Consider the following 114,773-nt stretch of genomic DNA (forward strand, 5'->3'; position numbering starts at 1 on the left):
CGAGCACGGGGTGCTCGGCGAGGCTCCAGCCGATGAGCGGGGGCGCTTGGTTGAACACCGTGTGGGTCTGTCGCATGAACGCCAGTGTAGTGGATCACATTCTGGATCCGGGTGGATCAGTTGTCGGCGGAGATTTTCGCCAGAAGCGCCCCGAGCTCGGCGACTTCGGCGGTCTGAGCTGTGACGATGTTCTGCGCGATCTGCTTCGCCTCGGGGCTCTGCCCCTTGGCCAGCTCGTTCTGGGCCATCTTCACCGCGCCGTCGTGGTGCTCGGCCATGAGCCCGATCCATTTCTTGTCGAACTTCGAGCCGCTCAGGCCGCGCAGCTGCTCGACGTCTTTCTCGGAGACCATGCCGTCCGCGCCGCCCATCTCCATGCCGCCCATGTCGCCCGACATGCCGGGCATATCCATGGAAGCCGAGGGCCGCGCCCCGAATTCGCGCTCGAACTTGTGGAACTGGTCGATCTCTGGAGCCTGCTCGTCGTGGATTTTGGCCGCGATGGCTTTCACGTCCTCGTTCTGGCTGCGGTCCGGGACTAATGCGGCGAGGTCCAACGCCTGCTGGTGGTGCTGCGCCATGCCTGTGACAAAGTCCACATCCGCCTGATTGTGCTGCGCGGCTTGGGACGTGGGGGCCGCGGCGGTGGGGCCGGAAGTCGAACACGCCGCAGGGGAGAGCGCGAGCGCCGCCAAGACCAGCCTTCCGACAAAGGGGGAAATATTATTCATAGTGGGAATGCCTTCATGTGCGCTGGGGCATGTGGCTGTGCGGACATGCAAGGCCTGGTGGATGGCGGGCCTCGTGTCCACTCTAACAATTCGTCGCATATTCCGACCCGCCCCGCGTGGCCCGGGCGTCTCATTCGCGATTCCCCTAAGCTCGGAACCGGGAGCCGCTCGGCGACACTCTATGAAGGTATTCTAAGATTTCTTGGAAATCTCTTAAGATGTCTAGATCGAGAACACCCCGCGCTGTGCGTGAGCGGGTCATCAAGAATGAAGGAGCGTGCTCGTGACCACACATGAAAGCGAATTGGGCCGGGCGGAATCGGGCGGACGCGAGGCCGCGCACTCCAGTCTTGCGGAGCGGCTCATCGCGGGGGAGCCCTACGCGCTCGCGTTCGGCGGCCAAGGCGTCTCGTGGCTCGCCCCGCTCGGCGAGCTGATCCGCAGCGCAGGCCTGGAGGGGCACGCCCAGTGGCTGCTCGCCGAGTCGGCCGCTCTGGTGCGCCCCGTGTACGACGAGCTGTCCGTGGCCCGGCCATACGGTTTCGAGCCGTTGGAGTGGATGGACTGGGAAGAGCCGCCCGCGGAGTCGCTGGTGCTGCCCCCGGCCGTCTCCGGCCCCGGCGTCCTCTTCGGCCAAGTGCTGGCCCTGCACGCCCTCACCGCGCTCGGGCTCGACTGGAAGAACCACCGCCCGGTCGTCTTCGAGGGGCATTCCCTGGGCATCGTCGCGGCCGAGGCGGCGAAGCGCGGCGGCGACGAGGACACCCAGCTGTTGGCGATCACCCAGCTCCTCGGCGCGGCTGCTTCGCTCGTGGCGCGGCGCAACGGGCTGCTCGGCTCGGCGCAGGCCCCCTCGCTCCTTTCTGTGAAGAACGTCGAGCCCGAGTTCATCCGAGGCCTGGTCGAAGAGTTCCACGCGATCCACAACCACCCCGGCGACCCCGTCCTCGCGCTGCGCAACGGGCGGCGCTCGGTGACCCTCTCGGGCAACCCGCTGCGTCTGCGCGCGTTCCAGGCGTACGCCAACAGCATCGCCGAGAAGCAGGTCGAGGAGCGCAAGAAGAAGTTGCGCGGCGGCTCGGTCTTCGAGCCCGGGTTCGACGCGGTGCACGCGTCCGTCGGCTTCCACCACCCCCACCTGGCCCCGACGGTCGACCTGGTCGGCGGTTGGGCCGCCCGATGCGGCTTGGATGTGGACCTCGCCAGGCACTTCACGCAAAAGATCCTGGTCGAGCAGGTCGACTGGGTGAGCCAGGTCGAGGGCATCGTCGAGTCGGGCGCGCGCTGGATCCTCGACGTGGGCCCCGGCGACATGCTGGCCCGCCTCACCGCGCCCGTGGTGCGCGGTGAGGGCATCGGCCTGGTCTCGGTCGCCACACGGGACGGGCAGCGCGCGCTCTTCACCAGGGGCGAGGCCCCGGAGCTGCCGAAGCCGTGGACGGACTTCACCCCTGAGCTGGTGCGCCTGCCGGGCGGCAAACTCGCCGCGCAGACCGCGTTCACCAAGCTCACCGGGCGTTCGCCGATCCTGCTCGCGGGCATGACCCCGACCACCGTCGACCCGCAGATCGTGGCGGCGGCGGCCAATGCCGGGCACTGGGCGGAGCTCGCGGGCGGCGGCCAGGTCACCGAGCAGATCTTCGCGGAGCACGTCGAGAAGCTCAAGGGGCTGCTCGAACCTGGTCGCGCCGTGCAGTTCAACTCGCTGTTCCTCGACCCCTACTTGTGGAAGCTCCAGGTCAGCGGCAAGCGCATCGTGCCGAAGGCCCGCTCGACGGGCGCGCCCTTCGACGGCCTGATCGTCACGGCGGGCATCCCCGACCTCCCCGAGGCGCTCGAGCTCATCGAAGAGCTGCGCGACATCGGCTTCTCCTACATCGCCTTCAAGCCCGGCACGGTCGACCAGATCAAGGCGGTGATCCGGATCGCGAAAGAAGCCGGGCCCGACCAGAAGATCATCGCCCACATCGAGGGCGGCCGGGCTGGCGGCCACCACTCGTGGGAAGACCTCGACGACCTGCTGATCGCCACCTACCACGAGCTGCGCAAGCAGTCGAACCTCGTCATCTGCGTCGGCGGCGGGATCGGCACCGCCGAGCGCGCGGCCGAGTACTTGACCGGTGTGTGGTCCGAGCAGCTCGGCTACCCGAAGATGCCGGTGGACGGCATCCTCGTCGGCACGGCGGCGATGGCGGCCTTGGAGGCGACCACGTCGCCCGACGTGAAGCGGCTCCTGGTCGAGACGACCGGATCGCCTGACTGGATCCCCGCGGGCGGCGAGTCCGGCGGCATGGCCTCGGGGCGCAGCCAGCTCGGCGCGGACATCCACGAGATCGACAACTCCGCCTCGCGGTGCGGCAGGCTGCTCGACGAGGTCGCGGGCGACGAAGAAGCGGTCGCCAAGCGCAAGGGCGAGATCATCGAGGCGCTCAACAAGACGGCGAAGCCGTACTTCGGCGACGTGGCCGCGATGACGTATCGCGAATGGCTCGAACGGTACGTGGAGATCTCCGACGCGGGCGACACCTCGCCGACCGGCCATCAGTCCGAGAAATGGCTCGACGTCACCTGGCAGGAGCGGTTCCTCTCGATGGCGCGCCGCGCCGAGGCCCGGCTCAGCGAGTCGGACGAGGGCGAGATCGAGACGCTGTTCCCGGACGTGGATTCCGTCGCCGACGGGCAGGGCGCGATCGCCCGGCTCGCCCAGGCGTACCCGGACTTCGCCCAGACGGTCCTGCACCCCGGCGACGTCGCGTTCTTCGTCTCGCTCTGCAAGCAGTTCGGCAAGCCGGTCTGCTTCGTGCCGGTCGTCGACAAAGACGTGCGCCGCTGGTGGCGCAGCGACTCGCTGTGGCAGGCGCACGACCCCCGCTACACGGCGGACCAGGTGTGCGTCATCCCCGGCCCGGTGGCGGTCGCGGGCATCACGAGACTGGACGAGCCGGTCGGCGAATTGCTCGACCGGTTCGAGAAAGCCGCGGTCGACGAGCTCGTCGCGGCGGGCGCGCAGGCGAAAGACGTGCCCGCTCGGCGCGAAGCCGCGTTCGCCGGGGCGCTCGGCGTGTTCTTGGCCGCCCCGGACGTGCTGTGGGCGGAGCGCCTCACGACGAACCCGGTCCACCGGCTCGGCGACCTGGACGCTTGGCAGCAGGTCGAGCCGCACCTGCTGGAGCACCAGGCCACCGGGGCGACCGTCGTCCTCACCGAGGCCGACCGGGTCACGTTGTCCATCCCGGTGAACGACCAGCTGCTCGCGCTGCGCTTCGCGGTGCCCGGCTCGGCGGCCACCGGCGGCGTTCCGGTGTTCACCGACGAGGACGCCGCGAGCGCGATGACCGGCCTGCTCCAGGTCCTCGCCGGGGGCGAGCTGCCCCCGGTGACGGACGGAGCCACGACGATCAGCACGGCGTGGACCCCGAACCTGCCTGCCGACCACGCCGGGGTCACGGCGGTCACGCTGCCCAAGCCGTTGCAGCCCGCGACGATCCCGTACCTCGGCAAAGTCGTGCCGGACGCGGTCGTCGGCCTCTCCTGGCCCGCGGTCTTCGCGGTGCTCGGCTCGGCGAAGACCCCCGACGGGAAAGCCGTGGTCGAAGGATTGCTCGACCTGGTGCACCTCGACCACGCGGTGAAGCTCGCGGGCGAGATCCCGTCCTGGGAGACGACGTTCTCGATCACCGCGAAGCTGGGCGAGGTGGCGGACACCGGGCTCGGCAGGGTCGTCGCGGTCGACGTGTCGATCGTCGACGCGCAGAGCGGCCGCGCGGTCGCCGAGCTCGTGGAGCGCTTCGCGATCCGGGGCCGCGTCGGCGACGCGGAGCTCGAGGACCCGGTCCGCGCGGGCGGCTCGGTCACCGACGAGGCGGTGGACACCACTCGCGCCAAGCGGCGCGAGGCCGTGATCGTCGCGCCGTCCGACCTCAGGGCGTTCGCGCAGGTCTCCGGCGACCACAACCCGATCCACACGAGCCTTGTCGCGGCGAAGCTCGCGGGCCTGCCGATGCCGATCGTGCACGGCATGTGGCTCTCGGCCGCCGCGCAGCAAGTGGTCGCCGCCGTCGACATGCGCGAAGGCCAGCCAGCTCCGCGCCGGATCGTCGGCTGGACCACGCGTTTCCTCGGCATGGTGTACCCGGAGTCCCCGGTGTCGGTGCGGGTCGACCGGGTCGGAGTCGACCACGGCGGCGAGCTGATCGAGGTGACTTGCCGTCTCGACGGCGAGCTGGTCATGGCCGCTTCGACGCGCCTGGCCCCGCCGAAGACGGTGTACGCCTTCCCCGGCCAGGGCATCCAGGCCAAGGGCATGGGCCTCACGTCCCGAGGCCGCTCCAAGGCCGCGCGGAAGATCTGGGACCGGGCCGACAAGTTCACCAAGGAGAGCCTCGGCTTCTCGATCCTCGGCGTGGTCCGGGACAACCCGACCTCCATCGTGGTGGACGGGGTGCGCTACGACCATCCCGAAGGCGTCCTGCATCTGACCCAGTTCACCCAGGTCGCGATGGCCACCACGGCGCTCGCGCAGGTCGAGGAGTTCAAGGAGTCCGGAGCATACGTCGAGGACGCGATCCTCTGCGGCCACTCGGTCGGCGAGTACAACGCGATCGCCGCGATCGCGAGCCTGCTCCCGCTCGAGGGCGTGCTCGCGGTGGTCTACAAGCGCGGCATGACGATGAACCACTTCCTGCCCCGCGACGCGGAGGGCCGCTCGAACTACCAGATGGCGGCGATCCGCCCGGTCCACCTCGGCCTCGCCGACGACGAGGTGTTCGACTGGCTCGAAGGCCTCTCCCAGCGCAGCGGCGAGTTCCTGCAGATCGTGAACTACAACCTGCGCGGCACGCAGTACGCCATCGCGGGCACGGTCGCCGGGATCAAGTTCCTCGAGAAGGAGTGCAAGCGGCTGCAGGCCGAAGTGGGCGGCAAGTCGTCGTTCATCCGGGTGCCCGGCGTGGACGTGCCGTTCCACTCGACGCTGCTGCGTCCGGGGGTGCCGGAGTTCCGCGAGGTCCTCTTGCAGATCATCCCGGAGGAGGGCGACCCCGCGCTCGTCGTGGGCAAGTACATCCCGAACCTCGTGGCGCGGGTCTTCAGCCTGGAGCGCGACTTCGTCGAGTCGATCGCCGAGGTGGTGCCGTCCGAGCCGATCCAGGAGATCCTGCACGACTGGACGATCTGGAGCTCGCAGCCCCGCAGGCTGGTCTCCCGCCTGGTGGTGGAGCTGCTCGCGTGGCAGTTCGCGAGCCCGGTGCGGTGGATCGAGACCCAGGACCTCCTGTTCTCCCCGGTGCTCGCGGGCGGCCTGCAGGTCGAGCGGTTCGTGGAGATCGGGGTCGGCAACGCGCCGACTGTGGCGAACATGGCCCGCAACACCCTCAAGCTCGACCTGTTCGCGGGCGCTCGGGTCGAGACGTTCAACATCGAGCGCGACTGGGCGCTGGTGACCAGCACGGACGAGCCGGTGGAGGAGGAGCCCGAGGTCGAAGATTCCCCGCAAGCGGGAGGTGCCCCCACGCCTGCGGCCGAGGCCGCGCCCGCCGCCGAGGCCCCTGCTCCCGTCGCGGCCGCCCCTGCGCCTGCGGTGTCGGCAGGCCCGAGGCCCGACGACATCGCGTTCACGGCGGCGGACGCGTCGGTCGCGCTCATCGCGCTGTCCGTGAAGCTGCGCCCGGACCAGCTCACGCCAGCCGACAGCATCGAGTCGCTCTGCGAGGGCGCGTCGTCCCGGCGCAACCAGCTGCTCCTCGACCTCGGGGCCGAGCTCAACCTCGGCGCCATCGATGGAGCCTCGGAGGCCGACCTGCCTGCCCTGAAGGGCACGGTGAGCAAGCTGGCCCGCACGTACAAGCCGTACGGCCCGGTGCTCACCGACGCGGTGAACGACCAGGTGCGCAAGGTGCTCGGACCGACCGGCAAGCGCGCCAGCCACGTGCTGGAGCGGGTCAAGGACGTCTGGGAGCTCGGCGCGGGGTGGGGCCAGCATGTGCTGGTCGCCATCGCGCTCGGCACCAGGGACGGCGCGAGCGTCCGCGACGGGCAGCTCGCAGTCCTCGAGGTCCCGGCCAACGCGGGCGCCGTCGACGCGCTCGTGGACGCCGCGGTCGCGTCGGTCGGCGCCGCCAACGGCGTCGCGGTCGCCCTGCCCGCGAAGGGCGGCGGCGCAGGCGGCACGGTGGACGCCTCGGTGCTCGCCGAGCTCACCGAGCACATCACCGGCCCGGACGGCGTGCTCGCCGCCGCCGCGAAGCTCGTGCTCGCCAGGCTCGGACATGCCGAAGAGGCCCCCGCGCCTGTTGCGGACGTGGACAGCGAGCTCGCCGAGCTCGTCACGGCCGAGCTCGGGTCGGACTGGGCGCGCGTGGTCACGCCTGCCTTCGAGGCCCGCAGAGCGGTGCTGCTCGACGACGCGTGGGCGGGCCTGCGGGAAGTGCTGGCGCGGATTTGGACGACTGGTTCCGCGGTCCCCGCCGAGCGGTTCGCCGGAGCGGGCGAGGCCGTGGCGCGCCAGGCCGACTGGTGGTCGCGCCGCGCCGAAGCCGAAGGCAAGGCGGAGCTCGCGAAGGCGTACTCGGCGTATGCGGCGGCCGCGCGCGACGAGGCCGAGGGCGAGTGGTCTGGCGATGTCGCGGTCGTGACCGGCGCGGGCAAGGGCTCGATCGCCACGGCGGTCGTGGCCCGGCTCTTGGCAGGCGGCGCGACCGTGGTGGCGACGACCTCCTCGCTGTCCGAAGAGCGTCTCGCGTACTATCGCAAGCTCTACCAGGAGCACGCCCGGGCAGGCGCGGCCTTGTGGGCCGTTCCCGCGAACATGGCCTCCTACCAGGACGTGGACGCGCTGGTCGACTGGATTGCCACCGAGCAGACCCGCAACCTTGGCGGCGTCAAGGACGTCGTCAAGCCCGCGCTGACCCCGACGCTGCTCTTCCCGTTCGCGGCCCCGAGGGTCGTCGGCGACCTCGCGGACGCCGGGCCTCGGGCGGAGTTGGAGATGAAGGTGCTGCTCTGGGCGGCAGAACGGCTCATCGGCGGCATCGCGGCCAAGACCGGAAGCTTCGACCTCGGCGCGCGGCTGCACGTGGTGCTGCCGGGCTCGCCGAACCGGGGGCTCTTCGGCGGCGACGGCGCGTACGGCGAGTCCAAGGCCGCGCTCGACGCGCTGGTCTCCCGCTGGGAGGCCGAGAAGACCTGGACCAAGCGGGTCACCCTCGCGCACGCCATCATCGGGTGGGTGCGCGGCACCGGCCTGATGGGCGGCAACGACGCGGTGGTCGAGACGGTCGAGCAGGAAGGCGTGCGGACCTTCTCCACGGACGAGATGGCCGAGGAGCTGCTGCGCCTCTGCACGGTGGAGGCTCGCGCCATCGCCGGGTCCGCCCCGTTGGCCAAGGACCTCACAGGCGGGCTCGCCGGAGTCCGGCTGGACATGGCCGCCCTCGCCGAGCAGGTCGAGAAGGCCGCTCTGGCCAAGGAGCCGGAGGCGGACGGGCCGGAGACCATCCTGGCCCTGCCGTCCCCGGCGCGGTTGGCCGACACGGCGGGCTTCGCCTGGCCGAGCCTGGACGTCGCCCCGAAGGACCTCGTGGTCATCGTCGGCGCGGGCGAGGTCGGCCCGTACGGCTCCTCGCGCACGCGGTGGGAAGTCGAGGTGACCGGCGACCTCTCGGCCGCAGGCGTGCTCGAACTCGCCTGGGTGACCGGCCTCGTGACCTGGCAGCGCGACCCGGAGCCTGCCTGGTACGACAGCGAGAGCGGCGAACTGGTCCGCGAGGAGGAGATCGCATCCCGCTACCGCGAGCAGGTGCTCGAGCACAGCGGCATCCGGCTCCTCACGACGCAGACCCTTGTCGAGGGCGACAGCACTAGCCGTCCGCTGCACGCCGAGGTGTTCCTCACCGAGGACCTCACCTTCGTCGTGTCGAGCGAGGCGGAGGCGCGGGCGTTCGCGGACGCGGACCCCGAGCGGACCGTGATCGCGCAAGCAGGCTCGGACTGGAAGGTCACCCGCAAGGAGGGCACCCAGATCCGGGTGCCGCGCAAAGTCGTCATGACGCGGACCGCGGCCGGACAGGTCCCGGACGGTTTCGACCCGACCGCGTGGGGCGTGCCCCGCGAGATGCTCGCGGTCACCGACCGCCTGGCGCTGTGGAACCTGGTCGCGACGGTCGACGCGTTCCTGTCCTCGGGCTTCAGCCCGGCGGAGCTCCTGGCCTCGGTGCACCCGACGCAGGTGGCCAGCGTCCAGGGTGTCGGCATGGGCGGGGTGACCTCGCTCCTGCGGATGTACCACGACTTCCTGTTCAAGGGGTCGCCGGACCAGAACGACATCCTGCAGGAGACGTTGCCGAACGTGGTCGCCGCGCATGTGGTGCAGTCCTATGTGGGCAGCTACGGCGCGATGGTGCACCCGGTCGCCGCATGCGCGACGACCGCCGTGTCCATCGAGGAGGGCGTCGACAAGATCACCCTCGGCAAGGCGCTCTTCGCGGTGGCGGGCGGCTACGACGACATGAGCCTGCAGGAGGTGCTCGGCTTCGCGGAGATGTCCGCGACGGCGGACCTCCTCGCGTTGACCGAGCAAGGGATCAGCGTCCAGCGCTCCTCGCGGGCGAACGACCGCAGGCGCGCCGGGTTCGTGGACTCGCAGGGCGGCGGGACGATCCTGCTCGCCCGTGGCGACATCGCGCAGCAGCTCGGCCTCCCGGTGCTCGGCGTGGTCGGCTATGCGCAGTCCTTCGGCGACGGCGTGCACACCTCGATCCCCGCTCCTGGCATCGGCGCGCTCGCGGCGGGCCTCGGCGGACGGAGCTCGCAGCTCGCGGCTTCGCTGCAGAAGTTCGGGCTCGGCGCGGACGATGTGTCCGTGGTGTCCAAGCACGACACCTCCACGCTCGCGAACGACCCGAACGAGGCGAACCTGCACGAGCGGCTCGCCGAAGCCCTTGGCCGCACCGACGGCGCCCCGTTGTTCGTGATCTCCCAGAAGAGCCTCACCGGGCACTCGAAGGGCGGCGCGGCGGCATTCCAGACGATCGGCTTGTGCCAGGTGCTCGCCTCCGGGCGGGTCCCGGCGAACCGGAGCCTGGACTGCGTGGACGAGGTGATGGCCGAGCACGAGCACCTGGTGTGGCTCAAGGAGCCGCTGGCCTTCGGCGGGAGCTTCCCGCTCAAGGCGGGCGTGGTGACCTCGCTTGGCTTCGGGCACGTGTCGGGGCTCATCCTGGTGGTGCATTCGGACGCGTTCCTCGCGGCCCTGTCCGACGAGCAGCGGGGCGACTACCTGCGCCGCGCGAACGAGCGCCGGATCGCGGGCCAGCGCCGCCTGCAGGAGGCGATGTACGGCGGCGAGCCCGCCTACTCGCGTCCGGACGACCGCAGGCTCGACGGCGAGGGCCACAAGGCCGAGGAAGCCTCCGAGATGAAGGTGCTCCTCGACCCCGCCTACCGGTTGGCCGCCTCCGGCCACTACGAGGCATAGCCCCGTGGCGATCCTCGGGATCGGCGTGGACGTGGTCGTCGTGTCCGCGTTCGCCGAGCAGCTGGCCCGGCCGGGCACCGTCATGTTGCGCAATTTCACCCCTGGCGAGCGCAACGACGTGGACCGCCGCCAGGACCCGGCCCGCCATTACGCGGGCCGGTGGGCGGTGAAAGAGGCTGTGGTGAAGGCGTGGTCGGCGAGCCGGTTCGGCCGCTCGCCGAAGGAGCCGAACCTCTCGCCCCGCGAGGTGGAGGTGGTCACCGACGCCTGGGGCCGCCCGTCGGTCCGGCTCGGCTCGGTGCTCGCCGCGCACCTCGGCGAGGTCCATGTCCATGTGTCGCTCAGCCACGACGGCGACGTCGCCGTCGCGATGGCGGTCCTGGAGTCGGATCCGGCTCCGCTGGTCGTGGAGGGATAGCCGAGAGCTCGGGGCCTAGTTCGTCCGTTCGGGGGCTCGCGAGCAGATCTTCGGGAAAGGGCGCGCCGCCTCGACCTCGTACGCGATCTGGAGCAGGCGTGCCTCCGCGCCGATCGGCGCGGAGAAGTGCACGCCGATCGGGAGCCCGTTCGAGTCCAGTCCCGCCGGAATCGAGATCGCGGGCCCGCCGCTGACATTGTTCAGCGGGGTGAACCCCGCGAAGTCGATGGTCCGGGCGAGGAACTGGTCGAACGGGAGGTTGGGGTCCAGATGCCCCAGGCGGGGCGTGTGCTGGGCCAAGGTGGGCGAGAGCACCACGTCGTGCTCGCGGAAGATCGCTTCGTACATCCGCTTGACCGACCGCAGCCTGCGGATCGCGGCGAGGACTCGGCGCGGGGAGCGCGCCCCTCTGCGGGCGAACTGCTTGGTCACCGGGTCGAGCTTGCGCGGATGGAATCTGGTCGGGCTGTCCAGCGCTGTCGCGACGAGGGCGGCGCCGCCGACGAAATGCCAGTACAAGAGGAAGTCCGCGATGAACTGCTCGGTGATGCCGAGCTGCGCCGTCGTGACGGCCTCGGCCCGATGGCCGCTGTGCTCCAGCAGCGTCGCGACCTCGTGGGTTGCCGCTGCCAATTCGGGCGCGACCCCCGCAGGGGTGATCGTCTCGGTGAGCACCCCGATCCGCAGCGGTCCGCCCGGGCCTCGGACATGGCCGACTGGCGGGAGCGCTGGATTCCGGCGGTAGCGCTCGGCGGCGGCGAGATGCGCGGCGGCGTCGCGAACGGAGCGGGCCAACGCGCCTTCGCTCATGATGTTGATGGGCAGCGCCCGCACGCCTGGCTGGTCGAGCAGCCTGCCCCGGCTCGGCTTGAGCCCGACCAGCCCGTTGACTGCCGCTGGAATGCGGATCGATCCGCCGCCGTCGTTGCCATGCGCGATCGGCGTCGCGCCGCTCGCCACCAGCGCGGCCGACCCGCCGCTCGAACCGCTCGCGGTGAACTCCGTGTCCCAAGGGTTCTTGGTGGGCGGCCTGCCGTCCGCGAACTCCGTGCTCGCGGTGAGCGCGAGCTCTGGCATCGTCGACGTGCCGAGGATGACGAAGCCCTGGGCGCGCCATTGCGCGGCCGGGGCGAGGTCTCGCCGGAGCGGAGCAGGGTCGATTGCCGCCGACCCGAGTAGGCGGGGCAATCCTTCTGCCGCGACGTTCTCCTTCACCACGGTGGGGACGCCCGAGAACGGGCCGTTCGGGCCGTGGGGACGGGAGGCCTGGCGCAGGGCCCGGTCGAAGTCGGCTGTCCGTATCGCGGCGAGCTCCGGATCGACTCTCTGGACTCGCTCGATCGAGGCCGCGACGGCCTCGGCCCGGCTGATGTCGCCACGACGGATCCGTTCGGCGATTCCAGTCGCGTCGAGGTTCCCGAGGGCGTCGTCGCAGAAAGCGTGGACGCGGGCGGTCATAGCCGTCCCACCGCGCTCGGGACCCCGGAGAGCCGTGCGACCAGCGTGTCGGCCAGACGGGTCGGGACGAGAGGCAGGGACCAGACAAGCGCGCGGGCTTGGAGTCCGACCGGATAGCGCGCTCGCGGGCGCTGGTCGGTCAACGCCTTCTCGATGGCGGCAGCGACGTGGTCCGTCGACACGGCGAAGCGCTGGATCAGCGCGGCAGAGCGCCGCATGCCCGCGATATGGCTGGTGTAGAGCTCACGGAGGCCCGGCTCCATGGCGGCCTCGGTCTCGTCGATCATCGTGGTCGAATTCGCCCATAGGTCGGTCGCGGTGGCGGTGGGCTCGACCAAGGAGACCCCTATCCGCCAGGGGCGCAGTTCGATCCGCAAGGCGTCGGCGACCGCCTCCAGCGCGTATTTCGACGCGCAGTACGCCCCCGTCCACGGGGTGGTGACGCGACCGCTCACCGACGACACGAAAACGACCCGTCCGGACGAGGCTCGGAGCAGGGGCAGCGCCGCGCGGGTCACTTGGACGGCTCCGACCACGTTCACCTCGAACTGTTGCCGCAGGGCCTCGGCGGCGAGGTGCTCGACAGGTCCGTCGACGACGATTCCCGCGTTGTTCACCACCGCGTCCAAGCGTTCCGGCAACGCCGAGGCGAGGGCGGCAAGGTCGGTCGCCGACGCGACGTCCAGGACGACCGGCCGCACACGCCCGCCCGCTGCGTCGGCGAGTTCGCGGGCGGCTTCCGGCGACCGCACGCCCGCGTGCACGTGCCAGCTGTTCTGGGCGAACCGCAGAGCTGCGGCACGTCCGATGCCTCGGCTCGCCCCGGTGATGAGAACGGTCTTCGTCGTCATAGTTCCTCCTGTGCGAGAACGACGTGCTGAGAGACGAAGCGGTCGATGCGCCGCGCGGCTTCGGCGGCGCCTTCGGAGGTGGTGAAGCCCCAGTGGCCGCCCCGATACGGATGGTGCTCGACGATCGCTCCGGAGAAATCCATGGCCGCCTGGAGGCTGTTGCTGAAAAACCGGTCGTACAGCCCGTCCAGGCTCTGGACAGGGATGTCCGAGGGGAGCGGCGAACGTCGGGGGCGTAGGACGCGAGCCCCGAAATTCGCGGTGTAGATCTTTCCCTGCGCGTGCCCGTCCTGGGGGCTGTAGGGAGTTTCCCGAGGCTCGCCGGACATCGCGTTGAACCATCGGACCGCCGCTTCGAACAAACCTGTCTGCCAGGCCAGTTTATTCACTCCGGGGATCAGGAAACCCCAGAATTCGGGGATCCGCAGCATCTGGTTGACGATGTCGAGCAGCCCGAAGGGCTGGTCTCGGACTGCTATCCGCTTGCGGAACCATGTTCCGAACATGTCGAAGGAGGGCGCTCCGAAGGTGGTGAACGTCGCGATCCGCTGCGCGTGCTGGGGGTGCGCGAGCAAGTCCCAGCCGATCACGCCGCCGATGTCGTGCCCGACGTAGTGGATCTTCTCCCCCGGGGCTAGCGCGTCGGCCACAGCGGCGAAGTCTTGGTCCAGCTTGTCGAGGCGGTACATCTGCGCGGCCGCTGGATGGCCCGAGTTGCCGGAGCCGCGCGTGTCAAAGGTGAGGACGCGGTATTTCTCGACCAGATGCGGCAGCAGCCGGGAGAACACGGCATGCGTGTTGGGATACCCATGCACCAGCACCAGGGCAGGAGCTGCCTGCGGGGGAGCTCCGTGCTCTTGCGCCGCGATGGGGGTGCCGTCGGCGCTGACGACGATGGTCTCGCGCTTGGTCGGATTGATCACAACGACACGATAAAAGCGGCGTGCTCAGCCGGGGGCGCCCGAGAGCGAAGTTGACGGGTATGCCCCCGCATATGGCGCGAAAGACACACACACGGCTCGTGGCGGCGGCGGGGCTGGCAGAGTGGTCGCATGAACGGTGAGCCGAGTTTGCGCCAGGCGAACATCCCGGGGAGCGTCGTCGTCGGGCTGTTGGAGATCGCCGAGCGCCTGCAGACGAACACGGAAGGGTGGTTTGCGGGCACTGGGATCCGCGCGGTCGACGTCCGGCATGGCCGGGCGCTGCTGTCATACCGTCAGGCGGAGTCGATCATCGAGCGGGCTCTGCGGTCTTTGCCCGACGGGCCGATGGGCATCGCTGTCGCGTCTCGCGACGTCCAGGACGTTTGGGGCGTGCTCGGCCTCGCGCTCCGCTCCTGCCCGACTGTCGGCGAGGCGCTCGACGTCGGCATTCGCCATTACCGGGCGGCGGGGACGTTGACCGATGTCTTCGTCGAGGCCGGGGTGGCGGAGGTCGCGCTCCGCGCGGAGCTGCGCGCCGCCAATCCGCGTGTCGAAAGGTTCCTGGTGGAGGAGACGTTCGCCTGCGTCATGACGTTGTGCCGCGCGTGGCTGCCGCCCGGCTCCGAGCCGTCGAGGATCGAGTTCGCGTTTCCGGCCCCTGCCTACGCGGGCAGATATCGGGCCTTCTTCCAGTGCCCGATTGCCTTCGGGGCGGCGGCGAACAGGATGTACACGCCGCTGGACGTGCTGGGGCAGCCTGTGCGGACGCAGAACGCGGTCGAGCTCGCGGCGCTGTTGCGGGTTCTGGAGGCCAACGCGGACGAGACGGACACGGATGTGGTGTCGATGGTCCGCGCTCGAATCGCGCAGAACATGCGGGGCCGGTCGGGCTCGGCGCAGATCGCGAAGCAGCTGCAAATGTCCGAGCGGACTTTGCAGCGACAGCTTGCCGCTCGAGGCTCGAGCTTCTCCGCGCTCCGCGACGAAGTCCGAGGCGAGCGGGCGCTCGAACTTTTGCGCGGCACGACGTTGCCGGTCCATCGCATCGCGGAAGAGCTGGGGTACTCCGACACCAGAGAGTTCGGCCGCGCGTTCCGGCGCTGGACTGGTCGGTCGCCGACGCAAGCGAGGGCGCGGGAGCCCGCCTCGAACGGTTGACGTGTCTAGGCGAGCGGGGCTATCCGGTTGGTCGCGCTCGCCGTGCTCGGCCGGGGACAAGGACCTGCTGCGCCATGACTTCTTTCCTCCCGTCGCTCGACGATCTGACCGCTGACCAGCGGTCGGCCTACGACCTCTTCCCGACGAACCTGAGCCGAGGCCTGGTGCTCACCAAAGGGAGCGCGCGGCCGTACCTGTCGCTCGGCCTCTCCTTCCGCGGCGGCTGGCTTTCCCCGGTGGTCCGCGAGCTGGTCATTCTGCGTGTGGGCGCGGCGACCGGCGCGGCATACGAGCTTTTCCACCATGTGCCGCAGGCGCAACAGCTCGGCGTCGCGCGCGAGGTCGTCGAAGCGGTGGTCGCGGGGGCCGCCTCGGTCGGCGACGGCGATCTCGACGTGTTGCTCGCCTTCGTGGACCGGCTCGTCGACGGCGTGCGGGGCGAGGCTCCCGGCACGGACGCGGTCCGCGAGCGCTTCTCCGACAACGAGGTGGCCGAAATCGTCCTCCTGGTCGGGCATTACGTCATGACGGCGTTGTTCGTCAAGGCGCTCGGGGTCGAGCCGGAGGGCGACGCGCCGCCGCCCGGGGTTTTGGAGACGGCGACGACGAAGCTGCAGGGGCCGCAGGGCGCGGGGGCGCGGCGATGACGAGCGCGATTCCCTTCAAGAAGGGGCTGGCCGACTTGGGCTCCGGGGCGTACGCGTTCCTCTCCGGCGACGAGGGGTTCGGGCTGTCGAACGCCGGCCTGGTGGTGAGCAAGGGCGAGGCGTTGGTGGTCGACACGCTCTACGACGTGCGGCACGCGCAGGAGCTGGTCGAGGCGATCTCGCCGCTGACCGCGCAGGCGCCGGTGCGGTATGTGTTCAACACGCACACCGACGGGGACCACTTCTTCGGCAACCAGCTCTTCCAGGGCCATGCCGAGGTCGTCGTCACGGAGGCTGCCAACGAACTGATGCGTCAAGAGCACGCCGACGAGACCGCCGCGCTCTTCGCCGAAAGCGAGCGCCCCGGGTCCAAGATGAAAGGGCTGGCCCCCCTCGCGCGGCCGTTCGACATCCGCCCGGTCCGGGTCCGCCCAGCCGACACCACCTTTGCCGGGGAGAAGGCGCTGCGCGTCGGCGGCCTCGACGTCGAGCTGCACGAGCTCGGGCCCGCGCACACGGTCGGCGACGCCATCGCGTATGTCCCCGAGCTGGGGGTGCTCTTCGCGGGGGATTTGCTCACCCGCGACATCATCAAGATCGTGTGGTCGGGCTCGGTGCCCAACTGGGTCGCGGCGTTGGACAGGATCCAAGCGTTCGGGGCGAAGGCCGTCGTCGCGGGCCACGGCCCGGTGCTTGTCGGCGACGAGATCGGTGCGGCGATCGACCTCGGGAAACGGTTTTGGTCGTTTGTGCACGAACGCGCCTGCGCGCTCTACGACCAGGGCGCGCCGATCGCGGAGGCGGTGGACCGGATCGACGTCCGCGAGTACCCCGGCGCGCATGCGACGTTGCCGATTCTCGTCACCGCGATCTACCACGAGCGCGATCCCGGTGTTCCTTGCCAGGGCCTCGCGCAGGCCCTGGAGTCCATCGCGGCGCGGCTCGGGGCCTAGCCCCGGGCCACGTCCGCATGCCGGGCGCCCGCGAGCACGATGTCCACGGCCTCTTCGGCCTTGCTCTCGGGGAAGGGCTCGCGCGCCCAGGTGAGATGGTGGTAGACGGCGCCCGCGAGAAGGCGGAGCAGCGGCTCGGCCTCGGTTCGCGGGAAACTGCCCGCCTCGGCCGCGCAGTCGAAACGTTCTTGCATCGCGGCGACCCTCATGCTCCAGACCTGGTCCGCGATCTGTTGCAGCTGCGGCGCATGGGGCCCGGCGGCCTGCGCCACCGAGAGGATCGCCCGCCCAGGCGGGGCCGAGATGCTCTGCGCCAGCCGGACGAGGAACGTCACGAGGTCGGCGCGCAGGTCGTCGGTGTTCGGGATCCGCAGGGACTGCTGCGCGTGGTCCGAGAGGGCCTCGCTCACGAGGTCCTCGCGGGTGGGCCAGTTCCGGTAGACGGTCGTCTTGTGGACGCCCGAGAGCGCGGCGACTTCCTCGTAGCGGAGCGATTCGAATCCTCGTTCCGCGACGATTGCGACGACTGTCTCCAACACGAGGCTGCGCACTCGCGCGGTGCGCCCGCCGGGGCGTCGCTGCGTCATGCGCGGCTTCTCGTCCCGGACGCGCAGTCGAGCCCGACCACGGCCGCCATCAGCGACTGCATCTCGGCCTCGATATTGGGCCGTTTCCTGGTGGACTTGGTCCGGGCGAGGTCGTTGGCCAGGGTGATCGCGGCGTAGACGACGACTTTCGCCTCGGCGGGGGAGAGGCTCCCGCTCGCGGGCCTGGCCGGGGGCGCCTCCGCTTCGTCGAGCTGCAACAGGGCAGTGGTCCAGTGCGCGACGTGCGCGCGAAGGAAGTCGCGTGCCTCTTGCCCGGCTGCCCCGACGAGCTCGCTGCTGCCGATGCTCCCCGCGACCACGAGGTCCGGCGAGCTCAACAGGACCGAGACATGGGCGCGGACCAGCGCCTTCAGCCGCGATCTCGGATCGTCGCCCTTCAGCCGCGCGAACTCGGCGTCGACTTGGTCGGCGAGTTTGCGCACGCCGCGCAGGCACACTTCCGCGAGGATCGCCTGCTTGTCGGGGAAATGCCGGTAGACGCTCGGGCCGGTGATGCCGACCGCCGCGCCGAGCTCGTCCACGCCGACCGCGGCGAAGCCTCGGGCGAGGAAGAGCCGGGAAGCCGCGCCGAGCAGTTGCTCCCTGCGGTTCTGCGGGGCCTCGTCCTCGTGGTCGTCGCGCCGGGCTTCGCCGGTTCCGGCAGGCAATGCCACGGAGACGATCCGGCGGGACACCTCGGCGAGGACGCTCGCGTGTTTCGTGGACGAGAGCCTGCCGGGGCGGACGTTGGCGCTGGAAATCGCCGAGGCCATGGTGATCGCGAGCAGGCGGGCCTCCTCGGGGCCGATCCCTGGGCGCAGCATGCGGACGCGAGTCGCCCAGCGGTCCATCAGGGCTCGGGAGCGCCCCCGGATCGTCGCCTGCCATTGCGGCCCGATATGGAGCACGCCCCAGCGCCAGAGCACCGCGAGGTCCGGGCGCATCACTGTGACAGAGGTCATTTCGGTGACGAACTCGCCGAACGTCAGCTCGGGGTCCGCCACCTCTTCGAGGCAGCGAATCGCGTCGAGCACGGCCTCTCCCAAGATCGCCTGTTTGTCGGGAAAGTGCCGGTAGATCGAGGGAGCGGTGACTCCGGCCGAGGCGGCGATCTGCGCGACGCTCACGTTCGGGTAGCCTTTCGTCGCGAAAAGCTCCGACGCGAGGCGCAGCAGCTGTGCCTTGCGGCCCGGGGGGCGGGTGGCGTTTTGCGGGGCGGTGTTCGGCATAAGTGAATCCATGTTAGCCTACTGCTCGGCACGTCCAATATCACCGATCAGCGGATATAGCGGGATAGGTGAATCGCGACTAGCATTGTGACCGACACTGTTCTCACGTGAGGAAAGAAGGCTGTTATGCCCGAGCAGGCGTACATCTATGAAGCGCTCCGAACCCCGAGGGGCAAGCAGAAGGGCGGCGCGCTGCACAGCGTGAAGCCGATCGACCTCGTCTCCGGACTGCTCAAGGAGCTGAAGGTCCGCCACCCGCAGCTCGACACCAAGCTGATCGACGACGTCATCCTCGGCGTGGTCAGCCCGCTCGGCGACCAGGGCGCAGTCATCGCCCGCACCGCCGCGCTCGTCTCGGGCATCGGCGAGAACGTCCCCGGAACGCAGATCAACCGGTTCTGCGCCTCGGGCCTGGAGGCGGTGAACCTCGCTGCTTCGAAGGTCGCGTCCGGCTGGGACCAGCTCGTCGTCGGCGGCGGCGTGGAGTCCATGTCCCGTGTGCCGATGGGCTCGGACGGCGGCGCGCTGTTCGCGGACCCGGCCACGAGCTACGACCTGTACATCGCCCCGCAGGGCATCGGAGCCGACCTCATCGCCACGATCGAGGGCTTCAGCCGCGAGGACGTCGACCAGTTCGCGGTCGACTCGCAGAACAAGGCCGAGCACGCTTGGGCGAGCGGCTACTTCGCGAAGTCGGTCGTGCCGGTCAAGGACATCAACGGCGTGACCATCCTCGACCATGACGAGCACCGTCGCCCCGGCACCACCGTCGAGAGCCTCGGCAAGCTCAAGCCCGCCTTCACCACCATCGGCGACCAGGGCGGCTTCGACGCCGTCGCGCTGCAGAAGTACTACAACGTCGAGCGCATCGACCACGTCCACTCCGGTGGCAACTCCTCGGGCATCGTGGACGGCTCGGGCATCGTGCTCGTCGGCAACGAGGAAGCGGGCAAGCGCGCAGGCCTGACCCCCCGCGCCCGGATCGTGGCCACCGCGGCCGTCGGCTCCGAGCCCACGATCATGCTCACCGGCCCGACCCCGGCGACCGAGCTGGCGCTGAAGAAGGCAGGCCTCAAGAAAGAGGACATCGACGTCTGGGAGCTCAACGAGGCCTTCGCCTCCGTGGTGCTCAAGTGGATCAAGGACCTCGACATCGACCCGGCGAAGGTCAACGTCAACGGCGGCGCCATCGCCATGGGCCACCCGCTCGGCGCGACCGGCGCGATGATCCTCGGCACCGTCGTGGACGAGTTGGAGCGCCGCCAGGCCCGCTACGGCCTGGTGAGCCTGTGCATCGGTGGCGGCATGGGCATCGCGACCATCGTCGAGCGAGTCTGATCAGACCCGCGAGAACAGTTCGATCAGACTCTCGAAAAGGCAAGGAAGCATTATGACTGAATTCACCAACACCATTCGCTGGGAGCAGGACGGCGACGGAATCGTCACCCTCGTCCTCGACGACCCGAACCAGAGCGCCAACACGATGAACAAGGACTTCATCGAGTCCCTCGCCGCCACGGTCGGGCGGCTGGAGAAGGAGCAGGAGAGCATCACGGGCGTGGTGATCGCCTCCGCGAAGAAGACCTTCTTCGCGGGCGGCGACCTCAACGACCTGATCAAGGTGACCCCTGCGGACGCCGGGCGGCTCACCGACGAGACCAACAGCATCAAGTCCTCCTTGCGGCGGCTTGAGAAGCTGGGCAAGCCGGTCGTCGCCGCGATCAACGGCGCGGCCCTCGGCGGCGGCCTGGAGATCACCCTCGCGGCCCACCGCCGGATCGTCGCCGATGTGAAGGGCGTGCAGCTCGGCCTGCCCGAGGTGAGCCTCGGCCTGCTCCCCGGCGCGGGCGGCGTCGTCCGCACGGTGCGCCTGCTGGGCATCCAGAACGCGCTGCTCAACGTCCTGCTGCAGGGGCCGAGGCTGAACCCGGCCAAGGCCAAGGACCTCGGCCTGGTGCACGAATTGGTCTCCTCGGCCGAGGAGCTCGTCCCCGCCGCGAAGGCGTGGATCAAGGCGAACCCCGAGGGCGGCGTCCAGCCGTGGGACCAGCCGGGCTACAAGATCCCCGGCGGCAGCCCGTCCAGCCCCTCCTTCGCCGCGTTCGCGCCCGCGATCCCGGCGAACCTGCGCAAGCAGATCCATGGAGCCCCGATGCCCGCGCCCCGCGCGATCGTCGCGGCGGCCATCGAGGGCGCGCAGGTGGACGTCGACAATGCGTTCCTCATCGAGACCCGCTACTTCGTCTCGCTTGCCACCGGGCAGGTCGCCAAGAACATGACCAAGGCGTTCTTCTTCGACCTGCAGCACATCAACGCGGGCGGCAGCCGTCCCCAGGGCGAGCCGAAGAGCACGCCCAAGAAGGTCGGCGTGCTCGGCGCCGGGATGATGGGCGCGGGCATCGCCTACGTGACCGCGAAGGCGGGCATCGAGGTCGTGCTCAAGGACGTGACCATCGAGGCCGCGCAGAAGGGCAAGGCGTACTCCGAGAAGATCGAGGCGAAGGCGCTCTCCCGTGGCAAGACCACCCAGGAGAAGTCCGACGCGCTCCTCGCCCGGATCACCCCGTCCGCGGACCCCGCCGATTTCGCGGGCGTGGACTTCGTGATCGAGGCGGTCTTCGAGAGCGTCGAGCTCAAGCACAAGGTCTTCCAGGAGATCCAGGACGTCGTCAACCCGGACGCGCTGCTCGGCTCGAACACCTCGACCCTGCCGATCACGATCCTCGCCGAGGGCGTGAAGCGCCAGGAGGACTTCATCGGCATCCACTTCTTCTCCCCGGTGGACAAGATGCCGCTGGTCGAGATCATCCGTGGCAAGAACACCTCGGACGCCGCGCTCGCGAAGGTCTTCGACTACACCCTCGCGATCAAGAAGACCCCGATCGTGGTCAACGACTCGCGCGGCTTCTTCACCAGCCGGGTGATCGGCACGTTCACCACCGAGGCGCTGCTCGCCCTCTCGGAGGGCGTCGAGCCCACCGCCATCGAGCAGGCGGGCCTGCAGTCCGGCTACCCGGTCGGGCCGCTGCAGCTCCTCGACGAGCTGACGCTGACCCTGCCGCTGAAGATCGCCAAGGAGACCAAGGCGGGCATCGAGGCCTCGGGCGGCTCCTTCGGCGCGCACGACGAGAAGATGATCGGGATCCTCACCACGCTCGTGGAGCAGCACGACCGCAAGGGACGTTCCGCCGGAGCCGGTTTCTACGACTACGACCCCGAGGGCAAGCGGGGCTCCCTGTGGTCCGGCGTCCGCGAGGCGTTCAACTCCGGCAGCGCGTCGCTCCCGCTCAAGGACATCCAGGAGCGGTTCCTGTTCGCCGAGGCGCTTGAGACGGTCAAGTGCTTCGACGAGGGCGTGCTCACCTCGGTGCCCGACGCGAACATCGGCTCGATCTTCGGCATCGGCTTCCCGGCGTGGACCGGCGGCGTGTCGCAGTACATCGAGGGCTACGAGGGCGGCGTCGCCGGCTTCGTCGCACGGGCGAAGGAGCTCGCCGCGAAGTACGGCGAGCGCTTCGAGCCGCCTGCTTCGCTGCTCGCTCGGGCGTAAAGCCGCACGGGCGCAAGGGAGCCCCCCACGCATGGCGCGTGGGGGGCTCCCTTGCGCTGGCGCCCGACAAAAAGTTGCTGCCACCTTGCTGTGTGATCGCTTCGAATCGCCGTAGTCGCTGCTCGCTCGGGTATGATAGTTAGCATGCGCAATCGCTTGCCCCGCCCTTCCGCTTTGCTTTTCGCCGTTCTGTTACCCCTGATCGCCCCTGGCTCGGCTCTCGCCGAGCCAGGGGACGACGGCGACGAGCCGGAGGTCGTCGCGGAGACCGCGGCGCATTTCGAGCAGCGGGTGTACGGCGCGCCGAACCTCTCTCCGACCGACGGAGAAGTGGTCGGAGTCGCCCAGCCGGTCCTGATCAACTTCCCGAAGTCGGTCGCCTCTGCCGACCAAGGAAAAGTCCAGGACTCCGTGACGATCAGCACGAGCCCGCCCCAGCAGGGCCTCTTCTACTGGTTCGGCGACAAGCAGCTGCGCTGGCGCCCGACCCAGTTCTGGGCCCCGGGCACTGTGGTCGACGTGCAGGTGGGCGGCACGCACACGCACTACAGCATCGGGGACGCCTTCGTGACCGTCGCGGATGACGCGACGCACACGGTGACGGTGACCCTCAACGGCAAGGTGGTCAAGACCATGCTGGTGTCCATGGGCATGGACAAGTTCCCCACCCCGAACGGGACGTACTACCTGCAAGAGCGGCTGCCGACGGTCGTGATGGACTCCTCCACCTTCGGCATCCCCGTCCAAGACCCGTCCGGGCTCGGCTACAAGGTGAATGTCCAGTACGCGTCCAGGATGTCCTGGAACGGCATCTACCTGCACGCGGCCCCGTGGTCGGTGGCCTCCCAGGGCAAGACCGACGTCAGCCACGGCTGCCTCAACGTGAGCACGGACAACGCCAAGTGGTTCATGGAGAACTCCCACCGGGGCGATCCCGTGATCGTGAAGAACACCAAGGGCGGCATCCTGAGCAAGGGCGACGGGCTCGGCGACTGGAACTAGTCCCGTCGTGTCGTAGAGATCACTTCGTCCCTGGTTGCGAGACAGGCATGGGCCGTGGGGTAATGGACGCATGACCCATGCTCCGGCGCAGGCCTCTCCGGCGCCGAGCGGGGTGGCGGGCCCCGTGTCGAGATGGCCGTTCTACGCTGTCTGCGGCACGGTGCTCTTGATCGAGTGCGCTTTCACTCTGTACAAAGAAGTGGCCCTGCACTCCAGCAAGTACTCCGTTCTCTATTCGACTGCCGACTACGGCTCCGGGCTTGTCCGGCGCGGCCTGTCGGGCGAGTTCATCTCCTTGCTCGAACATGTGCCGTTCGTGGCGCATGGAGATTTTGTGTCCACGGCGACGTTCGCCAATTATTTGTTCGCAGCGGCCTATCTCGCGGGCGCGGCGGCGGTCATCTGGGCGCTGCTCGCCGGGAAGCCTGTTTCGGGCCGGGCGACGGTCCTCGCCTGCGTGGTCCTGCTGTTGCCTGGATGGGCAGAGCAATTGGCGGCCACGAGGGGCATGGTCACCGTGGGGTGGGCGGTGCTGGCGTTCTATTGCGTCGCGCTGTTCAAGTCGCGGTCGGATCGCCAGGCGGTTGTGGCGAGCTCGCTGTACGGAGCGGCCATGGCTGTTTTGTCGCTTGCCCACGAAGCCGCCGTGTTCTTGTACGGGATGGGGGCCTTGCTGGCGGTCGCGGTCTTCCTCCGCGAGAAAAGCGGCTGGTTCCGACTGGCGTGCGCCGCGTTGTCGTTGGCTCCCGGCCTCGCGGCCACCGCTGTGGTGGCGCTCTTCGGCAAAACAGGGAACGACGTTGTGGCGAGGCAGTGCGCGAAGCTGCCCGACGAGGTGATCAGCATTCCCCTCATGGGCGACGTCGAGTACCGGAAATACGCGTACACGCTCGTGTTCCGATTTTTCTCGATGACTCCTCGCGAATCGCAGGAGGACTGGCTCAAAGCGGGACCTGTGGCATTGGTCTTGGACATGGTCGTTGGTTTGCTGGTCCTCCTCCTCGTCATGAAATACATCAGCCATGTGTCCGGGGTGGGTTCCCGTTCTTTCGTCGAGATTCTTGTGCGAGACCGAGTGAATGTGCTGCTGCTGCTCGCAGGCATTGTGCTGTGGGTGCCGCTTTTCCTCGTCGCGGTCGATTGGATCCGTTTCTGGGGGCAGATGACAGTCGACATCGCACTAGTCCGCATCCTGTGCTGCCGGGACTCGATGGCGGACCAGCCCGCGCTCACAAGAAAGAGCCGAGTGCTCGCCGCCCCGCTGCTCGCGTCGCTCTTCCTCCTCGCTCTTCTGCCGGTGTCGCTCATGCCCCTCTCTGCGTTGAAAGATCCGAAAGGGGCGGTGGCCGAGCTGTACGACTCGGTCCTCAAGAAAGCTCCTCGGGAATGTCTCGGCGCATGACCGCTCATCGAGCGGCCTCGTCTGGGAAGACGTATGCTGCACCCGATGCAGGACCGCTAAAAGAGAGGACTGGACGATTGTGGTGGTGACAGGCGTTTCGCGTCGAAGGCTATCGGCTATCGAGAGCAAGTTCGTGGACCCCCCTGCGATCATCGGCTGCGGCGTCAGCCTCAACGGCCCGCTGGACATAGCCGCGCTGACCGAGGCGTTCGGGGCGTTGCGGCGCGAATTCCCGGATATAGCCGGACGGATCGAGAAGGCGGACGACGGTTTCGACCTGGTCGTCGACGGACCAGGCAAGCCCGCGGCCGAGCTGACCCGACAATTCCACCAGGAGATCGAGAAGGGCGTCGCCGCCGATCTGGACATCGGCGAGACGTTGACCGCGCTCGACGTGCTGACGGAAGGAGAGGACCGGCACCTCGCGATCCTGCGGTACTCGCACACCATCGCGGACGGGACCCGCGCGACCTTCTTGCTGTTCCGGCTGTGGTCGCTGTACACGCAAGTGGTGAAGGACGGATCGCCCGACGAGATCGAGGCCCGGCCGGTGCCTGCCTCCCCCGAGCAGGCGCTCGCCGAGCGGGGGATCGTCAAGGGCCCGAGCAGCGGGGAAGAGCGGCTGGCGGGGACCAGATGGCACGGCGCCGTCCCCGCTGTGGAGGACCTCCCCGAGGGGGAGCTGCGGGCTTTGCGCAAACGGGTGGTCGTCGAAGGCGACCTCTTGAATCTGCGCGCTATCGCCAAGAAGCTCGGTTGTTCGGCGTACGGGCTGGTCACCGCCGCTCTGGTGATCGCCGAGCGCGGAGCCTTCGCGGACGTCCCGGACGACGAGCCCGTCCCGCTCGGACTGGTCTCGACCGTCGACGCGCGCTTCAAGCTCAGCCCCCCGATCGCGCCTGCCGATGTGACCAACTGCGTGAGCACCTTGTACAAGCGTCTGGACCTGACCCGCGACAGCTCCCTCGTGGATGTGGCCAGGCAGCTGAGCGACCAGCTGCGCGATGACGTGGCCAGCGGGCTCATCCAGCAGACAGTGCTGCAGCCGGACCCGTCTCCAGGGCAGGGGCCTGCGGTGGCCGTCAACTACTTCGGCGACCTGCCGTCCCCGGAGCTGCCCGACGGGCTGACCGCCGATCTCATCGAGTCGGTGTTCGAGTTCGACTTGAGCCTGTTGCGGGCGGTGGTCGCCATGCTGCCGCCGGGGTCGCCGCCGCCGATCCCGGTCGGGGTCAGCTACTACACCGGCACGTTCGCGAACAAGTTCGGCATCGAGGCGCTCAACCTCCCCGGCTTGGTTCCCGAGCAGGTCGTCGACGGCATTCTCGAACGGGCAATCGCGTTGTTGAAGAGCGCGGCGGCATGAGCGTCAAACACCGCAGGCTGACATTCTCCGAAGAGTCGTTCGTGCGGCCCGCGACGATGGAGACGATCGGGTTCGGGGTCGCGCTCTCCGGTGTGCTCGACGTCGCTGTCTTGACGAAGGCATACGCCGCGTTGCGGAGCGAGTACCCAGTCTTGGCCGCACGGGCGGAAGCCCTCGAAGGAGGGGGCTTCGTCTTCGTCACCGACGAGGGCGGCGCCACGGATGAGCAGGGCGCGGCGGCTTCCGTGCTCGAACGCCAGCGCCAGTGGGACTTCGACGAGCTCGCCGAGCCGCCGTTGGACGGCACGAAGTCGTTGAGCCTGCTGCAGGTCGACTCGGACGGCGACCGCCATCGCGTGATCTTCTGGCTGAGCCATGCCATCGCCGACGCGGGCAACGCGACTTTCTTCCTGCTCCGTTTGTGGACGCTGTACACCGAGGCCGTCCAGACCGGGCAGATCGGCGATGTGGTGGCGCACCCGTTGCCGTCCCCGCCGCACGAGGCGATGGCCGAGCGCGGTTTCCTCCCCGGCGACCCGCCCCCGTACGAGGAGCGGTTCAAAGGGATCGCATGGTGCGGCGCCATGCCTTCGGCCGCCGAGCTCGCCGAAGCCGATTTGCGCTTCGCGCTGACGGGGCGGGTGCGCTTGGACCGCGAGACGTCGCTCGGGCTGCAGCCGGCCGCGAAGGCCGCCGGAGCGTCCGCGCACGCTCTCGTGAGCGCTGCGATCGCCCTCGCCGAGCGCGGCGCGTTCACCGGGGTCGCCCGTGGCGACGAGATCGCTCTGGGGCTGCTCACCCCGGTGGACTTCAAGGCGCGGCTGAACCCGCCGCTGCACGTCACCGAAGTCACCACCCTGACCGGTTTCTCGCCCGTGCGAGTGGTGGTGGCCGCCGACAGCGATCTGGTCGAAATAGGACGAGAGGTGTCCAGGCAGATCAAAGAAGACGTCGGCAGCGGCGTCGCGCACCGCGCGGCGATCAACCCGATGCCTGCCTGGGCCTCCGTCGGGTTCTCCGCGCCGATTCTGGTCAGCAATATCGGGGCCGTCCCGGATCTGACGCTCCCGGCGGAGCTGGTCGCGACGGATCTGCGCAGCAATATCTGCAAGAACTTCAGCGGGTTGCCCGCGCTGCTCGCGGCGGTGCCGGAAGGAGAGAGCCTGCCGTTCCCCGAAGCGTCGATGTATTTGGTCATGACGTTCGAGGACCGGATCAGCATCGAGATCCGGAACATGCCGGGCACCATCTCGCGCCAGGCCCAGGACGGCGTCCTCGCCCGGATCAGCGAGCTGCTCGCCGGTTTTGTGCGGGACTCGCGCTGACCATGGCCTCGAAGTTCTCGCTGAGCAAGTTGCCGCCAGGCATGGCGGTCAGCGTGATCATCCCTATTTCGCTGTACTTCGTGCTCACGAAGGTCTTCGGCCGCAGCCAGCAGCTCGCCCTGGTCTGCGGGGCGTGTGTCGTCATCGCGTCGATCCTCTGGCGGGCAGTCCGCGAGCGGAAGGCGAGCCAGCTCGAGCTCATGACCCTTTTCCTGCTCGCTGTGGCGATCACGACGTCGTTCGTGTCGAACCAGCCGAGGATCATCCTGATCACCGAGGCCGTGCAGGGGATTTTCGGCAGTTTCCTCCTTTTGGTGACCTCGGCCCTCGGTCGTCCTCTGATCACCATCATGTTGAAGCCTTTCTTGACGAAGGGATCGGCGGAGCTGGAAGCCGCGTGGGACCGTTGCTGGAGCAACGACAGCGCGTTCCGCCGCAGGCTGTCGTTGCTCGGCTTCATCTGCTCCGGGGTGATCCTCGTGGCCTCCGTCTCGAGTCTCGCGATGGTTTTCGCCCTGCCGCTCGATTACGCGGTCCCCCTCGCGCCGATCACGGGCGCCGTGCTCGGCGCCTTGGCATTGGTCGTGGTGAAACTTCTGGACGAGCCGTTGCGGGCCGGGCTCGACAGAGAGCGGGAAGCGTTGGCCCGGCAGGCGGCGTCTAGCACGTGAGACGTGTTCCAGCCAGATATACGCTCGCGCTGGATATATGGGATACATCATGGTCCAGCGTGTGAGATGCGCCCCAGTCGGATCGGCTCGTCTGGCGTGTGAACTCCGAAAGCCCTAGAATTGCCTGAACCTGCAAGACTGAGAAGCGCGGCGCGGCGCGAATTGCAGAGTTTTCCCCAATTTCGATGTTGAGCAGAGTGGCGGTTGCTGGCGATGAACATTTCCGAATTAGACGCCGACCAAACATTCGATCGCACTGTCGTCGCGCTAGAAGAGCAGCAGGCCCGTGGGCTGAGGATTTGCTTTATCACTCTGGGCAGCCGTGGCGACGTCCAGCCGGTGATCGCGCTGGGACTGGCGCTCCAGTCGAAAGGCCACGACGTGGTCATCGCGTGCATGGGGTCCTCGCTCGTCTCCCTCGTCGAATCGGCGGGGCTGGAAGCGCACGAGCTCATCCACAGCGTTCCGGACCACGACGAGGACTACCAGAAGTCCATGCACAACCCGATCGCCAGGGTTCGCGCGTGGCGGGAGCATATGAAAGACGTGTTCCCGAAGATCTCGTTGGAGATCACCGCTGCCTGCGAGGGCGCGGACGTGGTGCTCGCCCATTCCGACGCGATGGACCTCGCGATCTCGACGTCGCTGCGCACCAAGAGCATGGTGCTTGGATACCGTTTCTTCCCCGGGACGATGAACAGCGCGTACCCGGTGACCCAGTACACGCCGGCCGGGGCGATGCAAGAGTTTTTGAACCGGTCCCCTGGATTCGTCAAGCGGGCCAGCTGGTGGGCGGGCCACCGCATCACCTGGTTGAACTTGAGCTGGGCGGTCAACCACCACCGCGGCTCCCTCGGGCTTTCGCCGTTCGCGTCGTTGCGGGAGCGGGACGCGAGCGTCGCCGCGATCCCCGACCTCCAGCTGTACGACAGCGTGCTCACCCCGGAACTGGTCCGCGAATTCGGGATCGACAAGCCCATGCTCGGCTTCTTGCAGGTGCCGCCGAGGGCCTGGCGGCGGAACGCGGAGCAGGAACGGGCCGATGACGAGCTGAAGTCCTGGATCGAGGCGGGCGAGCCGCCGATCTACTGGGGGTTCGGCAGCATCAGGGTCGAGAACCCCGACCAAAAGGTCCAGATGTTCGCCGATATCTGCAAGCGCAACGGGCAGCGCGGGCTGGTCGTCGCAGGGTGGAGCGATCTGGCGGTCCGCGACCTCGGCGACCACGTCCGAGTCGTGGAAGCGGTGGACCATGCCACGATCCTCCCGTTGTGCAAGGCGGCGGTGCACCATGGCGGGGCCGGGACGACGGCGGCGTGCCTGCGCGCGGGGCTTCCGTCGCTGATCTGCTCCGTGCTCGCCGACCAGCCGTTCTGGGGCCGCAGGATCGAGGCGCTCGGCGCCGGGGTCCACATCCCGATCAGGAAATTGCACTGGGAGAACCTGGAGAAAGCGCTCCAGACCCTGCTCAAGCCCGTGACAGCGCAGAACGCTCGGAAAATCTCCGTGCTGATGGACACCGGCTCGGTGTCCGCCGACCGGGCGGTCCGGGTGATCGAGTCATTCGTTTCGGCAGGCAGGCGCAGCAGCGCCGCGTAGTGTCGGAGCCCGGCACGACGCGGCCGAAGGAGGGTCTGGATGAATGTGGTTCCGCCGAGCGGGCCGTACCGGCGACGGCTGTCTGCCATTGAAGAAGAAGAATTCGTGCGCGAGCCGCAGATGACCGTCGGGTGGCATTACTCGGTGCGCGGCGAGTTGGACCACGAAGCTTTGGTGGCGGCGTTCACGGCGCTGCGCCGCGAGTATCCGGACGCAGCAGGCCGGATCGAAGCGGTGGACGACGGATTCGACCTTGTCGTCGACGGCCCGGAGGCCTCGGCGGCGGCGTTCGTGCGGATCGCCCAGACCGGCGACGACCCCGTTCTGAACCTCGATGAGACGTTGAGCGTGCTCGACGTGGTCTCTGACGGGGACCGGCACGTCGTGACCTTCCGGTGCAATCACGCGATCGCCGACGGCACCCGCCTCGCGGTCCTGGTCGCCCGGCTGTGGTCTCTCTACACGCAAGCGGCGCAAACGGGGTCGGTCGGCGAGATCTCGGCGGCCGGTATGCCGATCCCGCCCCATGAGGTGTTCGCCAGCCGGGGGATCGTCCGGGGCCCGAGCGACGGGTCGGAACGGCTGGCCGGGGTGCGGTGGCACGGGGCGTGGCCGACTGCGGACGAGATCCCAACGGGGGAGCTCAGGGTGCTGTCCAAATGCTTCCAGCTCGCTCCGGATGTCTTCGCAGGGCTGCGCATGGTCGCGAAGCAGTCCAACTGCACGCTCCACGGGCTCCTTGTCGGGGCCGCCGCGATTGTCGAGCGCGAGCTGTTCACCGGCCTCGCCGACGATGAGCCTGCGCCGCTCGGGTTCGGCTCGTTCGTGGACTTGCGCTTGCGGATGGCCCCGCCGGTCGGCGCGGCCGAGGTGACGAACTGTATGACTGTGTCGTACGCCCGCCTCGATGTGGCGGTCGACAGCGACCCGGTGGAGCTGGGCCGTTTCGCGGCCGAACAGCTCGCCGCCGATATCGCGGACGAGCTCCTGCAGCAAGCGCCGCTCCACCCCCCGTCCGCCGCGTTCGGCGAGCCGTGGACGGTGGTCAACTACCTGAGGTCGGCGCCTCCGGCCGAGTTGCCTGCCGCTTTGACCCTTGAAGACACCGTGCTCGTGTTCGAGAAGGGCCTGAACCAGATCAGGGGCGCCGTCGCGGCTGTGCAGGGCGGAGCCCCGACGCCGTCCTTGCCGGTGCGGATGTACGTGGTGTACTCCGTCGTCGACAGGCTGACCGTCCAGGTGCTGGACACGCCGGGCTTCATCCCGCAGGAGGTCCGTGACCGAATGGACGGACGTTTCGCCGAGCTGCTCACCGGCATAGCGCGCCGCGCCGAGGCCTGACCCCGCGCGGGCCGCTCACCAAACAGGTGTCGGTTTCAGGCCGAAACGCGCGCTCTCCGCGACGACGATCTCCTGGAGCTCTTCGGGGGAGAGCGGGCTCGCCGGGCTGCTGTGCTGCACGATGATGAAGACGGCTTCGGGAGTGCTCGCGAAGAAGGCCCCCATGGCCGGGGGGAGCTTCCGCCATGCGTCCTCGGGCACATTGAACCATTCCACACGCGGGATGTAGGTCGAGGCGGTGCGCCCGCCGATGCGCAGGAGGTCCGGAGGCACGACGCCGATGTTCGACACGACGCACGGCGGCGGGGGGGCCGCGGCCACCATCCTGCGGAGCAGCCAGGTGGGCGCGAAATACGCTATCTGCAGCACGGATTCGAGGATCTTACGGTCCTTGTCCTGGAGCTGGGCCAGTGCGAGTTTCGTCGCTTTCCGTGTCTCGGACAGGTCCGCGCCGGACGTGTCGATCGGCTTCGTCAGCACCGTCGCGCTCGCGAGCAGATTGGCGCGGGCGTCCCCGGACGCGAGGTCTCGTTCTGAGACGGACAGGTCGACCGGGACGACGCCTGTGCCGACGACGCAGCCCGTCGCCCGCGCCAACTGGCCGCCCAAGGCGACTGCCAGAGTGTTCTCTGTGCCGCCCCGCGTCGTCGCAGCCTGCGACCATTCGTCCCGGTGGAACTGCAGCGCCGTCGACGTTGGCTGGAAGACACCGCTCTCCCCGGGCGCGGGCGGACGTGCCGCTCGGGGCTGTTCCGGCGCGGGCTTCGCCTGTCGGGCCCTGATCAGGAGGAAGACCAGCACCTGGGCGAGCCCGACGAGCACGGTCCAGAGCCGGGCGAAGGCGTCCTTGACGTCGTCCCACAGGCTCGGCGGGCCCGCCTCGTCGACAGGCAGGCAGCCGATGTCCGTGCCGGCCAACGCGGCTCTGACCGCGAGCAGTTCCCCCATGCCATCGGCGACCGCGTGGAGCCAGACGAGCGAGAGCAGCGTCCCGCCTTCTTCGGTCGCCGCCATGCTGAGGCCCCATCCCGGGCCATGCTCGACATCGAGCCGGGCCGTTGCGAGCTGCTCTTGGAACCACTGCTGGCGATCGGTTCGCGCGACGGCGCCCTCGCTGATCACCAGGTCCCCTGGCACGGTGGAACGCGCCCAGGTCGGTCGCGCGCCCAACACTCGTGGGCGGACGATGACCCTGTTCAGCGGGCCCTTCGACAGTCCCGCGCGCAGCTGCTCGACCGCTTCCGTCGGCAGCGCCTCGTCGAACTGCCACACGACCTGGCAGCGGAACGACACGCCGAGCGACCACGAGGCCCTGGCGAACATGTAGTCCGCGAACGTCGCTCGGTTCGCCTCGGCCGAGGCGGCCACAGTCCCAGGCATGCGCAGCCACCTCACTATTGCTCTTGCGGAATTGTGTGCTGGGCAGACTATAACAACAAACCGCTGTTCCGGCGCTCGAACATCTCAGCGAGAGCTCACGTGGCCTTTGCCGCGAGGCCCGCGTGGCCTGCGACCACGCAGGCGAGGTTGTGGCCGGACATGTACAAGCGGTCCGCAGCGCCGTCCCCGTCGCTGTCGTAGCTGACCGGGTAGTCGCCGTGGCTCGGCGGCGCCGCGTGGCGCAGCCCGTCGCCGGGCCCGAAGCCTTCGCTGGTGTCCAATGGCGTGACCCACGGCAGGAGCGACGGCTCGGCTCCGTAGATCTTCAGCCTGCGCAGGGCGAAGCGGTCGCGGATCTCGTCCGCGTCCGCCATCATGGCGTAGACGTGTCCCGAGGCCATGTTGAGCTGGCTCGCGCCGTCGCGCGCGCGGGCCAGAATGCCGGGCGAGCCGCAGAACACGGCGTCGTCCACCACGCCGGCCGGGGTCAGCCGCAAGGCGAAGGCTGTGACGAGCGAGCCGTACGAATGCCCGATCGCGGTGATGTGCGGGGCCGGTCTTCGCGCGGCGAGCTCGCGGTACAGCTGGCTCAGCGCGCCCGCGCGGGCGCGGGCGCGCCTCGTCGAGTACACGTCGAGCCTGCCGCGCAGCGGCGACCACCGATCCGGGCCGTCGAGGTTGGGGCTCTGATAGCCCAGCCAGATGATTGCCGCCACCGTCTCGGCGCGCGGACTGTGCCGCTCGACGATCTGTTCTGCGGAGCTTTTCAGGGCGCGCGCTTCGCTGACGAGTTTTTCGAGGGTCCACGCGACATCCGCGAAACGGCCCTCGGCCGGAGAGACCGCGACGTTCGCCCCTGGCGTTGTGACAGCCACGTGGTCTGCCGTGTCCGGATCCCCCAGCGCGATCGCTGCCATCGTCCGGTCTTCGGACCGGGCGTCGAGGAGGAGGAGCCGCGCGTCGAGGTTCTCGTCGAGGATGTCGGCGATCGCGGCGAGGTCGGCGAGTTTGCGCCGGACGAGCCAAAGCCGGGCGGCGCCGCGCCCGGCCCCGACGGGCAAAGCGTCCCGCTCGGCGACGAGGCGCAGACGCTCGTCCGCGGCATGGGCGCGGTTGGCCTGATCGCGCTCCGACATGCGGGGAGCTGGCGGGCCGGGGCTTTCGGGCATGCGTGGTTTTCCGGTCATGCGGGAGCCTTTCTGGCTGCATTTTTTTCTTTGTACCTGCGCAGTTGGTGTGATCGAGATTAAGCGAGCAGGTGTGGTGCGGATGCAGTAGGGTTAGCTTTGGCTCATGCGGAGACAGGAAGATTGGAGCTGGGTGCGGCGAACGAGGAAGCGCGGTCTCGCTGGTGTGCTCGTGCGAAAACTGTGGATCCCTGTCGTGGTGGTGATCGTTCTTCTTGTCGCAGGTGTGGCAGATATGCGATTGCACGGGGTGTTCGGGTCCGACCACAAGTACGCGAACGGCGGCCCATTGTTGGAGGAGCCGAGAAATCTCCACCCCAAGCACGTGCGCTACGAGGTTTTCGGCCCTGCGGGCTCGACAGTCGCCATCAACTATATGGACGAGAACGCCGACGCCAAGGGGGCGCACGTGACCTCCCTGCCATGGTCGGTCGAGTTCACCATGACGCCGCTCACCTCCGCGTTGAATGTTATGGCGCAGGGCGACAGCGCTGTCCTTGGCTGCCGTATCTATGTGAATGACGAGTTGAAAGACGAGTACGTGGCGAGACTGCCCTTTGCGCAAACCTACTGCGAGGTGCGAAACGCATGAGCGAGACTTCTGCCAGGAGGCCGCTTTTGGGGCGGCTGACCCGGAGGCTTTGGCCGCTCGTCATTCTGCTCTGGCTGGCGCTGATCGCGGTGGCGAATGTCGCGTCCCCGCCCCTTGACGTGGTGGCGAAAGAGCGCGCGGTGTCCGTGTCGTCGGACGACGCGCCCGCGCTGGTCGCGGCGAAGCACATCGGCCAGGTGTTCCACGAGTCCAACTCGGACAGCGCCATCATGATCATCGTGGAGTCCGACCGGCCGTTCAAGCTCGGCGACGAGGCGCACCAGTACTACGACAAGGTGCTGGCGCAATTGCGGCAGGACCACAAGCACATCCAGAACATCCGGGACTTCTGGAGCGATCCGCTGATGGCGGACGGCGCGCAGAGCGACGACGACAAAGCCTCGTATGTCCAGGTGACGCTCGCAGGCAACCAGGGCGAGGCCCTCGCGAACGAGTCCGTGCAGGTGGTGCGGGACGTCTTGGCGAAGACTCCGCATCCGGCGTGGGTGCGCGGCTACCTCACCGGGGGCGCGGCGCTCGCCCAAGACGGGAACGCTTCCGCGACCGAGAGCGCCAAGAGGGTCGACCTGGTCACGGTCGTCGTGCTGCTGCTGATTCTGATCGTCACCTACCGGTCGATCGTCGTCCTCGGGCTCCTGTTCGTGATGGTCGGTTTCGCGGTGGCCGCCGCCCAAGGCGCGGTCGCGTGTCTCGGGCACTACCACCTCATCGGGCTTTCGTCGACTGCGACGGCGATGGTCACAGCCCTGACCATTGCTGTGGGAACGGATTACGCGATCTTCCTCATCGGCCGGTACCAAACGGCGCGCAGGGTGGGCGAAGACCGGGAACGCGCCTTCTACACCATGGTCCGGAGCGTCGCCCATGTGATCCTCGGCTCCGGTTTGACCGTCGCGGGCTCGCTCTACTGCCTCAGCTTCGCGCGCCTCCCTGTGTTCAAAACGATCGCCGCTCCCAGCGCTGTCGCCGTGCTCGTCTCGATCGCGGTCTCCTTGACCCTCGGGCCCGCTGTGATCGCGGCAGGCACCCGTTTCGGGGCCTTCGAGCCGAAAGGCGACGCCAACACCCGCGCCTGGCGGCGGGTGGGCACCGTGGTCGTCCGTTGGCCCGTGCCAGTCCTGATCGCGTCCTGCGCGATCGCCCTCGTGGGCCTCCTCGCGCTGATCAACTACCGTCCCAGCTACGACGACCGCAGCTTCATGCCGCAGAACACGCCCGCGAATATGGGCTACAAGATCGCGGACAAGCATTTCTCCATCAGCCGGATGAGCCCCGAGACGCTCATGGTCCAGACGAACCACGACATGCGCAACCCCGCCGACATGCTTGTGCTCGAAAGGATCGCCAAGAGCGTCTACCACCTCCCCGGCATCGCCCGCGTGCAAGCCATCACCAGGCCAGGGGGGACCACTCCCATGGCGCACACGTCGCTCCCATACGGGATCAGCATGCAGGATCCCACGTCGATGGAGAGCCTCGAGTATCAGAAAGCCCGGCTGGCCGACTCGAAGAAGATGCTCGACATGATGGACTTCCAGATCAAGAACATGGAGGACATGTACGCCATCCAGAAGCGAATGGCGGATATCTCCCATATGGTCGCCACGAAGGATATGCCAGATTCGCTCCAGACCATGAAGGACGCCGAGGACAAGGCGTCCGTCATGGAGGATTACATCCGTATGGAGCGCAATATCTTCTACTGGATCGGCAGCGACTGCTACGACTGGTCCTGGTGTTGGGCCCTGCGCAATTCGATGGACTCGATGGACAGCATCTCCACGTCGATCGACCAGTTCGAGACGTCGTTCGACCGGACGAAGCAATTGGACGTGCTCACCACCCAGATGCTGACGATGACGCCGCCGATGATCGCGCTGATGAAAACGCAGCGCTCGCTCACGCAAGCCCAGTACAGCACGCAGCAGGGGCAGTTGCGGCAGAAGGAGCTCTCGCTGAAGAACGCGGGCGTGATGGGGAAGGCGTACGACGCCGCCCATATCGACGATTCCTTCTATATCGGCCCGGAGGCCCTGGAGAGCCCGGATTTCCAGAAAGCGCTCAAGACATTCCTCTCCCCAGACGGAAAAGCCGCTCGCTTCTACATCACGCACGACGGGGAGCCGATGTCTGTCGAGGGGATGTCGCGGATCCCCCTCATCCAGGCCACAACGCATGACGCCGTCAAGGGGACCCCGCTCGAAGGGTCGAGGATCTTCATCACCGGTTCGGCGAGCATGGTGAAAGACATGCGGGACGGGATCATATACGATCTCATGATCGCGGTCGTGTCCTCGCTGAGCCTCATCTTGATCATCATGCTTGTCCTGATGCGGAGCTTGGTCGCGGCGATCATCATCGTCGGAACGGTCACCCTCTCGCTCGGCGCCTCCTTCGGGCTGTCCGTGCTCATCTGGCAGGACATCCTGGGCATGCCCCTGCACTGGACCGTGCCCGTGGTGTCGATCATCATCATGCTGGCCGTCGGCTCCGACTACAACCTGCTTTTCGTCTCGCGGCTCAGAGAGGAAATGCACGCCGGGCTGAACACGGGCATCATCCGTGCGATGGGCGCGACGGGGAGCATGGAGACCGCAGCGGGCCTCGTGTTCGCCTTCACCATGGGGGCGTTGATCGTCAGCGACCTGCGCAGCATCGGCCAGCTCGGAACGGCTATCTGCCTCGGCATCCTCTTCGACTCGTTCCTCGTGCGAGCGTTCATGACGCCGTCCATCGCCGCGGTCCTCGGACGTTGGTTCTGGTGGCCGCAGAACGTCCGCTCTCGTCCGCTGCGCCGAAAGGCGGCCCTCTAAGGGGACGAAGCCGTCAACGCGAAGGCTGCTCGGTCTCACCAATCCCAGACCGAGGGGTTGTCCTTCGGCTCTTCCGCGCATTGCTCCGTCATCCGTCGGGCGATGGCGTGGTTGCTGAAAAAAATCTTCGCGTGGTCCGCGTACATGAGGTCGGTCGGGTCGCCGAAGGTGCCTGCGATCCGCTCGGACACGTCCCGACGCGGTCCTCGGACTCCCGGGGCGAGCGAGAAGAACGCCCTGGCCCAGACTTGCGCGGACAGCTGCACTTCGGGGCTGTGGACTTTGTACTCCGTCATCCACCGGGAGAACTCCCGTGGGTCGGTCCGTTTCACCACGGCCAGCATTTGGTCCGGGGTGCAGGTCGTCAGCAGCATCAGTTTCGGCACCGGGTACTGGTCCGTGGAGTGGAAGTAGCCGTCCGACCAATCGGCGTCGGGATCGGCTGCGGCGACGCCGACGGGCGCCAACCCGACTGCGAGGAGCGCTGCAAGGCCTGCGCGAAGAACGGCGGCACGACATGATTGAGAAGGCATGGGGATATTATGCCGAAAAACCCTGACCGCGTCTAGGGATAGATTGCCGCCCCTGCCTGCGAAAACAGGGTGAATTCCCTGTGCGTCGCGCCACTTCTCGCAGGTTTGCTGGCGTTGGAGCTTCCTCAGTCGCCGCTGCTGCTGTCCGAGTTGTCCCCGTCGTCGTCGTTGCCGCTGCCGTCGTCGGGCACGCCGAACGCGAACGCGGAGTCCGGGAGCACGATGCCGCCGACGTCCACGTACACGTCGCCGTGGGTCGTGTGGACCATGCCGCCGCCCCAGGGGCACGCGTACGCTTTGCCGTCCTGGGCGTCGAGGTAGATCCCGTGGAAGCACGAGTCGGCCGATGCGGTCGGACAAGCGCCGAACGCTGTCAACGAGATTGCCGCTGTGAAGAGAAAGCAGAGCTTGCGCACGTCCCCATGCTATATGGGCGACAGCGGCGGCGCGAGCGAAGCCGCGACGGGGTTTGGCGCAGTCTGATGAGAACAAGAGGAATAACGTGGCAGGCCCGCAGTGTTGGTCCTCCTGTGGTGTTCACACTCGGCTTCGAGATCGACCAAGGTCAGGCGCTCACCGGGAAGGGGGTCAAAGACATCGTCCGGCAGGCGCAGAACGCGAGGCTCGGCTACGTCGTGCTCCGCGACGCCCCCGGCTCCCATGGGCAGATCGACGCGGTGAGCCGCGCGGCGTACGCCGCGACTTCGACCACCTCGCTCGGCCTGGTCGCCGAGGTCTCCACCACCTATAACGAGCCGTTCCACACGGCGGTGCAGCTGCAAACGGTGGATTTCGCCTCATACGGGCGGGCGGGCTGGCTGCCCTCGCGAACGCTCGGCGAGGCCCATCCTGCGGCGCTCGGCTGGCCGAAAGCGGCGGACGAGGACGCGGCGGTGGAGCAGCGCGACAGCCTGCTCGTGGCGCGCGCGTTGTGGGATTCGTGGGAGGACGACGCCGTGATCCGAGACGTGGCGGCCGGGCGGTTCCTCGATCGCGCGAAAGTCCGGCACATCGATTTCACGGGGGAGCGGTTCTCGGTGAAAGGCCCTTCGATCACGCCGCGCAGCCCGCAGGGGCAGATCCCGGTCTTCGCGAGGGCGGGGGAGCTGCCGCCGGGGCTCGCGGACGTGGTGATCACGACGGAGCCCGCGCGCGTCGAAGGGGCGCTCGCGGTTGTGGCGCTCGACATCGACCTCGCCGCGCCAGGAGCCGAGGACGCCCTCGTGCGGCACATCGCAGGACTCGCGGACGAGGCGGACGGCGTGCTTTTGCGACCGAGGTCGCTCGGCGAGGACTTGTCTGCACTCGGCCGCGCGGTGACGCCGAAACTCCTGGAGGCAGGCGTGATCGCGGGCCCGAGGCCGGGGCAGACTCTGCGCGAGACGCTCGGGCTGGCGCGCCCTGCCGCGAAGAAGCCGGGCGAGTGGCAGGAGATCGCGTGACCGACTCCAGCCGCCCAGACGCGAAGGTCCATCTCGGCGTCTTCGTCCAGGGCGTGAACCACACGACGATCTGGTCCGACAAGGACTCCGGCTCGCAAATCGACTTCGCGACCTTCCGCGAGATCGCCCAGACCGCCGAGCGGGGCCTCTTCGACGCGTTCTTCCTCGGCGAGGGCCTGCGACTGCGCGAGCTGCGGGGCCAGATCCACGAGCTGGACGTCGCGGGCCGCCCGGACGCGATCGCCGAGCTCGCGGCGATCGCGGCGATCACCTCGCGCATCGGGCTGGTCGCCACGCAGAACTGCACGTACAACGAGCCCGTCGACCTCGCGCGCAGGCTCTCCGGCCTCGACCTCCTCTCCGACGGACGGGCGGGCTGGAACGCCGTCACCACCGACAACGCCTGGACCGGCGAGAACTTCCGCCGGGGCGGCTTCCTCGACCACCAGTTCCGCTACGAGCGGGCCAGCCAGTTCGTCCAGCTCGCGAAAGAGATCTGGGCGGGTTGGACCGAAGACGGCAGCAAGGAGGTCGAGTTCCGCAGCTCGCAATTCGACGTCCGGCTCGTGCCCGCGCTGCCGCCGAGCCCGCAAGGCAGGCCGGTTGTTTTCCAGGCCGGGGACTCCCCGGCAGGCCGGGACTTCGCGGCGGCCGAGGCGGATGTGATCTTCTCCGCGCATGGCTCGGACCACGCGGACGCGCTCGCGTTCGCGGACGACATCCGAGGCCGGTTGCGGTCGTTCGGACGGCCGGAGGACGACATCAAGATCCTCCCGGCAACGCAGGTGGTGCTCGCCGAGCGGGAGAGCGAAGTCGCGGAGAAGTTCGACTGGGTGACTCGGGGCCAAGTGACGGGCCAGACCGCGCTCGCCATGGTGTCGCAGGTCTGGGGCACGGACCTCTCGCATCTAGACCCGGACGGCCCGCTGCCCGCCGAGGACCCGGTCATCGCGGAGACGTCGCAGACCATGGGGTCGGGCCAAGGCGGGAAAGACCCGCTCGCGGTCGCCGCGCAATGGCGGGCGCTCGCCGAGGAGAACGGCGGCCTCTCCATCCGCGACCTGATCGTGGAGACGACCACGCAGCGCCGCGCCGGGTTCATCGGCACGCCCGCGCAGGTCGCCGACCGGATGGCGCATTTTGTGCGGACCGGAGCCTGCCACGGGTTCAACATCTCCCCGTACATCGTGCCGGGCGGCTTGGACGAGATCGTCGACTGGCTCGTGCCCGCGCTGCAGGAGCGCGGGGTGTACCGCACGGCGTACGAGGGCACGACGCTGCGCGAGCACCTTGGCCTGCGGCCGGTGTAGCGTCGGGGTCGTGCAAGGCCCCATCGCGCGTCTGGTCCCGCTCGCCGAAGCGCACGTCCCGCAGTTGGTCGAAGCGGCAGCGGCTGGGCGCGACACCTTCCGGTTCACCGGGGTGCCTGCAGGCGAAACAGCGATGCGCGCGTTCGTCGCGCGCGCGTTGGCCGAGCAGAAAGCGGGCGACAGCCTGCCCTTCGCGATTGTCGACCGCCGCGAGGATCGCGTTGTGGGCACAACCCGGTTCTTCGAGATCGAGCGCTGGGAAGCCACTGACGTGCGGCCCTCGGCCGCCGTCGCGGAGATCGGTCACACCTGGCTCGCCGCGAGCGTCCAGGGCACGGGGGTCAACACCGGGGCGAAGCTGCTCATGCTCGACCACGGGTTCGGCGTCTTAGGCCTGATCCGGGTCTCGTTCCGAACCGACGCCCGCAATGCGCGCAGCCGCCGCGCCATCGAAAAACTCGGCGCCCGGTTCGAGGGGATCCGCCGGGCGCACATGCCTGCTTTCGACGGCGGCGTCCGAGACTCCGCGTTCTACTCGATCTTGCGGGAGGAATGGCCGCTTGTGCGCCCCGCGCTGGCCGGTCGGGTCAGTCCGGAATGAGATTGGTGATGCAGAAGGGATGCCCGACGGGGTCGATCAGCACCCGCCAGTGTTCTGGATTGGGCTGAGTCTCGGCCTTCGAGGCTCCGAGGGCGAGGATCCGCTCCTCCGCGCCGTCGAGGTCGGCGGTCGCGAGCTCGAGGTGCAATTGCTTGGGCACGGGGCCGTCCGGCCAGCTCGGCGGCTGGTGGTCGGCGACCTTTTGGAAGGTGAGCAGCACGCCTGCCCCTTTGAGCGCGACGAACCCCTCGGTGGAGAACATCACCTCAAGGCCGAGGACGTTCTGATAGAAATCGCCGAGGGCGACGGGGTCGGGGCAGTCGATGGACACCGCGCCGAGCCGGGCGATTCCTGTTGTGGTAGTAGTCACATCGATGAGTCTACCGGTCCGGCTCGGCAGACTCGGCCAGCTCCACGACCATTCGCGAGAAACGGGGATCCGGGCCAGGCGTCTTCGCCCTGGCGAATGCCACGCCGAGCGTGTCCGCCCGCTCCTTTGCCTCGTGGTCGAGGTCCCAGACGACCTCCACATGGTCCGAGACGAAGCCGATGGGACAGTTGACGACGGCTCGCGCCCCGTCGCGGGCGAGCGCCTCGATGTGGTCGCAGATATCCGGCTCCAGCCAGGGGACCGACGGCGGGCCGGAGCGAGACTGCCAGACCACGTCGAACGCGCCCGCCCCTGCCGCAGCGGCGACAAGCGCGGCGGCCTCGTGGACCTGTTGCTCGTAGACCTCGCGCCCGTTGCTCGCGAGCGGCACCGAATGCGCGGTGAACACGAGCCGCGCGTCGCCCCGCAGCTGCGGGGGGATCTCCTCGAACGCCGCGCGTGCCGCGTCGGCGAACGCCGCGACGAAGAGCGGGTGGCTGTAGAACTGGGGGAGCTTCACAAGGTCAGGAGCGCCCTCGCCGACGGCCGCGCGGGCCCGGGCGATGTCCTCGCGGTACTGCTCGTCTCCCGAATAGCCTCCCCACGCGGAGGTCGCGAACACCAGCGCGCGTCGCACGCCGTCGCGGGCCATCTGCGCGACCGTGTCCTCCACGAAGGGGCTCCAGTTGCGGTTGCCGAAATACACCGGCAGGTCCCAGCCCCGCGCCGCGAGCTCGCGCTCGATGTTCGCGATGATCTGCCGGTTGAGGGCGTTGATCGGGGAGACCCCGCCGAAATGGTAGTAGTGCTCGGCGACCTCGGCCAAACGCTCGTCCGGCACGTTCCTGCCCTCGGTCACGCGCCGCAAAAACGGCAGCACGTCGTCCGGGCCTTCCGGCCCGCCAAAAGAGAGCAGCAGGAGCGCGTCGACCGTTGGCACGGCCGTCAGCCTAGCCTGCGACCGAGTGCACGCCGCCGTCGACGTAGATGATCGAGCCGGTGGTGCCGGGCAGCCAGTCGGAGAGCAGCGCGACGGCGGTCTTCGCGACCGGGGTGCGGTCCTCGACGTCCCAGCCGATCGGCGCGCGGTTGTTCCAGCCCTCGTTGAGGTCTTTCACGCCCTTGCCGAGGTTCTCCTCGGCGCTGCCGATGGCCTTCATCGCGATGGTGGAGATGGGGCCGGCGCAGACCAGGTTCGAGCGGATCTTCTTCTGGTGGCCGACGTTGTACGCGACGTACTCGTTCACCGACTCCAGCGCGCGCTTCGCGACGCCCATCCAGTTGTAGAACGGGACCGCGCGCGAGCAGTCGAAGTCGAGGCCGATGAGGGACGAGCCCTCCTTGAGCACCGGCAACAGGGCCTGGGCGAGCGCGGCGTACGAGTACGCGGAGATCTCCAGCGCCGGGCCGACATCGGCCCAGGTGGCGCCGAGGAAGCTCTCAAAGGTGGGCCGGGGGGCGAAGGCGATGGAGTGCACCGCGCCGTCGATGCCGTCCGGGGCGTGCTCGCGAACCTTGTCCGCGAGGGAGCCCAGGTGCTCTGGGTTCTGCACGTCCAGCTCGATGAGCGGGGCGGGCTCGGGCAGGCGCTTGGCGATCGCCTCCACGAGGCGCAGGCGGCCGAAGCCGGTCAGCACGAGCTTCGCGCCTTCCTCCTGCGCCTTCTTCGCGATGGAGAAAGCGATGGAGGAGTCGTGGATGATGCCGGAGACCAGGATGGTCTTGCCGTCGAGGAGTCCCATAGCGTGTTCCTATCTGTCGGTGGTGGTTAGTGCCCCATGCCCTGGCCGCCGTCGACCGGGATGACGGTGCCGGTGACGAACGAGGAGTCGGGCCCGGCGAGGAAGCTCGCCACGCCTGCGACTTCCTCGGGCTGGCCGATCCGGGCCATCGGGATGCGCGGCATGACGACTTCGAGGACCTTCGGGTCCAGGCCGTTGGTCATGTCGGTGTCGATGAACCCGGGGGCGATGACGTTCGAGGTGATGCTGCGCGAGCCGAGCTCCCAGGTGAGCGAGCGGGCGAGGCCGACGAGGCCTGCCTTGGACGCGGCGTAGTTGGTCTGCCCCTGCGCGCCGGAGAGCCCGACGAGGGAGCCGATGAAGATGAACCGGCCCCACTTGTTCTTGATCATGCCGCGAGAGGCGCGCTTGGCGACCCGGTACGCGCCGACGAGGTTGGCGTTGAGCACCTTCTCGAACTGGTCGTCGGTGAGCTTGATGATGAGCATGTTGGCCACGATGCCCGCGTTGGAGACGAGCACCTCGACCGCGCCTTGGTGCTCCTCGACCTGCGTGAACGCCTGGTCGATCGACTCGGTGCTCGTCACGTCGCACTGCACGCCGAACAGGCCGAGCTCCGCGGGCGGGCCGGACTCGCGGTAGGTGACCGCGACCTTGTGGCCGTCCGCCTTCAGACGCTTTGCGATGGCGAGGCCGATGCCTCGGTTCCCGCCGGTAACCAGGACTGAACGACTCGGGGCAGCATCTGTCATGCGGAAAAACCTAACGTGCCGGGCCATGCCGAGGCAAACCGCCACGCCATGGGAAGTTTCTCGTTATGGCAAGGCGCGGTTGAAGAAGAAACTCGCGCCAGCCGCGCCCGCGACGAGGAGCGTCCCGCACAACGCCCAAATCCTGCTGGATTCGGAGCGGACGTGCTCGTAGCCGATGTCTTCGTTGAGCGACTGGTAGATCTGGGCCAGATCGGCCTGCGACTCCGCAGGGAAGAACCGGCAGCTGTTCCCCGGGCTGTTGGAGAGGTCCGAGATTTTCTTGAGAGACTCCAAGTCCACCGGCACCTCGTCCACCTGGTTGTCGATGGTGATCTTCCCTGATTTGGTGCCGAACGCGATGGTGCACACGGGGATGTGCTTCTCTTTCGCGGTGCGGGCGGCGGCGTACGCGCCCCGTGGTGCGTTGAGGTCGTCGGGCACGGTCTCTTTCCCGTCGGAGACCAGCACGATCCGCGCGGGCGGGGCGTGGTTCTTGCCGCCGAGCGCCCCCGCGATGGTCTCGATCTGCTGCAGCGCGGTGTAGATGCCTTCGCCGGTCGCGGTCTGCTTCTCCAGCTTGTCGGGCCGGATCATCTGGTCGATGACCTTCTTCGCGGTCTCGTGGTCGGTGGACGGGCGCACGAGCGGCTGCGCGTTGCCCGCGAACGTCACAACGCCCAGCTGCACGGTGGGGGCCATGCCGTCGACGAATTTGATCGCGGCGGCCCGTGCGGCGTCCACCCGGCTGGGCTTCACGTCGGTGGCCGCCATGGACTTCGAGATGTCCAAGACCAAGATGACGGTCGCCTGGTTCTTCGCGACCTGGGACACGGCGGTGGGGCCCGCGAGCGCGACCGTGAGGAACAAGAGGCCTGCCAGTAGGACCGCCGCCGGGACGTATCGGACCAGCTTCGGGCGTTTAGGCGCGATTTTGTCGAGGAGCTCGGTGTTCGCGAAGCGCTCGTAGCGCCTCTTGCGCATGACCTGCGTGCCGATATAGCCCGCGAGCACTGCGGCCACCACGAACAGGAGCAGGTACCACATCCCGTGCATGGGCGAGAACGGGTTGCCGAACCGGTTCGAGGTGTCAGTCATCGGCGGACGGCTCCCGGTTGCATGTGGCCAGGGTACCAGGGATCCGGCCCCCGGAGTCTGGTGTTCAGTGCTCGTCTTCCTCGAATCCGAGTAGGCCGAAATCGATGTGGATTCCGGTGGCCCGTCCGTCCGAGGCGAAGGTGACCAGCACTTCGTAGGCTCCGTCGCCCTGCCCGGAATGGCAGAGGATCAGATTCTCTCCCCGCTGTCCTCCGGGCAGCCCGATGCTCCCGGCTCCCTCGTCCGGCAAGAGGGCGAGGAGCGTGTCCAGCCCCTCGTGGTCGAGCTTCCCGCCGGGGACGAGGGCGGGCCGGTCGGACTGCTCCGGTGGGAGGACGAGCGGGAGCGAGCCCACGTCGACGAATCCTGCCGTGCCCGAGTCCACGCCGATGAGCGAGTGGAAATGCCCGAGGCCGTCCGCCCCGTCCCAGAGCGGCGTCGCCGTGGCGGACTCGACGCGCACCGACTGCGCGTCGGCCAGCACCACGCTCAGATACGCCTCGGTGGTGTACGCTTCTCCCTTGCTTTGGACGAGGGTGGCGCGCACCGGGTAAGCCCCGTGCGGGACTTCGAGCGCCAATCCGGTTCCCAAGTAGCGCAACGGGTCGCTGGCCTCGATTTTCCCGGACGGGCAGACCAGTGTCCCGAGCTCGCGGACCGTGAAGCGCAAGGCCTCCTCGTCGTCGGGGTCGTGCTGCGGCGCGAGGCCTTCGTAGAGGGCCAGGAACGAGCTGATGTCGCGCTGCGGCGCGGGCTCTTGGCGGGGCTGCGCCGGAGGGCTTTCCTTTTTTCTCTTTCCGGACGCGCCCTTGCCCCCGGAGAACGCCCGCAGAATCCTCTCCAACATGCTCGCAGTCTAGTTCCTCGAGGCGAATCAGGACGAAGGCGCGGACGCGATGGCCAGGCCGTTCGCGGCCTGGTCGGCGACCTCGTCAAAGACGTCGGGGTCGGGCGCGTCCTTCTCGGAGAGGTTGGGCGCGCCCTTCCCAGAGAGGTCGGGCTCCCAGTCGGCATAACCCCAGACCTGGACGAGGTAGGTCTTCCCGTCGTGCTCGACCAGCACGTTCCGCGCCGAGCGCTCCGTCACGGAGCAGAGCGTCCCGCCGTGCCAGCGTTCGCGCCGCGTTCTGACGAACCAGGACGGGCGGCCCTCGAAGTCGTCCTCGTCGGCGACGACGGTCTCGGGATCCGAACCGTACGCGTCCGACCGGGCCTCGCGGCGATCGTGGGCGAACATCTCGCGCAGCGTCTCGGGGTCCTTCGCGGTGTCGACCGACAGGCCGACGGAGGCGAATTCGCCTTCGTCCGTCGGCAACTCTTGTCGCAGCGCGCCGTACTCGTCGAGGTCAGGCTCCGCCCAGTCGCCGGCCGCGCGCAACGATAACGACAGGCCGGGGATCCGGTCCGGGCGCACGTCTTCGATCTGGAAGGGGGATAGCTGCATGCGCAATTGCTGGCGGAGCGGGCACCGCATGGAGCGGTCGACAGCCTCAGCGCCCAGGTCGTCGTCATCGGCCAGGGCATTGCTCGGAACCGTCAGCCCAGCCGCAAGGCACATCCCGGCTATCGCTCCTGCGAGCGCTCGTCTCATCGCGATCCCCCCTGGTATCGTGTTCGTCTCCAGGGCAAGGATAGCAGCGAGTGCTCAGCCGCGCCGCGACCCTTGCTGGGGCGTCAGCGCGATCACCAGAGGGCCGTGCTCACCAGTGGACGGTGCTCACCAATGGACCGGGAGCACCGCATTGGCGACGCGCCTGCCGTAGTGGTTCAACCGGAGCTTGCGCGCGCCGCGACGGACCTTGTTCATCACCGGGTTCGCGTTGTGCGGGATCGCCGACGGGTCGTCGCGCTCCTTGCGCTCGATCTCGTCGCCGGAGAGCTGGCCTGCCGCCGCAAGCGACTCCTCTTCGCTCAGGAAGTGCTGGTGCATCAGCCAGGCGTTGAACCTGGGGAAGAAGATCCGCAGCAGCTCCGCGCTGGTGCCCATGGGGGTGTCGATCTGGGCTGGCCGCTCGATCATGCCCCGGACGACCATCGCGGCGGCCTTCTCGGGGGTCGCTGCCCGGACGGTCTGGTAGTCCTCGGTCGGGGCGATCATCGGGGTGCGGATGAGCGGCATCCGGATGTTCGTGAACGTGACGTTGTCCGAGAGCACCTCGCCCGCGACGCAGTCGCTGAAGCCCTCCAGCGCCGTCTTCGAGGCGATGTAGGCCGAGAACCGGCTGATCCGCGACTGCACGCCGACCGTCGTGACGTTCACGATGTGCCCTGCGCGGCGGGCGCGCATGCCCGGCAGCAGCGCAAGGATGAGCCGGGCCGCGCCGTAGTAGTTGATCGCGATGGTGCGCTCGAGGTCGTGGAAGCGGCCGAGGGTCTTGTCCGCCGTGCGCCGGATCGACCGCCCCGCGTTGTTCACCAGGATGTCCACGTGGTCGTGGTCCGAGAGCACGGTCTTGACCAAGAGGTCGGTCGAGTCCGGGTCGGTGATGTCGCAGACGTAGGGGTGCGCGACGCCGCCCTTGGCGCGGATCTCCTTGGCGACCACGTCGAGGTCTTCTCCGCTGCGGGCGACGAGCAGCGTGATCGCGCCTTTCTCGGCTGCGTTGACCGCAGTGGCCCGGCCGATGCCCGAGGAAGCCCCGGTGATGAGCACGACTTTGCCGACGAGCGGCCCGTCCGGGTGGGGCCGGTCGAAGCGGTAGGGGTCGAGGTTGTCGTACCAGTAGTCCCAGACCTTCGGCGCGTAGCTCGCGAGCGAGGGGCAGCGGATCCCGTCCGGCGCGAGGGCGGCCTCGGTCTCGGCCGTGGCGAACGTCGTCGGCAGCCCGATGAGCCCGAACACATCCGGCGGGATGTGGTTGCCGCGGAACCACAATTCGCGCACGGGGCGCAGCGCCTCGCCGCCGAGCAAGGCCAGGAACGGCTTGACCAGGGGGTGGGGGATGGCGAAGGCCCGCTTCGGCCCGCCATGCGCCGGGGCGAGCGCCCGATACAGCTCGGGCAAGGACTGCGTCTTGGGGCTCATGAGGTGGAAGACGCGCTGTCCGGAGGCTCCGGGTGCGGTGGAGGAGTGGATGAGCGCGACGATGCCGTCGGCGACGAAGTCCACCGGCACGAAGTTCTGGTGCCCCACATCGGGCAGCGCGACGGGCAGGAGTTTCGGCAGTTTCGCGAACCGAGAGATCAACGGGAAGAAGTAGTACGGGCCGTCGATCTTGTCGATGGCCCCGGTGCGCGAGTCGCCGATCACGGCGGACGGGCGGTACACCCGCCACGCGAGGTCGGTCGCCGCGCGGACGAGCTTCTCCGCCTCGAACTTCGTCTCCTGGTACGAGTTGAAGAAGCCTTGGCCGAGGTCGAAGTCCTCCTCGGTGAACTCGCCGTCGAGGTCTCCGGCCACCGCGATGGAGGAGACGTGGTGCAGGGCGGAGCCGAGCCGGCGCGCCACTTCGATCGCGTTGCGGGTCCCCTCGATGTTCGCGGCGCGATTGGCCGCATCCGAGGCGGCCATGTCGTAGACGGCAGCCAAGTGCACGAGGTGGTCCGCCTGCGGAAGCCCGTCCGCCACGCCGAAGCCGGGTTCGGTGAGCTCGCCGACGAGCGGGACGACCCGGTCGCCACCGGCCCAGCCTGCTTTGAGCTTGTCGAGCTTTTGGACCGACTCGCGCCGGACCAAGGCGTGGACCACCGCGCGGGGGTCGCGGGCGAGCAGGCGCTCGATGACGCTGCGGCCGATGAACCCCGTTCCTCCGGTCACGAGGTAGCGCGTCGCTCCGGTCTGCGCAGTTTCGGACGGATCGACGGCGGGGGAGGGCGTGGGCATGCGGCGCTCCTGAGGCGTGGTTGACAAAGTTATGGGGACTTGCCCAGCAATCTACCGCAGCGCTCGGACACGCTTTGGCGACGGGTTTCGCAGATCTGTCCGGCGATCCTCTAGGCTGACAGATGTGACCTTCGCCGAACACACTCATGTTGCGCCGTTGAGCAGGCGCGCCTTGTTGGTCGGCGGTGCTGGCGCAGCGGTGGCCGCGGGGCTGGGGGCCGCGCTGTGGTCGCCCGAAGACTCGACATCCGCTTCCGCAGGAGCCGGCCCGTCGCAGGCCTCTTCCGCTCCGCCGCAGAACTACCCCGAATTCGAGGAAGGGCGCTTCTCCTCGGCCGCGCGGGGCGGCGCGGACACGAAGTGGAGCATCCAGCGTCCCGCTGGCGTGCATTCCGTGCTGCATCCGGTGGTTTTGTTGCACCGCCTCGGCGGCGACCACACCTCGCCTTTCCGGGACCTCCAACTCGCCGAGGCGCTCACCACCGCTGTCTCAGGCGGCGTCACCCCGTTCGCGCTTTGCTCGGTGGACGCCCAGGCTTCGGACGGCTCAGACTCCTTCTACCACCCGAGGTCCGTGCAGGGGAAGACCGTCGACTCGGGGAAAATGATCCTGGAAGAGCTCCTCCCGCTTTTGGCGACGAAGGGGCTGGACATCTCGAAAGTGGCGTTCTGGGGTTGGGGCATGGGCGGCTACGGAGCGTTGCGGCTCGGTGCGCTCTACGAGCAAGCCCATGCCGGAGCGGTCGCGGGGATCGTCGCGACGAGCCCCGCGCTCGGGGTGCGCAATCCGCCTTCGCCGCAAGGCTCGTTCGACGGCCCCGGCGACTACCAGAAGAACGCGATCTCCAACTACCTCGACACGCTGCGGAAGGTTCCGCTGCGGATCGACAGCGGCCGGAGCGGCTCCTACGTGGACGGCGCGCGCGCGTTGATCAGCGAGCTCGCCCCGGCGCAGGTGCAGGGCGGGGTCAAAGACGGAGCCTCGGAGGACGACACGTTCTTGAAGTCGCTGGTCCCAGACGAGCTGGCCTTCCTCGGCAAGGGTTTTAGCGCCCGCTGAGCATTTCGCGAAGAACAGGGCCGCGAAGAACAGGGCCGCGAAGAACAGGGCCGCGAAGAACAGGGCGCGTCCGCAGGCGGTTCCCCACAGATATGGGCGGTGCGCCGCTGCGACTTAGGCGCCTGCGCGGCGGCCGCCCGGCGCGACCGAGCCGTCCGGCTGGCCCAAATCGACCGCTTGGCAGAGATGGTTGAGCGCGTTCATCTCGTTGCGCAGCTTGTTCGAGCTGTAGCTGAGGTTGGCGTACCAATCGTCGCCGGGGGTCCCGGTCGGATTCTGGTGCACCAGGCCCCCGAGCATTCCAATGTTGGGGGTTTCGGCCGGGTCGGGGGCGTCCTCGTTCGGCCTTGAGCGCGGCCCCGCGTCGGGGGCGCCCCCGTCTTGCTTCTCGCGCAGCGAGCCCGAGAACGATCCCGCGGTGTCAGAGGCTTCCTTTGCGATGCGCTTGAGCCCGGCTTCCTGCGTTTGATGCGCCAAATCGTTGAGCGAGCCCGACAAGCGGTCGGCGAGCTCGATCTCTCGTTGCAGCAGGGTCGCTTCGTCCAAGTCTGCGAGCGGTTTCGCTTTCTTGGGAGCGTCGTCCTGGGCTTCCTCGTCCTCGTCCTCGGGGGGAGCGTCGGCAGCTGCGGCCTCCGCGTCGGCGGTCTTCTTGAGCTCTTTGTAGGTCGCGTCGATCCCCGGCAGCGCGGCGGAGAGGGTGTCGCAGTACGCGGCGGCTTCCGGGTCTGCTGCTGCGTTCGGGGCGAAACCCGGAACGGCCAAACCGATCAGACTGACACCGAGGAGCGGAGCGAGGAGGGAGGTCCGGGACGCGGTCATGGCACGACCATACCAGCGCGAAAGCGCGGCGGCGCGGCCTGTTCGCTACCGCTTGAGCTCCGCGAGGCGCAATGGCCACCAGAACTTCTCGCCCAAGAGCACCGCGAGGGCGGGCACGATGTAGGTTCGCACGATAAAGGTGTCGATGACCAGGCCCATGCCGATCGTGAAGCCCATTTGCGCGAGGTTGACCAGGCTCGCGCCCAGCATGGCGAACTGGGTGAACGCGAACACCATGCCCGCCGTGGTGACCACGCCGCCGGTGCCTGCGACGGACCGGATGACACCAGTCCTGACCCCTGCCCCCATCTCCTCCCGGAAGCGTGAGGCCACGAGCAAGTTGTAGTCCGCGCCGACGGAGATGAGGATGGCGAAGACCGCCGCAGGCACCGCCCAGTGCAGTTGGACGCCGAGCAGATGCTGCCAGACGAACAGGCTCAAGCCGTATGTCGACATGCAGGAGAGCACCACAGATCCGATGACGATCAGCGCGGCGACCACGCTGCCCAACAGCATCAGGACGATGCTGAAGATCACGGTGAGCGCGGCGACGGCGATGATCGCGCCGTCTCTGCCCATGATCTCGTGCGCGTCAAAGATCATGGCTCCGCTGCCGCTCACGCTGACGACGCTGCCCTCGAGCGGCGTCCCTTTGAGGGCTTGCTCGGTGACGGCTTTCAGCTGCCCGGCCCGCTGCATCCCGACGCTGCTGAAGCTCGAGCCTTTGCCCATGACGATCATGCGGGTGGTCTTCCCGTCCGGCGAGAACATCATCTGCAGGTAGGGCTTGATCTGGGGCGCGTTCAAGAGCTGGGAGGGGAAGTAGAAGTAGGCTCCGGTTCCGTTCGAGCTCCTGCCAAGGTCTTGCAGGATGTCGGCGGCGGTGTCGAGCTGGCTCGCCACGGGTTGCAGGGAGGCGTTGAGCGAGTTCGCCATGTCGCGCATCTGCACCAGGGAGTTCTCCATGAGGGGCAGCGAGCTCGCAGAGAGGGCCAAACCGTTCTGCGCGGAGGCGGTCATGCCGGTCAGCTGCCGCAAGCCCGCGCTCAGCTGGTCCAGCTGGTCCAGTCCTTGCAGCGAGCGTTTCGCCCCGGCGCACACGGCGTCCGTCGCGCAATCTCCCTGCTCGGACAGCGAGGCCTGCACGGGCACGATCAGTGTGCGCAGGTCCTTGATCTGCTTTTCGAGCTGCGCGAGCGGAGCCGCGATACGCGCCGACTGCGCGCTCATCGACTGGGTCTGCTGTTGGGCGTTCGCGAGCTGCCCCTTCAGCTGGTCGATGGTGCTGATCATCGATCCGAGACTGTCCGTCATCTGCCGCATCTGCTCGGTGCGCTGCTTGATGACGACGAGGTTCTGCTTGAGCATGCTGCTCGCGAAACCCGCGCTGTAGGTGAGCGACGTCTGGTCCAACGGCGCGCCGAGCGGACGGGTGAGCCATTGGACCGTGTTGACGTCCGGCAGCTTGGTCAGTTGCGCGGCGGTCTGCTCGAGGACGCCGATGTCGTTCGAGTTCCGCAGGTCGTGCGTCGCCTCGATGAGCACCATATCGGGGTACATCTGTTGCGCAGGGAAATGCTTCTGGACCGCCGCCATGCCCTTCGAGCTGCTCATGTTCGACGGGATGAAGGCCAGCTCGTCGTAGTTGAGCTCGGCGGTGGGGATCGCCAGCATGAGCAGGAGCAGGGGGAGCATCGACAGCATGAAGACGGTTCTTGGCCGGTGCGCGATGCGCACGCCGGTGCGCCGCCAGAAATCTCGTGTCGTGCGCACGCGTTTCGGATCGAACAAGCCGAACCGCTTCGCGCCTGCCCGCAGGACGATCGGGGTGACGGTGAGCGCCGAGACGACCGAGGCGAGGATGCCGAGCGCGCATGGAGTCCCCATGCTCCTGAGCATGTCGAGCTGGGTGAAGTCCAGGCAGGCCAGCGCGCCTGCGACGGTGAGCCCGGACGCGGCCACGACGGGGGCGATGCCCTGATAGGCCGCCAGGTAGGCGTCGTCGACGCTCAAGCCTGACCGTCTGCCCTCCTGGTAGCGGCCGATGAAGAAGACGGAGTAGTCGCAGCAGGCCCCCATCATGAGCGCGCCCATGAGCGCGTTGGTGAAGAGGGTCGTGGGCAAGAGGCCCGCGCCGACAAGCATGTTCACCGCAGGATCGGCCACGGCGAGCGCCAGGCCCACGGTGAGCAGCGGCAGGAAGGCGACCCAGAACGAGCGGTAGACCAGGAACAGCAGGACGCCGATCAAGAGGGCGGAGACGGCGCCGAGTTTGACCGCGTCGTTCTGGATCGCGGCGTTCTCTTCGGCGGCTCCTTGGCTCATGCCCGCGTTGTAGACGACGGTTCCGGGAGGTTTCGGCACGGACTGGATGGTGTCTTGCACGGCTTGGACCGAGTTGAGCGCCTTCGGAGTGCCGATGTCGCCCGCCAGGTTCATCTGGATAAACGCCACCCGCTTGTCCGGGCTCTCGGACATGGCCGCCAGCTGCGGGTCGGACCAGGTGTCGGTGAGCGACTCGACATGCTCTTTGTCCGCCTTGAGCTTTTGCACCAGCGTGCTGCGGTATTGCCGGTCGGCTTCGTCGAACGGGCCGGTCGTCTTCTCGACGATGAGCACGGACTGGTTGTTCGAGGTGGACTCGCCGAACGCGTGGCCCATGTGTTTGAGCGCCGCGCCGGATTCGGTGTTGACCGGGAAGATCGAGCTGCTGTGCTCGGCGAGGACCTGGCCGAGCGACGGGGCGATGAGGTTGAGCGCGACGGCGGCGAGTATCCAGAGGCCGACGATCGGTATCGAGAATTTCGCGACAATGCCTGCCACGCGGGCGAGACGGGAGTCTTGTTGCTGCTGTTGCATGGAGTTGTCGGACCTACTGTTGGAATTGCTGGAGGGCGTTGAGGCTGGGGTTGCAGCTGACCGACGGCGTGCCGCCAGACTGGGTCTGCTCGTCGACGACCTTGCCGTCGATCGTGATCCTGCAGGTCACGGCGCCGTTGTTCGTCAGCGCCGTCACGCCTGCGGGCGGGGCGGCGTCGGTCGCCGTCACGCTCGTGCGCCACGGTCCCTGCCCGGAGAAGAGATGCGTCTGGTTGTGCTCGTCCAGGTACGACACGGTGATCGGGCTGTTGGTCGAACTGGTCACCTCGTACGTGATCTGCCTCGGCGGCAGGGAGATCTTGAGCTCGGAACCCGGCGGAGTGTGCGGCCTGGCGTCCTCCGGGGCCAGCGCGACCTCGCGTTGCGAGAGCACGTACACGGCGGCGGCGCACGTCAAAAACGCGATGAGCAGATAGGTCCAGCCATGTCGTTCGACGAAGAACCCGTGCCCCTTGCGGGACAGCTCACGTCTCACATTCACCACACGATGAGACAAAAGTGTGGTGCCTGTCTCTCTTTGCATGTGGCCATGCTAACACGAGTGCTAGCAATTGCAAGCGGGCTGGAAGGAGCGGCTGTGGCTGCGGTTGTTCAGGCTTTGAGGTCGCGCAGCCGCAGCGGCCACCAGAATTTCTCGCCGAGCATGACCGCGATGGTCGGCACGATGAACGTGCGCACCACGAAGGTGTCGATGATGAGTCCGACGCCGATGGTGAAGCCGAGCTGCGCGAGATGGAGCAGGCTGGAGCCGAGGAGGCAGAACATCGTGATCGCGAAGACCATGCCCGCCGTGGTGACCACGCCGCCGGTGCCCGCGACCGACCGGACGACCCCGGTCCTGATCCCCGCTCGCATCTCTTCTTGGAACCGTGAGACGACGAGCAGGTTGTAGTCCGCGCCGACCGCGACGAGCACTGCGAAGACTGCGGCGGGGACGGACCAGTGCAGTTGGACGCCGAGCAGGTGCTGCCAGACCAGCACGCTCACCCCGAGCGTCGACAGGAACGAGATCGCGACGGAAACGAGGACGACTGCTGCCGCGACCACGCTGCGCAGCAGGAACAGCACGACGGTGAAGATGACGGTGAGCGCGGCGACGAGCAGGATCCGCTCGTCGTGCTCGAGGATCGTGTGCGTGTCGGCGACCATCGGAGCGGCCCCGCTCACGCTTGTGACGCTGCCCTCGAGCTGGGTTCCGCGCAACGCCGCCGCCACCGTGGGCCCGAGCTGCTCGGCGCGGTCCATGCCGACCGAGCTGTAGCTCGAGCTCTTGCCCATGACGATCATGCGGGTGCTCTTGCCGTCCGGGGAGAACATGACGTTCACGTACGGTTTGATCCGCGGATCGCCGAGGAGCGCGGCGGGGAAGTAGAAGAAGGAGCCGTTGCCCGCCGAGGATTTGCCGATGTCCTGCATGAGGTAGGCGACGATGCCCAACTGGGCGACGAGCGGCTCCACTGCGGTGTTGACCGCGGCGACGGTGTCCCGCAATTGGCCGAGGGAGCCGGTCAGCACCGGGATCGAAGCCGCAGAGCTCGAGATGCCCTCGCCGAGCGAGGACGCGAGGCCCTGCAGTTGCTTCAAACTCTTGGCGAGTTGGTCCGCGCTGGCGAAACCGGAGACGGCGCCCCGCGCGACTTTCGCCGCCCCGAGGCATTCCTGGTCGCCGAGGCATTGGCGCAAGTCGTTGGCCGCCGTCGTGTCGATCGCGGGCTGGAGTATCTGGCGCAACTCGTGCAGCTGGCCGTTCAGCTTGTTGAAGTTCGACATGAGCTGCGAGGACGAGCTTTTCAACCCGCCCGTCTGCTGTCCTGCGGCAGTGAGCTTGCCCTGCAGCCCGTCGATGGTGTCGATGATCTCGTTCAAATTGTCGGTGAGCTTGTGCAGCTGCGCGACACGGTTCTTGATGAGGGCGGCGTTCTGCGAGAGCAATGCCCCGGCGTAGCCGATGCCGTACCCGAGCGAGGTCTGGCTGAGCGGGACGCCCGTCGGGCGGGTGAGCCATTGCACCGCTGTGACATCCGGCAGCTGGCTGACTTTCTGCGCGGCTTGTTCGAGCACGCCGATGTCTGAGGAATTCCGCAGGTCGTGGGTCGACTGGATGAGCACGGTCTCCGGATAGAGCTGGGTCGCGGGGAAGTGGTCCCGCATCGCCTCCAGGCCTCTCGCGCTCTGCAGCTTCTTCGGGATGAACGCGGTCTCGTCGTAGTTGAAGCTCGCGGTGGGGATCGCCAGCATGAAGACGGCCAACGCCCCGCACGCGACGGCGCAGACGGGCTTCGGCCAACGCGCAACGCGCACGCCGATCCGTCGCCAGACAGTGGTGGAGTCGCCGTGCGGGCGCGGCTCGAAGAGGCCGAACCGTCTCGCGCCGAGCAGCAGGATCGCGGGAGTCGCGGTGAGCGAGTAGAGCGTCGCGACGGCGAGGCCGAACGAACAGGGCAGCCCCATGGACTTGAGGATGTCGAGCTGGGCGAACCCCATGCAGGCCAGCCCGCCGCTCACGGTGAGCCCGGAGGCGAGGACGACAGGGGCGACTCCTCGGTACGCGGCTCGGTACGCGCCGTCGACGTCGAGGCCTCGCCGCCTGCTCTCTTGGTAGCGGCCGATGAAGAAGATCGAATAGTCGGTGACCGCCCCGATCAAGAGGGCTCCCATCAGGGCGTTCGTGAACAACGAGGTGGGGAAGGCCCCGGCTTCCACGAGCAGGTTCACGGCGGGGGTGGCCACCGAGATGACGAGCCCGAGCCCGAGCAGGGAGAGGACCGCGACCGAGGGGGACCGGTAGACGATGAGGAGAAGGATCGCGATGAGGATGGCGGAGACGACCGCGAGCCAGGTCGAATCGGCGAGGACGGCGTTGATCTGGTCGACCGCGCCTTGGCCCATGCCTGCGATGTAGACGTTGACGCCGGGGGGCTTGGGCAAAGAGTCGATGATCGACTGCGCCGCCTCGACCGCGTCGTACCCTTTCGGGGAGCCGATATCGCCTGCCAAATCCATCTGCAGGTAGGCGAGCTGTTTGTCCGGGCTCTCCACGGCGGCTGCCAGCTGCGGGTCGGACCACATGTCGAACACCGACTCCACATGCGCCTTGTCCGCCGTGAGGCGGTGGAGCAGCTCGATGCGGTATTGCCGGTCTGCGTCGCCCATCGGCTTGTCCTTCTCCACGATGAGGACGGCTTGGTTGTTGGTGATGGACTCGCCGAACGCCTTGCCCGTGCGGGCGAGCGCGGCTCCAGACTCGGTGTTGGAGGGGAAAAGCGGCCGGTCGTGCTCCTTGACCAAGTCCTCGAACGTGGGGGCGGCGAGGTTGAGAGCCGCTGCCGCGAGAACCCAAAGGGCCACGATGGGCAAGGCGAACCTCGCGACGAATGAGGAGATACGGGCAGGCTTGTGGCCGTCTCGTGTCATGTAGTGCCTTCCGGCTTGCGTTTTCAGATTTTCAAGAGACAGCTTTAGAGGGGGAGTTTTTGGAAGCCGACAAGATTGCAGCTGACCGACGGGTCGCTGCCGCCGTCGGTCTTCTCGTCGATGGTTTGGTCGTCCACCTTGATTCGGCAGGTCAATGGGCCGTTTTTCGAGAGTGCTGTCACACCTGCGGCGAAACCGATATCGCGAGTGGTCACAATGCTCCGCCAGGGGGCGGGGCCTGAGAAGAGCTGGGTTTGGGCCTTTTCGTCCAAATACGAGACGGTCACTTCCTGTCCGGCGGGCGCGAGCACTTCGTACGCGACGTTTTTAGCGTTCGAAGAGAGGCTGAGGCTGGCCAGCGGGGGTTGTTTCGGCTCTTTGTTCCCTGCCGGAAGCGCCACGTCTTTCGAGATGAGCACGTAGGTGGCCGCGGCGATCCAAAGGACTGCGATCATGAGGTACACCCCGTCTTGGGGGCGGAGCAAAGGCTCGTGGTGACGTCTGGATCGCCGAAGCGGATGCTTCGGCTGCGCCGCCGGGCGCTTCATGTCGACACTGACATTGGCCATCTAGCCGAATATACATCAGCGCCTGGATTCCCCAGTTATGCCGAAATTATATTTAGAGAACGCATAACATGCTACATAAAAAGAATCCAAGATATAATCAAATCTTTATCATTCCTCTTCGGGGCGCACCCGCCAGCGCACGCTGCCGACCGATGGCTCGAGGCTGAGCGGGCCGGTGACGAGTTCGAGCTGGCGGTCTTCCCGATGCTCGGCGGAGAATTCCGCGCGCACCTCGACCAAGCCGTCCTCGTCGGTGTCGGTGCTGGTCATTGCGATGAGCTGGAAATCGGAGCGCCCGAGCGACTGGAGCAGCTGCGCCCGGACCCGGACGGCGGCTTTGGGCTTGACCGTGGCCATGATCTCGTAGGTGACGGCGCGCTCTTCGCTCTCGTTCTGCTCGGCGTACGGGAAGCGGTCGATCTGGCGGCCGAGCACGCGCAGAAGGATGTTGACGGAGACGACTGCGACTGTCCCGACGATGGCGGTGGAATAGAGGCCCGCGCCCGCGAGCGCCCCGACCGCGGCCGTGCACCAGAGCGTCGCGGCGGTGTTCAGGCCGCGCACCGAGAAGCCGTCGCGCAGGATCACGCCTCCGCCGAGGAAGCCGATGCCCGAAACGATCTGCGCCGCGACCCGGGTCGGGTCGGGCGTTCCCGCGACCCCGCCGAAGCCGTGCGCCGAGAGGAGCACGAACAGCGTCGAGCCGACGGCCACCAGAGCATTGGTGCGCAGCCCCGCGCGCCGAGAGCGGTACTGGCGCTCGACTCCGATCAACGTGCCGAGTCCGACGCCCGCCACCACGCGCAGCAGCATTTCCCAGTCGCTCACGGGTCGACTCTAGAGGAATCCGGTCCGCCAAGGAAGAGCTTTTTCGTTCTCTCGGAAGGCGGGTCTGGCGGCGCGGCGCGGCGCGCGCCGCCAGACCCGCTCCGATATACTGGCCGAAGGTCCTCGCGGCGTCGGTGTTCTCGCGAGTTGACCTGCGTTTTTCGTGACTTGAAATAGGCGCCCTTGTGGCGTACTATGGATCAACGGTGCGCTCAGCGCGCCGGTTGTTGTTGTGCGTGGCTCTCATCCGGTTTCGTCACACGACCGGTGTGTCCGCAGCGCTCTCTGCGTCTTCTCTCGTATGGCCCCCGGGCCATTGGGGCGGCGCAGCGCAAGCTGAACCAATGGCACGGATCGTGGAGGTCATGGCTAAAAAAGACGGCGCTATCGAGGTCGAGGGCCGAGTGGTCGAACCATTGCCCAACGCGACATTTCGCGTTGAGTTGGACAATGGCCACAAAGTCCTTGCCCATATCAGTGGCAAGATGCGGCAGCACTACATCCGCATTCTGCCGGAGGATCGGGTCGTCGTCGAGCTTTCCCCGTACGACCTGACCCGCGGGCGGATTGTGTACCGGTACAAGTAACAAGAAACAGGAGATCCAAACGTGAAGGTGCAACCGAGCGTCAAGCGGATCTGCGACAAGTGCAAAGTGATCCGGCGGCATGGCCGGGTCATGGTGATTTGCGAGAACCTGCGCCACAAGCAGCGCCAGGGCTAGCATCGCCGCGCGCGGCGTAGACCGACCGCGTGAGGGAGCGCAAGGACGAGGCGTCGTGCCTCTCTCGCCTTAGGGCGAGCCGAAGCGACCCGAACAGCACAGAAATACCTCTTCGCGCCTCCCCAGCTTCTGCTGGGGTCGCCCCCGGTTCGGAGGCCGGGGCCCCGCAAAGCCTGCGGGGACGGGCGAGGAGCAGACCTCCGACGAGTGAAAGGACAGAGCCGAATGGCTCGTTTGGCAGGAGTCGACCTCCCGCGCGATAAGCGCCTGGAGATCGCTCTCACATATATCTACGGCGTCGGCCGCACCAAGTCGAAAGAGATCTTGGCGGCGACCGGCCTCTCGCCCGACCTTCGGACGAAGGACCTGACCGACGGCGATGTCGCGGTGTTGCGCGAGTACATCGAGAACTCCCTGAAGGTGGAAGGCGACCTGCGCCGCGAGGTGCAGGCGGACATCCGCCGCAAGGTCGAGATCGGCTGCTACCAGGGTCTTCGCCACCGGCGCGGGCTCCCGGTCCGCGGCCAGCGCACCAAGACGAACGCACGTACCCGCAAGGGCCCCAAGAAGACCATCGCCGGCAAGAAGAAGGCCAGGTAAACCATGCCACCGAAGACTGGCGCCAAGGGCGTCAAGAAGGTCCGCCGCAGGGAAAAGAAGAATATCCCGAACGGCGCCGCACACATCAAGTCCACGTTCAACAACACGATCGTCTCGATCACCGACCCCGAGGGCAACGTCATCGCGTGGGCGTCCTCCGGCCACGTCGGGTTCAAGGGCTCCCGCAAGTCCACCCCCTTCGCCGCGCAGCTGGCCGCCGAGAACGCGGCGCGCAAGGCGCAGGAGCACGGCCTGAAGAAGGTCGACGTCTTCGTGAAGGGCCCTGGCTCCGGCCGGGAGACCGCGATCCGCTCCCTCCAGGCCGCAGGCCTCGAGGTCGGCAACATCTCCGACGTCACGCCGCAGCCGCACAACGGCTGCCGTCCGCCGAAGCGTCGCCGGGTCTAGGGGAAAGGTAAAGAAAAATGGCTCGTTACACAGGACCCATCACTCGTCGCTCCCGCCGTCTGCGCGTCGACCTGGTCGGCGGAGACAAGGCGTTCGAGCGCCGCTCCTACCCGCCCGGCCAGCACGGCCGCTCCCGCGTCAAGGAGAGCGAATACCTCACCCAGCTGCAGGAGAAGCAGAAGGCGCGGTTCACCTACGGTGTCATGGAGCGCCAGTTCCGCAACTACTACGTCGAGGCGCACCGCCGCCCCGGCAAGACTGGTGAGAACCTTCTGCGGATCCTCGAGACCCGTCTGGACAACGTGATCTACCGTGCGGGCCTGGCCCGCACCCGTCGTCACGCCCGCCAGCTCGTCACGCATGGGCACTTCCTGGTGAACCAGAAGCGGGTCGACGTGCCCAGCTACCGGGTGAGCCAGTACGACATCATCGACGTGCGCGAGCAGTCCACCCACACGGATCCTTTCGAGATCGCCCGTGAGGACTTCGGCGACCGTCCGGTCCCCGGCTGGCTGCAGGTGGTCCCGGAGACCCTGCGGATCTTCGTGCACACCGAACCCGTCCGCGAGCAGATCGACGTGCCGCTGCAAGAGCAGCTCATCGTCGAGTACTACTCGAAGTAATCCCAGATTCAACCCCAGAGGCGTCATATAGCGGGCGCCGACAAGGAGGACAGAAAAGACCATGCTGATTTCTCAGCGCCCCGTGCTCACCGAGGAAGTGGTGGGTGAGTACCGCTCCCGGTTCGTCATCGAGCCGCTTGAGCCTGGCTTCGGCTACACGCTCGGCAACTCGCTGCGCCGGACCCTGCTGTCGTCGATCCCCGGCGCAGCGGTGACCAGCATCCGTATCGACGGCGTTTTGCACGAGTTCACCACCATCGCGGGGGTGAAAGAGGACGTCACCGAGATCGTGCTGAACGTGAAGGGCCTTGAGGTCTCTTCCGTCGAGGACGAGCCCGCGACGCTCTACCTGCGCAAGCAGGGCCCCGGCCCGGTGACCGCCGCCGACATCGTCGCGCCCTCCGGCGTCACGATCACCAAGCCCGAGACCCACATCGCCACGCTCAACGACAAGGGCAAGCTGGAGATGGAGCTCGTCGTCGAGCGCGGTCGCGGCTACGTGCCCGCCGTGCAGAACAAGGAGTCGGGCGCGGAGATCGGCCGGATTCCGGTGGACTCGATCTACTCCCCGGTGCTCAAGGTGACCTACCAAGTGGAGGCCACCCGTGTCGAGCAGCGCACCGACTTCGACCGGCTGATCCTGGACGTGGAGACGAAGACCTCCATCACCCCGCGCGACGCCGTGGCCTCTGCGGGCAAGACGTTGGTGGAGCTCTTCGGCTTGGCCCGTGAGCTGAACCTCGCTGCCGAAGGCATCGAGATCGGCGCGGTCACGGCTTCCACGAACAACATCGCCTCGCTCGCCCTGCCGATCGAGGACTTGCACCTCACCGTGCGCTCCTACAACTGCTTGAAGCGTGAAGGCGTGCACACCATCGGCGAGCTCGTGGCCCGCTCCGAGTCCGACCTCCTGGACATCCGCAACTTCGGGCAGAAGTCCATCGACGAGGTCAAGCTCAAGCTCTACACCCTCGGGCTCGCTCTGAAGGACAGCCCCGCGAACTTCGACCCCTCCAACATCGACTTCGACGAAGACGCTGCGTGGGACGGGGATGAGGACGAAGACACCGACGACCTCGACGGCGAGGACTTCGCCGAGACCGAAGACCTGTAAAGACGGCAACCCTGTAAAGGACGGCACACCATGCCAAAACCAGCTCGCGGCCCGCGCCTTGGCGGGTCTGCTTCACACGAGAAATCTATCCTGGCGAACCTCGCCACCGCGCTCTTCGAGCACGGTCGTATCACGACCACCGAAGCGCGCGCCCGCCGGCTGCGCCCGTACGCCGAGAAGATTGTCACCAAAGCGAAGGCAGGCTCGTTGGCCGACCGTCGCGAGGTGCTCAAGGAGATCCGCGACAAGAGCGTGGTGCACCAGCTCTTCGCGGAGATCGGCCCGTTCTACAGCGACCGGGACGGCGGCTACACGCGGATCGTGAAGACCGAGCCCCGCAAGGGCGACAACGCTCCGATGGCTGTCATCGAGCTGCTTCGCGAGAAGACGGCCACGAGCGAGGCCGACCGTGCCCGCCGCGTCACTTCCTCGAAGACCAAGGTCGAGGCCGAGCAGGCTGAAGAGCCGAAGACCGAGGCCCCTGCCGTCGAGGAGCAGGCGTCCGAGGCCCCTGCCGTCGAGGAGCAGGTGCCCGAGGCCCCTGCCGCCGAAGCCGAGCAGGCTGACTAGTCTGGGGAATTACCCACGAGAAGTCCCGTTGCACGTCGTGCGCGACGCGCAACGGGACTTTTCTGTCAGCTCCCCCGGCCGCGTCCGGTTGCGCTTGGACATCGCGTACGACGGGACGGATTTCTCAGGATGGGCGCGACAACCGGGCAGACGGACGGTCGCCGGGGTGGTCGAGGAGGCCCTCGGCGTCCTGTCGCAAGCTCCAGCGCAGCTCACGGTGGCAGGACGGACGGACACCGGCGTCCATGCAACGGGACAGGTCGCCCATGTCGATATGAGCGAGGCGCTCGTCGCCGAACGCTTGCCGCCGGAGAAGCTCGTGCGCAAACTTGCCCGGATGCTCCCCGCCGATGTGCGGGTGCTCGCGGTCCGACGGGTGTCGGGGCAGTTCGACGCCAGGTTCTCGGCTCTGCGCAGGCATTATCGCTATCAGATCAGCCGTGCCCCGTACGGCGTCGATCCGCTGCGCGCCAAGGAAGCCGTGCCGTGGGGGAGGCCGCTGGACCTGGATTCGCTGAACGCGGCTTCGAGGGCGCTCGTCGGCCTGCGCGATTTCGCCGCGTTCTGCAGGCCGAGGCCTGGGGCAACGACGATACGCGAGCTTCAGAGGTTCGACTGGTCGGCGGAGAACGGCAGAGAAGGAGAGGGGCCGCTGCTCGTCGCGCGGATCACCGCTGACGCGTTCTGCTGGTCGATGTGCCGTTCCCTGGTCGGCGCGGTGACCGCAGTGGCAGAAGGAAGGCGGGACCTTGCCTGGTGCGCGGGCCTGCTCGCCGCGCCGTCGCGCTCGAGCGAGGTCGCCGTGGCTCCAGCGCACGGACTGTGCTTGACCGGGGTGGACTACCCGCCGGAAGCGGAGTGGGAGGCGCGGAATCAGAGAACCCGCGACACGAGGGCTCCACGGCCCTGCGGCTAAACGTCCGGGTATCTCTCGCGGGAGAAATTCGTGTCGTCGTGAATCGTGTCGTTGAACTCGTCCACGATCTCGTTGAACTTGATGAGCGCCGAGCGCGCCGCGTCTGCGCACGTCTTCGAGACCAGCTCCCCGACCTCGGGGCCGGACATGTTGGAGATCTTGTGGTTCAGCGAGAGGGAGAGAAGCTTGCCCATGCCGTCCACCTCCACCGTGCACGCCTCGTCCTCGGAGGTGTGCCGGACGTGGATGTTCTTCAGCGCGTGCTCGGTCGCGTACATCTTCTCGAGCCGGGCCTTCGCGAGCCGGATGACCTCGTTGACGTCGACGCCGAACTGCGGCATGAAATCTTCCGGCGTCGCCAGCTTGCGCGGCGGCGGCGCGGCGGGGGTTTGCGGTCCGGTCATACTTTCCTCAGCCATGTCTCCGGCACTTCTTCCTCCTCGAAGCTGAGGATGGCCTCTTCCCTGGCCAGCTGCTCTTGCGTCGGATAGCCGAGATCGTCCAGGTCGCGCTTGGACCACACGGAAGACTGCTCGGCTTCGAGGATCGACCTGTATTGATGCTGCGCCCGCCGGGCGGCGAGATGGTTCAGGCGCATGATCTCTTGCGCCAGCGCGGCTGGGCTCAGCCTGCGGACCTCGCTGGTCTCGATGTGCACGGTCAAGGGCAGCCCAGACACAGAGGACTTGACCGAAATGGCCCCGTTCAGAGATGAAGCTAAGGACAACATGCCCTCCTTCTGCCTTGTCTCATGATCTGTTCACGTCCCTCTTCGTGTTGAGCGCTGACGTTGCGTGTCGTCGCCGCATGCGTTTTGCTCTCGTGAGCATAACACCAAGTGGAAGAGCTGTTTTGCGGGGCGTTCGCGCTCAACCGGCCAGCCTGCCCCGGCGGCAGGCGCGGGGACTGGGCGATTGGGGCCGGGGGGAAGTTGATCTTCCTCCCAGAACTATGCTCCTGTCTCAACCGCCACGGGGAAAGCGGGTAGTATGAGCTACGGCCTGTCCCGACCCGTCCTCACGGGTCGGCGGCGGCCCCGCCTCTCGCGGGGGGCGGACGACTGAGGACGTGACAGAGGATGGAAACGGAATGCTTCTCGCGAAGACCCCGACCAGCTCGCCGTTCCGGGCGGGTCTGCCACACGGAGCGGCGGATGTGGCCGAGCGGGATCTGGTCGCGCGGCGTAGCATCTTTCCTCGTGCACTCGAGAAGCGTTTGGGGGCAACCAGTTGACTGAGAGCAAACCGGACCAAGGCGGTCAGCAGTGGCCCGGGGCTGCGGCGTGGCCCCAGGCCGGGCAGCCTGCCTGGCCCGAGGCCGGACCGGCCGCGTGGCCGCAAGCGGGCCAAACAGCGTGGTCGGACCCGAATCAGGAGCAGCCGCGCGACGAGGCCGCAGGCGAGGCTGCGTCGGGGTGGCCCGGTGCTTGGCCTTCGCAACCGCAGGGACAAGCGCAGCAGGCCGCGTGGGAGCAACCTGCCGCAGGCCAGCCTGGTCGCCCGGGACCTGGCCAGCAGCCCTCCCCGTACGCGTTCCCCGGCCAGCCGCAGCCCGCTCACGACCCGGCGCAGGGCTATCCGCAGCAGGGCGGTTGGGAGCAGCACGACCCCAACCAGGCATACCACCAGCAGGCGTATCCGCAGCAGGGGTACGACCCGGCGCAGGGCTATCCCCAGCAGGGCGGTTGGGAGCAGCACGACCCCAACCAGGCATACCACCAGCAGGCGTATCCGCAGCAGGGGTACGACCCGGCGCAGGGCTATCCCCAGCAAGGGGGTTGGGAGCAGCACGACCCCAACCAGGCATACCACCAGCAAAGCCACGACCCGGCGCAGCAAGGCGACTGGGGCCAGCAAGGCTACGACCCGGCGCAGCAGGGCGGTTGGGAGCAGCATGAGGCCGCTCCGCAGAACGGCGAGTTCCACGGCTTCGACCAGGGCAGCAGCTTCGGCCCGGAGTTCAACACCGGGGTATGGCAGCACGACGACTTCGACCCGATGTCTCCTTCGGTCGACAACCTCAACCTGATCAGCTCGCCGAACAGCAGGGGGCCGGGGATCGGGCGACGGCTCCGGGACGCCTTCGGCAGGCAGGGGCCGCGCGACGACCTGCAGTACCGCACTTTGGTCAACCGGATCAACCAGCCGATCCAAGGCGACTACCGCATCGCGATTTTGTCTTTGAAGGGCGGCGTGGGCAAGACGACCACCACAGTCGGGCTCGGCTCCACGTTCGCCTCGCTCCGCGGCGACCGCGTCATCGCGGTCGACGCGAACCCCGACCTCGGAACTTTGGGCTCGCGCATTCCGCGCCAGAGCAATTCGACCGTGCGCGACCTGCTGGTCGACACATCGATCTACCGTTACTCCGACGTCCGGGCGCACACTTCGCAGTCGTCGAGCAGGCTCGAGGTCCTGGCGAGCGAGCGGGACCCGGCGATCTCCGAGGCGTTCAGCGAGCGGGACTACCGCGGCGTGATCAAGATCCTCCAGCGGTTCTACAACGTCATTCTGACCGACTGCGGCACCGGCCTCATGCACTCGGCGATGAAGGGGGTCCTCGACCTCGCCCATTCGCTCGTGTTGGTGACCTCGCCCGCCCTCGACGGCGCCCGCAGCGCCGGGGCGACGTTGGACTGGCTGCTCCACCACGGCTACGACCAACTTGTCGCACGGACTGTGGTCGTGGTCAGCTCCTCGCGCCCTGGTTCCCCGACGTTGGACCTCAACCAGCTTCGCCAGCACTTCTTGGTGCGTTGCCGGGCGGTGCAGATCATTCCGTTCGACGACCACTTGTCCGAGGGCGCCGAGATCGAGCTCGACCAGCTGCACCGCAGCACGCGCCGATCCTTCGTCGAGCTCGCGGCGCTCATCGCCGACGATTTCCCGATGGCTCTTTCCCGCCAACAACGCTCCCAGTACTGATTCCTGGAGTCCGGACGGCGGTCTGCTGCGTTGTCGGCTCCTCGTGTACGGGGCTCGTTCCTCGCTTTTTCCTGTACACGTCGTCGCCTGCCGCCTTGCATCCCATCCGTCTGGGGCTCTCCAGGAATCCCCTAACAGCGCCCCTGCGCGCTACGGCGCGACCTTGAGGGTTTGGAGCACTTTTTCGCAGACGGAGCCTTGGGCGGCGTTGCGGCAGCCGATCGAGACGAGCAATTTGCTGTCTTTATGCGGCGCGACGTAGAGGAACCAGCTCGCGTTCCGTTCCGGCTGGTCGTAGGAGTTGAAGGTGTTCTGCCCGTGGGGAACGCCGAATTGCAGGCTCGTGAACCGGCCGGAGCTCTCGTTGATCTCCTGCCGGATGTTCTCACCCACCGATTGCAAAGTGGCTTGGGAGTCGAGGCCCTCGTACCGGATGCCGATCTCGGCGCAGGGATCGCTCGGACTATGGAAGAAAAGGGGAGCGGAACGGAAAGAGCGCTCTTCTGTCGAGCTCGGTTGCGAGGAGGAGCAGGCGCTGAGTTGTGCCTGCTCCCATGTGGCGGGCAGCTGGAAGCTGAAGAGGATCGCGCCGTTCGAATCTGGGTCCGGCACGTTCACCAGCTGAGCCTCGACAGTCTCGCCGTGGGAAGGCGCGAGGGGCGGAGACGAGGGGCCTTGCGCTTGGCCGGGGGCTTTGCTGTCGTTCCTGCCCACCAGCCAGATCGTTCCGCCGACGAGGAGGCTTGCCGCAAGGACTGCGGCTGCTCCGATCCACACGGCGCGGGGCTTTGGCCGTCTCGGCTCCGGGAATGCGCTGTCGAGAGAAGCGTTGCGGCCGCTCGAAGACAAGGGGCGCGGTTGGGCGTGGGGTGGGGCCAGTGGGAGGACGGGCTCTGGGAGTCGTTGCTCGGCGACGGGAAGCTGCTGCGGCGTGTAGGCGGGTCGGCCGTATTGCGGCCCGGTGGCAGGGGGTGGCGGCGACGACGGCTGATATGCAGGCGGGCCTGCGTGGACAGGTGGCGAAGGAGGTTGCGGAGCGAGCGGCGGGGGAGGCTGTGGCGGCGTCAGGCTTGACGGGGCGGGCAGGGCCTGCGGCCTGCCGGAGGGGATCGGAGCCGATGGGGAGACCGGGGCGCTTGGCGATATGAGCGGGGCAGGGTTGGGCGCAGTATCTGCGAGCTGCGGTTTCTGCTCCGGTTCTGTTCTTGCTGGAGCGATGGCCGAGGCAGCAAGTCCGCGCAGCACCCCGTCCTTGGGGGCGGCGATGATCCGGTCGAAGGGCGGATCGCTCTCTTGGATCTGTGTGACGACCGCTTCCGCGAGCCTGGGCGGGGCGTCGATGATGAGCCCGTCCAGCGCCTTGGAGCAGTCGCTCTTCCCGAATTTCTCTTGGAGGATGTCGGAGAGCTCTCTGGCGACTTCGCTGCCCATTTCCGTGAGAGAAATCCCCAGATGCGCGGAGAGCCGCCGGCTTTCCAACTGCGACCAAGCCCCGTCGCGGCTGGCGAGCAAAGAGATATCGACCGAGCTCGCCTGCGCCTCGACGACGGCGACAGCGCGCCCTGAGGGGTCTGCCAGTGCCCGTGCGAGGGCGAGGGACCGGGGGAGCAGGGAGCATTGGACTCCGAGTCTCGCGGCCGAGGCGCGGAGCACCTCGGCGCGAGGGAGCCCCCATGTGCTCGGGTGCGCGACCACGATCTCGGGATCGTCTGCCGCGGCCTTGGCGGGGAGCGCGGGCGCCAGCAGCCTGGTCAACAAGTCGCCGACGGCGTGGGGCCGGTTGTTGAGCAAGATGTGCGAAGCGTCCACGAGCGTCGGGAGCAGCCGCACGCCGGAGAGCGGGTTCGCGCCGAGCGCCCGAGCGATCGGTTCGCCTGCGACTATGCGGTTCGGGTCCGTGCTCTGCGCGTCGAGGTAGCCGACAGTCGTCGGCCATTCGACCACTGCGCCGCCGTGCACCGCGCGCACCACGCTCTCGGTGAGATCGATGAGAACCGTTCCGCCCGCCGCAGGGGGATTGGCGGATGCGGCGCCCGTCGGCGGTGCGTTCATGCTGCTTCTCCCTGATCAGCCTGTGCCCAGGCGCGGCCCAGCCGGCGAGCTGTTGGCGGACGCCGGATTCCGATGCTCGTCTTCGCTGGATCGTAGCATGTCACCAGTGTTTCAACGGTCCCAGCCGCAGGCCGAAAAATTCTTCCCGGTATTGGTTGCGTGTGGGGAGGGAAGCGTATAGAGTGTTGCCCAGCCGGTCGTCCGGCAGTGTGAGTCATAATTGAAACAGCCAATTGAGTCACTATTGACGACAAAGCTTCGGCCGACGTCTTCTCGAACGGGAAGAGGGGCAGGGCCGATCGAGCACGAAGGGGGTATTCCTCATGCCAGGAAAAGTGGGCGCGAGTTTTGAGACGATGGCCGAGCATGCGGCGCAGACGCAGGCCATGGCGGCGCAGCTCGCCGGGGTCAGTTCGTTCGACCCGAGCATGTTCCAGGGCCCGATGATGGCAGGCCTCGGCCCGATCGGCGCGCCGTTCGTCGCCGCGCACATGGCGGCCACGACGAACCACATGGCGAACACTGCCGAGCTGGTCGCGTGCATGGAAGCGCATGGCATGGCTGTCGACGCCTCCTCGCAGTCGTACTCCGACACCGAGGGCGGCAGCTCGGACGGCTTCAAGAGCTTGATCTGAGGGTCAACCTATGGCGAACACGAACTCCCCCTTCTTCGACGGCGGGGTCATCGGCTCTGGGCCGGGCGACCTGCTCGGCGACGAGGACTACAACCCCTGGAACGACACGGGCGCAGGCGAGCCCGCCGCCTCTGCGGCGGTTCCCGATGTGATCGGCACGGGCCAGCAGGGGACGGACGCCGCCGCCAGCGCGGGCGACTCCGCGCTGAACGCGGGCGAGGCGTCCGCGAAAGCTCCAGACCCGGTCGAGAAGGTCGGGGACGTCATGAGCGGCCTGCACGACGACGACCACAAGAAGGACAAGAAGGACGACTTGTCGGGCCTTGACGGGGACAAGGACGAGAAGAAGGACAAGGACGCCCCGGTCTCGGACATCAACAACGCGGTGGGGGCTCCGCCCGCGTCGAACTTCGACCCGATGGGCCTCTTGCAGCCGTTGATGCAGCTCGGCCAACTGTTCGGCCAGGCCCCGCAGCAGATGATGCAGCCGATGCAGCAGATGATGCAGCCGTTGCAGCAGATGATGCAGCAGCTTCCGCAGCAAATGCAGTCGCTCATGGGGCAGAGCGGGCAAGGATGGCAGGGCTCTGCCTCCGACTCCGCCATGGGGCACATGGGGCAGATGGGCGACACAGCCCAGTCGAACGGGCAGGACTATTCCGACCTCAACAAATACGCGGGCGAGGCGGTGGAGAAGGCTGGCGAGGCGGGCAAAAAACAGACAGAGGCCATGAAAAAGGGCGAGCAGGGCAACCAGCAGGTCCAGCAGGGCACACAGTCCATGAACCCCGGTCAGATCGCCCAAGGGGTCGGCACGGTCAACGAGGCGACCGGGGAGGCGACCGCGAACGCCACGAAGCATGCTGGCGATATGACCGAACTCGCCGGAAAAGCCTCCGAGAAAGCCACGCCGAAACAGCCGCCGGACATCAGCAAGCTCATGGGCCCGCTGCAGAGCATGATGCAAATGCCGATGCAGATGCTCCAGCAGGCTCCGCAGATGCTGCAGGGCCTGATGCAGATGCCGCAGCAGTTGATGCAGGGCGGCATGCAGGCGATGCAGGGGTTGATGCAAGCGGCTGGCAAGGGCGGCGCGGGCAGTCCTCCTGCGGGCGCGGGCCTTGACGACAAGCTCAAAGACGGCGGCAAGCTGGACGGCAGCATCGACTCGACCGCGCACATCGGCGGTCTTGGCGGCGGCGGTGGCCTCGGCGGTCTTGGCGGCGGCGGTGGCGGTGGCGGCGCTCCCGAGCGCGCGCTGTCCGCAGCGCCAGGCAGCGCCAACATGGGCGGGAACGCTGGCGGCGGCGGTCCGAGCGGCGTCGGAGCTGGCGCGGGGAGCTCTGGCGGAGCCTCGTTGAGCACGCGTCCTGCGGGCATGGGCGGCTCTGGCGGCGGCATGGGCATGATGCCCCAGCACCAGGGCGGCAGCGAGAGCAAGAGCGGCTCCAAAGTGCCGGACTACCTCAAGGGCTCCGTTTTGGGCCAAAACCAGCTCGGCGATATCCCCCAGGTCTCCCCATCGGTCCTCGGCGCTCCTCACGAAGGGGAAGGCGAGGCCGTGCATGGATGACCGAAACTGGTAAGATCATCGCTGTGGTCGGGGTCCGCTCCGGCTAGGAGATAACTGCACAGTTCGCGGGGGTGCTCTTCAGTGAGCATTTTCCCAGTTCAGACCAGGGAAGGGCGAGCGGTCCACGGGGTCCGGAAAAATTTCAAAATTTTTTGGGCAAGAGGGAACCTACGAGGCAGTGGGTGCGTCTAAGTAAGTAGAACGCCAGGAAGGCAAGGCCGAAGGCCAGTCGGAGGGGCGATCGCCACAGAGACGCTCGTGAGCAACGAGACCTGGTCCGGGTGAGGCGAGAGATCGTCGTAACCAGACCCGTACTGACAGTTGAACACAGAGCGAGCGACAATGGTGTCACCGCGAAAGCGCTAGGTAATAACTGGCTTTCTGCGCCGAGCCGGGCTCAGATCGCCGCAACCATTGGAAAGGGCACCCAACTTATGTTCGTCAACGTCGAACCCGAGGCAATCAGCGCCGCCGCCGCAACTCTCGAGGGCCTCAGCATGAAGCTCCAGGCTATGGTCGCCGCCGCGTCTCCGTCTCTGCAGATGATCCCCCCCGCTGGCTTCGAGGACGTCTCCGTCTTCGCCTCCGCCCAGCACATGTTCAACTCGGACAACTTCTTGATGATGGCCGAGCAGTCCATTCTCGAGCTCCAGCGGCTCATCATCGCCCTGAACGAGCACTCGATGCAGTACACCGCGCAGGACGCGGGCAACGCCGCGGTGTTCGGCGTCTAAACAGAATGGCAAAGGTCGAATGCTCGAAAGCGAGGAGGTGACGTAAATGGCTCTCATGGACGGTACCGGCTTTCTGCCGGAGTGGCTGCGCGCATTGTTCGACGGCAATTATGTGAAGAGCATGCCGATGATGACCGCGAGCATGTCGTGGATGGAAATGGGGCAGCAGCTCGAGGAGATGAGCGCAGAGTTCGTCTCCGTGCTTTCCTTCCTCGAAGCGGCGTGGCAGGGCACTGCCGCGATGGCGGCGGTCACCAAGTCCATGCCGTACGCGCTCTGGATGGCGACCGCGGGCATGGAATGCGCCGCGAACGGCACTATGTCCGCGACGCAGGGCGTGAACTACGAGACCGGCGACGGCGACATTCCGCAGCTTGAGGAAATCATCACCACGCGGCAGACGCTGCTTTCCTCGTACGCCGCGAACGCGGCGGCCTGGGGCATGCTCTCCGGGTACGTCGCGGCTTGCGAGGAAGAGATGGAGCGGTGCACGTTCCAGACGATGTCCGGCTTCTCGGCGTACGACGCCGCGACGCAGGGCACGTCGGTGCAGTTCGACTTCTCGCCTTCTCCGCTGATCACATCCATCGGGTTCCAAAGCGAGGCGATGTTCGCGGCCTCCATGGCCGAGACAATGGGGCGCGCCGCGGCAGGCGTCGCGTCGCAGGCCGTCGTGGACGCGATCCTCGCCGAGGCAACGGCCCAGGTCGTGGCCGAGACGGCGCTCACGCCCGCTCGGATGATCACGCCGTTCATCGCCGACGCCGAGGGCATGCTCAACAACATGACCGGTCGTGAGCACCTGGGCCTCAACGCGCAAATCCATGAGATGTTGGGGCGCGAAGAGGAGAAGAAGGGCGAGACCAAGGCCAACGACGGCTCCCAGATGGGCCAGCAGATCCTCCAACAGGGCCAGCAGGTCGGCTCGCAGGTCATGCAAGGCATCAGCCAGATGCTCAACATGGGGCAGCAGGCGGGCCAGCAAGTCGTGCAGCAGGGGCAGCAAGTCGTGCAGCAGGGTGTGCAGCAGGGCCAGCAAATCGGGCAGCAGATCATGCAAATGGCGGGCCAGATGGGGCAGCACAGCGGCAGCCAAGGCTCGTCCTTCGCCAACCCGGCGCTCACCGGCCAGTACGCCAGCGGCTACTCCTCCGGCTTCGGCGGGGCGATGACCTCGCCGATGGGCGCCAGTTCTGCTGGCAGCATCAGGGTGCCTTCCGGCTGGGGCGGCTCCGCCCCCTCCCTCGGCCTCAACGCGTCGGAGCTGGCGGGCATGAAAATGGACGCCGGATCGATGCGCGGGGCCGCCACCTCCGTTCAAGCGGCTGCGGGCAGCAGCCTGAGCGGCGGAGGCTCGGGAGGCGGCGGCATGGGCAACGGCGTGCAAGGCGTCGCGCAAGCCGCCCAGAAAAAACAAACTCAGGAAGAACAAGACGAAGAACAAAATCGTCAATATCAAATTCCTGACCAATTCGCAGATGGACGTGTCGTCACCCCTCCGGTGATTGGCGCCTCCGAAAAGGCGCGAGCCTAATCGGAGCAGTGAGGATAAATAAAAGATTTCTGTTGACGAAGTGAGAGCGATTTGCTAGCATTTTTTCAACGGATGTGTCGAATAAAATGCGACACAAAAGGGTAAACAGAACGGTACGTCAATGTGTCCCGATCTTGCGTCGGGGGTACCAATGGAAACAGAATCCATAACAGCAGCACGCAAGTAAAACACAGACGGTCAGGCTCGAAGCTAATCCCGGCTAGGGCATCCCGACCTTAATTTCCGAATTATTGGAGGAAAAAGAAATGGCAGCAGTTAATCTGCAGGACGCGTCGATCCTGAGCCAGGCCGCCTCGTCGTTCGAGGAGCACCACCAGCAGTACAACGCGCTGAACTCTCAGCTCGACGGCCTCGTGAGCGACGCTCAGGGCCAGTGGCGTGGCCAGGCTGCGGTTGCGTTCGCCGACACCGCGACCCGTTGGCACGAGGCCAGCCAGGCCATCGCGCAGATCCTGAACGACATTCAGGAGAACCTGCACAGCTCGGGCGTCGACTACAACCGCGTTGAGGAAGAGCAAGCCGCTGCCCTCAACGTGCACTGGTGATCTTCGATCCTCGCGATCACAGTTTCAACTTAAAGCCTTTATCAACTCACCATTAAATAGATTGGGAAAATAAAACAATGGGTGACATTGCTTACGACTTCGCTCACATTCAGGAGCTTTCCTCGCAGATCCAGAGCGTCTCTCAGCAGATCGAGAGCCTCCTCGGCGAGCTGACCTCCGAGGTTTCCAAGCTGGCCGCTGGCTGGGAAGGCGAGGCCCAGGAGACCTGGCACGCGCTTCAGAACAAGTGGAACCAGGAAGCTGACGACCTCAAGACCACGCTGCACGACCTGAGCAACAAGGTCGGCCACGCTGGCGAGTCCATGCAGCACGCTGAGGGTGCGATCACCAACAAGTTCAGCGTCTAATTTTCTACGCAGTCTCGTGTTGCCCCGTCCCGTTCCGGGACGGGGCAACACGTGTTTTCGGGGGCGAATCTGTATCGTCCGCCCCCACTTGACCGGCCCGGGGGATTGGGTAGGATAGACGCACGCGGACGAGGCGCTATGACGGACAGTGGGGCCGGGCGGCGGATGTCGGCGTGAACCAAATTTCGGCGCAGGCCGAGCGAACAAGGAACCGGTGGGGCGAGCGCCTACGGGGACCAGGGCAGAAAGAAGGCTGAGGGAGTGTCTGACAAAGAGGGGTCGGCCTCGGGCGGAATCCGTAGTTACGCCCGGAATCTCACCACTCGGAGCCAGGTCAACGGCTATCGCTTTTTGCTCAGCCGCATGGAGCACGCAATCGTGCGGCGGGACATCCGAATGCTGCACGACCCGATGCGCTCTCAGTACCGCTCTCTGCTTGTGGGGTTGATCCTCGGGGTCATCGTCCTCGCGGGCTGTGGCATCTGGGCGTATTTCAGCCCGAACCGCCTCATCAAACAAGAGCAGGACACTTTCATCTTCGGGCACGACTCGGGCGCGCGGTACGTGATGGTGAACGGCAAGCTGCACCCGGTCCTCAACGCGGTCTCGGCCTGGCTCATCACCGGGAAGAAAGTGCCGCCGGTGTCGGTGAAAGAGACCGAGCTGGGCAAGTTCTCCCGTGGCCCGCTCGTCGGCATCGTGGGGGCCCCGGACTCCATCATGTCGGTGCCGCCCACGAAGTCCGAGTGGTCGGTCTGCGATATGACGATGGTCGGCATCGCGTCGAGGACGCAGCAAGAGAACCCGCCGAGGTCCACCAAGGTCCCGGAGTATCCGGAGGGGAGCATCGAGCTCTCGATCGTCGAGGGCTCCGCGCGAGGCTCCGTCCTGCCCGCGGACTCCGCGTTCTTGGTGGAGTACAACAACAAGAACTACTTGGTCTACGGCGACGGCAAGCGGGCAGAGATCAATCTCGAGCCCCAGCCGAATCTCGGCGACGAGCAGCGGGACCGGGACCAAGCCGCCGCGAACAACGCGGTGATGTCCGCCTACCAGCTGACTGAGTACCGCAAGCAGCAGGACATCACGAAGCAGCAGCACACCCCGAGGAGGATCAGCGACGGCTTGTTCAACTCGCTCGAGCAGCTGCCGCCGATCGTCCCGCCGGTGATCCCGCACCGTGGCGACCCGCCGCCCCAGATGCTCGGCGTGAGCAACGTTCTGGTCGGAACGGTGGTCAAGTCTCGGAGCACGACGAGCAACGAGGACCAGTTCTACGTCATCGAGTCCACCGGCTACCAGCCGATCACTAGGGCTATGGCGGATCTGATCCGGAACTCCAGCGACCAGATCGGCACGGACATCAAGGTGCTGCAGCCGAGCGAGCTCAACCGGCTCCAGATCGCCCACGAGCTGGACGTCGACTGGTACCCGCCGGTGCCCCCGAAGATCCTCGACCCGAAGGCTTCGCAGGTGATCTGCTACAACTGGGCGAAGTCGAAGGGCGACGCGCAGAGCAAAGCGCGGCTGTTCATGGGGAGCAGGGCGCCAGTCCCGGCGAACGGCGAACCAGTGGAGCTCGCCTCCGCAGACGGCGGCGAGACGGTCGACGGGCAAGGCGGGCACCACAACAACGGGATCGACAAGGTGTACATCCAGCCGGGCACCGGCTTCTTCGCGCAGGGCGTTGGCATCGCGCCGAGCAACGAGAAGCACGGGAGCGTCTTCTACGTCGCGGACACAGGGGTGCGTTTCGGCATCCAGGGCCTTGCCGACGCGGCGGCGTTGGGGCTTCCTTCGAACAGCGCGGGAGACGGGTCGGTCGGCCTGCCCGTGCCCTGGAGCATCCTCGGGAAGTTGCCGCAGGGCCCGACGTTGTCGCGCGGCGACGCGCTGGTGGAGCTCGACTCCGCCGTGCCTGCGAACAACCCTGCCCCCCTGTACCTGCCGCAGGGCGGGAAACAGGGCGGGTCGTAGCGCCCCCGCGAAGAGGCTGAGAAGACAGACGCGAGAAGCGAGGAAAAACTTATGACCACCGAAGGGTTCATCCGCAAAGCGCGGATCGCGCAGCCTCGCATGCCAGGCGGCGAGATCAACCTCCAGCCTCCTCCCGAGGTCACCCGGAGCGTCCCCGGCGGATTGATGCAGAAGCTCATGCCAGTGGTCATGGTCGTCGCCATGATCGGTATGACGGTCATGATGGTCTCGACCGGCCGCAGGCAGCTCTCGCCGCAGATGTTCATCTTCCCGATCATGATGCTCATGTCGATGGCGGGCATGTCCGCCCACGGCGGAGGGCGCGCCTCCAAGTCGGCCGAGCTCAACGAGGAGCGGAAAGACTACCTGCGCTATCTCGTCCAGACCCGCGACGAGGTGCATGACACCGCGATCGCCCAGCGCAAGTCCACCACCTGGTCCCAGCCGGATCCGTCGCGGCTCATCACGCTGACCGGGACCCGGCGCATGTGGGAACGCCGGACCAACGACGCCGACTTCTGCCACGTGCGCCTCGGCCTCGGCAGCCAACGGCTCGCCTCGCGGCTGATGGCCCCGCAGACCGCGCCTTTGGAAGACTTGGAGCCGGTGACCTCCGTCGCCTTGCGGCGTTTTGTCCGCACGCACTCGGTGGTGCACGACATGCCGACCGCCGTGTCGTTGCGCGGCTTCCCGAGCATCGGATTCGATGGCGACCGCAACGAGGTCCGGTCGTTGATCCGGTCGTTGATCATGCAGATCTGCACCTTCCACGGCCCGGACCATGTGCTCGTCGCGATCATCACGTCGGACGTCGAGGGCGAGGCGTGGTCGTGGGCGAAGTGGTTGCCGCATTGCCAGCACCCCACTGCGCGGGACGGCCTCGGCTCGGTCCGGATGATCTTCGACTCCTTGCACGACTTCGAGACCTCGATGCCGGACCTCAGCGAGCGTGGCAGGTTCGCCCGGAGCGCCCCGGTGATGGCAGGGCGCCCGCAGCTCCTCTTGATCTTGGACGACGGTTATGTCTCCGGCGACGAGAAGTGCGTCTCCGACGCCGGGCTGGACTCGGTGACGGTGATCGACATCTGCCCGAACTCCAACAGCTTGTCCCGTCGAGGCCTGCAGCTCGCAGTCGAAGACGGCGCGGTGGGCGCGCAGGCCGCAGGCGGATTGGAGGAGTTCGCCAAGTCGGACAACGCCTCTATCGCAGAGGCCGAGGTGTTCGCCCGCCGCATGTCGCGCTACCGCACCGCGACCGCCGCGCAGATGTTGAGCCTGGAGCAGGAGACCACGACAGTCGCCGACCCGGGGTTGATGCCGCTTCTCGGCATCCACGACGCGGGGAGTATCGACCCGAACGTCACGTGGCGGCCGCGATCTTCGCGCGAACGTCTGCGCGTGCCCATCGGGCTGTCCGCCGACGGCTCGCCTTTGGAGATCGATATCAAAGAGGCGGCCGAATTCGGCATGGGCCCGCACGGGCTGTGCATCGGCGCGACCGGTTCCGGAAAATCCGAGTTCCTCCGCACCCTGGTGCTCTCCATGATCATCACCCACTCGGCGGACTCGTTGAACCTGGTCCTCGTCGACTTCAAAGGTGGCGCGACCTTCCTCGGCCTCGACGGCGCTCCGCAGGTCGCTGCGGTCATCACGAACCTTGAAGAAGAAGGCGACCTGGTGGACCGCATGGGCGACGCCATCAAGGGCGAGATGAACCGCAGGCAGGAGCTGCTGCGCTCTTCGGGCAACTTCGTGAACGTCGCGTTCTACGAGGCGGCCCGGATGAACGGAGCGACGAACACGCAGACCGGGCTTCCGCTCGACCCCTTCCCCGCCTTGTTCATCGTGGTGGACGAGTTCTCCGAGCTTTTGAGCCAGCGGCCGGACTTCGCGGACTTGTTCGTCATGGTCGGCCGTCTTGGCCGAAGCTTGCGCGTCCACCTGCTCCTTGCCAGCCAGAGGCTGGAGGAGGGCAAGCTCAAGGGCCTCGACAGCCACTTGTCCTACCGGATCGGCTTGAAGACGTTCTCGGCGGCGGAGTCTCGGACCGTGCTGGGCGTGCCCGACGCGTACCACCTTCCCGCGATCCCCGGCTCCGGCTTCCTCAAATGCGACTCGGACGAGCCGAGGCGGTTCAACGCGTCGTACGTCTCCGGCCCGTATGTGCCGAAGCGGGGCGGCCCGAAGACGGCCGAGGTCGCGAAGAGCGTGTACGGCGACGTCCGTCCGAAGATGTTCACCGCCGCGGAAATCCCTGTCGAGCTGCCCCCGGAGCCAGAGGTCCTCGAGCTGGAGGAGCCGGAGGACGATCTGGTCGACGAGTCGCATCTGATGAAGGACGGCAAGCGGATCACCCTGCTGGAGATGTGCGTGAGCCGTCTGCAGGGGCATGGCAGCCTCGCCCACGAGGTGTGGTTGCCGCCGCTCTCCGAGTCGCCGACCGTGGACATGCTCCTCCCCTCGGATTTCGACTGGCGGGACGACAGCCAGCGGTACGGCAACTTGGTCATCCCTATCGGAACTGTCGACCGCCCCTACGACCAGCGCCGCGACAACCTCTACATCGACGTGTCCGGCGCGGCGGGGAACGTCGCGATCGTCGGCGGACCGCAGAGCGGCAAGTCCAACGCGTTGTCGACCTTGATCATGGCGGCTTCCGTCCTGCACACTCCGGAGCAAGTGCAGTTCTACTGCCTCGACTTCGGTGGCGGCAAGCTCGCGGGCCTCGCGAACCTGCCGCATGTCGGCTCGGTCGCGACCCGTCTCGAGCCAGACCGGGTGCGCCGCACCATCGCCGAGATGCTCACCCTGATCCGACAGCGCGAGGAGCGGTTCCGCGCGCTGGGCATCGACTCCATGCGCGAGTTCCGCCGCCGTAAGACCGCCGCGCTGGCCGCGCCGCCTGGCACCCCGGACCCGCTCGCCGACGACAAGTTCGGCGATGTCTTCATCATCATCGACGGCTGGGCGGCCGCGAGGGACGAGGACGAGTCGTTGCAGCCGAAGATCCAGTCGTTGGCGACCCAGGGCCTCTCGTACGGCGTGCACCTCGTGCTCGCGACGAACCGGTGGGCGGACATCCGCGCGGCGATCAAGGACGCGATCGGCACCCGCGTCGAGCTCCGGCTCGGCGACCCGATGGAATCCGAGATGGGCAAGCAGGTCGCGAAGGTGGTGCCGAAGAGCAAACCTGGCCGAGGCATCAACGTCGAGCAGCTGCACATGCTCATCGGCCTGCCTCGAATGGACTCGCAGACGACGGACGACAACATCTCCGACGCGGTGCGCGCCTCGGTCGAGGAGATCAAAGCCGTGAGCAAGCCGGGCTCTTTCGCGCCCGAGGTGCGCATGCTGCCCGAACAGGTGCACCGCAACAGCCTGCTCGGACTGCTCGCCGCAGAGGACCGCACACCGACCAAGGCGCTCATCGGCATCAACGAGAACGAGCTGGCGCCCGTTTTCATCGATTTCAACAACCAGCAGCACTTCATGGCATTCGCCGACCCCGAATGCGGGAAGACGACGCTCTTGCGCAACATCGTCGCCAGCATCATGGAGAACAACACTCCGGATCAGGCGAAGATCCTTCTGCTGGACTACCGGCGCACCATGCTGGGCGTCGTCCCCGACGAGTACCTCATCACGTACTGCTCGAGCATCGACCAGACCAAAGCGATCATGGCCGCCTTGGCGGGCAAGCTGAAGGAGCGTCTGCCGGGCGTCGGAGTCACCCAGCAACAGCTGCGCGAGCGCTCGTGGTGGTCGGGCGCGGAGTACTACGTCATCGTCGACGACTACGACTTGGTGGCCACGAACCCGAACCCGCTGCTCCCTCTCGTCGACTACCTCGGCCAGGGCAAGGACGTCGGTTTGCACTTCATCACCACCAGGCGCTCCGGCGGCGTCGGCCGCGCCATCTACGACCCGGTCCTCGGCAGGCTCAAGGACCTGACCACCGACGCGCTGCTCATGAGCGGGAACAAGGACGAGGGCGCAGTGATCGGCGGCATCAAGATGTCGGCCATGCCCCCCGGGCGAGGCACATACATCACGCGCGCGGGCGGCAACCAGCTGATCCAGATCGCATACATGCCGCCGATCTAGAAGGGCCTTGATCGCGCACGGGTAAAGTGTGTGCGAACTGCGCTTCAAAACTGCGCCCGAAACTGCGGCCTGGGCGACCTCGGACCGCCGAACTCGAACGGAACGACGGATGACTCAAGCCACCGAACAGCACATCGCGTACGCCCCGCCCGGGCCGCCCCCGCCGCCCCGCCAAGCAGGGCCTCCGCCGTCGAATGCCGGCTGGGCCGTTGCGGCGGTGGTGTTCTTCTTCCCGTTCGCGTTCGTCGCGTTCACCAATGCGCTGAACGTGTTCCCCCTGTGGGCGCAGGGCGACCAGCAAGGCGCTCAGGAGGCTTCGAACAAGGCGAAGTTCTGGGGCTGGTTCTCTATCGGCGCGTACATCGTCTCGACTTTGTTGGTGCTGCTGGCTTGGCTGGTCTGGTACCTCGCGAAGGGCAGGTAGCAGCGCCCCCTGAGGGATGCCCGTAGCTTGTGATTGAGTTTTTCATCGTCGGCCTTGGCGGCGGCTTCGGATCGGTGCTGCGCTACGCCCTCGGCTGGTTGTTTCCGACCGAGCCGGGAGAGTTCCCGGCGACCACCTTTGCGATCAACGTGAGCGGGTGTTTCTGTATCGGGGCGCTGATGGCCGCGATCCTCGAGCGCTGGCCGAAGGCGAACCGGCTGCGGCTGTTCCTCGGAACGGGCGTCCTCGGCGGCTACACCACCTTCTCCACGTACACCGTGGAAGCGGTGCGCCTCGCGCAAGGGGGGCATGCCTTCCTCGCTGCCTGGTATATCGGCGCGACCTTGCTCAGCGCTTTGGCGGCGACCGTCACAGGCGTATGGCTGGCGCGACGGGCGTTGCGCATGGCCGACGGGGGCGGCAGATGACGCTGGTCGAAGTGCTCGCAGGGGGTGTGCTCGGCGCCCTCGCCCGCTATTTCCTCGACCGGGCCGCCCGGATCCGATGGCCCGCCGGAGTGCCGTGGGGCATTCTGGCGTGCAATCTCAGCGGCGCGCTCCTGCTCGGCGTGCTCGCTGGCGCCGCGACTTCCCAAGCGGTCGGCGCGGTCTTGGGGATCGGGTTCTGCGGATCCCTCACCACTTACAGCACGTTCAGCTACGACACAGTGCGGCTGTGGGAGCAGGGCAGAACACGGGCGGCGCTCGGCAGCCTCGTGCTCAATCTAGGATGCGGCGTGCCGCTTGCCGCAATCGGCGTGGGGATCGGGTCGATTCTGCTCCGCTGACCGCCGCCGTGCCATAGCCCGGGGGACGGTCCCCGGCACATGCGCCCCGACGGGGCAGACTATGCTTCCGTCAAGAGAGACCGGCCGGGGGAGCCCGGGGCGTCTCCTGGATGTCCTGAAGTTCGTTCAAAGGAAGGCGACGGCATGACAGAGCCGGTGACGGGGTTGAACAGCATCCCAGCTGGGGAGGAGTTCGACCATTTCGGCCCGGAGACGGGGAGATGGCTGTACCCGAAAGGAGTGTCGTTCGCCTCGCGGTCCCTTCCGCCGGAGAGCCTGGTCGAGCCGTACCAGACGTACACGGCGACCGGCGAGCCCCTCTTGCCCGGGTGGAGCCTTGAAGAGTCTCGGGCCGTGCCGTGGTTCGGCCAGCCCGGCGGCGGAGTCCAGTATCAGATCGTCGCGCCGCCAGGAGAGCTGCCGTGCGTGGAGAGCCTCGTGCTCATGGGAGTTCTGGAGCCGGGGAGCTGGAAATGACGAATCCTAATTTCTTCCCCGAGCCGTTGCGCCGCGTCGTCGCGTTCTGGGACTACTGGGAACAGGTCGCCTCGACGGCCCGTCAGGCCCGCGCGGAGGCGATCGCCCAAACCGGCAGGCCCGTGCCTGCCCCCACGATGCCAGTCGGCCCCCGGATGTCCCCGACTGGCGAATTCGGCCTCTTCACGCCCCAGATCGTGTACATCCTCGTGCAGACCCCGAACGGCTATCGGATCGACGTGCAGGACAGAGGAGCGCGCAGTCCGTGGGCAGAGATCAGCGATTTTTACGATGTGGAGAAATTCCTCGTCTGGCGAATCGGCGACATGGTGCGCCGGGAGTACGGGCTCAGGCCGCTCTCCGCCGTGTTCTACGAGGTCGGTTGGCAGGTCGGGACCAGGGCCGAGCCGGTGGACCCGGAGAGCTCACGCCTCGTCCGCCTGTTCTTGGAGGACGATCCGCAGCCGAGGGCGATGCTCGGGCTCGCATCGGCCATCCCGTTCAGCCACGTCCTGCAGCTCAGCCTTGACGAGCTGCACCAACACCTGCGCACGCGGATCCCGCCGCAGGCGTTTCCCGAGGACGCCCCGGACGCGGAGCGCGAGGGCGTCTCGACGAGCTGACCGCGATGCCTGCGAGTCTCCCCGGAAGGGGGCAAGCAGGCTGAGCGCATCAGTTTGCCGGTAAACCTGCCAGCTTCACCGGGATATCGGTGTTCTCGTCTAAATGATAGGACGCGCAGACCCGGTGGTACCCGTCCGCAACCTGGAGGGCCAGCCCCGAGCGCGCGTCGCCTCGGACGAGGAGGACGGGGGAGAGGAGCTTCCCGTGCGAGATCTTCGCCAAATCCGAAGCCACGTGAGGGTTCTTCACGTCCAGCAGAGCGAGGCCGGAGGCGCGGAGGATGTCTTTGGCCTTTTGCGTCGTGACCGGAGCCTCGCGCAACGCCTGAACCGTCGCGCGGACCTGTGGCTCGGAGAGGACGAGCTCGAGGTACTTCCCTGCGGCCGGGTAATCGTGATCCTCCGGCTGGTCCATCCAGATCAGTTGATGGTCCGAAGGAGCTTTCGTCTTCTTGGTCTTCTTCGCGGAATCTTTCGTCGACATGCGTTCAGTATCCTCCTTGATCATCCAAGCCAAGTGCGCGCGGCGAGCACGAGCGCGTCCACACCGGTGGAAAGGGTCGGCTCGATCGCCGGGGCGAAGTCCGGGGCATGGTTCGAGGGCACCCGGCCCCGATCGGCGTCGAACCTCTCTTGCGTGAGACCGCCCCAGAACCAGAACACGGTGGGGGCCCCGCTCGCAGCCCCGAAAGCGCCGACGTCCTCGCTGCCGGTGATCGGCTCCGGCAGCTCGAAGACCCGATCATCGCCGAAACGCCCGCGGAACGCGGCGGCGAGGCGCTCGGTCGCCGCCGGGTCGTTCTGCAGCGGGTCGAAGCACTCATGGCGGACCACTTCGGGGTCTTTCGAGCAGCCAGCGGCTTGCGCCTCGCCTCGCACGATCCGCTCGACCGAGGCAAGGATATGGTCTCGGATCTCTGGGGAGAAGGACCGGATCGAGAGCCCGAGCTCGGCCTCCTCAGGGATGATGTTGTGCTTGGTCCCCGCACGCAGATAGCCCACCGTGACCACGGCAGGAGTGAGCGCCGAGAGCTCGCGGGACACGATGGTCTGCAGTTTGAGGACCACCGAAGAGGCGAGGACGACGGGGTCAATCGTGGTTTCGGGCCGCGACCCATGGCCGCCCCGCCCGAACAGCCGCACCGTCACCACGTCGGCTCCGGCCAGGGCCACCCCAGGGCGATAGGCGATCTGGCCTGCGAGGAGCGGCCCGACATGCTGGCCGAGCACAATCTCCGGAACCGGGACTTTGTCGAAAAGCCCGTCCTCCACCATGGCTTTCGCGCCGGAGCCGAGCTCTTCGGCAGGCTGGAACACCGCGACCACCGTGCCGGACCAGCCAGCGCGCTCGGCGTGCAGCACGCGAAGCGCCCCGACGAGGCAAGCCACGTGCATATCGTGGCCGCAGGCATGCATCACCGGGACCGTGTGCCCGTCCGGGTCCGTCGCGGTGTCGACGCTGGCGTAATCGAGGCCGGTCTTCTCCTGGACAGGAAGCGCGTCCATGTCCGCGCGCAAAAGCACGACCGGGCCGTCGCCGTTGCGCAGCACGGCGGCGACGCCGGTGCCGCCGAGCCCGGTGTGGGTTTCGAGGCCGAGTCCGTCGACGGCGGCCAGAATGCGTTGCGCTGTGCGATGCTCTTGGAACGAGAGCTCCGGATGCCGATGCAGGTCGCGGTAGAAATCGGCTAGGTCGTCCAGACGCTGGTCAGCGAATGTGGTCATGGGCTAAAAACATAGCAGGCCAGCGTTCTGTTGTGACCCCGAGAGGAATCGAACCTCCGACACAGGGTTTAGGAAACCCTTGCTCTATCCACTGAGCTACGGGGCCGGGGACTGGATGGAAATATGGCTGGTAATTCCGCCAGTCTGGGCGAGGCACTAGTTTACAGGGTTGTCGGGGGTGGTTTTTCACGGCCGGCGGCGCTCGGCGAGGAGTCGTCAGGCTGGTTTCGGGCTCTCTGGCCCGGGTTTCCCTCCCCGGCGTAGTCGCAAGCCTCCGGGCGAACACCTTTCAGGTGAGCTTGGGGGTCGCCGCGCGGCGACCCCCAAGCTCACCTGAAATTCATCAACATTGATCATGCCTACACTGCCGAACCGCACCTGAGATTCACCGATAAACACTCCTGAGATTCGCTGTCATAGCCAACGGCCTTCGCGGCGCTCATTCAGATCACTCGAATACTGACGCTCAATATAGCCGCGAAATAGCCGCGAAGGGTTTCTAAGATCGAGGCGGATATGCTCTGCCGATGAGGCACGCGATCGTCGAGCTGGTCAACTCGGTCTGTGGGCTGCTGTGCTGTGTCGGGCCGATCTTGCTGGTCGTATGGCTCTTCAAGCGCACCCGTACCCGCACTCTGCCTCCTGCCCCTGCGGCGTGCGCCTCGCGGTTGGCTCAGATGCGGCAGGCCGCGTACGAGTCCGGGCGGCGGCTGCTGCAGGTCCAGGACGTGTACCAGGTCGCCGAGCGCGGCTCGAAGGCCTTCGTCATCGATTTCGCCACAAGGGAGGGGTTCGTCGCGTGGTTCTGGTGCTGGACGCCCGCGCGGGGCGCTCGTCGCCGTGGCGGGCTCATTCGGCCACGGCGAGCATCACAGCTGGCGCGTCCTCTACATCTCTACATCGGTGATCCCATCGGTCACGGCGTTCTCGCAGCCATGACCGCCGTCAAGCTCCACGTCGCGCTCACCGCTGCGCCGTGGCTGCCTTGACTCGGTCCAGGCTAGGAATTCGTCGGCGCTGAACACGGGTTTCCCGAGTTCTCTGGCTTTGTTCGCTTTACCGGACTGACTGCCGATTTCCGCGACCACGAGAGCATCACATTTCGTCTTCGTGACTGTTAGGACTGGTGTCAGCCCTGCGGCCCTGGCGATCTCCTCCATCTCGCTCCGATCCAAGACTCGTCCTGTGGTGGTCCTGACGGTCCCGGTGAAGCAGACCCGCGCGCCATGCGCGAGGATCGAGTCGATCTCGCCACTGCTGGGTGTCAACGCCGTGTGCTGGTCTAGGATTTCGATGCCTAAGAGCTTCTCGGCCTCGCGCAGGCGCTCCATCGACTCGCTGGTCAGACTCACGCGCGACACCGCAGCCCGGAGCTGCGCGGCCGCTGAATGCCGTGCTGCGGCGGTCCACGACGTGTCGGTGGCCATTGGCCCGCGAGCCTGCGTGTCCCTCGCCGTCGCTTCCCCGAGCAGCACCGGGCCGATGATCCGGCTGATGTCGAGCAGCGCGGAGAGTGCGGGGAGATGGGCCGATGCGGGTGTTGGGACGGCGTGATTCCGGCTCACGAGGAGGCCTCCCAGCGTCTCGGGCGGTTCGGATTCGCCGAACGCAGTCGAGCCCATGTCCTCGAAACCCGGAGCCGTCGCAGCGCTCAAGTTCGCGAGCGCTCGTTCGAGAGCGGTGCCGCTGGTGAGCGAGGCGCGATGCCCGATCCTGACAGCGGTGAGGGGGATGTCCACTCCCAAAGGCATCTTCGACACGTGGCCGAGCCGTTTGAGCTCGAAGTCGATCAGGCCCAGCGTCTCGTCGATCCTCACGCCGACAGGCGTGCAGCCGTGCAACATCGGTGCGATCATGCCCCACGCCTCCACAAGGTTTGGGGCGAGGAGGACGTCGCAGGCCGTGATGCCGTATACGCGCCGCGCGTCGGCGAGGTCTCGTTGAGGATTGATCACGCTGCTCACAGCTGTGCCGTCGTCGAAAGCGACAGCGAGCTCGACCGGACGTGGCCGCGACATACGCCCCTCGTCGCCCACGGTCAAGACGCTGATCGCGCAGAAACGGCGATCCTGGTCCTTCCGCGCCGACCCGCTCAAAAAGCGCGCGATCCGGCGATCCGTCTTGAGGTCCCTGGGCAGGACCGGACGCTTGAGCACGAGCCCGTTCATCGATGTGCACCGGCTCAACGCGACGTAGAGCTGGCCGAACGAGAACGTTCCTCCGGTGAGGTCGACGACCAGCCGGTCCAAAGTCTGGCCTTGACTCTTGTGGATCGTGATCGCCCAGGCCAGCTTGAAGGGGAGCTGAGTGAACGAGCCGATCACCTCGTGGCGCAATGAACCGCCCTCGACCACTGGTCGAGTCGCCTCCCACGTGTGGGGCCGCACTTCTTCACTCGTCCCGTCCGCGAACTGCGCCGTGACGACGACCCCGTCGTCTTCACGGATGTCTGTGACGCGCCCGATGGTGCCGTTCACCCACCGATCAGAGGAATCGTTGTTGAGCATCATGATCTGGGCTCCGGCCTTGAACCGCAGCACCTCTTCGACGGGAGGGTCGAAGGCGTCAAGATCGCCGGACTGCCGCGCGCGATGCGTCACCTCCTCGCCGGGGAGCCGGTCCAGGTGCTGTTTGTTGCGGGCTTCGACGATCCTGTTCGTCGGGGCGAGCGTGAGCCAGAATTCGTCCTCCGGCGGCACGAAATCAGGGTCGGTCAGAGCATTGAGCTGCTCGTAGGCGTGCCCGACGAGCACGCCCTCACGGATGTCGTTGAGGATCGAAGTCATCCGGTCGTCGCCGATCTGACGGAACACCGTCGTCAACGCGACGGTCGGGAAATCGTCACGGCGGAAGCTGTCCGCAGAGAAGAAGTAGGGGGTCTGGTACCGGGACGAGAAGTATTCGGCCTCGGCATCGCTCTTGACGATCGGCGGCAACTGGTAAAGATCGCCCACCAAGACGATCTGCACGCCGCCGAACGGTGCTCCCCGCTTCGGGCCGAATCGTTCCAGCGCGGCGGCGAGCATGTCGAACAGGTCCGCCCGGACCATGGAGGCTTCGTCGACGATCAGGGTGTCGAGCGACGAAAGCGTCTTCGAGAACCGTCCCGGGCTGTAGCCGCCAGCACGGACATCCTCCAGCGTCGTAGTCGTGAAAAAACTAAACAACCGGTGGATCGTGTAACCGTTCACGTTCAGAGCCGCTATCCCCGTCGGCGCGACGACGACCACCTTGCGATCCGTCGTAGACATGAACTCGCGGATCAACGTCGACTTCCCAGTGCCCGCTTTACCAGTGAGGAAGACATGACGCCCCCCTCTCAGCAGCTCAAGCGCCTCGGCGAACTCCTCGGTCCGAACAATGCCGTTCCTTGCCACAGGCGCACCTATCTCGCTGTTCTGGTGCGGAACGTAGCGAGACGCAACCCGATGATCAAATCTGCGGTCATGATGACGTCATGCTCAGAGCGATAAGTGGCAGCGGCCTCGGATCGCTCCCGCCATGTTCGCCAAGGTATTTCTTCCGAAGTAAACGTTGGCTTTCCACCTTCTGCCATGTTTGTGCGAGATCGGCTAGCCAGCTTGCTGCCCCCAGCGCTGTGTGCGCCGTCTTGTCCGTTGATGGATTCAGGGGTCGCGGCTCCCATGGCCTGGTCGCGGGCAAGACGGGCCAATCAGGCGGCACTAGATCGGCATTCTCCTTGGCGCCGACCCTCCTCGCCAGCTCTTCTTCGAACTTTTCCTGCAAGAAAGTGACCTCGGTGAGGATTCTCCGCTCGATGCCATCCGTGTCGAGATGGCCTGCTATGAACGCGGACACCTCGGCGCGCAGCAGCTCGCCAGCCCGGGTTGTGAGCACGTAGCGCCCTCGGATCAGCTGCTGCAGAGTCCTGGATTCCTCCCGTGGGAGAACCCACGCCCCGCAAAGCCTGGCCAAGCCGATATCGGGTCCGGTGTGCACATGCCAGACGACACCTGCTACTTCGGTCGCATCGATCACTGCGACGACCGATAGGAGCGTTTCTTGCGTGAGATCCCGACCGCCTGGCATATCGAAAACGATAACCCGGCAGTGCGAGTCGCACCTTTCCGGGTTGGCTGGATCAGTTCCAAGTCGTCGGCTTCACAGGAAAGTTTAATCGAGCACATGGTCGTGCCTTGAACGTCATGGGTTTTCGTGTCCACTGCCGCAGCTCACGTCATGCGGCGTGTTCCAGAAATCCCATGATCGCGTTCCAAGGGCTTCCGGCGCGTATGCCCTGATCAGGGGTTTGGCAATTTCCATCCAGTCTCACGGGGCCGGGGACTGGGCCGTTTCGTGGATCGAAATGGCCGGTCGGTTTGGCAGGGTATGAGTATACGGGGTTCCCTCAACCTGCGAAACCGGGAAAATGCTCGTGGCTCCTTCCGAGATTGGAAGGAGCCACGAGTTGACTCTATTTTCAGTTATGGGCGGGCCTTGATCCTCAGATCGCTTCTTCTGTGATGTCGGGGCTTGGCGCGGGTTAGGCGCTGGTGCTGTGGCAGCCGTTGGACGGCTTCGAACGCGAGGATGTTTCTCGCGAGCATGTGCCCGATCATGACGAGGATCTGCCGGTCGCGGTGAACGTCGTCATCCTGCCGCTGTAGACGGGACTGTTGGGGGCGTGCTGACGGATACGCCGCTCAGACTGCTCCAGGGGCAGTGGGATCTTCCGACAGGCTTTCGGCTACGAGTAGTAAGCCAGGTACTTCCTCAGCAGGCGAGTCTTATATAGACGCGGGTCTCGCCGCCGTCTTTCGCTCGGACGACGATCCATTTCCCGACGGAGCCACCGGCCGCGTCCTCCTCATGCTCGCCATTGCTCGCGCCGCTCGCCTTCACCGTTTCGGCGAGGCCGCTGCCCTTCCAGTAGTTTTCGGCCCACGCTTCGGGAACGCCGGGGGTGAAGCTATGTAGGCCGGAGAGGTCTTTGAAGGACTGCACATCACCACTGGGAATATCGGCGACGATTTGGATCAGCTTGTCGCCCCCGCCCCCGATCTGCCGCCCTGCGGAGACCACGTGCGGCGCCATGCTAGCGACCTTCTAGCCTCGGGGCGGCTTTCGAGTGTCATGGCGACTTGGGGTGACAAAGAGACTCGGGGTGACAAAGATATCAGGCTGTGGGCGGAGCCGTTTGCGGTTGATCGCGTGAATCGCTCTGCCCGGCCTCTCTGGTGCTAGGCCGCGGCATGAGAGGTTGGATGTATCGAGGCTTGAGGCGGGTGTGGGCAGGGGCGAGACGTAGAGAAGCCATTAGCGCGGAACTCTCATTGTCGCACGTCGGATGGAGTTAGATCCGGTATGCTTATTGTGTATATCTAGAAGCATCGCTAAACGGTCGATTTTTCCTTGACATCCTTTTGGGGACGCATTAACGTTCATTCGGGCTGATGAAAGTTCTCCCTCGATTAGAGATGTGTTCGATAGGGAAAATGACTTGTGCGTATAAAATATGTGCGTGTAAGCCTGGCTGGGCTCGTCGGCATAATCGATATTAACCACAAGGGCTCCTTTCCTAGTGGTTAATTGTTTAGGGAGCCGCTTGTCGAAGCCTTGCGCCCTGAGGCCGTTGTCGGTCTGATGAACAAACAATTGAGCTGGCAAAGATCCCCCGAGGGGCGTGTCGTGCAAATTATTGGGTCATAGGTACTAATTTACGAAAGAAAGGGCATTACCTTGTCTAACTCTGCAGTGACGGACGGACCTCCGATCACGCATGTTTCGGCTGAAGAAACGTTGGGTGCGCTTGCGATGTGCCCACAGTCCGAAGTGGACCAGTTTCTTTCGTCGTGGCACGATTTGCCAGTGGACCCCTATCTGAAAAATGGGGCCACCTACCGCCGGCGTCGCTACGGGGCGTTCCGGGGGGTCGAGCGGATGGAACTCCAATTGCATCGGCCGTTCTTACAGTCCACCCAGGTCAACAAGCTCCACGGTGGTGAGCAGCGGCTTTTCGCGCCGATTACCAGCGATGTTGCAAGCTCTGGGGTTCTAAAGACATTGGCCCTGCATTACGCCAAACGGCTCCCTGGGGATTTTGATTGGGAAAACGGAGGGATCGGTGTGCATCAAATCCGGATCACGACCTCTCGTGGTATGGAAGGGCTGCCCGCTCCGGAGGGGGTCCATGAGGACGGGCATCAATACGTCGCGCAGGTGTTCATCGGTAGGTCGGGCGTTGCCGGAGGGGTGTCCTGGCTCTACGACCGCTCGCGTCGCCCGCTGTTGCGAGCGACGTTGACCAGCCCTTTCGAGGCTATCTTGATCGACGACAAGCAGGTGTTCCACGGGGTGGACCCGATCGAGCCCGCAGAAGGGCACGAGACCGGGCTGCGTGACATGCTGTTGATTGATTACTTCGAGTCTGATGATGCGTAAGCGCCCAGGCGACATGGTGGAACTGTCCGACCCTGCGGGCAAGCTCTTTGTACAAGAGCTTGCCCGCAGGGTCAAGAATATTCGCACGGATCCGGCCGTCCTCGCGGCGTATAGCTCGGATGCCTCTATCTACCGCGTCGTGCCCAAGGCCGTTGCCGAACCGAGGGATGCCGACGAGGCTGCGGAGGCGGTCGCTGTCGCGATGCAGCACGGGGTTCCGGTCACTCCCCGTGGAGGCGGCACGTCGATCGCGGGCAACGCGATCGGCGGCGGCCTCGTTCTCGATTTTTCGAGACATATGGGCCAGATTCTTGATCTCGACCCAGAGAACAAGACGATGGTCGTGCAGTCTGGCGCGGTGCTCGGATCCATTCGGGCGAGAGCCGCAGAGCACGGCCTCACGGTCGGGCCGGACCCTTCGACCTACTCGCGCTGCACCATCGGCGGAATGATCGGCAATCACGCTTGCGGGCCGCACTCCGTCGCTTGGGGGACGACCGCGGATATCGTCGAACGGATCAAACTGCTTCGCGCAGACAGCAGCGTGTTGCGTTTAGAGCGAGGGACGACCGGCGACGCGACCCTTGACGCAACCCTCAAACAGCTGCGCGATGCGCATCTGGCGCAGATCCGCACCGAGCTCGGCCGGTTCAGCCGCCAAGTCTCGGGGTACGGGCTCAACCGCCTGCTGCCCGAGAAGGGGTTCCACACCGCCCAGGCGCTGGTGGGATCGGAGGGGACATGTGGGATCGCCCTTGAGGCGTCGATCACGTTGGTTTCGCTGCCACCCGCCCGTGCCCTGCTCGTGCTTGGCTATCCCGATGTCTACCAAGCCGCAGCGGCCGCGCCCGAACTCGCGGCGTCAGGAGCGCTCACAGTCGAGGGCATGGACGAAGCCCTCGTCAACGCGCTTCGAGCACGATCGGGGACACCGCAAGGCGTCGGTCTCCTCCCTGCGGGCGGGGCCTGGCTGTACTGCGAGATCCCTGGAGCAAATGAGACGGACGCCTGTGAGAGCGCTCGGCGCATCCAAGCCGCAAGCGGGGCCAATGGTTGTGTGTTCATCGATCCAGACCAGGTCGCGGCGCTGTGGAGCATCAGGCGCAACGGAGCTGGAATCGCCAGCCGCATGGCCGACGGAAGGGAAGCTTGGCCGGGATGGGAGGATTCGGCCGTCCCGCCACAAAACCTGTCAAGCTATCTGAGAGACCTGCACGCGCTTATGGAGGAACGTGGGCGGAGCGGGACTATCACCGGCCATTTCGGAGAAGGCTGCCTGCATCTGCGTGTGGACTGGGATTTGACCACCGCGGAAGGCATCGCCGAATACCGAGGATTCATCGAGTCTGCTGCCGATATCGCGATCCGGCACGGCGGCTGCGCATCTGGGGAGCATGGCGACGGACGCGCCCGCTCAGAACTGCTCAGCCGCACGTACAGCCCGGAGCTGCTCACGGCGTTCAAACAGTTCAAGCACGCGTTCGACCCGCAATCGGCGATGAACCCCGGCGTGCTTGTCGACCCGGAACCGCTCGACGCCAATGTTCGCCCAGGCCCGGGGAGCGAACGGCATTCGCTGCCGATGCTCACCCTCGCCTCAGACCATGGTTCTTTAGCCTCCGCGGTGCGGCGCTGCACCGGGGTCGGCAGTTGCCGTAACGCCACGGGAGCCATGTGCCCGTCATTCCAGGTGACACGGGACGAAAAACACTCGACCCGTGGGCGCGCGCGCATTCTCAGCGAGATGCTCCGAGGCGAGACTTTTCCGGACGCGTGGCGCTCCACGGCCGTCAAAGACGCGCTCGACCTCTGCCTTTCTTGCAAAGCTTGCCAAAAAGAATGCCCGGTGAATGTCGACATGGCGGCCTATAAAGCAGAATTCCTGCACCAGCATTACAGACACAGACTACGGCCTCGCTCGCATTACAGCCTCGGGTGGCTACCTGTCCTCGCTCGGCTTGCGGGCGTGGCTCCCTCTGCCGCGAACGCGCTCGCGGAGCACCCGAAGATCGCGCCAAAGGTCAGCCGGATGGCTGGGCTCGAGGAGCGTCGCGGACTCGTGCCGTTCACTCGTCAAAGCCTGCGATCCTGGTTCCGCGCACGTCCAGAGGGGGCCGGGGACGGGCGAGAAACAGTCATGCTCTGGCCGGACACCTTCTCCAACCTGGTCGATCCTGCTGGTGCGCAAGACACGGTAGAGGTCCTCGAAGCGCTCGGCTACCAAGTCGTCTTGCCGAAGGGGCCGGTGTGCTGTGGTTTGACCTGGCACTCCACGGGGCAGCTCGGTATGGCGCGCGCAGTTCTGCGGCGCTCGTTGCGCTCGTTGCGAACGCATGTGGAGGCAGGGGGAACAATCATCGGCGTCGAGCCGTCATGCACCCAGGTCTTGCGGGAAGACGCCCGGAAGATCTTGCCTGGCTCAGATATCGCCGCCCGGCTGACGGAGCAGACAGTCACACTCGCTGAATTCGTCTCGAAGCACAAAGGCCGGTGGCCTTTCAAGAGCCTCGATACCACTGCGGTGCTACAGCCGCACTGCCACCAAGAAGCAGGACCCGGGCACGCGTCGACGCTTGAGGTCCTGTCCCGGCTCGGTGTCCAAACGGATGTCGTGCGCTCTGGATGCTGCGGTCTGGCGGGAAACTTCGGCTACGAGCCGGGACATTGGGACGTCTCGCAAGCACTCGCCGAACGAGAGCTCTACCCCGCGGTGCGCTCTGCCAGTCCGACGAGCACAATCATCGCCGACGGGTTTTCATGCCGCACACAGGTGGCTCAGGGGACAACTCGCGCCGCAGTCCATATCGCGGCGCTGCTCAAGAGCGCGCTTCCCCCTGTCAACTCTGTCGACCCGATTCAAGAATAAGAGGATCATATGCGCATTGTTCGATTTCGTGACCCTGCGGGCGCTTCTTCGTACGGGCTTTTATCCGATGACAACACCATCACAAAGATCCACGGCCTTTTCGACACGGAGCCGACGGGCGGGGATCTTGGGGGCAGGCTTGATACGGGCCAAGTGACGCTGCTCGCGCCGGTCGAGCCGTCGAAAGTGCTCGCGGTGGGACGAAACTTCGCGGCGCACGCGGCAGAGCTGGGCAATGAAGTACCCGAATCGCCCCTGATCTTCATCAAGCCGAGCACCAGCGTCATTGGGCCGGATGCGGAGATCGTCTACCCGGCGTACACACAATCGCTGCACCACGAGGCGGAGCTCGCCGTCGTCATCGGCTCTCGTTGTCGAAATTTGACCCCGGCCGAAGTCCCTGACGTGATACTCGGGTTCACTTGCGCGAACGATATCACCGCACGTGATCTGCAACAGCCTGACAAGCAGTGGTGGCGGGCGAAAGGCTCCGACACATTCTGCCCATTGGGCCCCTGGATTGTGACGGACCTCGATCCTTCTGACGTGCGGATCACCGCATCGGTGAACGGGCAAGTCCGCCAGGACGGCACAAGCGCGCAGATGATCCGACCGATCAACGAGCTCATTGCCCACATAACGACGGCGGTGACCCTGTTGCCTGGGGATGTTGTCCTGACAGGCACCCCAGAAGGGGTGGGCCCGCTTGAAGTGGGGGACACTGTTGCTGTGGCCATCTCTGGTGTAGGCGAGCTACGCAACCGTGTCGTCTCGGAGGGGCGTGAATGACTTTTGTGCTTGGGGCTTTCCTCATACTCACCATCGCTTCAGTCATCCGCACAGCGGCGGGGTTTGGTTTCGCGCTCGTCGCCGTCCCGCCATTTACCTTTCTCGTCGAGCCGTCCACCGCCGTCGTTATCGCGGCGCTCATGTCGTTGCCGATCAGCCTGTGGACGGCGATTCGCTACCGGCAGCATATTGAACGAAAGATCGCCGGTATTGCCCTCGTCGCTGGTTTGTTGGGAGTGCCGATCGGCATTTGGCTGCTGCACGCCTTGCAGGGGCGAGCGTTGGCGCTGCTCATCTCAGGGGTTGTCTTAACCTGCACAATTGTCGTCTGGCGGCGGGTCACGATTCCTCCGCGAGTGCCCCTTATCGCAGTCATAAGCGTATTTTCCGGGGCTTCGTTCGCCAGTACCGGGATCGACGGCCCGCCTATGGTCGCCGCCATGCAAAGCCTGCGGTTGCAACCGCAAGTGCAGCGAGCCACTCTCGGCGTGGTCTTCAGCTGCACCGGTCTTGCCGCGCTCGCCGGCTACAGTCTGAGCGGAAAGCTCACCCAGCAGGTCGGTTTGGGCTTGATCATCGGAATCCCTGCGCTTTTCGCTGGCATCTACATCGGGGAACGGATTTTCGCGCGCTTCGACGCAGAACGGTTTCGCCGAGCGGTTCTGCTGCTGCTCATCGCCAGCTCTGTGTCGGTCATTGTAAAAATTATTGTCTGACCACAGGCGTCTTTGCCAAGGTCTTGTTGGCGCAGTAGCAGTGAATGAGCGGTTATCGGAAATACGAGGCGCCGTTTATGTCGAGGATCGCTCCGGAGGTCCATTGGGCGCTGGGCGAAGCGAGGTAGACGACGGCGCTTGCGACTTCTTCGGGGGTGCCGACTCTGCCGAAGGGGCTCTGCGACTTACACGATTCGGCAAGCCCGCCATGGATGAGCGAGCTGGTGCGTTCGGTCTCCGTCAAGCCGGGGGCAACCGCTGTGACTGCGATTCCTTTCGGGGCGAGATCGAGCGCGAGGGATTGGGTCATAGCGTGCAGGGCAGACTTGGCGGCTCCGTAAGCGGGGTGCTCGGGCTCTCCTCGGTAGGCTCCGCGAGAGCCTACCGAGACTATATGGCCCGGCCGCCCTGCCGTGACCATCTTCTGGACAACTTGGTGCGTTACCGTCGCTGTTCCGATCAGCGTGACATCTAAAGTCGTGCGCCAGCTCTCCACCCAATGCTCGAGGTTGCTAGTTGCGATCGGGTGAGCATTCGTGGCAGTCGGCGCCAGTCCGGCGTTGTTGACCAGCACATCAATCCCGTGAAGGGCGGTCTCGGCGGAATCGACGAGCGCCTTCGTCTCGTCGGGCCGGGTGAGGTCCGCGCGAAAAGAACAGTGCTCGGAACCGGTCAGCGAAGCCAGCGTTTCTCGAGCTCCTGCAGCATTGGTCGAGTAATGCACGCAGACTCTGTCCCCAAGCTCGGCGAATGCGCGTGCTACAGCACGGCCTATTCCTCCGGATGCGCCCGTGACGAGCACGCCGCGGCTCACTGGGCCGGTTCCCATTGCTGGAAGACCTGCGAGTCGTCCTTGAACGACTTGAACTCTAAAGCGTTGCCGCTGAAGTCCCAGAAGAATGCCGTCCACTGCTCGCCGACCTGGCCTCGGTAACGGAGCGTGGGCTCGATCTCGAACCTTGCCCCGCCCCGCTTCGCGCGATCGACAAGCTGGTGGAACTCCTCGTGGGTGAGCAGAACTCCGAAGTGGGGCACGGGGACCCCCGTGCCGTCCACAACGGACTCTGCAAACTCGGCGGCAGGAATTCCGAGGTGAGTGACGAGCTGGTTGCCGTAGCAGTCCCAATCAATCCAGTGTTCGGTCGCCCTTCCCTCGGGGAACCCCAGGACACCCCCGTAGAAACGGCGGGCCTCGTCCAAATCCGGAACTGCGACAGCGAGATGAAAGCGAGAACTCATAGCGGACCTTCCGTGGGACGTATACCTAAACCAGTATTGTATACAATACAAGTGGTCGGTGCGCGACATAGAAGGCGGAGAAGATTGAACGGTAAAGCTGGCGCGGTGTACGAGGCGCTTCGCGCAAGGATCACTTCTGGGGACCTTGTCGCGGGGCAGCGTCTGGACGAGGAGGCTGTTGCGAAAGCTATGGGTGTCTCGCGCACCCCGGTCCGAGAGGCCCTCGCTCGTATAGCTGTGGAGGGCTTAGCCGAGCAGGGCGCGCGGCGGCAGATGGTCGTCGTCGACATCCGCGCACGCCAGCATGAGGTTCTCCTTCTCCGGGTAGCGTTGGAGACTATTGCTGCGCGTGAAGCGTGTGCGGATGCTACGGAATCTGATCTCGACCAGTTGCGCGTCAACGTCGTACGGCAACGTCGCGCTGCGGCCGTCTGTGACCACGAGCGGTTTCTCACGCTGGACGAGGAGTTCCACAGACGCATGGCCGCAGCCGCGCACCTCCCCTTGCTCTCTCAGTTTCTCGAGCAGCTCGGCGGGTTCGTCCACCTGCTCCGGCTCGGCATGCCGACTAGCGCTCAGCATATGGCGTTGGTCGCTGATGAGCACAGCAAACTTGTGGACCTTCTGGAGCGCAAGGAGACGCAGCTTCTGCCTGAGGCTCTGGAAAAACACATCGCAGCGCTAGAACGGCCAGACGGCGGAGTCTAGGAACGAACCCGTCTGCGCAGCTATGGGCGTGACTGCCCTGCGTTTCAGCCTCCGCAAAGGACGAAACGTCCCTTGAGGGTAGGGATGGGCGCTGAGGCTGGGTGTTGCACATTCTGCGAGTGGTCTGCGTCCGATATCAATGGCTGAACCGTTGCGATGTCGAACTCCTCACCGGGAACGCTCAGTTCAGGAATATTTTCCGTGTTTTCGCAGGTCGGGTGGGGTTGCTCGTTCCGTGTTTTCCACGATCACGTTCCGCGGTTTTCCACGATCACGTTCCGCGGTTGTTTTTCGCGTATGCCCTGACCTGCCGTTCAGTTATTTCAGTCCAGTCCCGCGTCCGGACGAGCTCGCCGCCAAAGTCGGGCATGCCGTCATGGTGCTGCGCCGGGAGGAGGGCGGGATCCGGGTGCTCGGCGCTGCCGAGCTGGCTGAGGCTCGTCAGGCCGGTCTCGGACGGGCTGTCGCGAGGGCTGATGAGGCGGGGATCGGTGAGCACGGCAGGGGCGATAAGTCGAGGCTTCATCTTGCCCGGGCACGAGATGCCTTTGGCAGATCTTTCGGAAGAAGCAGGCGTGCTACTGATCGGCCTATCGTCGAGGTAGCAGGACAGCCGTCCCTAAGGCCATGACCGCTAATAAAGATCCTGCGATCACAAAACTCTCCTGCATGCCCGACGAAAAATTCCTTGCGAGGAGCGCGCCGAAGACAGCGATGCTCATCGCGCCGCCGGTTTGCCTGCTGGTGTTGAACAGCGCGGCGGCTGTGCCTGCCCGCTCGACGGCAACGCTGTCGAGCATGAGGGAGGTCAGCGCAGGTGTGGCGAGAGCGCCGCCGATACCCAACGGGACCATGAGCAGTGCGGTGATCCACGAGGGAGTCGAGATGTCGACGGCGAGCAGTCCTCCGCAGGCGAGGGCGCCTACCAGAAGTCCTGCGACGATGACTGCCCTCGGTCCGTATCGATCGACTGCGCGGGGCGATAGATAGTTGAAATTCGCGGTGATGAGCGCCATTGGCGCGAACATCAGTCCTGCGGAGAACGCCGACTGCGCTCGCTGCTCTTGGAAGAACAGGCTGAGCACGAACACTCCTCCGTAGAACGCCGTGTTGAGGGCGAAGCCTGCGACGGCAGGCACGACCACGCCCCGGTGGCGGAAGAGCTCCAGCGGCAGCATGGGCGCGCGCCCCCGGGCTTCGACGATGACGAAACCGACTCCGGCCAACACGGCGCCTATGATCGCGGCCAACACCATTGGGGAGAGCCCGTCGCTGCCGCCTTCGATCACAGCGAAGGTGAGCGATGCGAGGGAGAGAACCGCCAGAACCTGCCCCGGCAGGTCGAAGGAGGTGTTTCCCTGGGGCGAACGCGCCGCTCGGAGAAGGAGCAGGAACCCGATGATCCCGGCGGGAGCGTTGAGGCAGAAGACGGCGCGCCAGCTCCATTCGGTTGTGAGGAGCCCGCCAAGAACGGGACCTGCGGCGATGGCCACGGCGCCGCCGACGGTCCAGAGCGCGACGCCGCGTGCTCGCGCGCTCGGCTCCGGGAAAGCCTGCCGGATTAAGGCGAGGGAGGAAGGCACCATCGCTGCGGCCGCGACACCTTGCACGACGCGCGCCGCGATGAGCGTTGCGAGGGTCGGAGCCGCGCCGCAAGCGAGCGAGGCGAGGGTGAAGACGCCCAATCCCCAGCCGTACGCCCGCCGTGCGCCGACCCGGTCGGAGAGCGAGCCTGCGGAGAGCATGAGCGCGGCGAACATCAACGTGTAGCTGTCGACGACCCACTGGAGCCCTGAGAGCGAGCCTTGGAACTCTCTGCCTATGGCGGGTAGTGCCACGTTGACGCCGGAGACGTCGATCGTGATGATGAAGAAGCCGAGGACGGAGGCGGCCAGAGCTGCGACGGCGGAGCCCTTTTGCGGCGTCCCGGCCATGAGGCCGGGTTGCTCGAGGCTGGCGGCCGCTGCTTGCCCAGGCCCGTCCTGGGCGCCTCCGCTCTTCACAGAGCGGGCCTCGGTCTCAGATCGCGCGAGGGTCATTGCGTTGCTCCTGTTGTGGCTGTTCGGGTGAAGTCTTGGTATGAGCTTGCCTGATGGGGGCGGCGCCCGGCAGGCCGGATTGTGCGGGGGAGCGTGGTGCCTGGCCCTCGTACGCCCTCCCAACATGACGATTCTTTGCCATAATCGAAGGATGACCGAAGGCACGGAACTGGGCCGTTTCCTCCGTGCCCGACGTGCGCAGGTCCGGCCACAAGACGTGGGCCTGCCGCTGGGCACGGGCATTCGCCGCACTCCGGGGCTGCGTCGTGAGGAATTGGCGACGTTGGCTGGGGTCAGCGTCGACTACTACACGCGGTTGGAGCGCGGACGCGAGACCAGGCCTTCGCCTGCGGTCGTCGCCGCGCTCAGCGAGGTGCTGCAGCTTTCCGGCGACGCGTTGCGCAGGTTGCACGAGCTGGTGGCGCTCGCTTCGGGTCGCGCTCTGGCGCCAGAATCCGGGCCGACTCGTGCGGTGCGCGAGTCCGTCCTCGCTCTCTTGGACACGTTGCGCCCATCGCCCGCGTACGTCGTCAGCCGGACGAACGACCTGCTGGCGGCCAATCGTTCGGGCTTGCGGCTGTTCCCGGGGATCACGGACTGGCCGAGAGAGCAGCGCAACACGACTCGGTATATGTTTTTGCATCCGGTGGCACGCACGCTGTACCGAGACTGGGAGAAGATGACCGCGCATAGCGCCGCCCATCTTCGCGCGATAGCAGGCGCCGATCCCGATATCCCGGACTTGGCCCAGCTGGTCGGCGAGCTCATGATGAAGAGTCCGCAGTTCGCCCGGCTGTGGGAGCGGTATGACGTGCAACAAGCGCGTGGCGGCGATCATAAGGACTTCCAGCACCCGGAAGTCGGCTGCATGCGTCTCACCTTCGAGGTGATGACGATCCAACATACGGATGGGCAGCGTTTGGTCACCTACCAGGCGGCTCGCGGCACCTCGGACTACGACGCGATGCTGCTCCTGGATATGGCCAGCCCCGCAGCGGCCGAGCTGGCGGAGAGGGCGGAGTAGCTGCTGCCGTCCGGTCCCAGCGAGGCTGGGCAGGACGAGAGTTTTTTTCCGCACCCCCTCACCTCCTCGCTTGCGATCAGGCGCCTTGCCGTGATCGGAATTCGTGGCCGCAGCTTTCGCCTGCCTGCGCGCGCGTCGGGCACGTAGCCCTCAGGCCGAGACAGCTCCGTCAATAGACTGCCTCCTCGCCGCGTGTTCTGCGCGCAAAAAAGCGCGCAGTTAGTTGCACGGCAGGTTGCTGCGCGCTTCATTGGCTTCTGTTCGACCGGCGAAGCGGACAGACTTGGTGGGCAGACGCAGCTCGAAGGGGTCCGCAGAAGGCGCGACGCGGGTTGTGCGGCTGCCTCCTCGGCTCGGGGACGTGGCGGCCTGTGGAATGGAAACGAGAAAACATGCTAGAAGTCGCGGCGTTGGGCCCCTCTGGGCAGTATATGACTCGGAAACGGATCCTTGTCCCCGATGCGGCTGGGGATCCGGCGCTGCAATTGGCCAGTGTGCCGGGCCTGGTGCTCGTGGATTGGGTCGAGAGCTTGCGCCGGACCGCTGCTTTGCCGGAAGAAGAGTTGCGGGAGGTGTTCCTCGAGGCTGCCCGAGTTTTCGAGGAGCACGAGATCCTGGGAGACAACCTTCACGCGCACGAACTGCGCGTGGCCCGGTTGACGGGTACGCCTCTCTCAATTGTTCGAGAGTGCGACCGGATGATCTCCGCGAAATTGAGGGATGTGTGGCGCACGGTCCGGCTGGCTGCTCCGGCTGGCTGCGCGGGCCTGGAGGACGAGCCTCTCGCCGGTGCTGTCTGGCGCCGGGTCGGCGATGTCTTCGCTGTGAATGCCGCGGGCAACAGCCCCGCTGTCCACGCTTCCTGGCTTGAGGCCTTGGCACTGGGGTACCGGGTCGTGGTCCGTCCTTCCAACCGGGATCCGCTCACCGCTTTCCGCCTTGTCACAGCTCTGCGTCTCGCTGGTCTGCCGAACGAGCACGTGGTGATGGCTCCGGGGGGCCACGATATAGCGGATGTGCTTGTCGAACGTTCCGATTGCGCGATGGTCTACGGCGGCCAGGCCGTGGTCGATAAATACCGGAGCCGCAGTGATGTTTTGACGCAGGGCCCGGGCAGGTCGAAGCTCGTCGTCGCGAAGGACTCCGACCGTCGTTCAGGGTTCGCAATCGCGCTGGAGGGCGTCCTCTACCACGCGGGCACAGCATGCACATCGACCACTGGGATCCTCGTCGAGGACGATTCTCCCGGTTTCGCCGCTGAACTGGCGGAGGCGCTTGGGCAGGTGGAGGTTGCGCCGCCCTGGCATGAGGAGGCGGTCTTGCCCGCGCTGCCGGGCGATGGGGCCGAACGCTTGGTGTCTGCCGTGCTCAACGCGGCGGATCCGGATTCAGTGCTGTTGCGGCCGAGAGTGGAGCGCATTGGGACCGAGGGGATGGCTGTCGTCACCCCAGCGGTCATAAAGCTGTCCTCCCCGCAGGATCCGTTGTTGGGCTACGAGGTCCCGTTCCCCTGCGCGTGGGTGGCCCCGTTCGACCGGAGGAGGCCGGAGGTGCTGAGAGATTCGCTTGTGGTGTCGCTGCACACCAGCGACGCCGCGTTAGTCCGTCGCGTTTCGGCATTGGCGACAGTGGCGAACGTGTATTGCGGGAAGCCGACGTCGTGGTCGCATCCGGATGTCCCGCACGATGCGTTCCTCGGCGAGTTCATCATGCGGTCGAAAGGGTTCGCGCTCGACGAGGAGATGCGGACGTGCGCTGGTGCAGGGGCCGCCGCGCAACGTGGAGAGCACAAGGCGAGAGCACGGTGCAGCTAGTTGCGCGACAAGTTGCTGCGCAGCCGGAGGGCAGAATTTTCGTCCCGGGCGAATCAGACTGGAAGAGCGGAAGTATTCAGCGCAAGACGTGGTCTCCAATGCAATGGGAGGCCTGGCGAGTCAGGAGTGGCATATGAAAATTAGCTCCAAAAGCGACCTAGATTTTCTGGAGCACATCCAATGGGAGGCGACTTCGGCAGCTCATGACGACGTGTTCTACGAGAGGAAGCTCACCGAAGCGTGGGGTCGCGCCCGCCAGGCTCCCGCGTATTCCTCGCTCCCCGAATTCTCGGCGCAGGCGTTCAAGGACTTGCCGGTGACATCGAAGGAGAAGCTGAAGGCGCTTCCTTTGGAGTTCGCGCGAGTGGGGGTGGGCGCTGCGCTGAAGTACTACCAGACCACTGGCACCACGGGAGTCCCCACGCCGACTCCGCGAACCCTGTTGGACGCCATCGCGAACACGGTGTCAGTCGCCGAAGCGTGGCGGACCCTGCTGGCCGCAGGCGAGCATCGCGCGTTGATCCTGCTTCCTTCCGATATCGTGCCGGTGGCGGACCTCGTCGTCGGCGTGTGCGAGTTTCTGGCATTGCCGCATGTGAAGGCGTACCCGTTCACCGCAGGAATCTCTGACTGGGACCGCATCGTCGCCTTGTGGGAAGTGTTCGAGCCGACCGTTCTTTTCCTGTCCCCGGGGGTGCTCTTGCAGTTCTCACAGATTCTGAAGCGGCGCGGACTGCTGGACCGAATGCGGTCTTCGGTCCAGAACCTGATGCTGTTGGGCGAGGTCAGCACTCCGGAACTGCGGCAGATGGTCGGACAGTGGTGGGAGGCCCGTGTCTACGACGCCAGCTACGGAAGCACGGAGAGCGGAACGTTGGCCGCGGCGTGCGTCCACGACCGTATGCACCTCATCGGCGGGTCGAACTATTTCGAGATCATGAGCAACGAGGTCGTCTCCGAAGCTCGAGCAGGTCGGAGCGGACGACTGGTCGTCACGCCGCTCAACAACGACGCCCGCCCGCTGCTGCGCCTGGATATGGGCGACGAGGTGACCTTCGAGGAGGGGTGCCCCTGCGGGGCGGACTCGCTCGTGCTGACCGTGCACGGCCGGGGCAGCGACGGGACCGCGATCAAGGGAGCACAGGTGCGGACTCGCGACCTTGAGAGCCTCGTCTACTCGGCCCATGACGTTATGGGCTATTTGATCGAGATCAGCGAGGACGGCTCGTGGTCTCGGCTGCTGCTCGAACGGGACCCTTCCGTTGATCGCGAGACCGAGGACGTGCGAGCGCGGTCTGTGCAGCAGCGGACAGAGAGCCAGTTCGGCTTCGTCTGGGATGAAGTGCGCTTTGTCAACCGGCTGCCAGCCGTCACGAAAAGCGGTGGCTCCCAGAAAAGCTGGAAGCGCTCCAACTTCCGTGTGCTTGACGGAGAAGCCTCGCGGCTGGCCTCAACTTTTGAGGAGGTCGGGGCGTGAGCGCATCGGGTATCCGCGTCGACAGGTACGGGCCGCTGATCGATCCCGTCCCGGCAGTGTCTGGCGATCCCGATCTGTGGTGCACATACGCCGCTGTGCGCACGTTGCGCTGGTTGGACCGGGTAGGCGATATTCCGGGGGCGGACGAGGTGGCGGGCTTCCTGGCCTCCCGGCGGAATTCTGATGGAGGCTACGCCTGGTCTCCTGGCATGAATTCCGACGCATGGGCGACGTACTACTGCACGCAGGCTATGCGTGACATAGGCAGTATGGCTTTGTCGGAGGCAGATCGGCCGAGTTCGTCTTGGCTCTGGGGAGCTCGCAACGCGGACGGCGGGTTCGCGATGTCGCCGGGGCAGGCTTCCGACGTGTGGGCCACATACTATGCCGTCCGCACCCTTGTGGAAATCCATGGCGAGCCGATTCCCCCGGACTTGCGGGACTGGCTGGGCGCCCTCCAAGCGGAAGATGGCGGGCTGGTCTGGAGCCCTGCGCACGCTGCGGACGGAAAATCCGATGCGCGCGCCTGCTACTACGCGATCACAGCGTGGGCTGCGGCAGGCGGCGGCTCTCTCCCGTGGGATCGTGCTCGATTGATCGCCTGGCTCCAAGACAGGCAAAGCCAGGCAGGGGGGTTCACGTTCCAGGCGGGCGACCGCACGGACTGCTTGTGGGCCACTTTCCGGGCCACAAGCGCTCTGCGGAGTTTGGGGGAGTATCCGCGAGACCGCGAGGCATGTGTGGCTTGGATCCGCGAGCGGCTCTCGCCGGGAGGCTCGTTCACGCGTTGGCCCGGATACCCGGTCCAGGACGTATGGGCCGCGTTCTGCGGCGTGGGGGCGTTGCGGGCGCTCGGGGACGACGCCAGCGACATCGCGGATCGAGTCGTCGAGGCCGTTCTGTCCTTCCAGATCCCCTCTAGCGGCTTCACCTACCGGTCTCCTGGGCAGGCGGCAGACGCGCTCACAACATCGGCGCAGCTGTTGTCCGGGGCAACACCGCCGAACACTGATCCAGATCAAATAATTCGCTGGCTGGAGAGCTGCAGGATGCCGAACGAGGACGGCGTCATGTACATGCCGGGACGCGGCAGTGAAGTCCGCTGCACGTTGTGGGCGCTGAGCGCTGGTGCTTTCGCCTCTGACGCCGAGGCGCTGAACCGCATCGTGGACTGGCTCGTGGGCTCGATCCAGAATCCCGATGGCGGATTCGGCTACTGGGAGGGCAGGGCTTCGGACCTTGTGTCGACATCTGCGTCCGCTGAGATCTTGCATCTCGCCGGTGTGGAGCGGGAAGCGCCGGTGATGAAGGCCATCGCAGGATTCGTCTCTTCCTGCGAGACGGCTCCCGGCGAGTACGCCAATGTCCCGGGCGGAAGAGCGACGTCGCGGTCGACGTTGCAGGCTTTGCGCGTCCTCCAGCGAGCTGGCGTTTCCCACGGCGAGCTCGTCGAAGAGGCTCTGTCCCGGCATCGGGTGCGTGGCGGAGGCTTCGCGAACGAAGGCCGCCGTCTGCCGGATTTGCTGACGACGTACGAAGCCGTCCTCACGGCAGACTTGTTCGGCGTGGAAACGGATGCCGAGCACCTCGGCAAGTTCATCGAGAGCGTACGCGCCGAGACAGGCGGCTTCGCCTGGACTCCGTTGATGAAGACGAGCGGCGGCCCCCTCGCCGACTGTTTGGGCCGTTGCCTCGACGTGCGCAGAGCTGATCGTTCGGCGCCGCTGCCCGCGCTCACCATCTCGTGAAAGGAAAAGAACGTGCCGACCGTGGAAGTGACTAGCAGCCCGCTCACACCGTCCGCCCGGCTGAAGGCAGCCGTGCGGCTGACTCGATGGCTTGCGGACAACGGTTCGGACCCGGCCCATGTCGTGGTGATGTTCAAGAGCACCGACCCCATGGCGTACTTCGTCGGGGGAGCGCCGTTGACGAGCTATCAGGACGCGAACGCCGAGGCCAAACAGGCGCGCTGGGCTTATGTGGTCTGCCATATCCATCCTGGCAGAGGCAAAGCTTACTGTGCCCGCCTCGCGGAAGAGGCTCGCGAGGCGCTCGGAATGGGGGGCGGCGCGGGCAACTGCCTCGTCCGTTTCGAGCCCACTGAGCCGGAACGAGTTTTCTACCTCCAAGACGGATCGATGGTGAACGCCGGCTCTGTTCCGGCGGGCAGCAACTGAAGAGAAAGGCAAAGAATTATGCAAACTGCCAATGCGGCCGACACGGAGAAACGTGTGCGCTCGATTTTGGAGAAACGCTTCGGCGAGGCTGCTGTCCTGCTCGGGGCGGATGTGGCGCTCGCTGAAGGCCTTCCGAACTTCGACAGCTTGGCGGGCATGGAGTTCATCACCGCTGTCGAGGAGGAGTTCGATATCGAGGTCGATTTTGTCGACGATGATGTGCGCTACAGTTTCAGCACGTTGGACCGGGTCGTCGAATACATTGCCGAACGCGTGGAGGACCAGGGCTGATGGGTTTGAGCGTGCCCTCGGATGAAGAGGTGGTCTTCGAGACCTCGGGAAGCACAGGGCCTGCACGGCGTTGGGCCAGGACGAGCCGGCAACTTGTCTGCGAGGTCGATCTGATCGCTGATCGGATGATCGGCGAGATCGACATGGTCGTCAGCTACGCTCCGCCCCGGCACGTGTTCGGATCGCTGTTCGGGGAGTGGCTGCCGCGCACGCGTGGCGTTCCCGTGGCGCAGGCTTGGGCCAACCCCTATGAATTCCCCGAGGTGCCGCCCGGAGCGCGAGTGCTCGTAGTCTGCGTGCCGATGGCGTGGGACTTGTTACGAAGGAATTGGCGGAGTTTGGCGCGTGCCCGGTCCGTGGTGGCGTTGCACAGCTCTGCGGCTGCGCCTGCGGCGGCGTACGAAGCTATAGCCTCGGCCGGGCCGAAACTAACTGCTCACGAGATCCTCGGCTCGACGGAGACTGGAGGGATCGCGCATCGCCAGCTGCGTCCCGGCGGCGAGGATGATGTGTGGACCGTTTTGCCCGACGTTGTGCTGCTCAGGGATGCGGATGTGCGACCGGGCGGGGGACAGGCGCTACTGATACGCAGCCCCCGGCTGGCCCGCTCTTTCGGCGAGCAGACACCCCCCGAGAGCTGGGCGACCGGCGATCTCGTGGAATTCGTCGGGACGGACGGCTTCCGGCTGATCGGCAGGAGCAGCTCGCTCATCAAGGTCAATGGCGTCAAGGTGTACCTCTCCGAGATCGAGCGGCGGCTGGCCCAAAGTGTGCGGGGGGCGGATTTTGTCGCAGTCCCGACGCTCCGCGACCGTACGGCGGGCGAGGGTTATATCGTGTTCTGGGTTCGCCGCGACCTCAATTTGGGAACCGCGGACGTGCGCAGGGCATTGTCCGGCCTGCCGAGTCCGGCGCACGTCGTCGAGCTGGCGAGGATCCCGCTCACCCCGCAAGGGAAACCCGACCGTGGAGCGCTCGCGAGGGCGTCGCGGACGGATTCTGCGCGTATGGGCGGCCGATATCTGTACGAGGTCGACGGCATGTCGAGCGAGGAGAGCGTGGCATGACCCGGCTGATAGTCGTGACCGGAGCCAGCGCAGGGATTGGAAAGGCAACGGCGCAGCGGTTTGTCGGCAACGGCGACAAGGTCTTGCTTGTGAGCAGACGAGCCGACCGCCTCGCGGCGGCGGCGGAGGAGCTCGCCCAAGGCACGCCGGAGGCGGACGTGGGCTATCTCGCGTGCGATATGTCCGACCCGGGCTCTGCCGCCCGGCTCAAAGAGCATGTTGTGTCGCTCGGCGTCCCGATCCACGCCTTGGTCTGCTGCGTGGGCTCGGCCCCCGGTGCTGATAGCGGGAGCTTGACATCCGTGCTCGCGGAATGGCGCGAGGCATACGAGGCCAACGTGTTGTCGGCGGTGATTGCTGTCGAAGGGCTCGGGCCGCTCGTCGGGGACGGCGGGAGCATCGTCTTGTACAGCTCGATCGCGGCCTATCGAGGGGCTTCTAGCGGGACGGGCGCGTACGGCGCAGCGAAGGCTGCTCTCCATGCGTATGTCCATGCGTTAGCCGCCAGGCTCGGGGGCCGCGGCATCACTGTGAACGCGATCGCGCCAGGCTACATCGCGGACACGGAGTTTTTCGGGGAGGGCCTCCCCGCCGCCCGCGAGGCCATGCTCGTCCGGCAGACGCTGCTGGGCCGTCCCGGCAGGCCAGGCGATGTCGCCGGACTCGCGTTCTATCTGTGCTCGCCCGACGGCGCGTACATAACATCGCAAATCATACAGATCAATGGCGGTTCGGGGCATGGCGTATGACCAGCTGTTCGGCGCCCATGGCCCAAGGAAGACCAGGTAGACTCGTGACACCCTCCAAAGAACAAGCCGATCTGCATATCCAGGAGATGATGCGGTGGCATTTCGGCCCGGACACCGGGTCGCGCTTCTGGCTTGACCGGAAGGCCCGGTTGGGCTTTGACCCTGTTGAGGATGTGCGGTCTCTTGACGACCTGCTGAAATTCCCGAATTTCGTGGACGAGTTGCGCGATGTCCCTGTCGAGCATGTGATCCCCAGGGGGCTGGGCGACTCCGAGCAGATTTTTGCTGTGTACGAGAGCGGCGGCACGTCGGGCCCGCCGAAACGCTTCGTCATGTTCGATGGTTGGTTCGACCAGTACATGGCGTGGGAGAATTCCCACTACGCCCAAGATCCGCAGGGACATGCCCTCACAGTGGGCCCTAGCGGGCCCCACATGCTCGGCGACTACTCCAAGCGCATTGCCCAGGCGCGGGGAGGGGTTCGGTTTGCGGTGGATCTCGACCCGCGATGGGTCAAGCACCTGTTGGGAATCGGCGACGCCGCGGGCGCGAGCGCCTATATCGAGCATCTCGTCGACCAAGCCGAGCACGTGCTGTCCTCGCAGGACATCGTGCTGCTCGTCACGACACCGCCGCTGTTGGCCCGGCTTGCGGAGCGCGGCTCGACGCGGGCGTTGATCGCAGACAAGGTGCGGCTGGTCCTATGGACCGGAGCCCATATGGATCTGGACGTTTTGGATTACCTGTCCACCGAGGTTTTTCCGCAGGTGCGATTCCGGGGCTCGTACGGCAGCACGACCATGCTCAGCGGCACGGTGCAACGTGAGGCTTCGGAGGACGGCGAGGTGGTCTTCGATTCGTACGCGCCGTACGTCTTCTATCGTGTCGTCGATCCGGACACGAGCCTGCCGGTCGAGTTCGGGACCGAAGGCTTTGTTGTGATGAACTATGTCACGAAATACGGACTTGTGCCCAATAGTTTGGAACGGGATCTTGCCACACGGGTGCCGAGTCTTTCCGGGGTCGGGGACTCGCTGAGAGATATCCATCCTGTCGCCGAGATGAACGGCCAGAAGATGATCGAGGGCGTGTACTAGCGCAGGGCTCCCGCGCTTGCGCCCGAGGATGATCGCTCGCGCTGCAGACCGCCGGCTCCTCTTCCGGTTGGACGCTTAGGGGCTGATCTTGGGCGATCAGGCGGTGCGGACTCGTTTGCTACTCGGGCGTGTCGGCGGCAACGCCAAGTGCGCCGAGAAGGCGCTGATCCGTTTCGCGGTGGTGTCGGCGCACCACACAAATAGTCCGTTTCTCTGTTCTGTGCCGCTTCAACTTAAGTCTCTCAGGGTGTCAATGATGGACAGTATCGCAGATATGTCACTATCGAGTCGACGATCCTGGGCGACATGCGCGCAGACAGAACGAATGAGATCGTGAGCACGTCCTGTCCCGGCCCCGCAATTGTTGCGGCCGCGGAAATCAACTGCTTGACAAGCGACGAGCAGGTGGATTGCTGCGGCCTCGGTAACCAATTGTGTGACATCTCTCGCGGATCGCGCAGCCATGGCAGACATGCTCACCTTGTCTTGATTGTGGCATTCGGTGGAGCGCGAAAACGTGCTCGAAGGAGTGGATCGAGACAGTGATTCCGCAGTGACCGCAGACATGGTCAACTGCAATCCCTTGAGGCCGTGGGAAAGGGTCTTCGCATTGGAATCGCTCTCGATCAGATTAGCCGGGAGGCCGTTGCTGTACCTGGCGTCGACGAGGAGGGCCACTTGTCGATCAAGGAGGTCGGCTATGCTTGACACTGCGATCTTAAGCGCATCTGCCGCCATTGCCACATGGCCGGCATAGAAATTTCCGCCACTGTGCACCGCTGGGGGAGTGCGGGTGAAAAGAGGATTGTCGGATGCGCTGTTGATCTCTATGCGTAGCCAATTTTTGGCCCATTCGATAGTGTCCCGAAGGACCCCGATCACCTGGGGGGCGCATCGTATGGAATAGCGATCCTGAATAGCTCTCGGGAGCGATGCGTAATGCGCTTCTTTGGTTTCGGCGCTCGCCTCATCGAGCCGAGTGGCGTGGTCGGTCGTCAGAGACGACCCGCGTAACAGTTCTCGTAGGCGTCCAGCAGAACACACTTGTCCGGGATGGGGTTTGACCTCGTGAATAAATGGATCAAATGCGCCTCTATCGGCCAGCAGCGCTTCGGCGGATAGCGCAGTGCCGATCTCGGCTAGAAAAGCGATGTCTTCTGCCTCGCCGACAGCGAGGGTCGCGAGCGCCGCCGAGAAGGCCGTCCCGTTGATGAGGGCAAGGCCCTCCTTCGGTTCGAGCTTGAGAGGGCTAAGGTTGAGCTCGTCGAGGACTGCGGCCGAAGACCGAGTCGATCCTTTGTAGTTCAGCTCGCCCTCGCCGGAGAGCGCGGCAGCAATGTAGCTCAGGGGCACGAGGTCGCCACTGGCGCCCACGGAGCCTCGCGCCGGTATGACGGGCAGCGCGTTGTGCTCGAGTAGTTTCAGCAGCATTCTCGCCACTAGTGGACGTATGCCAGACCATCCCGCAGCGAGGGTATTCGCGCGTATGAGCAGTGTTGCTCGGACGACTTCGGGGTCGACAGGATTGCCAACCCCGGCCAGGTGGTAGAGCACCATCTGGCTTTGGAGAAGCGACGCTCGTTCAGGTGGTATATGTCGGTCTGCGTTGTCGCCGTAGCCTGTTGTCACCCCATAGATCGGCCTGCCGCTGTCGACCATGAGCGCCATGGCCTCCCGAGACGCCTCCATGCGCTGCTCCGCGGTGTCCGACAGTCTCACTGAGCACGCGGTATCGCGAGAAATCCGACGCACAGTCTCGACGCTAAGCGAGCCGCCGTCAAGATCAACCGTACGATGGTCGTCGCCTCGGCCACGCGCATCGTTCACAGCGGCACCAATCGGCACGGGCGGGATCGGCGCGGCGCTCGGGAACGATCTGGAGAAATTCGAGTCTCTAGCATACATCGACCTCGTCTGTTATTCGTTCAAAAAGGCAACAACTGCGGATAGAAATATATCGCGTCCATGCTCTGGCCGATCGAGATGGACATAGTGGGTAGCCTTAGGGACTTCGAGAATTTCGACACGGGCGGCATGGTTCAGCTGGCTGTGAAGTTTGGCGATATCTTCGGGCCTGCTCCAGAAGTCGAATTCGCTGTGGGACAAAAGAACTTTTGCAGTGATCGCTGACGCGTCCCACTGTTGGTGGCCGGTCGCTATCAAGTAGCTCTCATACATCGCGCCGCTCGGCGCCCTGAACGACGGCGGTGTGCGATCATGACTGGTAGGGTCTGACGCCAATGCCGCAGCCTTGTATGACTCGATGATAGCCGGATCGTGCCAGGCGTTCTTATCCTTGTCCGGGATAGAGGCGTCCCATGAAGGAGTGAGGCTGTCTGCGGTGCTGAGCTCATAGGCGCCGACCGCAGGGTTGAAGTTTCCTGGCCGTGCAGGATCGTCATACGGCGATCCTTGGCCGATACGCGAGTGCTGCGAGGAACCCCCGTACAAGGAGTTGTCCATAATCAGGTGGCTCACCCGGTCTGGGTGCAATGCCGCGTACTGCCCGGCCCAGTGGCCGCCTGTCGCCCATCCGAATAACGCGATCTTGCCACCTGGCACCACGTAATCGACAACAGCGGAGATGTCGCGCACGACAGCATCGGATCGGACAAGGGGCTGGTTCGCGATTGCCGGTTTCAGCATCTCCGCCGGTCTTGAGGAGCTGCCGTAACCACGTGCGTCCATAATGTAGACCGTGTGGCCATGGCGTGCAAGACTCCCAGCGAAAGAACCATCGGCCACAGGCAGGTCGAAGCTCGGTATGCCGGACACCCTCGCGCCGTGCAGCAACAGCACGGGCGACCCGCTTTCGCCGGGTGCTGAGATTTTTCGGACTCCAATATCCACATTCGGGTCCGAGGCCACCGAAAAATCCTCACGGACGAGTCCGTCATGGTAATCAGCAACGGCCACCGCTGGGCTCAGCGCTAGCGATTTCCTTGCCTGTTTGCCTTGACGCTCGTGATCGCCGCACGCGACGGTCGACATCAATGCCAATATCATCACTCCTAAATACCAGGCGCGGACGGATTTCGCTCGCAACATCTGACACCTCCAAACTTGCTCCTGCTTGACTGGCTGCCGATGTGCGGCCAGGCATCTGCTTCAGTTTTCTTATCTGATGTGGGATTCGAGGCCGAGCCGGTGGAATTCACGCCCGCGTCGCGAGCTGACGGTACCATTATACTGCCTTCCCAGGGTTCTCAATCGACGTGCTGGTATAGTGACGGCACTAACGAGGCGAGTGCGTATTGATGAAGAAGTGATTCGATCTGTTTGATCTGATTTTGGGTCCAGCTGGCGTCGAACATCTCGACGCCATGGAACAGATCGACTCGCAGGCGGCCATTGTATGACGAGGCGTACCCCATGTTTCCGTACACACTGCACAGGCCAACTCCGCCAGGGTTGCTGAGATCCATTTCGTTCCAGAAGGAGAAATCGTCGACCGTGAGTCCCGCCGGGGTCGGGAACGGCGCGATCGCGCCGAGGTTCGAGAGCATCATCGGCGCAGGCAAGGCCGATTCGGTGGTCGCGGCGCCGATGCTGCTTCGCTGAACAGCTCCTGAGGCGAGGCCTGAACCGATGTCACTGAGCACACGCTCGGCGACCAACAGCAGGTCGTCGGCGTCGGCAGCAGGCAAGGCCGTCGTCGCGAATCCTAGTGTGTAGGTTCCCTCTGGCGCACGGACGGTTGGAGTCATATGCGGCCGGACATCGATGACCGATGTGAGCGCGATGCTGTGCGAGCCATCGCTGTAGCGCGCGAGCGCGGTGAGCGCGCATGCTGCGAGAATGCCGTGCACGGAAGTCGAATCCCGTGCGCACCGATCAAGCAAGGCGGCTGTCGTCGCGCGGCACAGCGAGAATTGGCCGTGCCGCAACCCGCTCAGGGCTTCCACGAGATGTTTCTTCACGCCCGCCGGATGCGTTCGGGCAGGCATCGGGCATGGCGGACCCAGCGGCGTCGCGTGCTCTTTCAGCAGCTCCTCAAGGGGACGGGCCGTCGTCGGCGATTCGGCGACCGGGTCGGTTGGCCTTCGAGGATCGGATTCGACTAGATCGCAGTAGATCTCCCAGATGCGCCGCAAGGCATAGACCCCGAGCCGTCCATCGGCGATCGAGTGCCGCATGAGCAGCGAGACCACGTGGCCGTTGCGGCCGGTGGCCACCTCCAGCGCCGCTGCGGCGTCCAGATCGTCAAGGGTGCGGTGTGCGGTGAGGTTGCCGCCCTGCGGCGGGATATCTGTGCAGACCACCAACCCGGCTCGATCAATATCCGGGTAGAACGCGTATCGGTCGTTGGCGTCCTGAGCTAGTCGAACTGCGCCGGCCAGCCCTGGATTCTCTTGGCAAACCAGGCGCCAGGCTCGTTGCAAGGCGTCGATGTCAAGGTTGCCGGAGCAGTGCGCGGCAAACCGGATTGTGTTGCGCGCAGGCGCGCTCACACTTTCCGACGGGGTCAGCAGTCGGCTCGGTCGAGCGCGAAGAGCCATCAGCATGCTCCCTCGATCAGCTCGCTGTGGCCGGATGCCGTCCTGGGGCGGATATCGCGCAGCGTCTCGTCGGAACCGCTCGAGTCTGGTTCTCCGAACGCTATGTCGCGCTCGATACTGTTGGACAGCAATGAAGAGCAAGTCAAACGATTCATCACGACAACCTCCTCGCTACCCGTCGAGGCGTTGAAATGCCAGCGTGTCATCTCACGGATACACACGCCAGCCTGCGCTCGACCGGCGGCTGTCGGCGCAACCTCATCGTAGACAGCGTCATACGCCATGATTGGAGCCTCCGTTGATTTGCAGAATCTGGGAAGTCAGGTAAGCCCCCTCGGCGGAGCAGAGGAAGTAGCCCGCATTGGCGATGTCTTCGGGGCGGCCTGCACGGCCCAACGCTGTCTGTCGGATGAGCATCGTCCGCCGGGTATCAGCAAGTCGATCTCCGAAGAACTCGGTCTCGTCGACGAATCCGGGCGCAATCGCATTGACATTAATGCCGCGCGCGCCCACTCGTCCGGCGAGCGTGTGAATATAGGAATGCAGGGCCGCCTTGGCCGCTCCGTATGCGCCGGTTCCGCCAGACCCACGGTATGCAGCAATGGAGCTGAACAGCACAATGCTGCTGTTATCGCGCAGCACCGGCAGCAGTCCTTCGACAGAGATCGCGGCCGTCATGACATTGGAACGGAGCGCCCCCTCCCATTCCTTGGCGATCTGCACGAGCGAGTCGCCCTCCGTCTGCGGCGCCGAACCGGCACAGCAGACCAGGCCGTCCACTCCGTCCCACCGCCGCCGGATTTCGTCGGCCAGCGCAGTCACGCCGTCAGGATCTGCGGCGTCGGTTGCATGAACGTAGGTCGCGGCTCCTGGTTTGGCCTGGCCGATCTGGTCGGCGACCTCCTTCAGCCGCTCCTCCCGCCTGCCAACCAGGATGACTCGGTCCCCAGCCACAGCGAAGCGGCGGGCGGTGGCGGCTCCGATGCCTGAGCCTGCTCCGGTGACGACTATCGTTCGATCCTTCACAGCGGTCGCCTCTGCTCCTCGGCGGCGATCCGCGCGGCCAGTGCCAGCAACGCCCGCTCCGTGTAGCGGGGCCCCATGAGCTGCATTCCCGTCCCGTCGGAGTCCGGGGTGGTGACCACCGGCCAGCCCAGGACACTGGCGATCGGGGCATAGCCTGCGAGTTGATTCGCGTGACGGTCGCTGATATCGGGGAACAGCATTGGCCACTTGGAAAGCTCTTGTGGGGTGGGCAGTTCGAACGGGTACGCCGGCATCGCGACGCAATCGGCTCCGGATGCGCGCAGCCGCGCGTCCATGTCGGCGCGCATCTGCGCCAGGTCGTCTTTGAGCGCTCGCATCTCGTCGGACGGCAGCCGCCTGCCCGCGTCGAGCACGGACTCCACATCGGCCCCGAGCGGACCGAGATCAACTGCTCTGGAATCGAGATTGGCGGCCGCCTCGAAGGCGCACAATTGCCACGATGCGAGCCGATACTCCCACACGCTGCCGAGCCGGATCTCGATGATCTCGATGCCCAAACGTTCGGCTTGACGCGCGAACATATCGTAGCCGGACCGAATGCGGGGGGCACAGGCTGGATCATCGAAGATCTCGGTCGCAACCGCGACACGGGTCATGCATGATCCGGAGCGAGGCGGGACTATACCGAAATAGTCCAACGCGCAGTCCAGGTCGTCGGCAGTGCGCGCGAACCATCCGATGGCGTCGAAAGTCGGGGATATCGGCAGAACACCGTCAAGCAGGTCTGGATCGTGAGTGAGGCGCAGGCCGACCACATTGTTGGCGATCGCCGGGATGCGCACCGAGCCTAGGGAATCTGTGCCCAGAGCGAGATCACAGATGCCCGTGGCGACGGCAACGGCGCTTCCAGTGCTCGATGCGCCTGCCCACCTGCTCGGGCCGTCGCGATGGATCACTCCGGCATCGCGCCCGAGGGTGAGTTCGGTCAGCTGTGTCTTGCAGATGACGCTGGCGCTCACCTGTCCGTTGATCGCGGCCGCCGAGCGCTGCGGGTATTCCCTAAAACGTCGGGTCCCGTGTCGAGTCGCGAACGGCGCGCAATGCACATTGTCCTTGACTCCGACCCGCACGAGCGGTCGGCGATGCGGATGCATCTCGGCTGAGACGCGGTGCGCCCGGTCGGCCTCTCGTGCCCACTGCGCGCCTTGCGCCGCGTACTGCGCCGCCCATCCGGCGTCATTCGCGGCACGCTGCAGGCGCTGCCGCAGTGAACCGTGGAGCAGGCCAGGCCTGCCGTCGATCACTGCCGTTGCTGTCATCAAAACTCCTCTCGTAGCGATATGTCAGTGGCGGGGGGGGGGGGGACTAGCCCCACTGCTCGTGCCCTGGCCGCCACCGCGGCGAGTGCGGCGTGATCACAACACCAGCCCGTCCGGGGAACTGGGAACAGGCCATGGCTGCG

General features: G+C 66.2%; 99 protein-coding genes and 1 tRNA gene. 57 read left to right on the top strand and 43 right to left on the bottom strand.

Features of this window, described 5'->3' with window-relative positions; genetic code table 11:
• Positions 1-116: 116 nt before the first annotated feature.
• Complete coding sequence (locus ACRC20_RS04395; protein WP_438685128.1) at positions 117-731, bottom strand: DUF305 domain-containing protein; 615 nt, start codon at positions 729-731, stop codon at positions 117-119.
• A 283-nt stretch (positions 732-1,014) separates the two neighbouring features.
• On the opposite strand from ACRC20_RS04395, the gene ACRC20_RS04400 reads away from it, so the two are divergent.
• Together ACRC20_RS04400 and acpS are read left to right on the top strand one after the other, a co-directional pair.
• Positions 1,015-10,203, top strand: a complete 9,189-nt coding sequence (locus ACRC20_RS04400; RefSeq protein WP_438685129.1) for a fatty acid synthase subunit beta domain-containing protein — start codon at positions 1,015-1,017, stop codon at positions 10,201-10,203.
• A 4-nt stretch (positions 10,204-10,207) separates the two neighbouring features.
• Positions 10,208-10,621 (top strand): holo-ACP synthase AcpS, encoded by a 414-nt coding sequence (gene acpS, locus ACRC20_RS04405; RefSeq protein WP_438685130.1) that lies wholly within the window; start codon positions 10,208-10,210, stop codon positions 10,619-10,621.
• A 15-nt stretch (positions 10,622-10,636) separates the two neighbouring features.
• On the opposite strand, the gene ACRC20_RS04410 is transcribed toward acpS, so the two are convergent.
• The 3 genes from ACRC20_RS04410 to ACRC20_RS04420 are packed head-to-tail and all read right to left on the bottom strand — an operon-like array spanning position 10,637 to position 13,853.
• A complete protein-coding gene (locus ACRC20_RS04410; protein WP_438685131.1) occupies positions 10,637-12,079 on the bottom strand; it encodes an amidase in 1,443 nt (480 codons plus the stop codon).
• Positions 12,076-12,930 (bottom strand): SDR family oxidoreductase, encoded by an 855-nt coding sequence (locus tag ACRC20_RS04415; protein WP_438685132.1) that lies wholly within the window; start codon positions 12,928-12,930, stop codon positions 12,076-12,078. The genes ACRC20_RS04410 and ACRC20_RS04415 overlap by 4 nt, the downstream gene beginning before the upstream one ends.
• Entirely contained in the window at positions 12,927-13,853 is a 927-nt protein-coding gene (locus ACRC20_RS04420) for an alpha/beta fold hydrolase (RefSeq protein ID WP_438685133.1), read from the bottom strand. Before ACRC20_RS04420 ends, ACRC20_RS04415 begins: the two co-directional genes overlap by 4 nt.
• A gap of 129 nt (positions 13,854-13,982) precedes the next feature.
• Between ACRC20_RS04420 and ACRC20_RS04425 the strand changes: the two genes are divergently transcribed.
• The 3 genes from ACRC20_RS04425 (at position 13,983) to ACRC20_RS04435 (ending at position 16,611) form a co-directional block, all read left to right on the top strand.
• A complete protein-coding gene (locus ACRC20_RS04425) occupies positions 13,983-15,011 on the top strand; it encodes an AraC family transcriptional regulator (protein WP_438685134.1) in 1,029 nt (342 codons plus the stop codon).
• Positions 15,012-15,085: 74 nt separating this feature from the next.
• Positions 15,086-15,658 carry a carboxymuconolactone decarboxylase family protein gene (locus ACRC20_RS04430; RefSeq protein ID WP_438685135.1) on the top strand — a complete coding sequence of 191 codons (573 nt, stop codon included), beginning with the start codon at positions 15,086-15,088 and terminating at the stop codon, positions 15,656-15,658.
• Positions 15,655-16,611 carry an MBL fold metallo-hydrolase gene (locus tag ACRC20_RS04435; RefSeq protein ID WP_438685136.1) on the top strand — a complete coding sequence of 319 codons (957 nt, stop codon included), beginning with the start codon at positions 15,655-15,657 and terminating at the stop codon, positions 16,609-16,611. Before ACRC20_RS04430 ends, ACRC20_RS04435 begins: the two co-directional genes overlap by 4 nt.
• Here ACRC20_RS04435 and ACRC20_RS04440 read toward each other — a convergent pair.
• Both ACRC20_RS04440 and ACRC20_RS04445 read right to left on the bottom strand, forming a co-directional pair.
• Positions 16,608-17,198 carry a TetR/AcrR family transcriptional regulator C-terminal ligand-binding domain-containing protein gene (locus ACRC20_RS04440; protein ID WP_438685137.1) on the bottom strand — a complete coding sequence of 197 codons (591 nt, stop codon included), beginning with the start codon at positions 17,196-17,198 and terminating at the stop codon, positions 16,608-16,610. The two genes, ACRC20_RS04435 and ACRC20_RS04440, sit on opposite strands and share 4 nt — an antisense overlap.
• On the bottom strand, positions 17,195-18,427 hold the full coding sequence (locus tag ACRC20_RS04445) for a TetR/AcrR family transcriptional regulator (protein WP_438685138.1): 1,233 nt from the start codon (positions 18,425-18,427) through the stop codon (positions 17,195-17,197). The genes ACRC20_RS04440 and ACRC20_RS04445 overlap by 4 nt, the downstream gene beginning before the upstream one ends.
• Positions 18,428-18,553: 126 nt before the next feature.
• Between ACRC20_RS04445 and ACRC20_RS04450 the strand changes: the two genes are divergently transcribed.
• From ACRC20_RS04450 to ACRC20_RS04490, 9 genes are all read left to right on the top strand, one after another.
• Positions 18,554-19,765: an acetyl-CoA C-acetyltransferase gene (locus ACRC20_RS04450; RefSeq protein WP_438685139.1), complete on the top strand. Its 1,212-nt coding sequence runs from the start codon at positions 18,554-18,556 to the stop codon at positions 19,763-19,765.
• A gap of 52 nt (positions 19,766-19,817) precedes the next feature.
• Positions 19,818-21,977: a 3-hydroxyacyl-CoA dehydrogenase NAD-binding domain-containing protein gene (locus ACRC20_RS04455; RefSeq protein WP_438685140.1), complete on the top strand. Its 2,160-nt coding sequence runs from the start codon at positions 19,818-19,820 to the stop codon at positions 21,975-21,977.
• 144 nt (positions 21,978-22,121) lie between these two features.
• Complete coding sequence (locus ACRC20_RS04460; RefSeq protein WP_438685141.1) at positions 22,122-22,979, top strand: L,D-transpeptidase; 858 nt, start codon at positions 22,122-22,124, stop codon at positions 22,977-22,979.
• A gap of 70 nt (positions 22,980-23,049) precedes the next feature.
• On the top strand, positions 23,050-24,381 hold the full coding sequence (locus ACRC20_RS04465) for a hypothetical protein (protein WP_438685142.1): 1,332 nt from the start codon (positions 23,050-23,052) through the stop codon (positions 24,379-24,381).
• Positions 24,382-24,514: 133 nt separating this feature from the next.
• A complete protein-coding gene (locus ACRC20_RS04470) occupies positions 24,515-25,747 on the top strand; it encodes a phthiocerol/phthiodiolone dimycocerosyl transferase family protein (RefSeq protein ID WP_438685143.1) in 1,233 nt (410 codons plus the stop codon).
• Entirely contained in the window at positions 25,744-27,072 is a 1,329-nt protein-coding gene (locus ACRC20_RS04475; protein ID WP_438685144.1) for a phthiocerol/phthiodiolone dimycocerosyl transferase family protein, read from the top strand. Before ACRC20_RS04470 ends, ACRC20_RS04475 begins: the two co-directional genes overlap by 4 nt.
• A 53-nt stretch (positions 27,073-27,125) precedes the next feature.
• Positions 27,126-27,743, top strand: coding sequence for a VC0807 family protein (locus tag ACRC20_RS04480; RefSeq protein WP_438685145.1), 618 nt, complete (start codon positions 27,126-27,128; stop codon positions 27,741-27,743).
• 306 nt (positions 27,744-28,049) lie between these two features.
• Positions 28,050-29,342: a glycosyltransferase gene (locus ACRC20_RS04485; protein WP_438685258.1), complete on the top strand. Its 1,293-nt coding sequence runs from the start codon at positions 28,050-28,052 to the stop codon at positions 29,340-29,342.
• Between the two features lie 39 nt (positions 29,343-29,381).
• Positions 29,382-30,683, top strand: a complete 1,302-nt coding sequence (locus tag ACRC20_RS04490) for a phthiocerol/phthiodiolone dimycocerosyl transferase family protein (protein WP_438685146.1) — start codon at positions 29,382-29,384, stop codon at positions 30,681-30,683.
• A gap of 15 nt (positions 30,684-30,698) precedes the next feature.
• On the opposite strand, the gene ACRC20_RS04495 is transcribed toward ACRC20_RS04490, so the two are convergent.
• Complete coding sequence (locus ACRC20_RS04495; RefSeq protein WP_438685147.1) at positions 30,699-32,063, bottom strand: hypothetical protein; 1,365 nt, start codon at positions 32,061-32,063, stop codon at positions 30,699-30,701.
• Positions 32,064-32,158: 95 nt separating this feature from the next.
• On the bottom strand, positions 32,159-33,250 hold the full coding sequence (locus tag ACRC20_RS04500; protein ID WP_438685148.1) for an alpha/beta hydrolase: 1,092 nt from the start codon (positions 33,248-33,250) through the stop codon (positions 32,159-32,161).
• Positions 33,251-33,485: 235 nt separating this feature from the next.
• Here ACRC20_RS04500 and ACRC20_RS04505 point away from each other — a divergent pair, with 235 nt between their 5' ends.
• Complete coding sequence (locus ACRC20_RS04505; protein WP_438685149.1) at positions 33,486-33,842, top strand: MmpS family transport accessory protein; 357 nt, start codon at positions 33,486-33,488, stop codon at positions 33,840-33,842.
• Complete coding sequence (locus ACRC20_RS04510; protein WP_438685150.1) at positions 33,839-36,676, top strand: RND family transporter; 2,838 nt, start codon at positions 33,839-33,841, stop codon at positions 36,674-36,676. Before ACRC20_RS04505 ends, ACRC20_RS04510 begins: the two co-directional genes overlap by 4 nt.
• Before the next feature lie 35 nt (positions 36,677-36,711).
• Here ACRC20_RS04510 and ACRC20_RS04515 read toward each other — a convergent pair whose 3' ends face one another.
• Together ACRC20_RS04515 and ACRC20_RS04520 are read right to left on the bottom strand one after the other, a co-directional pair.
• Positions 36,712-37,209, bottom strand: a complete 498-nt coding sequence (locus ACRC20_RS04515; protein WP_438685151.1) for a DUF5078 domain-containing protein — start codon at positions 37,207-37,209, stop codon at positions 36,712-36,714.
• 125 nt (positions 37,210-37,334) lie between these two features.
• Positions 37,335-37,625 (bottom strand): RNA polymerase subunit sigma-70, encoded by a 291-nt coding sequence (locus ACRC20_RS04520; protein ID WP_438685152.1) that lies wholly within the window; start codon positions 37,623-37,625, stop codon positions 37,335-37,337.
• A gap of 114 nt (positions 37,626-37,739) precedes the next feature.
• On the opposite strand from ACRC20_RS04520, the gene ACRC20_RS04525 reads away from it, so the two are divergent.
• From ACRC20_RS04525 to ACRC20_RS04535, 3 genes are read left to right on the top strand one after another with little or no spacing between them, the layout of a single operon-like run.
• The gene (locus ACRC20_RS04525) at positions 37,740-38,651 is read left to right on the top strand and encodes an LLM class flavin-dependent oxidoreductase (RefSeq protein ID WP_438685153.1); all 912 of its coding nucleotides are present in this window, start codon (positions 37,740-37,742) and stop codon (positions 38,649-38,651) included.
• A complete protein-coding gene (locus ACRC20_RS04530) occupies positions 38,648-39,961 on the top strand; it encodes an NtaA/DmoA family FMN-dependent monooxygenase (RefSeq protein ID WP_438685154.1) in 1,314 nt (437 codons plus the stop codon). The genes ACRC20_RS04525 and ACRC20_RS04530 overlap by 4 nt, the downstream gene beginning before the upstream one ends.
• A 10-nt stretch (positions 39,962-39,971) precedes the next feature.
• A complete protein-coding gene (locus tag ACRC20_RS04535) occupies positions 39,972-40,562 on the top strand; it encodes a GNAT family N-acetyltransferase (RefSeq protein ID WP_438685155.1) in 591 nt (196 codons plus the stop codon).
• On the opposite strand, the gene ACRC20_RS04540 is transcribed toward ACRC20_RS04535, so the two are convergent.
• The 8 genes from ACRC20_RS04540 to ACRC20_RS04575 all read right to left on the bottom strand — a co-directional run bounded on the left by ACRC20_RS04540 (position 40,549) and on the right by ACRC20_RS04575 (position 48,344).
• The gene (locus tag ACRC20_RS04540) at positions 40,549-40,932 is read right to left on the bottom strand and encodes a VOC family protein (RefSeq protein WP_438685156.1); all 384 of its coding nucleotides are present in this window, start codon (positions 40,930-40,932) and stop codon (positions 40,549-40,551) included. The two genes, ACRC20_RS04535 and ACRC20_RS04540, sit on opposite strands and share 14 nt — an antisense overlap.
• Positions 40,933-40,942: 10 nt before the next feature.
• Entirely contained in the window at positions 40,943-41,872 is a 930-nt protein-coding gene (locus ACRC20_RS04545) for a ferrochelatase (protein ID WP_438685157.1), read from the bottom strand.
• A gap of 10 nt (positions 41,873-41,882) precedes the next feature.
• Positions 41,883-42,674, bottom strand: a complete 792-nt coding sequence (inhA, locus tag ACRC20_RS04550; RefSeq protein WP_438685158.1) for an NADH-dependent enoyl-ACP reductase InhA — start codon at positions 42,672-42,674, stop codon at positions 41,883-41,885.
• A 26-nt stretch (positions 42,675-42,700) separates the two neighbouring features.
• Positions 42,701-43,426, bottom strand: a complete 726-nt coding sequence (fabG, locus tag ACRC20_RS04555; RefSeq protein WP_438685159.1) for a 3-oxoacyl-ACP reductase FabG — start codon at positions 43,424-43,426, stop codon at positions 42,701-42,703.
• 63 nt (positions 43,427-43,489) lie between these two features.
• On the bottom strand, positions 43,490-44,521 hold the full coding sequence (locus tag ACRC20_RS04560; RefSeq protein WP_438685160.1) for a VWA domain-containing protein: 1,032 nt from the start codon (positions 44,519-44,521) through the stop codon (positions 43,490-43,492).
• A 64-nt stretch (positions 44,522-44,585) separates the two neighbouring features.
• On the bottom strand, positions 44,586-45,368 hold the full coding sequence (locus ACRC20_RS04565; RefSeq protein ID WP_438685161.1) for a DUF4241 domain-containing protein: 783 nt from the start codon (positions 45,366-45,368) through the stop codon (positions 44,586-44,588).
• A gap of 27 nt (positions 45,369-45,395) precedes the next feature.
• Positions 45,396-46,112, bottom strand: a complete 717-nt coding sequence (locus tag ACRC20_RS04570; RefSeq protein ID WP_438685162.1) for a hypothetical protein — start codon at positions 46,110-46,112, stop codon at positions 45,396-45,398.
• Positions 46,113-46,238: 126 nt separating this feature from the next.
• Positions 46,239-48,344, bottom strand: coding sequence for an SDR family oxidoreductase (locus tag ACRC20_RS04575; protein ID WP_438685163.1), 2,106 nt, complete (start codon positions 48,342-48,344; stop codon positions 46,239-46,241).
• Between the two features lie 124 nt (positions 48,345-48,468).
• Between ACRC20_RS04575 and ACRC20_RS04580 the strand changes: the two genes are divergently transcribed.
• Positions 48,469-49,404 carry an esterase gene (locus ACRC20_RS04580; RefSeq protein ID WP_438685164.1) on the top strand — a complete coding sequence of 312 codons (936 nt, stop codon included), beginning with the start codon at positions 48,469-48,471 and terminating at the stop codon, positions 49,402-49,404.
• A gap of 114 nt (positions 49,405-49,518) precedes the next feature.
• On the opposite strand, the gene ACRC20_RS04585 is transcribed toward ACRC20_RS04580, so the two are convergent.
• From ACRC20_RS04585 to ACRC20_RS04610, 6 genes are all read right to left on the bottom strand, one after another.
• Complete coding sequence (locus tag ACRC20_RS04585) at positions 49,519-50,223, bottom strand: hypothetical protein (protein WP_438685165.1); 705 nt, start codon at positions 50,221-50,223, stop codon at positions 49,519-49,521.
• Between the two features lie 45 nt (positions 50,224-50,268).
• On the bottom strand, positions 50,269-53,082 hold the full coding sequence (locus tag ACRC20_RS04590; RefSeq protein WP_438685166.1) for an RND family transporter: 2,814 nt from the start codon (positions 53,080-53,082) through the stop codon (positions 50,269-50,271).
• A gap of 13 nt (positions 53,083-53,095) precedes the next feature.
• Positions 53,096-53,584 carry an MmpS family transport accessory protein gene (locus tag ACRC20_RS04595; RefSeq protein ID WP_438685167.1) on the bottom strand — a complete coding sequence of 163 codons (489 nt, stop codon included), beginning with the start codon at positions 53,582-53,584 and terminating at the stop codon, positions 53,096-53,098.
• Between the two features lie 110 nt (positions 53,585-53,694).
• Positions 53,695-56,517 carry an RND family transporter gene (locus ACRC20_RS04600; RefSeq protein WP_438685168.1) on the bottom strand — a complete coding sequence of 941 codons (2,823 nt, stop codon included), beginning with the start codon at positions 56,515-56,517 and terminating at the stop codon, positions 53,695-53,697.
• A 44-nt stretch (positions 56,518-56,561) separates the two neighbouring features.
• Positions 56,562-56,972 carry an MmpS family transport accessory protein gene (locus tag ACRC20_RS04605; protein WP_438685259.1) on the bottom strand — a complete coding sequence of 137 codons (411 nt, stop codon included), beginning with the start codon at positions 56,970-56,972 and terminating at the stop codon, positions 56,562-56,564.
• A 222-nt stretch (positions 56,973-57,194) separates the two neighbouring features.
• Positions 57,195-57,914: an MgtC/SapB family protein gene (locus ACRC20_RS04610; protein ID WP_438685169.1), complete on the bottom strand. Its 720-nt coding sequence runs from the start codon at positions 57,912-57,914 to the stop codon at positions 57,195-57,197.
• A 365-nt stretch (positions 57,915-58,279) separates the two neighbouring features.
• Between ACRC20_RS04610 and infA the strand changes: the two genes are divergently transcribed.
• The 8 genes from infA (at position 58,280) to truA (ending at position 62,867) form a co-directional block, all read left to right on the top strand.
• Positions 58,280-58,501 (top strand): translation initiation factor IF-1, encoded by a 222-nt coding sequence (gene infA / locus ACRC20_RS04615; protein WP_438685260.1) that lies wholly within the window; start codon positions 58,280-58,282, stop codon positions 58,499-58,501.
• A gap of 21 nt (positions 58,502-58,522) precedes the next feature.
• The gene (rpmJ, locus tag ACRC20_RS04620) at positions 58,523-58,636 is read left to right on the top strand and encodes a 50S ribosomal protein L36 (protein ID WP_007466645.1); all 114 of its coding nucleotides are present in this window, start codon (positions 58,523-58,525) and stop codon (positions 58,634-58,636) included.
• Positions 58,637-58,861: 225 nt separating this feature from the next.
• Positions 58,862-59,236: a 30S ribosomal protein S13 gene (rpsM, locus tag ACRC20_RS04625; RefSeq protein ID WP_438685170.1), complete on the top strand. Its 375-nt coding sequence runs from the start codon at positions 58,862-58,864 to the stop codon at positions 59,234-59,236.
• 3 nt (positions 59,237-59,239) lie between these two features.
• Entirely contained in the window at positions 59,240-59,644 is a 405-nt protein-coding gene (gene rpsK / locus ACRC20_RS04630) for a 30S ribosomal protein S11 (RefSeq protein ID WP_438685171.1), read from the top strand.
• 17 nt (positions 59,645-59,661) lie between these two features.
• Positions 59,662-60,267: a 30S ribosomal protein S4 gene (rpsD, locus tag ACRC20_RS04635; RefSeq protein WP_438685172.1), complete on the top strand. Its 606-nt coding sequence runs from the start codon at positions 59,662-59,664 to the stop codon at positions 60,265-60,267.
• Between the two features lie 61 nt (positions 60,268-60,328).
• Positions 60,329-61,381, top strand: a complete 1,053-nt coding sequence (locus ACRC20_RS04640; RefSeq protein ID WP_438685173.1) for a DNA-directed RNA polymerase subunit alpha — start codon at positions 60,329-60,331, stop codon at positions 61,379-61,381.
• A 30-nt stretch (positions 61,382-61,411) separates the two neighbouring features.
• On the top strand, positions 61,412-61,951 hold the full coding sequence (rplQ, locus tag ACRC20_RS04645; RefSeq protein WP_438685174.1) for a 50S ribosomal protein L17: 540 nt from the start codon (positions 61,412-61,414) through the stop codon (positions 61,949-61,951).
• Positions 61,952-61,979: 28 nt separating this feature from the next.
• On the top strand, positions 61,980-62,867 hold the full coding sequence (truA, locus tag ACRC20_RS04650) for a tRNA pseudouridine(38-40) synthase TruA (protein WP_438685175.1): 888 nt from the start codon (positions 61,980-61,982) through the stop codon (positions 62,865-62,867).
• Here truA and ACRC20_RS04655 read toward each other — a convergent pair.
• Complete coding sequence (locus tag ACRC20_RS04655; protein ID WP_438685176.1) at positions 62,864-63,271, bottom strand: YbaB/EbfC family nucleoid-associated protein; 408 nt, start codon at positions 63,269-63,271, stop codon at positions 62,864-62,866. The two genes, truA and ACRC20_RS04655, sit on opposite strands and share 4 nt — an antisense overlap.
• Positions 63,268-63,525 carry a hypothetical protein gene (locus tag ACRC20_RS04660; RefSeq protein ID WP_438685261.1) on the bottom strand — a complete coding sequence of 86 codons (258 nt, stop codon included), beginning with the start codon at positions 63,523-63,525 and terminating at the stop codon, positions 63,268-63,270. Before ACRC20_RS04660 ends, ACRC20_RS04655 begins: the two co-directional genes overlap by 4 nt.
• Before the next feature lie 571 nt (positions 63,526-64,096).
• On the opposite strand from ACRC20_RS04660, the gene ACRC20_RS04665 reads away from it, so the two are divergent.
• Entirely contained in the window at positions 64,097-65,791 is a 1,695-nt protein-coding gene (locus ACRC20_RS04665) for a nucleotide-binding protein (RefSeq protein WP_438685177.1), read from the top strand.
• Between the two features lie 150 nt (positions 65,792-65,941).
• On the opposite strand, the gene ACRC20_RS04670 is transcribed toward ACRC20_RS04665, so the two are convergent.
• On the bottom strand, positions 65,942-67,843 hold the full coding sequence (locus ACRC20_RS04670; RefSeq protein WP_438685178.1) for a hypothetical protein: 1,902 nt from the start codon (positions 67,841-67,843) through the stop codon (positions 65,942-65,944).
• 323 nt (positions 67,844-68,166) lie between these two features.
• On the opposite strand from ACRC20_RS04670, the gene ACRC20_RS04675 reads away from it, so the two are divergent.
• The 13 genes from ACRC20_RS04675 (at position 68,167) to ACRC20_RS04735 (ending at position 81,645) form a co-directional block, all read left to right on the top strand.
• Complete coding sequence (locus ACRC20_RS04675) at positions 68,167-68,478, top strand: hypothetical protein (RefSeq protein ID WP_438685179.1); 312 nt, start codon at positions 68,167-68,169, stop codon at positions 68,476-68,478.
• Positions 68,479-68,488: 10 nt separating this feature from the next.
• Entirely contained in the window at positions 68,489-70,051 is a 1,563-nt protein-coding gene (locus ACRC20_RS04680) for a hypothetical protein (protein ID WP_438685180.1), read from the top strand.
• Positions 70,052-70,485: 434 nt separating this feature from the next.
• Entirely contained in the window at positions 70,486-70,785 is a 300-nt protein-coding gene (locus ACRC20_RS04685; RefSeq protein WP_438685181.1) for a PE family protein, read from the top strand.
• 46 nt (positions 70,786-70,831) lie between these two features.
• Positions 70,832-72,319 (top strand): PPE domain-containing protein, encoded by a 1,488-nt coding sequence (locus tag ACRC20_RS04690; protein ID WP_438685182.1) that lies wholly within the window; start codon positions 70,832-70,834, stop codon positions 72,317-72,319.
• A gap of 266 nt (positions 72,320-72,585) precedes the next feature.
• The gene (locus ACRC20_RS04695) at positions 72,586-72,885 is read left to right on the top strand and encodes a WXG100 family type VII secretion target (RefSeq protein ID WP_438685183.1); all 300 of its coding nucleotides are present in this window, start codon (positions 72,586-72,588) and stop codon (positions 72,883-72,885) included.
• A gap of 77 nt (positions 72,886-72,962) precedes the next feature.
• A complete protein-coding gene (locus tag ACRC20_RS04700) occupies positions 72,963-73,253 on the top strand; it encodes a WXG100 family type VII secretion target (protein WP_438685184.1) in 291 nt (96 codons plus the stop codon).
• Between the two features lie 261 nt (positions 73,254-73,514).
• Positions 73,515-75,230 carry a type VII secretion protein EccB gene (gene eccB / locus ACRC20_RS04705; protein WP_438685185.1) on the top strand — a complete coding sequence of 572 codons (1,716 nt, stop codon included), beginning with the start codon at positions 73,515-73,517 and terminating at the stop codon, positions 75,228-75,230.
• Positions 75,231-75,281: 51 nt separating this feature from the next.
• Entirely contained in the window at positions 75,282-79,334 is a 4,053-nt protein-coding gene (eccCa, locus tag ACRC20_RS04710) for a type VII secretion protein EccCa (RefSeq protein WP_438685186.1), read from the top strand.
• Between the two features lie 109 nt (positions 79,335-79,443).
• Positions 79,444-79,758: a CD225/dispanin family protein gene (locus ACRC20_RS04715; protein ID WP_438685187.1), complete on the top strand. Its 315-nt coding sequence runs from the start codon at positions 79,444-79,446 to the stop codon at positions 79,756-79,758.
• Positions 79,759-79,787: 29 nt separating this feature from the next.
• Complete coding sequence (gene crcB, locus ACRC20_RS04720; RefSeq protein ID WP_438685188.1) at positions 79,788-80,186, top strand: fluoride efflux transporter CrcB; 399 nt, start codon at positions 79,788-79,790, stop codon at positions 80,184-80,186.
• Entirely contained in the window at positions 80,183-80,545 is a 363-nt protein-coding gene (locus tag ACRC20_RS04725; RefSeq protein ID WP_438685189.1) for a fluoride efflux transporter FluC, read from the top strand. Before crcB ends, ACRC20_RS04725 begins: the two co-directional genes overlap by 4 nt.
• A gap of 144 nt (positions 80,546-80,689) precedes the next feature.
• A complete protein-coding gene (locus ACRC20_RS04730; RefSeq protein ID WP_438685190.1) occupies positions 80,690-81,022 on the top strand; it encodes a TNT domain-containing protein in 333 nt (110 codons plus the stop codon).
• Positions 81,019-81,645 carry a hypothetical protein gene (locus ACRC20_RS04735; protein ID WP_438685191.1) on the top strand — a complete coding sequence of 209 codons (627 nt, stop codon included), beginning with the start codon at positions 81,019-81,021 and terminating at the stop codon, positions 81,643-81,645. Before ACRC20_RS04730 ends, ACRC20_RS04735 begins: the two co-directional genes overlap by 4 nt.
• A gap of 49 nt (positions 81,646-81,694) precedes the next feature.
• Here the strand turns inward: ACRC20_RS04735 and ACRC20_RS04740 are convergent, their stop codons facing one another.
• From ACRC20_RS04740 to ACRC20_RS04750, 3 genes are all read right to left on the bottom strand, one after another.
• Positions 81,695-82,060: a hypothetical protein gene (locus tag ACRC20_RS04740; RefSeq protein ID WP_438685262.1), complete on the bottom strand. Its 366-nt coding sequence runs from the start codon at positions 82,058-82,060 to the stop codon at positions 81,695-81,697.
• 89 nt (positions 82,061-82,149) lie between these two features.
• Positions 82,150-83,370, bottom strand: coding sequence for an amidohydrolase (locus tag ACRC20_RS04745; RefSeq protein WP_438685192.1), 1,221 nt, complete (start codon positions 83,368-83,370; stop codon positions 82,150-82,152).
• Positions 83,371-83,403: 33 nt separating this feature from the next.
• Positions 83,404-83,476 (bottom strand) — tRNA-Arg (locus ACRC20_RS04750).
• A gap of 421 nt (positions 83,477-83,897) precedes the next feature.
• Here ACRC20_RS04750 and ACRC20_RS04755 point away from each other — a divergent pair.
• Positions 83,898-84,359, top strand: a complete 462-nt coding sequence (locus tag ACRC20_RS04755; RefSeq protein ID WP_438685193.1) for a hypothetical protein — start codon at positions 83,898-83,900, stop codon at positions 84,357-84,359.
• On the opposite strand, the gene ACRC20_RS04760 is transcribed toward ACRC20_RS04755, so the two are convergent.
• From ACRC20_RS04760 to ACRC20_RS04770, 3 genes are all read right to left on the bottom strand, one after another.
• Positions 84,258-86,747, bottom strand: coding sequence for an AAA family ATPase (locus ACRC20_RS04760; protein ID WP_438685194.1), 2,490 nt, complete (start codon positions 86,745-86,747; stop codon positions 84,258-84,260). The two genes, ACRC20_RS04755 and ACRC20_RS04760, sit on opposite strands and share 102 nt — an antisense overlap.
• Positions 86,748-86,814: 67 nt before the next feature.
• Entirely contained in the window at positions 86,815-87,420 is a 606-nt protein-coding gene (locus tag ACRC20_RS04765) for a hypothetical protein (protein WP_438685195.1), read from the bottom strand.
• A 684-nt stretch (positions 87,421-88,104) separates the two neighbouring features.
• Positions 88,105-88,425, bottom strand: coding sequence for a hypothetical protein (locus ACRC20_RS04770; RefSeq protein ID WP_438685196.1), 321 nt, complete (start codon positions 88,423-88,425; stop codon positions 88,105-88,107).
• 660 nt (positions 88,426-89,085) lie between these two features.
• On the opposite strand from ACRC20_RS04770, the gene ACRC20_RS04775 reads away from it, so the two are divergent.
• From ACRC20_RS04775 to ACRC20_RS04790, 4 genes are read left to right on the top strand one after another with little or no spacing between them, the layout of a single operon-like run.
• Entirely contained in the window at positions 89,086-89,772 is a 687-nt protein-coding gene (locus ACRC20_RS04775; RefSeq protein WP_438685197.1) for a 2OG-Fe dioxygenase family protein, read from the top strand.
• A gap of 13 nt (positions 89,773-89,785) precedes the next feature.
• On the top strand, positions 89,786-92,638 hold the full coding sequence (locus tag ACRC20_RS04780; RefSeq protein WP_438685198.1) for an FAD-binding and (Fe-S)-binding domain-containing protein: 2,853 nt from the start codon (positions 89,786-89,788) through the stop codon (positions 92,636-92,638).
• A 9-nt stretch (positions 92,639-92,647) separates the two neighbouring features.
• On the top strand, positions 92,648-93,427 hold the full coding sequence (locus ACRC20_RS04785; RefSeq protein ID WP_438685199.1) for a fumarylacetoacetate hydrolase family protein: 780 nt from the start codon (positions 92,648-92,650) through the stop codon (positions 93,425-93,427).
• A complete protein-coding gene (locus ACRC20_RS04790; protein ID WP_438685200.1) occupies positions 93,424-94,143 on the top strand; it encodes a sulfite exporter TauE/SafE family protein in 720 nt (239 codons plus the stop codon). The genes ACRC20_RS04785 and ACRC20_RS04790 overlap by 4 nt, the downstream gene beginning before the upstream one ends.
• A 52-nt stretch (positions 94,144-94,195) precedes the next feature.
• Here ACRC20_RS04790 and ACRC20_RS04795 read toward each other — a convergent pair whose 3' ends face one another.
• Together ACRC20_RS04795 and ACRC20_RS04800 are read right to left on the bottom strand one after the other, a co-directional pair.
• On the bottom strand, positions 94,196-94,972 hold the full coding sequence (locus tag ACRC20_RS04795) for an SDR family NAD(P)-dependent oxidoreductase (RefSeq protein WP_438685201.1): 777 nt from the start codon (positions 94,970-94,972) through the stop codon (positions 94,196-94,198).
• Positions 94,954-95,382 (bottom strand): VOC family protein, encoded by a 429-nt coding sequence (locus ACRC20_RS04800; RefSeq protein WP_438685202.1) that lies wholly within the window; start codon positions 95,380-95,382, stop codon positions 94,954-94,956. Before ACRC20_RS04800 ends, ACRC20_RS04795 begins: the two co-directional genes overlap by 19 nt.
• On the opposite strand from ACRC20_RS04800, the gene ACRC20_RS04805 reads away from it, so the two are divergent.
• Positions 95,365-96,090 carry a GntR family transcriptional regulator gene (locus tag ACRC20_RS04805; RefSeq protein WP_438685203.1) on the top strand — a complete coding sequence of 242 codons (726 nt, stop codon included), beginning with the start codon at positions 95,365-95,367 and terminating at the stop codon, positions 96,088-96,090. The two genes, ACRC20_RS04800 and ACRC20_RS04805, sit on opposite strands and share 18 nt — an antisense overlap.
• A 271-nt stretch (positions 96,091-96,361) precedes the next feature.
• Here the strand turns inward: ACRC20_RS04805 and ACRC20_RS04810 are convergent, their stop codons facing one another.
• Positions 96,362-96,616 carry a hypothetical protein gene (locus ACRC20_RS04810; RefSeq protein ID WP_438685204.1) on the bottom strand — a complete coding sequence of 85 codons (255 nt, stop codon included), beginning with the start codon at positions 96,614-96,616 and terminating at the stop codon, positions 96,362-96,364.
• Between the two features lie 64 nt (positions 96,617-96,680).
• Positions 96,681-98,129: an MFS transporter gene (locus tag ACRC20_RS04815; RefSeq protein WP_438685205.1), complete on the bottom strand. Its 1,449-nt coding sequence runs from the start codon at positions 98,127-98,129 to the stop codon at positions 96,681-96,683.
• A 151-nt stretch (positions 98,130-98,280) separates the two neighbouring features.
• On the opposite strand from ACRC20_RS04815, the gene ACRC20_RS04820 reads away from it, so the two are divergent.
• From ACRC20_RS04820 to ACRC20_RS04860, 9 genes are all read left to right on the top strand, one after another.
• Positions 98,281-99,153, top strand: coding sequence for a helix-turn-helix transcriptional regulator (locus ACRC20_RS04820; protein WP_438685206.1), 873 nt, complete (start codon positions 98,281-98,283; stop codon positions 99,151-99,153).
• Between the two features lie 392 nt (positions 99,154-99,545).
• Positions 99,546-100,967, top strand: a complete 1,422-nt coding sequence (locus tag ACRC20_RS04825; protein ID WP_438685207.1) for an aldehyde dehydrogenase family protein — start codon at positions 99,546-99,548, stop codon at positions 100,965-100,967.
• Positions 100,968-101,100: 133 nt separating this feature from the next.
• A complete protein-coding gene (locus ACRC20_RS04830) occupies positions 101,101-102,444 on the top strand; it encodes a hypothetical protein (RefSeq protein WP_438685208.1) in 1,344 nt (447 codons plus the stop codon).
• A complete protein-coding gene (locus tag ACRC20_RS04835; protein WP_438685209.1) occupies positions 102,441-104,192 on the top strand; it encodes a prenyltransferase/squalene oxidase repeat-containing protein in 1,752 nt (583 codons plus the stop codon). The genes ACRC20_RS04830 and ACRC20_RS04835 overlap by 4 nt, the downstream gene beginning before the upstream one ends.
• 12 nt (positions 104,193-104,204) lie before the next feature.
• Positions 104,205-104,621 (top strand): hypothetical protein, encoded by a 417-nt coding sequence (locus ACRC20_RS04840; protein WP_438685210.1) that lies wholly within the window; start codon positions 104,205-104,207, stop codon positions 104,619-104,621.
• 18 nt (positions 104,622-104,639) lie between these two features.
• Complete coding sequence (locus ACRC20_RS04845; RefSeq protein ID WP_438685211.1) at positions 104,640-104,912, top strand: acyl carrier protein; 273 nt, start codon at positions 104,640-104,642, stop codon at positions 104,910-104,912.
• Positions 104,912-105,979: a hypothetical protein gene (locus tag ACRC20_RS04850; protein WP_438685212.1), complete on the top strand. Its 1,068-nt coding sequence runs from the start codon at positions 104,912-104,914 to the stop codon at positions 105,977-105,979. The genes ACRC20_RS04845 and ACRC20_RS04850 overlap by 1 nt, the downstream gene beginning before the upstream one ends.
• Positions 105,976-106,728 (top strand): SDR family NAD(P)-dependent oxidoreductase, encoded by a 753-nt coding sequence (locus ACRC20_RS04855; protein WP_438685213.1) that lies wholly within the window; start codon positions 105,976-105,978, stop codon positions 106,726-106,728. Before ACRC20_RS04850 ends, ACRC20_RS04855 begins: the two co-directional genes overlap by 4 nt.
• Positions 106,729-106,772: 44 nt before the next feature.
• Positions 106,773-107,825: a phenazine antibiotic biosynthesis protein gene (locus ACRC20_RS04860; protein ID WP_438685214.1), complete on the top strand. Its 1,053-nt coding sequence runs from the start codon at positions 106,773-106,775 to the stop codon at positions 107,823-107,825.
• A gap of 228 nt (positions 107,826-108,053) precedes the next feature.
• Here ACRC20_RS04860 and ACRC20_RS04865 read toward each other — a convergent pair whose 3' ends face one another.
• The 6 genes from ACRC20_RS04865 to ACRC20_RS04890 form a co-directional block, all read right to left on the bottom strand.
• On the bottom strand, positions 108,054-109,730 hold the full coding sequence (locus ACRC20_RS04865) for an HAL/PAL/TAL family ammonia-lyase (RefSeq protein ID WP_438685215.1): 1,677 nt from the start codon (positions 109,728-109,730) through the stop codon (positions 108,054-108,056).
• A 12-nt stretch (positions 109,731-109,742) separates the two neighbouring features.
• Complete coding sequence (locus tag ACRC20_RS04870; RefSeq protein ID WP_438685216.1) at positions 109,743-110,873, bottom strand: alpha/beta fold hydrolase; 1,131 nt, start codon at positions 110,871-110,873, stop codon at positions 109,743-109,745.
• 158 nt (positions 110,874-111,031) lie between these two features.
• Positions 111,032-112,324 carry a phthiocerol/phthiodiolone dimycocerosyl transferase family protein gene (locus tag ACRC20_RS04875; RefSeq protein WP_438685217.1) on the bottom strand — a complete coding sequence of 431 codons (1,293 nt, stop codon included), beginning with the start codon at positions 112,322-112,324 and terminating at the stop codon, positions 111,032-111,034.
• Entirely contained in the window at positions 112,324-112,608 is a 285-nt protein-coding gene (locus ACRC20_RS04880) for a hypothetical protein (RefSeq protein WP_438685218.1), read from the bottom strand. Before ACRC20_RS04880 ends, ACRC20_RS04875 begins: the two co-directional genes overlap by 1 nt.
• Positions 112,598-113,350, bottom strand: coding sequence for an SDR family NAD(P)-dependent oxidoreductase (locus tag ACRC20_RS04885; protein WP_438685219.1), 753 nt, complete (start codon positions 113,348-113,350; stop codon positions 112,598-112,600). The genes ACRC20_RS04880 and ACRC20_RS04885 overlap by 11 nt, the downstream gene beginning before the upstream one ends.
• The gene (locus ACRC20_RS04890; protein ID WP_438685220.1) at positions 113,347-114,630 is read right to left on the bottom strand and encodes an amidase family protein; all 1,284 of its coding nucleotides are present in this window, start codon (positions 114,628-114,630) and stop codon (positions 113,347-113,349) included. Before ACRC20_RS04890 ends, ACRC20_RS04885 begins: the two co-directional genes overlap by 4 nt.
• Positions 114,631-114,773: the final 143 nt, after the last annotated feature.

Source organism: Segniliparus sp., from assembly GCF_051660745.1.
Classification (GTDB): domain Bacteria; phylum Actinomycetota; class Actinomycetes; order Mycobacteriales; family Mycobacteriaceae; genus Segniliparus.

Excerpts from the sequence above, each read along its gene's own strand:
- ACRC20_RS04695 (WP_438685183.1), top strand. The coding sequence starts at position 72,586 with ATGGCAGCAGTTAATCTGCAGGACGCGTCGATCCTGAGCCAGGCCGCC.
- ACRC20_RS04440 (WP_438685137.1), bottom strand. The coding sequence starts at position 17,198 with ATGACGCAGCGACGCCCCGGCGGGCGCACCGCGCGAGTGCGCAGCCTC.
- ACRC20_RS04680 (WP_438685180.1), top strand. The coding sequence starts at position 68,489 with ATGGCGAACACGAACTCCCCCTTCTTCGACGGCGGGGTCATCGGCTCT.
- ACRC20_RS04490 (WP_438685146.1), top strand. The coding sequence starts at position 29,382 with ATGAATGTGGTTCCGCCGAGCGGGCCGTACCGGCGACGGCTGTCTGCC.
- eccCa (WP_438685186.1), top strand. The coding sequence starts at position 75,282 with ATGACCACCGAAGGGTTCATCCGCAAAGCGCGGATCGCGCAGCCTCGC.
- ACRC20_RS04395 (WP_438685128.1), bottom strand. The coding sequence starts at position 731 with ATGAATAATATTTCCCCCTTTGTCGGAAGGCTGGTCTTGGCGGCGCTC.
- ACRC20_RS04565 (WP_438685161.1), bottom strand. The coding sequence starts at position 45,368 with ATGTTGGAGAGGATTCTGCGGGCGTTCTCCGGGGGCAAGGGCGCGTCC.
- ACRC20_RS04675 (WP_438685179.1), top strand. The coding sequence starts at position 68,167 with ATGCCAGGAAAAGTGGGCGCGAGTTTTGAGACGATGGCCGAGCATGCG.
- ACRC20_RS04770 (WP_438685196.1), bottom strand. The coding sequence starts at position 88,425 with ATGGCGCCGCACGTGGTCTCCGCAGGGCGGCAGATCGGGGGCGGGGGC.
- ACRC20_RS04515 (WP_438685151.1), bottom strand. The coding sequence starts at position 37,209 with ATGCCTTCTCAATCATGTCGTGCCGCCGTTCTTCGCGCAGGCCTTGCA.
- ACRC20_RS04505 (WP_438685149.1), top strand. The coding sequence starts at position 33,486 with ATGCGATTGCACGGGGTGTTCGGGTCCGACCACAAGTACGCGAACGGC.
- ACRC20_RS04690 (WP_438685182.1), top strand. The coding sequence starts at position 70,832 with ATGGCTCTCATGGACGGTACCGGCTTTCTGCCGGAGTGGCTGCGCGCA.
- ACRC20_RS04850 (WP_438685212.1), top strand. The coding sequence starts at position 104,912 with ATGGGTTTGAGCGTGCCCTCGGATGAAGAGGTGGTCTTCGAGACCTCG.
- ACRC20_RS04765 (WP_438685195.1), bottom strand. The coding sequence starts at position 87,420 with ATGCCAGGCGGTCGGGATCTCACGCAAGAAACGCTCCTATCGGTCGTC.
- inhA (WP_438685158.1), bottom strand. The coding sequence starts at position 42,674 with ATGGGACTCCTCGACGGCAAGACCATCCTGGTCTCCGGCATCATCCAC.
- ACRC20_RS04795 (WP_438685201.1), bottom strand. The coding sequence starts at position 94,972 with ATGGGAACCGGCCCAGTGAGCCGCGGCGTGCTCGTCACGGGCGCATCC.
- ACRC20_RS04465 (WP_438685142.1), top strand. The coding sequence starts at position 23,050 with ATGACCCATGCTCCGGCGCAGGCCTCTCCGGCGCCGAGCGGGGTGGCG.
- ACRC20_RS04815 (WP_438685205.1), bottom strand. The coding sequence starts at position 98,129 with ATGACCCTCGCGCGATCTGAGACCGAGGCCCGCTCTGTGAAGAGCGGA.
- ACRC20_RS04495 (WP_438685147.1), bottom strand. The coding sequence starts at position 32,063 with ATGCCTGGGACTGTGGCCGCCTCGGCCGAGGCGAACCGAGCGACGTTC.
- ACRC20_RS04685 (WP_438685181.1), top strand. The coding sequence starts at position 70,486 with ATGTTCGTCAACGTCGAACCCGAGGCAATCAGCGCCGCCGCCGCAACT.
- ACRC20_RS04425 (WP_438685134.1), top strand. The coding sequence starts at position 13,983 with ATGAACGGTGAGCCGAGTTTGCGCCAGGCGAACATCCCGGGGAGCGTC.
- ACRC20_RS04865 (WP_438685215.1), bottom strand. The coding sequence starts at position 109,730 with ATGTATGCTAGAGACTCGAATTTCTCCAGATCGTTCCCGAGCGCCGCG.
- ACRC20_RS04740 (WP_438685262.1), bottom strand. The coding sequence starts at position 82,060 with ATGGACCAGCCGGAGGATCACGATTACCCGGCCGCAGGGAAGTACCTC.
- ACRC20_RS04715 (WP_438685187.1), top strand. The coding sequence starts at position 79,444 with ATGACTCAAGCCACCGAACAGCACATCGCGTACGCCCCGCCCGGGCCG.
- rplQ (WP_438685174.1), top strand. The coding sequence starts at position 61,412 with ATGCCAAAACCAGCTCGCGGCCCGCGCCTTGGCGGGTCTGCTTCACAC.
- ACRC20_RS04435 (WP_438685136.1), top strand. The coding sequence starts at position 15,655 with ATGACGAGCGCGATTCCCTTCAAGAAGGGGCTGGCCGACTTGGGCTCC.
- ACRC20_RS04575 (WP_438685163.1), bottom strand. The coding sequence starts at position 48,344 with ATGCCCACGCCCTCCCCCGCCGTCGATCCGTCCGAAACTGCGCAGACC.
- ACRC20_RS04745 (WP_438685192.1), bottom strand. The coding sequence starts at position 83,370 with ATGACCACATTCGCTGACCAGCGTCTGGACGACCTAGCCGATTTCTAC.
- ACRC20_RS04415 (WP_438685132.1), bottom strand. The coding sequence starts at position 12,930 with ATGACGACGAAGACCGTTCTCATCACCGGGGCGAGCCGAGGCATCGGA.
- ACRC20_RS04735 (WP_438685191.1), top strand. The coding sequence starts at position 81,019 with ATGACGAATCCTAATTTCTTCCCCGAGCCGTTGCGCCGCGTCGTCGCG.
- rpsM (WP_438685170.1), top strand. The coding sequence starts at position 58,862 with ATGGCTCGTTTGGCAGGAGTCGACCTCCCGCGCGATAAGCGCCTGGAG.
- ACRC20_RS04585 (WP_438685165.1), bottom strand. The coding sequence starts at position 50,223 with ATGACCGCGTCCCGGACCTCCCTCCTCGCTCCGCTCCTCGGTGTCAGT.
- ACRC20_RS04725 (WP_438685189.1), top strand. The coding sequence starts at position 80,183 with ATGACGCTGGTCGAAGTGCTCGCAGGGGGTGTGCTCGGCGCCCTCGCC.
- ACRC20_RS04460 (WP_438685141.1), top strand. The coding sequence starts at position 22,122 with ATGCGCAATCGCTTGCCCCGCCCTTCCGCTTTGCTTTTCGCCGTTCTG.
- ACRC20_RS04430 (WP_438685135.1), top strand. The coding sequence starts at position 15,086 with ATGACTTCTTTCCTCCCGTCGCTCGACGATCTGACCGCTGACCAGCGG.
- ACRC20_RS04790 (WP_438685200.1), top strand. The coding sequence starts at position 93,424 with ATGACTTTTGTGCTTGGGGCTTTCCTCATACTCACCATCGCTTCAGTC.
- ACRC20_RS04780 (WP_438685198.1), top strand. The coding sequence starts at position 89,786 with ATGGTGGAACTGTCCGACCCTGCGGGCAAGCTCTTTGTACAAGAGCTT.
- ACRC20_RS04880 (WP_438685218.1), bottom strand. The coding sequence starts at position 112,608 with ATGGCGTATGACGCTGTCTACGATGAGGTTGCGCCGACAGCCGCCGGT.
- ACRC20_RS04510 (WP_438685150.1), top strand. The coding sequence starts at position 33,839 with ATGAGCGAGACTTCTGCCAGGAGGCCGCTTTTGGGGCGGCTGACCCGG.
- ACRC20_RS04785 (WP_438685199.1), top strand. The coding sequence starts at position 92,648 with ATGCGCATTGTTCGATTTCGTGACCCTGCGGGCGCTTCTTCGTACGGG.
- ACRC20_RS04800 (WP_438685202.1), bottom strand. The coding sequence starts at position 95,382 with ATGAGTTCTCGCTTTCATCTCGCTGTCGCAGTTCCGGATTTGGACGAG.
- ACRC20_RS04475 (WP_438685144.1), top strand. The coding sequence starts at position 25,744 with ATGAGCGTCAAACACCGCAGGCTGACATTCTCCGAAGAGTCGTTCGTG.
- ACRC20_RS04600 (WP_438685168.1), bottom strand. The coding sequence starts at position 56,517 with ATGACACGAGACGGCCACAAGCCTGCCCGTATCTCCTCATTCGTCGCG.
- ACRC20_RS04450 (WP_438685139.1), top strand. The coding sequence starts at position 18,554 with ATGCCCGAGCAGGCGTACATCTATGAAGCGCTCCGAACCCCGAGGGGC.
- infA (WP_438685260.1), top strand. The coding sequence starts at position 58,280 with ATGGCTAAAAAAGACGGCGCTATCGAGGTCGAGGGCCGAGTGGTCGAA.
- ACRC20_RS04670 (WP_438685178.1), bottom strand. The coding sequence starts at position 67,843 with ATGAACGCACCGCCGACGGGCGCCGCATCCGCCAATCCCCCTGCGGCG.
- ACRC20_RS04805 (WP_438685203.1), top strand. The coding sequence starts at position 95,365 with ATGAAAGCGAGAACTCATAGCGGACCTTCCGTGGGACGTATACCTAAA.
- ACRC20_RS04570 (WP_438685162.1), bottom strand. The coding sequence starts at position 46,112 with ATGAGACGAGCGCTCGCAGGAGCGATAGCCGGGATGTGCCTTGCGGCT.
- ACRC20_RS04830 (WP_438685208.1), top strand. The coding sequence starts at position 101,101 with ATGAAAATTAGCTCCAAAAGCGACCTAGATTTTCTGGAGCACATCCAA.
- ACRC20_RS04875 (WP_438685217.1), bottom strand. The coding sequence starts at position 112,324 with ATGGCTCTTCGCGCTCGACCGAGCCGACTGCTGACCCCGTCGGAAAGT.
- rpsK (WP_438685171.1), top strand. The coding sequence starts at position 59,240 with ATGCCACCGAAGACTGGCGCCAAGGGCGTCAAGAAGGTCCGCCGCAGG.
- ACRC20_RS04755 (WP_438685193.1), top strand. The coding sequence starts at position 83,898 with ATGAGGCACGCGATCGTCGAGCTGGTCAACTCGGTCTGTGGGCTGCTG.
- ACRC20_RS04590 (WP_438685166.1), bottom strand. The coding sequence starts at position 53,082 with ATGCAACAGCAGCAACAAGACTCCCGTCTCGCCCGCGTGGCAGGCATT.
- ACRC20_RS04410 (WP_438685131.1), bottom strand. The coding sequence starts at position 12,079 with ATGACCGCCCGCGTCCACGCTTTCTGCGACGACGCCCTCGGGAACCTC.
- ACRC20_RS04825 (WP_438685207.1), top strand. The coding sequence starts at position 99,546 with ATGCTAGAAGTCGCGGCGTTGGGCCCCTCTGGGCAGTATATGACTCGG.
- rpsD (WP_438685172.1), top strand. The coding sequence starts at position 59,662 with ATGGCTCGTTACACAGGACCCATCACTCGTCGCTCCCGCCGTCTGCGC.
- ACRC20_RS04855 (WP_438685213.1), top strand. The coding sequence starts at position 105,976 with ATGACCCGGCTGATAGTCGTGACCGGAGCCAGCGCAGGGATTGGAAAG.
- ACRC20_RS04500 (WP_438685148.1), bottom strand. The coding sequence starts at position 33,250 with ATGACCGGAAAACCACGCATGCCCGAAAGCCCCGGCCCGCCAGCTCCC.
- ACRC20_RS04870 (WP_438685216.1), bottom strand. The coding sequence starts at position 110,873 with ATGTTGCGAGCGAAATCCGTCCGCGCCTGGTATTTAGGAGTGATGATA.
- ACRC20_RS04890 (WP_438685220.1), bottom strand. The coding sequence starts at position 114,630 with ATGACAGCAACGGCAGTGATCGACGGCAGGCCTGGCCTGCTCCACGGT.
- ACRC20_RS04455 (WP_438685140.1), top strand. The coding sequence starts at position 19,818 with ATGACTGAATTCACCAACACCATTCGCTGGGAGCAGGACGGCGACGGA.
- ACRC20_RS04605 (WP_438685259.1), bottom strand. The coding sequence starts at position 56,972 with ATGATCGCAGTCCTTTGGATCGCCGCGGCCACCTACGTGCTCATCTCG.
- ACRC20_RS04820 (WP_438685206.1), top strand. The coding sequence starts at position 98,281 with ATGACCGAAGGCACGGAACTGGGCCGTTTCCTCCGTGCCCGACGTGCG.
- ACRC20_RS04700 (WP_438685184.1), top strand. The coding sequence starts at position 72,963 with ATGGGTGACATTGCTTACGACTTCGCTCACATTCAGGAGCTTTCCTCG.
- ACRC20_RS04655 (WP_438685176.1), bottom strand. The coding sequence starts at position 63,271 with ATGACCGGACCGCAAACCCCCGCCGCGCCGCCGCCGCGCAAGCTGGCG.
- fabG (WP_438685159.1), bottom strand. The coding sequence starts at position 43,426 with ATGACAGATGCTGCCCCGAGTCGTTCAGTCCTGGTTACCGGCGGGAAC.
- ACRC20_RS04810 (WP_438685204.1), bottom strand. The coding sequence starts at position 96,616 with ATGAAGCCTCGACTTATCGCCCCTGCCGTGCTCACCGATCCCCGCCTC.
- ACRC20_RS04445 (WP_438685138.1), bottom strand. The coding sequence starts at position 18,427 with ATGCCGAACACCGCCCCGCAAAACGCCACCCGCCCCCCGGGCCGCAAG.
- ACRC20_RS04845 (WP_438685211.1), top strand. The coding sequence starts at position 104,640 with ATGCAAACTGCCAATGCGGCCGACACGGAGAAACGTGTGCGCTCGATT.
- ACRC20_RS04560 (WP_438685160.1), bottom strand. The coding sequence starts at position 44,521 with ATGACTGACACCTCGAACCGGTTCGGCAACCCGTTCTCGCCCATGCAC.
- ACRC20_RS04730 (WP_438685190.1), top strand. The coding sequence starts at position 80,690 with ATGACAGAGCCGGTGACGGGGTTGAACAGCATCCCAGCTGGGGAGGAG.
- ACRC20_RS04640 (WP_438685173.1), top strand. The coding sequence starts at position 60,329 with ATGCTGATTTCTCAGCGCCCCGTGCTCACCGAGGAAGTGGTGGGTGAG.